At 33.9% G+C, this 115343-nt stretch carries 106 protein-coding genes, 4 tRNA genes and 1 riboswitch (2 of these 111 cut by a window edge); of the genes, 47 read left to right on the top strand and 63 right to left on the bottom strand.

From position 1 onward, the window contains the following. Positions 1-776 carry the 3' portion of a cation diffusion facilitator family transporter gene (locus tag AC3ITQ_RS00810; protein ID WP_489236414.1) on the top strand. Its footprint begins 100 nt before the window's first position, so 776 of the gene's 876 nt are visible here — the last part of the coding sequence; its start codon lies off the left edge, out of view; it ends in the stop codon at positions 774-776. A gap of 195 nt (positions 777-971) precedes the next feature. On the opposite strand, the gene AC3ITQ_RS00805 is transcribed toward AC3ITQ_RS00810, so the two are convergent. The 4 genes from AC3ITQ_RS00805 to AC3ITQ_RS00790 form a co-directional block, all read right to left on the bottom strand. Further along, entirely contained in the window at positions 972-1289 is a 318-nt protein-coding gene (locus AC3ITQ_RS00805) for a GIY-YIG nuclease family protein (RefSeq protein ID WP_065451064.1), read from the bottom strand. Between the two features lie 117 nt (positions 1290-1406). Further along, the gene (locus tag AC3ITQ_RS00800) at positions 1407-3896 is read right to left on the bottom strand and encodes a DUF5686 and carboxypeptidase regulatory-like domain-containing protein (protein ID WP_489236413.1); all 2490 of its coding nucleotides are present in this window, start codon (positions 3894-3896) and stop codon (positions 1407-1409) included. A 157-nt stretch (positions 3897-4053) separates the two neighbouring features. Beyond that, positions 4054-4467 (bottom strand): type II 3-dehydroquinate dehydratase, encoded by a 414-nt coding sequence (aroQ, locus tag AC3ITQ_RS00795; RefSeq protein ID WP_489236412.1) that lies wholly within the window; start codon positions 4465-4467, stop codon positions 4054-4056. Between the two features lie 131 nt (positions 4468-4598). Then, positions 4599-5156, bottom strand: a complete 558-nt coding sequence (locus tag AC3ITQ_RS00790; protein ID WP_489236411.1) for a porin family protein — start codon at positions 5154-5156, stop codon at positions 4599-4601. A gap of 508 nt (positions 5157-5664) precedes the next feature. Between AC3ITQ_RS00790 and AC3ITQ_RS00785 the strand changes: the two genes are divergently transcribed. The 5 genes from AC3ITQ_RS00785 (at position 5665) to AC3ITQ_RS00765 (ending at position 10367) form a co-directional block, all read left to right on the top strand. Next, positions 5665-6288 (top strand): porin family protein, encoded by a 624-nt coding sequence (locus tag AC3ITQ_RS00785; RefSeq protein ID WP_489236410.1) that lies wholly within the window; start codon positions 5665-5667, stop codon positions 6286-6288. Between the two features lie 123 nt (positions 6289-6411). Beyond that, positions 6412-6969: a porin family protein gene (locus AC3ITQ_RS00780; protein ID WP_489236409.1), complete on the top strand. Its 558-nt coding sequence runs from the start codon at positions 6412-6414 to the stop codon at positions 6967-6969. A 189-nt stretch (positions 6970-7158) separates the two neighbouring features. Further along, complete coding sequence (locus tag AC3ITQ_RS00775) at positions 7159-7737, top strand: porin family protein (protein WP_489236408.1); 579 nt, start codon at positions 7159-7161, stop codon at positions 7735-7737. Positions 7738-7816: 79 nt separating this feature from the next. Further along, complete coding sequence (xerD, locus tag AC3ITQ_RS00770) at positions 7817-8713, top strand: site-specific tyrosine recombinase XerD (protein WP_489236407.1); 897 nt, start codon at positions 7817-7819, stop codon at positions 8711-8713. Between the two features lie 133 nt (positions 8714-8846). Next, positions 8847-10367: a sensor histidine kinase gene (locus tag AC3ITQ_RS00765; protein ID WP_489236406.1), complete on the top strand. Its 1521-nt coding sequence runs from the start codon at positions 8847-8849 to the stop codon at positions 10365-10367. Between the two features lie 76 nt (positions 10368-10443). Here the strand turns inward: AC3ITQ_RS00765 and rny are convergent, their stop codons facing one another. From rny to AC3ITQ_RS00750, 3 genes are all read right to left on the bottom strand, one after another. After that, positions 10444-12006 carry a ribonuclease Y gene (gene rny / locus AC3ITQ_RS00760; protein WP_489236405.1) on the bottom strand — a complete coding sequence of 521 codons (1563 nt, stop codon included), beginning with the start codon at positions 12004-12006 and terminating at the stop codon, positions 10444-10446. A gap of 209 nt (positions 12007-12215) precedes the next feature. Then, on the bottom strand, positions 12216-12509 hold the full coding sequence (locus AC3ITQ_RS00755; protein ID WP_489236404.1) for a cell division protein ZapA: 294 nt from the start codon (positions 12507-12509) through the stop codon (positions 12216-12218). A gap of 5 nt (positions 12510-12514) precedes the next feature. Beyond that, entirely contained in the window at positions 12515-12805 is a 291-nt protein-coding gene (locus AC3ITQ_RS00750) for a hypothetical protein (protein ID WP_072974471.1), read from the bottom strand. Positions 12806-12985: 180 nt separating this feature from the next. On the opposite strand from AC3ITQ_RS00750, the gene AC3ITQ_RS00745 reads away from it, so the two are divergent. Genes AC3ITQ_RS00745 through AC3ITQ_RS00730 form a run of 4 tightly spaced genes read left to right on the top strand, consistent with a single transcriptional unit; the run spans position 12986 to position 18537 of the window. Continuing rightward, positions 12986-14665 (top strand): M23 family metallopeptidase, encoded by a 1680-nt coding sequence (locus tag AC3ITQ_RS00745; RefSeq protein WP_489236403.1) that lies wholly within the window; start codon positions 12986-12988, stop codon positions 14663-14665. 11 nt (positions 14666-14676) lie between these two features. Then, complete coding sequence (locus AC3ITQ_RS00740) at positions 14677-17136, top strand: TonB-dependent receptor plug domain-containing protein (protein ID WP_489236402.1); 2460 nt, start codon at positions 14677-14679, stop codon at positions 17134-17136. Continuing rightward, positions 17133-17783 (top strand): hypothetical protein, encoded by a 651-nt coding sequence (locus tag AC3ITQ_RS00735; RefSeq protein WP_489236401.1) that lies wholly within the window; start codon positions 17133-17135, stop codon positions 17781-17783. Before AC3ITQ_RS00740 ends, AC3ITQ_RS00735 begins: the two co-directional genes overlap by 4 nt. Before the next feature lie 31 nt (positions 17784-17814). Then, positions 17815-18537 carry a hypothetical protein gene (locus tag AC3ITQ_RS00730; RefSeq protein WP_489236400.1) on the top strand — a complete coding sequence of 241 codons (723 nt, stop codon included), beginning with the start codon at positions 17815-17817 and terminating at the stop codon, positions 18535-18537. Positions 18538-18693: 156 nt separating this feature from the next. Here the strand turns inward: AC3ITQ_RS00730 and AC3ITQ_RS00725 are convergent, their stop codons facing one another. The 5 genes from AC3ITQ_RS00725 to AC3ITQ_RS00705 all read right to left on the bottom strand — a co-directional run bounded on the left by AC3ITQ_RS00725 (position 18694) and on the right by AC3ITQ_RS00705 (position 24989). Continuing rightward, positions 18694-19395, bottom strand: coding sequence for a DUF2971 domain-containing protein (locus AC3ITQ_RS00725; protein WP_489236399.1), 702 nt, complete (start codon positions 19393-19395; stop codon positions 18694-18696). Positions 19396-19514: 119 nt separating this feature from the next. Beyond that, on the bottom strand, positions 19515-21344 hold the full coding sequence (locus AC3ITQ_RS00720; protein WP_489236398.1) for an ABC transporter ATP-binding protein: 1830 nt from the start codon (positions 21342-21344) through the stop codon (positions 19515-19517). Between the two features lie 302 nt (positions 21345-21646). Further along, a complete protein-coding gene (locus AC3ITQ_RS00715) occupies positions 21647-23374 on the bottom strand; it encodes a phospho-sugar mutase (RefSeq protein WP_489238875.1) in 1728 nt (575 codons plus the stop codon). A gap of 128 nt (positions 23375-23502) precedes the next feature. Beyond that, complete coding sequence (locus AC3ITQ_RS00710; RefSeq protein ID WP_194658401.1) at positions 23503-24450, bottom strand: glycosyltransferase family 2 protein; 948 nt, start codon at positions 24448-24450, stop codon at positions 23503-23505. An 8-nt stretch (positions 24451-24458) separates the two neighbouring features. Beyond that, positions 24459-24989, bottom strand: a complete 531-nt coding sequence (locus AC3ITQ_RS00705) for a DUF4199 domain-containing protein (protein ID WP_489236397.1) — start codon at positions 24987-24989, stop codon at positions 24459-24461. A gap of 248 nt (positions 24990-25237) precedes the next feature. On the opposite strand from AC3ITQ_RS00705, the gene AC3ITQ_RS00700 reads away from it, so the two are divergent. The 3 genes from AC3ITQ_RS00700 to AC3ITQ_RS00690 all read left to right on the top strand — a co-directional run bounded on the left by AC3ITQ_RS00700 (position 25238) and on the right by AC3ITQ_RS00690 (position 28840). Continuing rightward, a complete protein-coding gene (locus AC3ITQ_RS00700; protein ID WP_029272307.1) occupies positions 25238-25492 on the top strand; it encodes a type B 50S ribosomal protein L31 in 255 nt (84 codons plus the stop codon). 259 nt (positions 25493-25751) lie between these two features. After that, complete coding sequence (locus tag AC3ITQ_RS00695) at positions 25752-26927, top strand: GlmU family protein (protein ID WP_489236396.1); 1176 nt, start codon at positions 25752-25754, stop codon at positions 26925-26927. 278 nt (positions 26928-27205) lie between these two features. Further along, a complete protein-coding gene (locus tag AC3ITQ_RS00690; protein ID WP_489236395.1) occupies positions 27206-28840 on the top strand; it encodes an ABC-F family ATP-binding cassette domain-containing protein in 1635 nt (544 codons plus the stop codon). A gap of 75 nt (positions 28841-28915) precedes the next feature. Here AC3ITQ_RS00690 and AC3ITQ_RS00685 read toward each other — a convergent pair whose 3' ends face one another. Beyond that, positions 28916-29200: a GNAT family N-acetyltransferase gene (locus AC3ITQ_RS00685; protein ID WP_489238873.1), complete on the bottom strand. Its 285-nt coding sequence runs from the start codon at positions 29198-29200 to the stop codon at positions 28916-28918. 304 nt (positions 29201-29504) lie between these two features. Between AC3ITQ_RS00685 and AC3ITQ_RS00680 the strand changes: the two genes are divergently transcribed. Further along, positions 29505-30164: an alpha/beta hydrolase family protein gene (locus AC3ITQ_RS00680; protein ID WP_489236394.1), complete on the top strand. Its 660-nt coding sequence runs from the start codon at positions 29505-29507 to the stop codon at positions 30162-30164. 236 nt (positions 30165-30400) lie between these two features. On the opposite strand, the gene AC3ITQ_RS00675 is transcribed toward AC3ITQ_RS00680, so the two are convergent. Next, positions 30401-30916: a hypothetical protein gene (locus tag AC3ITQ_RS00675; protein ID WP_026984100.1), complete on the bottom strand. Its 516-nt coding sequence runs from the start codon at positions 30914-30916 to the stop codon at positions 30401-30403. Positions 30917-31082: 166 nt separating this feature from the next. On the opposite strand from AC3ITQ_RS00675, the gene rpmH reads away from it, so the two are divergent. From rpmH to AC3ITQ_RS00660, 3 genes are all read left to right on the top strand, one after another. Next, on the top strand, positions 31083-31244 hold the full coding sequence (gene rpmH, locus AC3ITQ_RS00670) for a 50S ribosomal protein L34 (protein ID WP_008464848.1): 162 nt from the start codon (positions 31083-31085) through the stop codon (positions 31242-31244). A 148-nt stretch (positions 31245-31392) separates the two neighbouring features. Then, complete coding sequence (carB, locus tag AC3ITQ_RS00665; protein WP_194658407.1) at positions 31393-34248, top strand: carbamoyl-phosphate synthase large subunit; 2856 nt, start codon at positions 31393-31395, stop codon at positions 34246-34248. 152 nt (positions 34249-34400) lie between these two features. Then, entirely contained in the window at positions 34401-35786 is a 1386-nt protein-coding gene (locus AC3ITQ_RS00660) for a S41 family peptidase (protein ID WP_489236393.1), read from the top strand. A 74-nt stretch (positions 35787-35860) separates the two neighbouring features. Here AC3ITQ_RS00660 and yiaA read toward each other — a convergent pair whose 3' ends face one another. The 5 genes from yiaA to AC3ITQ_RS00635 all read right to left on the bottom strand — a co-directional run bounded on the left by yiaA (position 35861) and on the right by AC3ITQ_RS00635 (position 38456). Further along, positions 35861-36256, bottom strand: coding sequence for an inner membrane protein YiaA (gene yiaA / locus AC3ITQ_RS00655; RefSeq protein WP_489236392.1), 396 nt, complete (start codon positions 36254-36256; stop codon positions 35861-35863). Between the two features lie 147 nt (positions 36257-36403). Beyond that, on the bottom strand, positions 36404-36949 hold the full coding sequence (locus AC3ITQ_RS00650; RefSeq protein WP_489236391.1) for a DUF4252 domain-containing protein: 546 nt from the start codon (positions 36947-36949) through the stop codon (positions 36404-36406). Between the two features lie 2 nt (positions 36950-36951). Then, positions 36952-37479 carry a DUF4252 domain-containing protein gene (locus AC3ITQ_RS00645; protein ID WP_489236390.1) on the bottom strand — a complete coding sequence of 176 codons (528 nt, stop codon included), beginning with the start codon at positions 37477-37479 and terminating at the stop codon, positions 36952-36954. 22 nt (positions 37480-37501) lie between these two features. Beyond that, positions 37502-37960, bottom strand: coding sequence for a hypothetical protein (locus AC3ITQ_RS00640; RefSeq protein ID WP_375033506.1), 459 nt, complete (start codon positions 37958-37960; stop codon positions 37502-37504). Continuing rightward, a complete protein-coding gene (locus tag AC3ITQ_RS00635; RefSeq protein WP_072974436.1) occupies positions 37947-38456 on the bottom strand; it encodes an RNA polymerase sigma factor in 510 nt (169 codons plus the stop codon). The genes AC3ITQ_RS00640 and AC3ITQ_RS00635 overlap by 14 nt, the downstream gene beginning before the upstream one ends. Positions 38457-38675: 219 nt before the next feature. Here AC3ITQ_RS00635 and AC3ITQ_RS00630 point away from each other — a divergent pair, with 219 nt between their 5' ends. Then, positions 38676-40148: a S41 family peptidase gene (locus AC3ITQ_RS00630; protein WP_489236389.1), complete on the top strand. Its 1473-nt coding sequence runs from the start codon at positions 38676-38678 to the stop codon at positions 40146-40148. A 72-nt stretch (positions 40149-40220) separates the two neighbouring features. On the opposite strand, the gene AC3ITQ_RS00625 is transcribed toward AC3ITQ_RS00630, so the two are convergent. The 8 genes from AC3ITQ_RS00625 to AC3ITQ_RS00590 all read right to left on the bottom strand — a co-directional run bounded on the left by AC3ITQ_RS00625 (position 40221) and on the right by AC3ITQ_RS00590 (position 47924). Further along, complete coding sequence (locus tag AC3ITQ_RS00625) at positions 40221-41282, bottom strand: YncE family protein (protein WP_489236388.1); 1062 nt, start codon at positions 41280-41282, stop codon at positions 40221-40223. Positions 41283-41286: 4 nt separating this feature from the next. Continuing rightward, positions 41287-43140, bottom strand: a complete 1854-nt coding sequence (locus AC3ITQ_RS00620; protein WP_489236387.1) for a TonB-dependent receptor plug domain-containing protein — start codon at positions 43138-43140, stop codon at positions 41287-41289. Between the two features lie 27 nt (positions 43141-43167). Continuing rightward, positions 43168-43372: riboswitch (cobalamin riboswitch) on the bottom strand. A gap of 68 nt (positions 43373-43440) precedes the next feature. Then, positions 43441-43977, bottom strand: a complete 537-nt coding sequence (cobC, locus tag AC3ITQ_RS00615) for an alpha-ribazole phosphatase (protein ID WP_489236386.1) — start codon at positions 43975-43977, stop codon at positions 43441-43443. Further along, on the bottom strand, positions 43962-44759 hold the full coding sequence (locus AC3ITQ_RS00610; RefSeq protein ID WP_489236385.1) for an adenosylcobinamide-GDP ribazoletransferase: 798 nt from the start codon (positions 44757-44759) through the stop codon (positions 43962-43964). Before AC3ITQ_RS00610 ends, cobC begins: the two co-directional genes overlap by 16 nt. 51 nt (positions 44760-44810) lie before the next feature. Next, positions 44811-46490, bottom strand: a complete 1680-nt coding sequence (gene cobT / locus AC3ITQ_RS00605) for a nicotinate-nucleotide--dimethylbenzimidazole phosphoribosyltransferase (RefSeq protein WP_489236384.1) — start codon at positions 46488-46490, stop codon at positions 44811-44813. Positions 46491-46613: 123 nt separating this feature from the next. Next, positions 46614-47120, bottom strand: coding sequence for a bifunctional adenosylcobinamide kinase/adenosylcobinamide-phosphate guanylyltransferase (gene cobU / locus AC3ITQ_RS00600; protein WP_489236383.1), 507 nt, complete (start codon positions 47118-47120; stop codon positions 46614-46616). A 30-nt stretch (positions 47121-47150) separates the two neighbouring features. Continuing rightward, positions 47151-47531, bottom strand: a complete 381-nt coding sequence (locus tag AC3ITQ_RS00595; protein WP_489236382.1) for a four helix bundle protein — start codon at positions 47529-47531, stop codon at positions 47151-47153. A gap of 30 nt (positions 47532-47561) precedes the next feature. Beyond that, positions 47562-47924, bottom strand: a complete 363-nt coding sequence (locus AC3ITQ_RS00590; RefSeq protein WP_194658418.1) for a C1orf53 family protein — start codon at positions 47922-47924, stop codon at positions 47562-47564. Between the two features lie 173 nt (positions 47925-48097). On the opposite strand from AC3ITQ_RS00590, the gene AC3ITQ_RS00585 reads away from it, so the two are divergent. The 4 genes from AC3ITQ_RS00585 to AC3ITQ_RS00570 all read left to right on the top strand — a co-directional run bounded on the left by AC3ITQ_RS00585 (position 48098) and on the right by AC3ITQ_RS00570 (position 51703). Further along, positions 48098-49240, top strand: a complete 1143-nt coding sequence (locus AC3ITQ_RS00585; protein ID WP_489236381.1) for an ABC transporter substrate-binding protein — start codon at positions 48098-48100, stop codon at positions 49238-49240. A 1-nt stretch (position 49241) separates the two neighbouring features. Further along, a complete protein-coding gene (locus AC3ITQ_RS00580) occupies positions 49242-50270 on the top strand; it encodes an iron chelate uptake ABC transporter family permease subunit (RefSeq protein WP_489236380.1) in 1029 nt (342 codons plus the stop codon). Between the two features lie 140 nt (positions 50271-50410). Next, complete coding sequence (locus AC3ITQ_RS00575) at positions 50411-50824, top strand: GxxExxY protein (RefSeq protein WP_489236379.1); 414 nt, start codon at positions 50411-50413, stop codon at positions 50822-50824. Between the two features lie 102 nt (positions 50825-50926). Further along, positions 50927-51703 carry an ABC transporter ATP-binding protein gene (locus AC3ITQ_RS00570; RefSeq protein WP_489236378.1) on the top strand — a complete coding sequence of 259 codons (777 nt, stop codon included), beginning with the start codon at positions 50927-50929 and terminating at the stop codon, positions 51701-51703. Here the strand turns inward: AC3ITQ_RS00570 and AC3ITQ_RS00565 are convergent. The 3 genes from AC3ITQ_RS00565 to AC3ITQ_RS00555 form a co-directional block, all read right to left on the bottom strand. Next, positions 51696-52484, bottom strand: coding sequence for a hypothetical protein (locus AC3ITQ_RS00565; protein ID WP_489236377.1), 789 nt, complete (start codon positions 52482-52484; stop codon positions 51696-51698). The genes AC3ITQ_RS00570 and AC3ITQ_RS00565 overlap by 8 nt on opposite strands. A gap of 2 nt (positions 52485-52486) precedes the next feature. Further along, positions 52487-52945, bottom strand: coding sequence for a tRNA (cytidine(34)-2'-O)-methyltransferase (locus AC3ITQ_RS00560; RefSeq protein WP_489236376.1), 459 nt, complete (start codon positions 52943-52945; stop codon positions 52487-52489). 74 nt (positions 52946-53019) lie between these two features. Further along, entirely contained in the window at positions 53020-53592 is a 573-nt protein-coding gene (locus AC3ITQ_RS00555) for a pseudouridine synthase (protein WP_489236375.1), read from the bottom strand. Positions 53593-54016: 424 nt separating this feature from the next. Between AC3ITQ_RS00555 and AC3ITQ_RS00550 the strand changes: the two genes are divergently transcribed. Next, complete coding sequence (locus AC3ITQ_RS00550; protein WP_489236374.1) at positions 54017-54403, top strand: hypothetical protein; 387 nt, start codon at positions 54017-54019, stop codon at positions 54401-54403. 158 nt (positions 54404-54561) lie between these two features. Continuing rightward, positions 54562-55314, top strand: a complete 753-nt coding sequence (locus AC3ITQ_RS00545) for an SDR family NAD(P)-dependent oxidoreductase (RefSeq protein WP_489236373.1) — start codon at positions 54562-54564, stop codon at positions 55312-55314. A 59-nt stretch (positions 55315-55373) separates the two neighbouring features. Here AC3ITQ_RS00545 and AC3ITQ_RS00540 read toward each other — a convergent pair whose 3' ends face one another. The 4 genes from AC3ITQ_RS00540 to AC3ITQ_RS00525 all read right to left on the bottom strand — a co-directional run bounded on the left by AC3ITQ_RS00540 (position 55374) and on the right by AC3ITQ_RS00525 (position 59428). Then, on the bottom strand, positions 55374-55901 hold the full coding sequence (locus AC3ITQ_RS00540; RefSeq protein ID WP_489236372.1) for a MepB family protein: 528 nt from the start codon (positions 55899-55901) through the stop codon (positions 55374-55376). Between the two features lie 92 nt (positions 55902-55993). Then, positions 55994-57736 (bottom strand): hypothetical protein, encoded by a 1743-nt coding sequence (locus tag AC3ITQ_RS00535; RefSeq protein WP_489236371.1) that lies wholly within the window; start codon positions 57734-57736, stop codon positions 55994-55996. After that, on the bottom strand, positions 57733-58287 hold the full coding sequence (locus tag AC3ITQ_RS00530; RefSeq protein ID WP_375033488.1) for an RNA polymerase sigma factor: 555 nt from the start codon (positions 58285-58287) through the stop codon (positions 57733-57735). Before AC3ITQ_RS00530 ends, AC3ITQ_RS00535 begins: the two co-directional genes overlap by 4 nt. 262 nt (positions 58288-58549) lie before the next feature. Then, a complete protein-coding gene (locus AC3ITQ_RS00525; protein ID WP_489236370.1) occupies positions 58550-59428 on the bottom strand; it encodes a protease complex subunit PrcB family protein in 879 nt (292 codons plus the stop codon). A 194-nt stretch (positions 59429-59622) separates the two neighbouring features. Between AC3ITQ_RS00525 and AC3ITQ_RS00520 the strand changes: the two genes are divergently transcribed. The 4 genes from AC3ITQ_RS00520 to AC3ITQ_RS00505 all read left to right on the top strand — a co-directional run bounded on the left by AC3ITQ_RS00520 (position 59623) and on the right by AC3ITQ_RS00505 (position 62803). Next, positions 59623-60996 carry a DNA recombination protein RmuC gene (locus AC3ITQ_RS00520; protein ID WP_489236369.1) on the top strand — a complete coding sequence of 458 codons (1374 nt, stop codon included), beginning with the start codon at positions 59623-59625 and terminating at the stop codon, positions 60994-60996. A gap of 31 nt (positions 60997-61027) precedes the next feature. Then, a complete protein-coding gene (locus AC3ITQ_RS00515; RefSeq protein WP_489236368.1) occupies positions 61028-61576 on the top strand; it encodes an acyl-CoA thioesterase in 549 nt (182 codons plus the stop codon). A 30-nt stretch (positions 61577-61606) separates the two neighbouring features. Beyond that, a complete protein-coding gene (locus tag AC3ITQ_RS00510; protein WP_489236367.1) occupies positions 61607-61999 on the top strand; it encodes a VOC family protein in 393 nt (130 codons plus the stop codon). Positions 62000-62233: 234 nt separating this feature from the next. Further along, positions 62234-62803 carry a YceI family protein gene (locus AC3ITQ_RS00505; RefSeq protein WP_489236366.1) on the top strand — a complete coding sequence of 190 codons (570 nt, stop codon included), beginning with the start codon at positions 62234-62236 and terminating at the stop codon, positions 62801-62803. Between the two features lies 1 nt (position 62804). On the opposite strand, the gene AC3ITQ_RS00500 is transcribed toward AC3ITQ_RS00505, so the two are convergent. Then, complete coding sequence (locus AC3ITQ_RS00500) at positions 62805-63716, bottom strand: TIGR01777 family oxidoreductase (RefSeq protein WP_489236365.1); 912 nt, start codon at positions 63714-63716, stop codon at positions 62805-62807. A 96-nt stretch (positions 63717-63812) separates the two neighbouring features. Here AC3ITQ_RS00500 and AC3ITQ_RS00495 point away from each other — a divergent pair, with 96 nt between their 5' ends. Together AC3ITQ_RS00495 and AC3ITQ_RS00490 are read left to right on the top strand one after the other, a co-directional pair. Further along, positions 63813-64475, top strand: coding sequence for a TetR family transcriptional regulator C-terminal domain-containing protein (locus tag AC3ITQ_RS00495; RefSeq protein WP_489236364.1), 663 nt, complete (start codon positions 63813-63815; stop codon positions 64473-64475). After that, positions 64472-65776 carry an ABC1 kinase family protein gene (locus tag AC3ITQ_RS00490; protein WP_489236363.1) on the top strand — a complete coding sequence of 435 codons (1305 nt, stop codon included), beginning with the start codon at positions 64472-64474 and terminating at the stop codon, positions 65774-65776. Before AC3ITQ_RS00495 ends, AC3ITQ_RS00490 begins: the two co-directional genes overlap by 4 nt. Before the next feature lie 121 nt (positions 65777-65897). On the opposite strand, the gene AC3ITQ_RS00485 is transcribed toward AC3ITQ_RS00490, so the two are convergent. The 16 genes from AC3ITQ_RS00485 to AC3ITQ_RS00410 form a co-directional block, all read right to left on the bottom strand. After that, positions 65898-67193, bottom strand: a complete 1296-nt coding sequence (locus AC3ITQ_RS00485) for a cryptochrome/photolyase family protein (RefSeq protein WP_489236362.1) — start codon at positions 67191-67193, stop codon at positions 65898-65900. 39 nt (positions 67194-67232) lie between these two features. Next, positions 67233-67718, bottom strand: a complete 486-nt coding sequence (locus AC3ITQ_RS00480) for an SRPBCC family protein (protein WP_489236361.1) — start codon at positions 67716-67718, stop codon at positions 67233-67235. 9 nt (positions 67719-67727) lie between these two features. Beyond that, entirely contained in the window at positions 67728-68168 is a 441-nt protein-coding gene (locus AC3ITQ_RS00475) for a sterol desaturase family protein (RefSeq protein WP_489236360.1), read from the bottom strand. An 85-nt stretch (positions 68169-68253) separates the two neighbouring features. After that, positions 68254-69093 (bottom strand): phytoene/squalene synthase family protein, encoded by an 840-nt coding sequence (locus AC3ITQ_RS00470; protein WP_489236359.1) that lies wholly within the window; start codon positions 69091-69093, stop codon positions 68254-68256. Beyond that, positions 69077-70564, bottom strand: a complete 1488-nt coding sequence (locus AC3ITQ_RS00465) for a phytoene desaturase family protein (RefSeq protein ID WP_489236358.1) — start codon at positions 70562-70564, stop codon at positions 69077-69079. The genes AC3ITQ_RS00470 and AC3ITQ_RS00465 overlap by 17 nt, the downstream gene beginning before the upstream one ends. 37 nt (positions 70565-70601) lie before the next feature. Next, positions 70602-71501, bottom strand: a complete 900-nt coding sequence (locus AC3ITQ_RS00460; RefSeq protein WP_489236357.1) for a MerR family transcriptional regulator — start codon at positions 71499-71501, stop codon at positions 70602-70604. A 75-nt stretch (positions 71502-71576) separates the two neighbouring features. Next, entirely contained in the window at positions 71577-72536 is a 960-nt protein-coding gene (locus AC3ITQ_RS00455; RefSeq protein WP_489236356.1) for an ion channel, read from the bottom strand. A gap of 131 nt (positions 72537-72667) precedes the next feature. After that, on the bottom strand, positions 72668-73168 hold the full coding sequence (locus AC3ITQ_RS00450; protein ID WP_375033472.1) for a tetratricopeptide repeat protein: 501 nt from the start codon (positions 73166-73168) through the stop codon (positions 72668-72670). Positions 73169-73428: 260 nt separating this feature from the next. Then, positions 73429-73989 (bottom strand): DUF4256 domain-containing protein, encoded by a 561-nt coding sequence (locus AC3ITQ_RS00445; protein ID WP_489236355.1) that lies wholly within the window; start codon positions 73987-73989, stop codon positions 73429-73431. Between the two features lie 18 nt (positions 73990-74007). Then, positions 74008-74673, bottom strand: coding sequence for a DNA alkylation repair protein (locus AC3ITQ_RS00440; protein ID WP_489236354.1), 666 nt, complete (start codon positions 74671-74673; stop codon positions 74008-74010). A gap of 28 nt (positions 74674-74701) precedes the next feature. Next, positions 74702-75277 carry a YdeI/OmpD-associated family protein gene (locus tag AC3ITQ_RS00435; RefSeq protein ID WP_489236353.1) on the bottom strand — a complete coding sequence of 192 codons (576 nt, stop codon included), beginning with the start codon at positions 75275-75277 and terminating at the stop codon, positions 74702-74704. A 16-nt stretch (positions 75278-75293) separates the two neighbouring features. Further along, positions 75294-75671 carry a DoxX family protein gene (locus tag AC3ITQ_RS00430; protein ID WP_489236352.1) on the bottom strand — a complete coding sequence of 126 codons (378 nt, stop codon included), beginning with the start codon at positions 75669-75671 and terminating at the stop codon, positions 75294-75296. Positions 75672-75677: 6 nt separating this feature from the next. Beyond that, entirely contained in the window at positions 75678-76145 is a 468-nt protein-coding gene (locus tag AC3ITQ_RS00425; protein WP_489236351.1) for an SRPBCC family protein, read from the bottom strand. 7 nt (positions 76146-76152) lie between these two features. Further along, positions 76153-76476: an ArsR/SmtB family transcription factor gene (locus AC3ITQ_RS00420; protein WP_489236350.1), complete on the bottom strand. Its 324-nt coding sequence runs from the start codon at positions 76474-76476 to the stop codon at positions 76153-76155. 604 nt (positions 76477-77080) lie between these two features. Then, positions 77081-77153, bottom strand: a tRNA-Lys gene (locus tag AC3ITQ_RS00415). A gap of 112 nt (positions 77154-77265) precedes the next feature. Then, a complete protein-coding gene (locus AC3ITQ_RS00410; protein WP_072974362.1) occupies positions 77266-78144 on the bottom strand; it encodes an AraC family transcriptional regulator in 879 nt (292 codons plus the stop codon). A gap of 185 nt (positions 78145-78329) precedes the next feature. On the opposite strand from AC3ITQ_RS00410, the gene AC3ITQ_RS00405 reads away from it, so the two are divergent. The 15 genes from AC3ITQ_RS00405 (at position 78330) to AC3ITQ_RS00335 (ending at position 101620) form a co-directional block, all read left to right on the top strand. Further along, positions 78330-79022, top strand: coding sequence for an RraA family protein (locus AC3ITQ_RS00405; protein WP_194658452.1), 693 nt, complete (start codon positions 78330-78332; stop codon positions 79020-79022). Between the two features lie 61 nt (positions 79023-79083). Further along, positions 79084-81999, top strand: coding sequence for a glycoside hydrolase family 2 TIM barrel-domain containing protein (locus tag AC3ITQ_RS00400; RefSeq protein WP_489236349.1), 2916 nt, complete (start codon positions 79084-79086; stop codon positions 81997-81999). A gap of 1 nt (position 82000) precedes the next feature. Then, a complete protein-coding gene (locus tag AC3ITQ_RS00395; RefSeq protein WP_489236348.1) occupies positions 82001-84319 on the top strand; it encodes a glycosyl hydrolase family 95 catalytic domain-containing protein in 2319 nt (772 codons plus the stop codon). Positions 84320-84337: 18 nt separating this feature from the next. After that, positions 84338-85504, top strand: a complete 1167-nt coding sequence (locus AC3ITQ_RS00390; RefSeq protein ID WP_489236347.1) for a mandelate racemase/muconate lactonizing enzyme family protein — start codon at positions 84338-84340, stop codon at positions 85502-85504. Positions 85505-85549: 45 nt separating this feature from the next. After that, a complete protein-coding gene (locus tag AC3ITQ_RS00385; RefSeq protein ID WP_489236346.1) occupies positions 85550-88252 on the top strand; it encodes a GH116 family glycosyl-hydrolase in 2703 nt (900 codons plus the stop codon). Between the two features lie 11 nt (positions 88253-88263). Continuing rightward, positions 88264-88857 carry a hypothetical protein gene (locus tag AC3ITQ_RS00380; RefSeq protein WP_489236345.1) on the top strand — a complete coding sequence of 198 codons (594 nt, stop codon included), beginning with the start codon at positions 88264-88266 and terminating at the stop codon, positions 88855-88857. Between the two features lie 18 nt (positions 88858-88875). Next, on the top strand, positions 88876-89649 hold the full coding sequence (locus tag AC3ITQ_RS00375) for an SDR family NAD(P)-dependent oxidoreductase (protein WP_489236344.1): 774 nt from the start codon (positions 88876-88878) through the stop codon (positions 89647-89649). Further along, positions 89650-90540 carry an SMP-30/gluconolactonase/LRE family protein gene (locus AC3ITQ_RS00370; protein WP_489236342.1) on the top strand — a complete coding sequence of 297 codons (891 nt, stop codon included), beginning with the start codon at positions 89650-89652 and terminating at the stop codon, positions 90538-90540. A gap of 10 nt (positions 90541-90550) precedes the next feature. Further along, entirely contained in the window at positions 90551-91549 is a 999-nt protein-coding gene (locus AC3ITQ_RS00365; RefSeq protein WP_489236341.1) for a PfkB family carbohydrate kinase, read from the top strand. A 17-nt stretch (positions 91550-91566) separates the two neighbouring features. Beyond that, a complete protein-coding gene (locus AC3ITQ_RS00360) occupies positions 91567-92226 on the top strand; it encodes a beta/alpha barrel domain-containing protein (protein WP_489236340.1) in 660 nt (219 codons plus the stop codon). 182 nt (positions 92227-92408) lie between these two features. Next, complete coding sequence (locus tag AC3ITQ_RS00355) at positions 92409-93953, top strand: sodium:solute symporter family protein (RefSeq protein WP_489236339.1); 1545 nt, start codon at positions 92409-92411, stop codon at positions 93951-93953. 11 nt (positions 93954-93964) lie between these two features. Next, positions 93965-94162 carry a hypothetical protein gene (locus AC3ITQ_RS00350; RefSeq protein WP_489236338.1) on the top strand — a complete coding sequence of 66 codons (198 nt, stop codon included), beginning with the start codon at positions 93965-93967 and terminating at the stop codon, positions 94160-94162. A 438-nt stretch (positions 94163-94600) separates the two neighbouring features. Next, positions 94601-96199: a discoidin domain-containing protein gene (locus AC3ITQ_RS00345; protein ID WP_489236337.1), complete on the top strand. Its 1599-nt coding sequence runs from the start codon at positions 94601-94603 to the stop codon at positions 96197-96199. Between the two features lie 549 nt (positions 96200-96748). After that, positions 96749-99886, top strand: coding sequence for a SusC/RagA family TonB-linked outer membrane protein (locus AC3ITQ_RS00340; protein WP_489236336.1), 3138 nt, complete (start codon positions 96749-96751; stop codon positions 99884-99886). Positions 99887-99949: 63 nt separating this feature from the next. Beyond that, positions 99950-101620, top strand: a complete 1671-nt coding sequence (locus tag AC3ITQ_RS00335) for a RagB/SusD family nutrient uptake outer membrane protein (RefSeq protein WP_489236335.1) — start codon at positions 99950-99952, stop codon at positions 101618-101620. A gap of 245 nt (positions 101621-101865) precedes the next feature. Here the strand turns inward: AC3ITQ_RS00335 and AC3ITQ_RS00330 are convergent, their stop codons facing one another. From AC3ITQ_RS00330 to AC3ITQ_RS00285, 10 genes are all read right to left on the bottom strand, one after another. Continuing rightward, the gene (locus AC3ITQ_RS00330) at positions 101866-102945 is read right to left on the bottom strand and encodes a hypothetical protein (RefSeq protein WP_489236334.1); all 1080 of its coding nucleotides are present in this window, start codon (positions 102943-102945) and stop codon (positions 101866-101868) included. Between the two features lie 100 nt (positions 102946-103045). After that, the gene (locus tag AC3ITQ_RS00325; protein ID WP_489236333.1) at positions 103046-103681 is read right to left on the bottom strand and encodes a fasciclin domain-containing protein; all 636 of its coding nucleotides are present in this window, start codon (positions 103679-103681) and stop codon (positions 103046-103048) included. 27 nt (positions 103682-103708) lie between these two features. Next, a complete protein-coding gene (locus AC3ITQ_RS00320; protein WP_489236332.1) occupies positions 103709-105244 on the bottom strand; it encodes a RagB/SusD family nutrient uptake outer membrane protein in 1536 nt (511 codons plus the stop codon). A 12-nt stretch (positions 105245-105256) separates the two neighbouring features. Then, positions 105257-108583, bottom strand: coding sequence for a SusC/RagA family TonB-linked outer membrane protein (locus tag AC3ITQ_RS00315; protein WP_489236331.1), 3327 nt, complete (start codon positions 108581-108583; stop codon positions 105257-105259). Between the two features lie 305 nt (positions 108584-108888). Continuing rightward, complete coding sequence (locus AC3ITQ_RS00310; RefSeq protein WP_489236330.1) at positions 108889-110754, bottom strand: glycoside hydrolase family 35 protein; 1866 nt, start codon at positions 110752-110754, stop codon at positions 108889-108891. 46 nt (positions 110755-110800) lie between these two features. Next, a complete protein-coding gene (locus tag AC3ITQ_RS00305) occupies positions 110801-111901 on the bottom strand; it encodes a phosphotransferase enzyme family protein (protein WP_489236329.1) in 1101 nt (366 codons plus the stop codon). After that, a complete protein-coding gene (locus AC3ITQ_RS00300) occupies positions 111889-112101 on the bottom strand; it encodes a hypothetical protein (RefSeq protein ID WP_489236328.1) in 213 nt (70 codons plus the stop codon). Before AC3ITQ_RS00300 ends, AC3ITQ_RS00305 begins: the two co-directional genes overlap by 13 nt. A 926-nt stretch (positions 112102-113027) precedes the next feature. Continuing rightward, a tRNA-Leu gene (locus AC3ITQ_RS00295) sits at positions 113028-113110 on the bottom strand. Positions 113111-113154: 44 nt separating this feature from the next. After that, positions 113155-113227 (bottom strand) — tRNA-Lys (locus AC3ITQ_RS00290). 40 nt (positions 113228-113267) lie between these two features. Next, positions 113268-113340 (bottom strand) — tRNA-Lys (locus tag AC3ITQ_RS00285). 126 nt (positions 113341-113466) lie between these two features. Here AC3ITQ_RS00285 and AC3ITQ_RS00280 point away from each other — a divergent pair. Beyond that, entirely contained in the window at positions 113467-113985 is a 519-nt protein-coding gene (locus AC3ITQ_RS00280) for a shikimate kinase (RefSeq protein WP_375034649.1), read from the top strand. Here AC3ITQ_RS00280 and AC3ITQ_RS00275 read toward each other — a convergent pair. Continuing rightward, positions 113977-114477 (bottom strand): phosphoribosyltransferase domain-containing protein, encoded by a 501-nt coding sequence (locus AC3ITQ_RS00275; protein WP_194658473.1) that lies wholly within the window; start codon positions 114475-114477, stop codon positions 113977-113979. The two genes, AC3ITQ_RS00280 and AC3ITQ_RS00275, sit on opposite strands and share 9 nt — an antisense overlap. Positions 114478-114573: 96 nt before the next feature. Next, the gene (locus AC3ITQ_RS00270; protein ID WP_072974177.1) at positions 114574-114963 is read right to left on the bottom strand and encodes an RNA-binding S4 domain-containing protein; all 390 of its coding nucleotides are present in this window, start codon (positions 114961-114963) and stop codon (positions 114574-114576) included. 79 nt (positions 114964-115042) lie between these two features. Here AC3ITQ_RS00270 and bamM point away from each other — a divergent pair, with 79 nt between their 5' ends. Then, a protein-coding gene (bamM, locus tag AC3ITQ_RS00265) for a BamM family beta-barrel-assembly machinery protein (RefSeq protein WP_489236327.1) crosses the window boundary here: on the top strand, positions 115043-115343 show its beginning. The gene runs 791 nt beyond the window's last position; only the first 301 of its 1092 coding nucleotides appear in the window; it begins with the start codon at positions 115043-115045; its stop codon lies beyond the right edge, outside the window.

Here is a 115343-nt window from a genome sequence, read left to right as displayed (position 1 = left end):
CATATGCCTTAATTGCAGATGCAATAGAATCAACTGCAGATATATTTTCGTCTTTTTTGGTTTTATTTGGAATCAAGTATTCAAATAAACCGCCAGATGAAAATCATCCTTATGGACATGGACGTGCAGAACCATTAATTACTTTTTTGGTTGTTGGGTTTTTAATTACGTCAGCAACGATTATTGGGTACGAAAGTATTTCTAATATTCAGACTTCGCATGATTTGCCAAAATCGTGGACATTATATGTTTTAGGAGCAATAATTATCTGGAAAGAATATTCGTTTCGTTTAGTAATGAGACGGAGTAAAGAAACTAATAGTTCTTCTCTTGCCGCCGATGCCTGGCACCATCGAAGTGATGCTATTACTTCAGTAGCGGCGTTTATCGGAATTTCTGTTGCGCTTATAATGGGAAAAGGTTACGAATCAGCAGATGATTGGGCGGCACTTTTTGCTGCTTTTTTTATCTTATACAACAGCTATAAAATTTTTAGACCAGCGCTTGGCGAGATCATGGACGAAAACCTTAATGATGATTTGGTTGAAGAAATTAGACTAAAATCTTTGACAGTCCAAGGTATATTAGGAACAGAAAAATGTTTTATCCGAAAAGCGGGAATGAAATATCATGTTGATCTTCATGCAATAGTATCGGCACAAATTTCAGTGAAAGAAGGACATGATTTATCGCATAAACTACAAGACACTTTAAAAGAAAAAATACCTCAATTGGGTAATGTTCTGATTCACATTGAACCAGATGATTATCATTGATTCTGAGGTCAAAGGGGCAAAGGTTCAAAGGTGCTAAGGTTTTGAATCTAGAAAAAAATCCGTTTATTCTTTTTTTAAAGAGTAAGCGGATTTTTTTATAGATAAAGTTTGTCACTTCGACGAAGGAGAAGTCACATAAAGTAGATCACGTCACGTAATTTCTCTTTCGAATGACAAAATTGACAATTTGATGGTTTATTCGAAATGATAATTAAGAAATTCCATGCCTGAATTGAAACTTTGTATTAATTCTATTTTCTTTTCTCTTCTCCATTTTTTTAATTCTTTTTCTCGAGCAATTGCTTCTTGGATCCAAACAAATTTTTCATAATAAACTAGAAATTCTATACTGTATTTTGAAGCGAAAGTTTTGTTTCCATTTCCTAAATTGTCTTTATGTTGTTGTAATCTTAATTTTAAATTGTTAGTTACGCCGATATAAAAAGTAGAACGATATTTATTGGTTAAAATGTACACATAATAGGAATGAAATCCTTCTTGTGGATTAAACATAATTTTTAATGTTTTTATAGTTTTTTGTCACTTTAAACAAAGCATATGCAGAAGTTACTTTGTGTGAACTTCTTTATGTGACTTCTCCTTCGTCGAAGTGACAAGATTGTCTTTAATCTAATCAAGGACATTCAAAATCTTCAACCCAAAAACAACCCCGTTTTGCTGGATTCCGCCTTGGTAAGAGTGAACATAATCAACTCTAAATAGCTTAAATTTTCCGAAGCCTAAATTGTCTAAACCAACTGTGAATTCAGAATACGGTTTTCTGTCCGGAATGGCCAGTGAATGAAAACCAATATTCATTGTAGATTTCAAAAGATTTAATAACGGAATTTTATTCATAATAAAACCGGTATCGTTATATTCTGAATGTATTTCAATATAACTATCGTTTGTGCTATTGGCATAATAGGGCATCATATTAAAAACATTCAAATAGCGATCACTTGTTCCAATGTGTGTTTGGTTTCCGTTGAAATGTCTGTAATCTATGAAAGAAATATTTTTGGCATTAAAGAACTTTCCGGCTTTGAAATTCATTCCCAGAAGGCCTTTATTTCCTAAGGATAGGTCGTATTGAACAGCCGCACCAAGTCTTTCAAATTCATATTTTTTCTCGCTGGCAGCAAAAGCATTTTCAAAAATCAAAAATACAGTTGGATATTTCTCGTTTTTAATATTATATCTTCCGTCTGGTCTTGAGATATATTTGTTTCCGAAGTTAATTCTCGCAGTCAAAGCCGTTTTAAATAAGTGATGCTGATCAAAGGCGGAAGTTGTAAAATCGTCTGGTGCTAAAGGGTTGTTAGACGAATAAATATCATCTTTCTTAAAGAAGGAATAATCTGTGGTATTAAAAAGAGGTTTTCTCTGCTCATAGGCTACTTTAGCATTTAAATTAATTCCGTTTGCAACATCCTGAGCATAGTTGATTTGGGCAAATTCTAAATTATACAATTTCATATAATTGTCCTTAAAGAACAATGAACTAATAGAATTGACAAATTTAGTTATAGGTTCGGCGCCATTAAATTGAGCTGTTTTTGTTCCTCCGGAAGCCCAGATTGTAGCGTAATTAATATTGTTGAAGCGATGGGTGAAATCTGCTGTAACACGGAAACGTTCATCTGAAAAACCATAGTTAAAAGTAGTATTTATAGAAGTGTTTTTTCCTTTTTCTTCATTCCATTTTCTAAAGGAGAAACCAGAGTCCAGATTAAAACCTTGTACGGTATTAAAACTTAAAGACGAAAGGTTTAGCAGACCTTTATATTCAAAGGAGTGTTTCTTAAAAGTATTCTTATATTCATAACCCATTATGACATCAAATACTTTAAACTTATTGTTTTTAGCATCAACTGAATCTGTGTATTTTTGAGATTTTTTAATGGTTTGTAAACTGTCTTTTTTAGTATAATCGCTGCTTTCCTCAAGAGTTAAAGGAATTGGTCGGATTTCATTCCAAAAAGCGTCGTCTTTTTTATTGGCGTTCGCTTCAAAGGCTACAATTTCATTTCCAAAAGTTTTCTTTTCAAAAGAAGCAGGAAACTCGTAATTCGAATAAACATAATTGAATTTTCCTGAGAATTTAACTCCAAAAGCACCTGCATTAAAAGAAAGTGTCTGTGCATTTTTAGACCAGATTTTGTTCTTTGAATTGTAACTAAAACTCTGTTTTAAAGTCATAATTTCAGTAAATTCATTTTTCATTCGGTAACCTTTGATATCTAAATCGATAGCATAAATAGCAAAACTGTCGTCGACAATATAAATGTAGCCTTCAAAAACCGGTTCTTTATCGCGTTTTGGAGTTACTTTAATCTTGTTAATTTGCTGATTGTTGTCATCGAAGAAAGTTCCTTCTAATTTGTATTTGTAATAACTGAAAGCATTATCTGCAATAGGAGAGATAAGTTTCACATCAAAGTCTAAAGTATTGTCATAAAAGTCATAAGTTGATAATGAAGCTGTATTATAGCTGTAGCCTTTATTGTTTCCTGAGATTTTAGAAGCAATGATTTTCTCTTTTAGTTTGCCGGGTTTTTCAAAGGAAATCTTGGAGATTGTTTCTGATAAATATAAAATTCCTGTTCCCGTTGAGTCTAAATTTGACGCCATTTCGTCGCCAATATCTACTTTCATACCCATAATCTTCTTAGGAAGATCTTTTATCTTAAACATTCCCTTTGAATAAAAATCAGCGGTATAACGTGCTGTTTTTTCAGAATTGTCTTTTTTGTTTGCAATTGCACTTCTTATAATTGCATTCGCAGGATTATTTTTAGGATCAATGACAACTTCATTTAATGCAAAGCTTTCTTCCTGCATTATGATGTTTAAGGTAGCTGTTTTTGAATCTGCAGAAACAGTTGATTTTTGGGTTTTAAAACCTAAATACTGAAACGTGATTTTATTTTTGCCAACTTCTTTTACGTTCAGTTGGTATTTTCCCTGCTCGTTTGAAGTTGTGCTCGTATATGTGTTTTCTTCAAGAACAGATACAAAAGGCAAAGGGTTTCCTTTGTCATCTGTTATAGTTCCTTTGATTTGAGCAAAGTTGGTAATCGAAAAGAATAAAAAGGCAAGTAAAGTATAGTTTCTCATGAAAGTTTTTTCTCTCACAAAAATAGAATAACTTAAAAACGAGCTTATTAATAATTTGTTAAATTGTTTGTCAAGCTGAGCAGAGTCGAAGCCTTCTCATTTCTATTAGCCTTCGACTTCGCTCAGGATGACATTCGCTTACAAAAATGATACTTATTTACAAAAAAGACTGAATTGCTAATTCGTAGCTTTTTAATCCAAAACCTAAAATAACACCTTTTGCATTTCCGGATAAATACGACTGATGTCTGAAACTTTCACGCGCATAAGTATTCGAAATATGAACTTCAATTACCGGAGTTGTAATGGCTTTCATAGCATCTCCTATGCCAATAGAAGTGTGGGTGTAAGCACCGGCATTCAAAATGATTCCATCAAAACTAAAACCCACTTCCTGAATTTTTCCAATCAATTCACCTTCGATATTACTTTGATAATACGAAAGTTCAACGTTTGGAAATTTTTGTTTCAACGTTTCAAAGTAATCTTCAAAAGTTTGACTTCCGTAAACTTCAGGTTCTCTTTTTCCTAAAAGATTCAAATTGGGTCCGTTGATAATGCAAATTTTCATAAGTAATTTAAATTTTATTAGTGTGATTAATTCCATTTTAGATTTCACGGAATACATTTCACAAGGATGTAAAAATAAAAAAACCGTTCCAATTAATAGAACGGTTTTTATAAAACTATGTGATATTCTTTTTAGAACATGAATCCAGCTGAAATTTGAAATACAGAGTTTTTAATATCAGCATTTTCAGACGCCTCTGTTAATCCTAAACCGTAACGTCCTTGTAAAAAGAAGTTCTCAGTAAGTTTAACTCCTAATCCGGCATTTACACCAAATTCAAAAGTTTCACCATTTTTAACATCAAAATCATTTCTTTCACTTACTAAGAAAGAAGCTTGTGGACCAACTTCCAAGCTAAAAGTTTTACTTAAATAAAACTTAGCCATAACCGGGATAGCGATATATCCTAGTTCGTTTTTAACATCTTCACTTACATCACTAAATTTATACGATGCACCTGTAGTAGAATATAAAAGCTCTGGTTGGATAGAAAATTTCTCTAATATTTTTATTTCAGCAACTAAACCAGCATGGTAGCTAGTGATACCTTCTTTGTCAATTTGATCTGGGAAATCTCCAGTTTGGTTTGCAAAGTTAACCCCTGCTTTTACTCCAAGTTTTAATAATTGGGCTTGTATTGTAGCTGATGTTGCGATGAACAGCACAGCTGCTAAAATTATCTTTTTCATAAAATTGTTTTTAAAAATTGGTATTTTTTTTAAATGTTATATATAGACCAAAACTACAGAATTATGATTTTATTGTTTTGTGTTTTGCATTAAATAATTAATAAAATTCGGATAATTTTTCAAAAAGACTAGATAATTGGCTCTTTTTAAGAGTGTTATTCTTATGTATTAGAAATTAGTTAAAATTTTCTTTAATAAGAATTAGATTTCATTTTCCGTAAATTCATTTAAGATTTCTCTGCTGATTTTTTAGTCTTAAATTTACTACAGTAAACAGGAAATGAAAAAGAACAACTTTTTTTGAGTTATAATTAAGTATGATTTTGGTGTTTTTCTCAATTTGAAAAAAGTTGTTATTTGATCTTTTCCTGTATTATTAACGTCTCTAAGGTGTTGTTTGTCTCGTAAGATTTTGGCTCTAATTACTGTTTTATTTGTTAAAATACAAACGTTTTTTTAATAAGTATAATTTTATATTTGACCGTTTAATTATAACCAAAAAAACAAAATGAAAAAAATTATTATGACTGCTGCTGCAGTAATGGCGTTTGCTTTTTCAAATGCTCAAGAAGTTAAATTTGGAGTAAAAGGAGGTTTAAATCTTTCAAATTTTTCTGGAGACACTGAAGGTATAGATTTTAAATCAAGAGTTGGATTTAATGTCGGTGGATTTGTAGAAATCAAATTGTCTGATCAGCTGGCAATACAACCAGAGCTTTTGTATTCTACTCAAGGAGCAAAAGTAGACAATTTTGGAGTAGAATTGGAAGGTAATTTTTATACTGCTGATGTGCAATTTAATCTTTCGTACATCAATATACCTGTAATGTTTAAATATTATATTGTTGAAAAATTTAATATTGAAGCAGGTCCTCAAATAGGGTTTTTAACTTCTGCAAAAACGAAAACTACAGTTCAGGGCTTTAGTGGTTCAGATGAGCAAGATGTTAAAGATTCATTTGAATCAATTGATTTTGGTTTAAACTTAGGAGCAGGATATGATTTTACTGAACATTTTTCAGCTAATGCAAGATATAATTTAGGACTTGCTAACATTGCAAAAACAGAACCAGGTGATGATTCAAAACTTCATAATGGGGTTTTCTCATTATCTGTTGGGTATAAATTCTAATAATAAAAAGAAGAAAATAGCCAAAATCTTATAAATCTGGATAGTTTTTTAAGCATATGTTTATTTTTCTTAAATAATTTACGTACGTATTTTTTAATAATTAATTATTACCAAAAAAATAAAATGAAAAAAATTATTATGGCTGCTGTTGCAGTAATGGCATTTGCTTTTTCAAATGCTCAAGAAGTTAAATTTGGAGTAAAAGCTGGTGTTAACTTTGCTAATCTTGGTGGAGATGCTGATGGATCTTCTCTAACAGGATTTCATGTTGGAGGTTTAGCTGAAATTAAATTATCAGATAAATTTGCAATTCAACCAGAGATTTTATATTCTGCACAAGGATCAGATTTTAGTGAAGACGGTTTTGATGATGAATTAAAGATCTCTTATTTGAATGTTCCAGTTATGGCAAAATATTATGTAATTGATAAACTTAGTATTGAAGCTGGGCCACAAGTAGGATTTTTATTATCTGCGAAAGAAGAAGGAGAAGATGCTAAGGATTTTTTAAACTCTGTTGATTTTGGAGTTAATTTTGGTGCAGGATATGATTTTACAGAAAACTTTTTTGCAGGAGTTCGCTACAATGTAGGATTATCAAATGTTGCTGATACTGAAGATAGTGATGATTTTAAAATGAACAATAGTGTATTCTCAGTATCTGTAGGATATAAATTCTAATTAATAAGATTAAAATAATCAAAACCTTCCAAATTTTGGAAGGTTTTTTTGTTTACGTGTTTATTTCATTTTTTGTGTATAGGGATAATTTTTTTATCGTTATAACATTATTGTAAAAAAACAAATTATTTTTTATTAAGTATATTTCTATATTTGACCTATTAATTTTAACCCAAAATCAAATAAAAAATGAAAAGAATTTTTTTAGTTGCTATTGCAGTAATGGCGTTTGGATTTACAAATGCTCAACAAACAAGGTTTGGAATAAAAGGAGGTCTTAATATAACAACGGTATCTGCCGGAAGTGATTACTGGGATGCTAGTTCTTTAGTAGGTTTTCAACTTGGAGGTTTCGCTGAGATTAAAATTATTGAAAGATTGGCTATTCAGCCAGAGATTTTGTTTTCTACACAAGGCGCTAGTTTTGATACTCCAATTGGTGATTTTGATGACAAATTAAATTATATAAATGTTCCTGTTTTAGCTAAGTTCTATATTACAAAACAATTTACTGTTGAAGCTGGACCACAATTAGGATTTTTAGTATCAGCTAAAGAAGAAGGTCATGATGTGAAAGATGATTTTAAATCAGTAGACACTGGATTCAATTTTGGAGCTGGTTACAATTTTACAGACAATGTTTCTGTAAATCTTCGTTATACCGTTGGTTTGTCTAATATTGCAGATTATGATGTTGATGATGCAGATGAATATTTTGATAGCCCAAAAAATAGAGTTTTAGCCTTGACTTTAGGATATAAATTCTAAAGAAGTATTAAAAGATATAAAAAAACCTTCCTGACCCGGGAAGGTTTTTTTATGCCTAAAAATCACTTACTTTGTAAATATGAGCTGGAACAGATATATAAAAGATTATCAATCGTATTTGCGAATCGAAAGAGGTTTGTCTAAAAATACCATCGAAAATTATGGTTTTGATATTGAACGACTTTGTCTTTTTTTAGATGGAAATAAAATGGAGGTTTCGCCATTAAAAATTACAGATGAAACCATTCAGCAGTTTATCTATCATGTTTCTAAGGAATTGAATCCGCGTTCTCAGGCGCGTATTATTTCAGGATTAAAAAGCTTTTTCAACTATTTAGTTTTTGAAGATTATAGAAACGATAATCCTTTAGAATTAATTGAAACACCAAAAACAGGTCGTAAATTACCGGACACTTTAGCGGTTCAGGAAATTGACGCTCTTATAGGAGCAATCGATTTAAGTTCCAATGAGGGCGAACGAAATCGGGCGATGCTGGAAACTTTATACGGTTGTGGACTTCGGGTTTCAGAACTCGTTTCTCTCAAAATTTCTGATTTATTTTTTGATGAAGGTTTTATAAAAATTACCGGAAAAGGAAATAAAGAACGTTTTGTACCAATCGGAAAATTGACGCAGAAATATATCCAGATTTATCAGAATGAAGTCAGAGGTAACTTAACTATTAAAAAAGACTGTGAAGATACCTTGTTTTTGAACAGAAGAGGAAATCAGTTAACGCGGGCAATGATTTTTACTATAATAAAAGATTTAGCTGTAAAGATTGGTCTTAAAAAAAATATCAGTCCCCATACACTTCGTCATTCTTTTGCAACGCATCTTCTGGAAAATGGTGCCGATCTAAGATCAATTCAATTAATGCTTGGTCATGAATCAATAACAACTACTGAAATTTATGTGCATTTGGACAGAAGTTTTTTAAAAGAAGTAATGCATTCTTTTCATCCACGGAAATAACTTTTTTTCCAAGAGACTCTGTTTTTATCTCAAAAATTAATATATTGTATGATAAATTCTATTAAATGCAGATAAAATCGACGAACTGCATTTTTTTGGTTTTAATCAGTCAATTTTACATAAAAGGTACTATATGGTTTTTGATTTATATGAAAATGATGATTGCTTAGAGATTAATAATTTTTATAAAAAATTATTAGCTGAAATGCCCGATTTGCTTTTTCAGTTTGTAATAGACCGAGACAATAATTATACTTTCCCACTTGTAAGTAAATCGGCTGATGATATTTTTGAGTTTTCTGCGGCAGAGTTTACAAATGATATTAAGTTTCTTATATACGACAGGATTTTTCCTGCTGACAGAGAGTTTTTTTTTCAGTCTTTGGTCAAAGCACGCAGGGAAGTAAAGCCCTGGGAAATAGAGTTTAGAGCTACTTTGCCAAAAAAGGGTTTACGCTGGTTTAAAATCTCCTCAAAAACAGAAAAGTCTATTGCTGATAGCGTTAGCTTTTTTGGGCATGTTTCTGATATTACCGAGCTTAAGGATAAGGAAGAAAAATTGCGTATTTCAGAAGAACGATTTCAGTTTGCCCTTGATGCCTCGACAGTTGGTATTTGGGATTGGGATATGGTGACCAATAGTGTTTTTTATTCTTCATTATCACTTAAAATTCTGGAATTAGAATCAACAGACATCTTTGATGATCCGGAGCGCTGGGATAAAATTGTCCATCCGGATGACCTCCCAAAATATTATTCTGATATTCAGGAACACTTTGATAATAAAATACCTTACTACGAAAATTATCATCGCGTAATGACTTCAAGTGGTAATTACAAATGGATTCTCGATCGTGGAAAAGTAATTAAGCGTGATGAAAACGGAAAGCCATTGCGTGTGTTAGGAACGCATACGGATGTCTCTTTGCAAAAAGAAAAGGAGTTGGAGATTATAAAAACGATGAAGTTATACAGCGATCAAAACAGTCGTTTGTTGAATTTTTCACATATCGTTTCGCATAATCTAAATACGCAGGCCGGAAATATAAAGTCGATTTTAGACTTTATTGACGCCGATGTTGATAAACAAACTGTCAGTGAAATGTTAGTGCATTTAAGAACAGTTTCTAACGATTTGAATGATACGATTTCGAATTTAACACAAATCGTAAAAACACAGAGTAATATTAATATTGCCGTTGTTCCGTTAAAACTGTGCGAGTACATCGAAAAAACAATTACCACGATAAGAGGATATGACAAACAGAAGAATGTTACGATTGTAAATAATGTACCGAATTATTTAACGATTAATTTTAATCCTGCTTATCTTGAAAGTGTTTTACTGAATTTTACAACAAATGCTATAAAATATGCTCATCCGGATCGGGATCCAATTGTTGTTTTTGATTTTACGATTGAACCAGAAGGTCAAAAATCATTAAAAATTACAGATAATGGTTTGGGGATTGATTTGGCGGTTCATGGCGATCTTTTATTCGGAATGTATAAAACCTTTCATAAGCATGAAGAAGCACGCGGAATTGGTCTGTATATTACCAGAAATCAAATAGAAGCGATGAAAGGAACTATTTCTGTTGAAAGTGAAGTAGGAGTAGGAACAAGTTTTAAAATTGTATTCAGCGATCTATAAGAGTTGAAAATTGGTATAAAACAACAAAGGCTATCTTGAAAAAGATAGCCTTTGTTGTTTTTATAAAGAATGGAGATTACTTCGCGATATTAACCGCTCTGGTTTCTCTAATTACTGTTACTTTAACCTGACCTGGGTAAGTCATTTCTGTTTGGATTTTTTGTGAAATCTCAAAAGATAAGTTTGCTGCATTATCATCAGAAACTTTTTCGCTTTCTACAATTACACGAAGTTCTCTACCAGCCTGAATTGCATAAGCATTTTTCACACCTGTAAATCCGTAAGCAACTTCTTCAAGATCTTTCAAACGTTGTATGTAAGAATCTAAAACCTGGCGTCTTGCTCCTGGTCTTGCTCCTGAAATAGCATCGCAAACCTGAATAATCGGAGACAATAATGATTTCATTTCGATCTCATCGTGGTGAGCTCCAATCGCGTTGCAAACTTCTTCTTTCTCGCCATATTTTTCTGCCCATTGCATACCTAATAAAGCATGGGGTAAATCACTTTCAGTATCCGGCACTTTTCCAATATCGTGAAGTAAACCAGCTCTTTTAGCTAATTTTACATTTAAGCCTAATTCGGCTGCCATGATACCACAAAGTTTAGAAACTTCTCTTGAGTGTTGTAATAAGTTTTGTCCGTAAGAAGAACGGTATTTCATTCTACCCACAACTTTAATCAATTCAGGGTGTAATCCGTGAATTCCTAAGTCGATTACTGTACGTTTACCTACTTCAATAATTTCATCATCAATTTGTTTAGCTGTTTTAGCAACAACCTCTTCAATTCTGGCCGGGTGAATACGTCCGTCTGTTACTAATTTGTGCAATGACAAACGAGCAATTTCTCTACGAACAGGATCAAAACAAGAAAGGATGATAGCTTCCGGTGTATCATCAACAATGATTTCAACTCCGGTTGCAGCTTCAAGAGCTCTAATGTTACGTCCTTCACGACCAATAATTCTACCTTTTACATCATCAGATTCAATGTTAAATACAGAAACGCAATTTTCTACTGCCTCTTCTGTTCCAACTCTTTGAATGGTGTTGATGATAATTTTTTTAGCTTCTTGCTGTGCAGTAAGTTTTGCCTCTTCAATTGTGTCCTGAATATGAGACATAGCTTTACTCTTAGCTTCGGCTTTTAAACCTTCTACTAATTGTTCTTTTGCTTCCTCAGCAGAAAGCCCTGAAATTACTTCTAGCTGTTGTAATTGGCTTTTGTGTAATTTGTCAACCTCTGCTTGTTTTTTATCTAAAACTTCAATTTTGTTGTTGTATTCGGCTGTTTTAGCTTCAAAATCATCGTTTACTTTCTTAGCTTTAGAAAGTTCATTTGATATTTGTGATTCTTTATCGCGAACTCTTTTTTCTACTTCGGCAACTTTCTTGTCTCTTGCTAAAATAACCTGTTCGTGCTCTGATTTTAATTCGATAAAACGTTCTTTTGCCTGAAGGATTTTATCTTTTTTGATATTTTCTGCTTCTAAATTGGCGTCTTTTAAAATTGATGAAGCTTCTTTTTTCGCGTTTTTGATAAGGTTTGAAATATTACTTTTTTCGATAATTTTAGCTATTCCAAAACCTGCTGCAATACCTATTATACCTGAAATAATGATCGTTATGATGTCCATGTTTGTTTAAATTTATATATAAAAAAAGCCTACATTAATTGCTTGAATAAACTCGTAAAGACAAGTTTTGAGCTAACTCACTGTTCAAGTTTTCCCGATAAAATCGGGACGTACTATAGTAGCGACGATTCACTCACTTTAATTTGTTAGTGTTGAGTTTACCAATTGTGAACTAATGTAGGCAGTATCTTAGTTTCTGTAAAGAACGTTTAATTTTCGAGATATTGATCTAATAGCGAATTTAATCTTTTAATTCTTTCGATGGTTTCTTCGCCATCAATCACGTTGTCAATTTGTTTTTGTTCAACCTGTGATGCAAATTGTAATGCACACATAGCCAATACATCTTGTTTGTCACGAACCGCGTAACTTTCTTCGAATTGCTTTATCATAGCATCAATTTTCTTAGAAGCACTTCTAAGTCCTTCTTCCTGAGCGGGTTCAACCGTTAACGGGTAAACGCGGTCTGCAATTGATATTTTAATTCTAAGCTTTCCGTCCATGTTTTTCAATCTGATAATTGCGCTATACAGTAATCAATTTCGCGAATTAATGAATTTATTTTAAGCTTTGTCTCTCTCTTGTTATTGTCGCTGCCGAGCAACGAATTGGCTATTTTAAGTGTGTCATATTGCTTTTTCAAAGCCTCCATTTCTTCAGATTGTTTCTGGATGATTTGCGCAGCTTTGGCTAATTGTAATCGTAATTCCTGATTGTTATTCTCCAGGCCTTTTGATTTTTCAAAAAGCTTTTCGACTTTATATTCAAGAGTATCAATTATTTCGGCAATTACACTCATTATAAATCCTATTCATTACTTAATCATACAAAGTTAGTATTCCTTTTTATTAATGCAATTTTTTATCGATTTTTTTGCATTAAAAATAGACAAATAAATGAAATTCAATCAATTGTATTTTTGTCTTAATTATCGTCGGATTTCGCCTGTTATTTTTTTATCTTAGCAAAAATGTTCCTTATGAGATTTTCAGTACTTACCCTTTTATTTTGTCAAATTATTTTTGCCCAGACGCAATATCCTACAGATTATTTTGATCCGCCATTAGATATTCCAATGCAGTTGTCGGGGAATTTTGGGGAGTTGCGACCAAACCATTTTCATGCCGGTTTCGATTTAAAAACCAATCAAAGGGAAGGTTTAAATGTTTATGCAGTTGCAGAAGGGTATGTGTCAAGAATTAAAATTTCGACTTTTGGTAACGGAAAATGTATTTATATCACACATCCAAACGGATATACTTCTGTATACGGACATTTGCAAACTACACTTGGAGCCATTCAGGAGTATGTTCAGAAAACACACTACAAAGAAAAAGCTTTTGAAATTGAAATGTTTCCGAAACCGGGAGAATTGCCGGTTAGAAAAGGACAGTTAATTGCACTTTCGGGTAATACAGGCTCCTCTGAAGGACCGCACCTGCATTTTGAAATTAGAGATACTAAATCTGAGTTTGTTATTAATCCAATCTTTTTCGGATACGATAAAAATATAACTGACACTAAAAAACCAACCATTTCAAGTTTGTATGTTTATCCGTTGGATAACACAACGGTGAATCAATCGAAACAACCCTTGTTGTTAAATCTTGCGCTTCAGAAAGACGGAACTTATCTGGCAAGTAAAGTAAAAGCTAACGGGAAAATTGGTTTCGGAATTAATGCTGTTGATTTCGACAATGTTTCCGGAAATAGAAATGGCGTTTTTAATGTTTCGACTTTCGTTAACGGAAATCCAAATTACAATTATAAGTTTAATACGTATTCGTTTGATGAAATGCGTTATATAAATGCTTTGATTGATTATCCCAGATATAAAAAATCAGGACAGCGCGTGCAAAAGCTTTTCATGAAAACACCTTTTGCGTTAAGTATTATAAAAACGGATTCGCTTCGTGGAATTATTCCGGTCGAGCCGAATTTAGCTTCAACATATCGTATTGAAGTTTCGGATTATTTTGGAAATTTAAGCGCCATTACAGTTCCAATTGAATTTGATGCAGCAGCTCCAATCATTAATGAAGTTTCCGAAACTTCTAAATATTTTATAAAAGTCAATAAAGATTATAATTTTGAAAAAGAGAATATGTCGGTGTTTTTTCCGGCAGGAACTTTTTATGATGATTTCAATCTGAATTTTGATGTAAAAAATAATAAAATTTATATCCATGATGATGTGGTTCCGGTTCATTCTAATTTTACAATTACAATAAAAGACAGTACCTATTCAGAAGCATTACGAGATAAAGTTTTTATCGGAAGAGGTGGCAGCTATAATGCAACAGCCAGAAAAAATGATGTTTTTATTGCTAAATCTAAAACTTTGGGACAATTTGGTTTGGTACTCGATACAATCGCGCCAGTTATTAAAATCGCAAAACCAATTGAAGGTAAATCGGTCAGTGATAAAACAATTCAGTTTACAATAAGTGATAGTGTGTCTGGAATTAAATCTTATAACGGTTATTTAAACGGAGATTGGGTTTTGTTTGAATACGATAACAAAACAAGAAAAATAACGCACAAATTTGATAATACTTTATTAGCTGAGGGAGCAAATGATTTAAAAATAGAAGTGGTTGATAATGTGGGTAATTCTGCTATCTTTGAAACTCATTTTTTTAGAAGTCAACAAAAATAAAGCCACAACATTTGAGCCATCGTAAGTTAATATTTGTTTTCCTTTTTTTATGCAGCTGTGTTTCATTTGCTCAGAATGCACAAGTAAAAGGTATTATTTTAGATCAGGAAAATCGTCCGGTTCCAGATGTTAATATTGCGGCTCACGGAAATGTTGCGCAATCAGATTCAAATGGTTTTTTTGAAATTGAAGTTCCTTCCAATAAAAAAGTATCACTGATTTTTACTCATATTTCTTTAAAAATGATGAGTCTTGCGGTGAGTTTAAAACCAAATGAAGTTTTCGTTTTTAATCCCGTAATGAATAATTCCGAGGAGCAAATGGGGGAGGTGTTTGTATCTTCCAAAAATAAAAAACGTGTTCAGGGAATCACTACAATAGATGTTGCGACGATCAAAAAGATTCCCGGAGCAAATGCCGGAATCGAAAATATTCTAAAAACTTTGCCCGGTGTAAATTCAAATAATGAATTGAGTACGCAATATGCAGTTCGCGGCGGTAATTATGATGAAAATTTAGTTTACGTAAATGAAGTCGAAGTTTATCGTCCGTTTTTAATTCGTTCCGGTCAGCAGGAAGGATTGAGTTTTACCAATACTGATTTGGTTCAGAATGTTGATTTTTCAGCTGGCGGATTTGAAGCTAAATTTGGAGACAAATTATCGTCTGTCTTAGATATTACTTATAGAAAACCAACTCAGTTTGGAGCTGCTTTTGAAGCCAGTTTGCTTGGGGCAAGTGCAGCGGTTGATTTGGTTTCTAAAAATAAAAAATGGTCAGCAGTAACCGGAATCCGTTATCGCAACAATAGTTTGCTGGTAAATAGCCAGGATACCGAAACGAATTATACGCCAACTTTTGCTGATGTTCAAACGAATATTACCTATGAGATTTCTAAAAAATGGCAAATGAGTTTTTTAGGAAATATTTCTCAGAATAAATATTTGTACCAGCCTTTGACCCGCGAAACGAGATTCGGAACAATAGATCAGCCAATGGAGCTGAATGTCTATTATGAAGGACAGGAAAAAGATCAATATGATACTTATTTTGGAGCACTGAAAACTACTTATAAAGTTACTCCTGATTTTACTTTAAAGTTGATAGGTTCGTTATTTCATACAAAAGAACAGGAACACTTTGATATTTTGGCGCAATATCGTTTAGGAAATGTTACGGATGAAGGAGAACCGGAGGCAATTGATTTTACACGTGGAATAGGTTCTCAACTGAATCATGCCCGTAATGATTTGGATGCTTTAATTGCAAATGCGGAAATTAAAGGATTTAAAGAATGGAAGAATGACAGTCAGCTCGAATTTGGTTTAAAATATACCAGAGAATCTATTCGCGACAGAGTAGTGGAGTGGGAAGTAATTGATTCGGCCGGATTTTCTATAAATCCACCTTTGGTTATTTTGCCCAAAAATAATCAGCCTTATCAGCCGTATACCGGACCACTTTTGCCTTATCAGGATGTTCGTGCAACAAATTTTAATACGGTAAACAGATTTGCAGGTTATGCGCAATGGAATCAGAAAACTGCAATTGGTTCCAACCAGGTTTGGTATCATGTTGGAGCGCGTTTTCAAAGTTGGAATGTATCCGGAGCAGCTGTTGATGGTAAGAATCAGACTGTTTTTAGTCCGCGGGCACAATTTGCTATAAAACCGGATTGGGACATGGATATGGTTTTCAGGGTATCTGGAGGAATTTATTATCAGCCGCCTTTTTATAGAGAGCTGCGTGATGTAAACGGAGTTGTGAATCCAAATGTGAAAGCACAGGAATCAGTGCACATTGTTTTGAGTAATGATTATAACTTTAAAATGTGGGATCGCCCTTTTAAATGGGTGACGGAAGTTTATTATAAATCACTTTCTGATGTAAATGTATATTCAATAGACAATGTTCGAATTCGATATATCGCCAATAACAATGCAACTGCATATGCACAAGGTTTAGATTTTAGATTGAATGGAGAATTTGTTCCGGGAACCGAATCGTGGGTTAGTTTTGGTTATTTGAAAACCGAAGAGAACTACGAAAATAGAGGTTACATTGCCAGACCAACAGATCAGCGGTTAAAATTTGCCATGTTGTTTCAGGATTATATGCCGAATATTCCAAGTGTAAAATTATATCTGAATTTGGTTTACAATACTGGCCTGCCAGGCGGTGCGCCAGCCTATTCAGATCCGTATTTGTATCAAAACAGATTAAACGATTACAGAAGGGCAGATGTAGGTTTTGCCAAAGTTTTCGTTGATGCCAGTACCAAAACCGCTAAAGCAAATTGGTTAAAAGGTTTTAAAGAATTATCCGTTGGATTTGAAATTTTCAACCTTTTCAATAATCAAAACGCAATTACCAATACATGGGTTCGTGATGTGTATTCTAAAAACCAATACGCGATTCCAAATTATATGACTTCGAGAGTTTTTAATGTAAAAATTAATGCGAGGTTATGATAGAGAAACGTGAAAAAAGAAAAAGAATTTTTTACGTTCCGGGAATGATCTCGTTGGTTTGTATTCCGTTATTTTGTTTTTATCATTTTTATAAAACAGATGCTTTTAAAGTGGAGAAAAGTATGAATGTTTACTATCCATTAGATTCTATTGTAGAAAAACAACTTTCCCAACACACAAGAGTTTATAAGGAATTTAATTTTAATAATTCTGAGATCGCAGAAGGTAAAAAGTTGCACAACCTTCAGTATGTTTTAAGGAAGTTATATCGTGAAAATGATACTATAAATGGGGTTAAAATTCATTTAGGAAATAAAATGAATTACGAAGTTTATATTAGAATTTTAGATATTATAACCATAGAAAAAATACCTACATATGTACAATATAAAAACGATTTTTTTGTTTTAATACTTCCAAAGCGTAAGCCAAATAAGAATTTACCAAAATTAATTCTTTTTGAATGTGGATATGGTGAAGCTAACAAAATGTACTTTTTAGAACAAGAGAAAGAAAGGCAATTTCAGTATAATTTAGCATTGTATAAAAAATATGGGTTTCTTTTTTTAGGATATTTTGGAATTCTATTACTCAACATATTTGTATTAGTAAAATTCAATAAAAACCAAAATTACAATCAAAAATAGTATATTTGATAATTGAATATAATCTTAGTAAATGAAAAACTATCTAAAATATATCGCCTTAGTAATCATCGGAACAGTAGTGAGTTGTAAAGATGATGCTCAGAAACCGAAAGTAATTTATGATGCTTCAAATAAGGCAAAAGTTTTAACGAAAACCGATTCTACCCAAATTGAAGTGGCTGACTTGCCTATTCAGATGGAAGGAACGAATTATTTAATTCATCCGGTTGGAGATTTAAGAGTTTTTGAAAAAGGAACAAAAGCACGTTATGGTTCTTCTAGTGTGAATGATGTTAGTTTTACGATTTCAAACTTAGGTGAATATGAAATTACAGGTTATTTACAAAACCTGAAATTTCAAAGAGTAGACTCAGATTCTATCCGTGCTCTATCAGATAAACCAGTGTTGATTTTAACGGCTACTTATTTGAAAACAGTTGCAGATCATACTATAAATAAAATTATGGTGTACACTTTAACGGATTCTGACACGAATAAAGACGGGAAAATAGACACAGGCGACATTAAAACATTGTATTTGAGTGATATCAGTGGAGAGAATTTTACTAAAGTTTCACCGGATCTTCAGGAATTAGTGGATTGGAATTTGATCGAATCTAAAAATCGCATTTATTTTAGAACTATTGAAGATACTAACCAAAATGGACAATTCGATAAAAACGATGTCTTGCATTATAACTATATTGATTTGATGTCTAAAAAATGGGAAGTTAAAAATTATAAACCGATCTAGAATCTTAGATTGTTGATTTTAGATTTTAGATTGAAAATATTATAAAAAGCCATTAAAGTAAAATTTTTAATGGCTTTTTTATTTTGATAAAGAGCCGGTAGGCTCAATAAATTTTGTAGGGCTGGACTTCAGTCCAGTTTATAGATAATGTTTTAATTAGATCAAAATATCGCTTTCCAAATCTGATTTTTCTATTTCAAAACCAAATCCCAGACGTTCTACCAGTTCAATAACGAGTTTTTTATACCAGTTTTCTGATTTTGGATGAATGTATATCTTTTCAATCAATTGATTGATGTCAACATTGATTTTAATACCATCGTTTAGCTTAATCTTACTTTTCGAAGTATCGGTAATAATGCGGACTTCGCGCTCATACTGAAAGCTTTTTCGTTTAAACAAAAACGGGAAAAATAAATCATCAAACGGAATGTATTCTTTTTTGTAATCGATGTAATTTACCTCACCAATATACTGATCAAAATTATTTTCTGGTTTTACAGCTTTTTGTAATCTTCCAATTGTCGACTGAATCGCTAAACCTTCACTGTTTTGCGTAAAAATCTGCCACATGGCAAACGATTCGTATTCGTTGATATGCCAGCTGCTAATAGCAACTTGTTCGCGCTGTGTTTTGTAATATTTTAAAAAGTCGGGATTATCAATGGCTAGTTTCTTAATCTCTTCAAAAGTAGGTTCACTAAACGTGCCCTCATATTGATCTTCGAATTTATCAGAACGGGACATGAATAACTTTTTCGAAAGTAGTAAATCAAGAAATTTAGATAGGTCAAGGTACTTCCAGACAATAGTATCGGGGTCGTCAGGAAGTTTTATGTTCGGATTATTAAGATACATTTTTAGAAAATTAAATAATCTACATAAAGTTAGAAAATTAAACACAGATTAAAGAAATTAAATATAGTTTTAATATTTCCTTAATCTGTGTCTCTGTGAATAAGCTGTTCTTTTAATCTTTAAGATTCAAAAGATTGCATTGTAACCAATTTGTTGTAAGTGCCATTATGCGCTATTAGTTGGTCGTGAGTTCCTTGTTCAACGATTTTTCCTTTTTGCATTACGACAATAACATCTGCTTTTTGAATAGTTGAAAGGCGGTGTGCGATTACGATCGAAGTTCTGTTTTGCATCATATTCTCTAAAGCAACCTGAACAAATTTTTCGCTTTCCGTATCCAGTGCAGAAGTTGCCTCATCCAAAATCATAATTGGAGGGTTTTTTAATACCGCTCTGGCAATAGATAGACGTTGTTTCTGACCTCCTGAAAGTTTGTTTCCGCTGTCACCAATATTAGTGTAAATTCCTAAAGGAAGATCTTTTACGAATTCAAAAGCATTTGCAATTTTTAAAGATTCAATAATTTCATCATCAGTAGCGTCTAATTTTCCTAAAGCGATATTAGCTTTGATGGTGTCATTAAAAAGAATGCTGTCTTGCGTAACCAATCCCATTAAACTACGCAGTGATTGCAAATTCATGTCTTTGATGTTGATTCCGTCAATCGAAATCGTTCCGTCATTCACATCATAAAAACGGGTAAGCAAGTTTGCAATAGTACTTTTTCCACTTCCGGATTGTCCAACTAAAGCAACAGTTTGTCCTTTTTTAATTTCAAGTGAAAAGTCTTTTAGAACCGTTTCATTTTCATACTTAAAATTAATATTCTGAATGTTTATATTACTGTCAAAAGTTGTTTTTTCAATTGCATCAGGTTTTGAAACAATTGGATTTTCCTGATCTAAAATTTCAAGAACACGTTCAGCAGCGGCGTTTCCTCTTTTTACGCCGTAAGAAGCTTTAGAGATTGCTTTTGCAGGTGTTAGAATGTTATAAGCTAATCCCATATAGGCAATAAAGGAAGGGCCACTCAGTGTTTTGTCGATCAAAACCATTTGCCCTCCATACCATAATAAGATAGCAATAACGGTAATTCCCATAAACTCACTTGCTGGCGAAGCTAAATTCTGGCGATTACCAATGCTATTAGATAAATTAAAAAAACGTTCAGTTGAATTTTGAAAAACCGAATTAAAGTAGTTTTCAGAATTATATCCTTTTACGACTTTCAATCCGCCAATAGTTTCTTCAATAGTAGATAAAAAAGTACCTTGTTCCTGCTGTGCTTTAGTCGATTGTTTTTTTAGTTGTTTTCCAATTAAGGAAATAATATAACCTGATACCGGAATAAAAATAAAAACAAACAGTGTTAGCTTAGTGCTAATAATTAGCATTGTTGTTATGGTAAAAACTATAGTTAATGGTTCTTTTACAATAAGTTCCAATATGGCTAAAAATGAGTTTTGTACCTCATTTACATCAGCAGATATTCTGGAAATAACATCTCCTTTTCTTTTCTCGGAATAAAATGCCAAAGGAAGTTCCAGTGTTTTTTTATACATCGCATTTCGCATGTCTTTTAAAACGCCATTTCGCAAAAAAGTGATAAAAAACATGGCTAAGTAATCTGCTAAGTTTTTTAATAAGAAGATTGAAATTATAATCGCTACCATTATAGATAAAATGTAGCCAGGATCATGATTACCTTTTGTAGTAGTTATGTAATAGCTCAAATAATCCTCACCATATTGCTGGAGTTTTAAAATTCCTTGATAGACTGGTTTTATTTTTCTCTCTTTATTTTGGTCAAATAATACCTGAAGCATCGGTATTAAAGCAACAAACGAAAGTGTACTGAAAAGTGCATACAAAACATTGAAAAAGATGTTTAAGAATGCGTATTTTTTATACGGATATATAAAAGGAACTATTTTTTTGAAATTACTCATTTATTTTTTGATGTTATTTTCTGCTATAGCAATGGCTTTTTTCCAGTTTTCTAGCAATAATTTTTTTCTGGTAACTGGGTTAAATGTGCTGATACTTTTATTTGTTGTGGAAATTTTTTACTGCACAAAATTAATCCAATTGGTTTATTTTTAATTTCTTTTTGCTTTTTTTTATAAAAAAAACTCCAATTTACATTATTTCTAAATGTAAATTAGAGTTCTATATATTGGATATGCTTAATTGTGCAGACAGTGTCTGCGCAATTGTAATTTGATTATAAAGAGTTTGTCACTCATTATTATTACTTCAATTGCATTCCTGCAATGATATTTTCTATTTTCTGATCTAAAAATTTTTCTGCAGCATCAAAATCCTGAACTGATTCTAATTCGGCATTTACACTAATGTAGAATTTGATTTTTGGTTCAGTACCACTTGGTCTTGCACATATTTTAGAACCGTCTTCTGTATAATAAATCAATACATTCGATTTCGGAATATCCATTACAGATTCTTCATTAGTCAATAAATTCAAAGCAACTGATGATTGGTAATCTTCCACCATAATTACTCTTTGTCCACTGATTTCTTTCAAAGGGTTTTCGCGTAAATCAATCATCATCTGATTGATTTCTTCCAATCCTTCCATTCCTTTTTTTGTCAATGAAACCAAATATTCTTTGTAAAAACCATTTTCAACATAAAGTTGTAAAAGTTCTTTGTAAACAGAGCTTCCAGCAGCTTTTGCCTGAGCAGCAACTTCACAAATCAATAGGGTAGCAGCAACAGCGTCTTTATCTCTAACGGCATCACCTACCATAAAACCAAAGCTTTCTTCACCTCCTCCAATAAATTGAAGTTCCGGGAAATCTTTAATCATTTTGGCAATCCATTTAAAACCGGTCAAACCAACTTTGCATTCTACGCCATAACTTGTCGCTAATTCCATTATCATTGGAGTGGATACAATTGTAGAACCAACGAATTGTTTCCCGTTAATTTTTCCGGCTTTTTTCCATTGTTTCAATAAGAAAGAAGTCATTAAAACCATCGTCTGATTTCCATTCAATAAAATCATTTTGCCATCATTATTTCTAACAGCAACACCAAGACGATCGCAATCAGGATCTGTTCCAACAACAATATCCGAATTTGTTTTATCAGCTAATGCTAAAGCCATAGTCAAAGCTTCCGGCTCTTCTGGATTTGGTGATTTTACTGTTGGGAAATCGCCATCTGGGATAGCTTGTTCCGGTACAATATGTACATTTTTGTAACCTGCCTGAGATAATGTGTCAGGAACAGATTTTATTGAAGTTCCGTGCAATGAAGTAAAAACAATTTGTAAATTATCTTTTGCTTCAGCCGGCGTATTAAAACTGGCATTTTCAATAGAAGATTTCACAAAAGCCTTATCAATTTCAGTATCGATATATTTAATTAGGCTTTCGTTTGCGTCAAACTTAATTTTGTCGTAACCTAAATTTTCAATTACATTAATAATAGCAGTATCTTGCGGAGGTACAATTTGTCCACCATCTTCCCAATATACTTTGTATCCATTGTATTCCGGTGGATTATGTGAAGCTGTAAGAACAATTCCGCATTGGCAGCCTAAATATTTAAGCGCAAAAGATAATTCCGGAGTTGGTCGTAAATCTGAAAACAAATAAACCTGGATTCCGTTTGCAGAGAAAACATCAGCTACAACTTTAGCCAAGGTATTACTATTATGACGGCAATCATAAGCGATAACAACTTTTAAAGGCTGATTTGGAAAAACTTCATGTAAGTAATCAGACAAACCCTGAGTGTTTTTTCCAAGGGTATATTTGTTAATTCTGTTGTTTCCAACGCCCATAACACCACGCATTCCTCCCGTTCCAAATTCAAGATTTTTGTAGAAACTCTCTTCAAGTTCTTTAGGCGATGTTGTCATTAATTCTTTAACTGCCGCTTGTGTTTCTTTATCAAATGTTGGAGTCAACCATTCGTTTACAGCATTCAATATATTAGGTGCTATATTCATCATTCGTATCTTTTTTATGTTTAAATAGTAATAATTTTCAGGAGCTGATCCTGCTGTCCACTATATCTTTTGCGTTCGCCGCTGCGAACACAAAAGGATACCGTTCCCATGAGGGCTAGGCGTTTTCGTTAAAAATTAACCTCTCGGGCAACTTTATAACGTGCTTCGTTGCTTTTAGTGCGTAAAATAATTTCACCAAGAAAACCTGCCAAAAACAATTGTGTTCCTATTATCATTGATGTTATTGACAAATAAAAATGCGGTCTTTCTGTAATTAAACGGCTGGTTTTATGAATGAATAATTTATCGATTCCTAGATATAAAGCTAATAAAAATCCAATCATAAACATAATGGATCCTAATAAACCAAATAAGTGCATCGGTCGTTTTCCAAATCTTGATAAAAACCAAATGGTAATTAAATCCAGAAAACCGTTAATAAAACGATCCATCCCGAATTTCGTTTCGCCATATTTGCGAGCCTGATGGATTACAACTTTTTCGCCAATTTTATTAAAGCCGGCATTTTTTGCTAAAACCGGGATGTATCGGTGCATTTCACCGGATACTTCGATGTTTTTTACAACCGTATTTTTGTATGCTTTTAATCCACAGTTAAAATCATTCAATTCAACTCCAGAAGTTTTTCTGGCCGCCCAGTTAAACAATTTAGAAGGAAGATTTTTTGCTACCACAGAATCGTAGCGTTTCTTTTTCCAGCCTGAAACCAAATCAAATTTTTCTTTGGTAATCATTTCGTATAATCCAGGAATCTCGTCCGGACTATCTTGCAAATCGGCATCCATGGTAATAATGACATCACCTTTTGCTTTGGCGAAACCAGCATGCAAAGCCTGCGATTTTCCAAAATTCTTCATGAAACGAACTCCTTTTACATTCGGGTTTTCGTTTGAAAAACTTTCAATAATATTCCAAGAATCATCCGTACTTCCATCATCTACAAAAATGATTTCATAAGAGTAATTGTTAGATTGCATCACTTTAATAATCCACGAATAGAGTTCTTGAAGTGATTCCTCCTCGTTTAGAAGCGGTATAAGTATAGATAAATTCATTTATTTTTTTATTCTTGTGTAGTTTTGCTTTTGAAAAATGCCGCGAAAATTAAACCAAAAATGGCACTGATTACAATTGCAAAAACAGATCCTTTCAATAATTCTAAAGTCGAATACGGATTGCTTAGTTTCATTTTTGCAATAGTTTCATTAATGGCTGATGCCGGAGTTCCAAATTTTTGCATCATTCCAACTGTATATTTAATCATTAATTCGCTTAAAGTGTCTTTCGCACCCGGATCAATAACATTAAATAGAATAATATTAAAAAAAGTCGAAATCAGAATTCCGATTACTGCAGCAATAAAATAAGTGGTAAAAGCTTCTTTAAAGCTAAAAACACCATTTAAATCTTTTTTTGTTTTAGAAAGTAAAATGATAGAAATAGTTAAACTAATAGCGATTCCTAATAATCCCATCCACCATGCTGTGAATAAATTTAAATCAACCGCATAGATAGTTGCAGTTATTAAAGCAGATGCAATTCCAATCATTACACCGTAAGTAATCCCGTTCTTTTTTATAACTTCATTAATCATATTTCTATATGTTTTAAAATTAATCCACAAATATAGCAATTCCCAATATAATCAGGGATAAAAAAAGCTTTTTGAATTTTACTAAAAAAAACGAGCTAAATGTTTGTTTATTAAAAAAGAATTGTAAATTTGCACACTCAAAAATAATTAAATTTTTAAACAAAAAAGAGTAGCCTTTGTTTACACCTTTTTCTAACCATGGAAAAGCTTCAAAATAAAAATACTCTAAACAATAAATAAAAGAAAAGATGAAAAAAGGAATTCACCCAGAAAATTACAGATTAGTTGCATTTAAAGACATGTCAAATGACGAAGTTTTTATCACTAAATCTACTGCAGATACAAAAGAAACAATTGAAGTTGACGGAGTTGAGTATCCAGTTGTAAAAATGGAGATTTCTAGAACATCTCACCCTTTTTATACTGGTAAATCTAAACTTATCGATACTGCAGGACGTATTGACAAGTTCAAAACTAAATATGCAAAACACGTTAAAAACTAATAACTGTTTTTATTCATACAAAAGCCTTCCAATTTGGAAGGCTTTTTTTATGTATTTAAATTACGCATAAATTTTCGCCACGAATTCACGAATTAGTTTTTATGTTTAAGTTTTAAATAATTTGTGAATTCGTGGCGAAAAAAAAACAATTGTATTTGTCTTTTTGTATGTCAACATGCTTTATCGAACAAATAAAATATTTGTAACTTTGACCTCGATAACCAAATCAAAATTTTAACAAGTACCAAATTTTTTATATATGAATTACATTCTTTTTGACGGTCCAGTCCGGAATGCTTTATTGCCTTTTACTTTTACCAGGCCGGTGGCTGATATTTTAATCGGAATTATGACGATTCGTCAAAAATGGGAAGCGCGCTTGGGTTCAACCATAACAACTATTACTGAGGATTATTTATCTGTCAAGTTTCCGATGGTAGAAATGGAAGAAAATGTAATGATAAATGCTGCGTATTTACCAAATGATACTCTTGCTGAAATGGTTTCTGATTTAAAAGAAAATCAGGCAATTTTTAAAGGAGAGGATGTTATTGCTTTTTTTACAACAGAAAATCAGGAAGAAGTTGATTTCGATTCGTACGAAATCATTCAATATAACGGCGATTGTTTGACGGTTGAACATACCTGGGATATTTTTTCGAAAAATGATGCTGCCATTCGTGCTGATTTTGCTTTCTTAACAGAAGACAGAAAATCACAGGCAATTCCAAAAAGTGTAAATGTAATTGCTCCGGAAAATATATTTATTGAGGAAGGAGCAAAATTAGAGTTTGTAACGCTTAATGCTTCAACGGGTCCTATATATATAGGTAAGAATACTGAAATTATGGAAGGAACCGTAATTCGCGGCCCATTTGCTTTATGCGAAAATGCCATGGTAAAAATGTCGGCTAAAGTTTATGGAGCGACAACTGTTGGACCTGGATCGCGTATTGGAGGAGAGGTTAAAAACTCAGTTCTTTTTGCAAATTCAAATAAAGGGCATGAAGGTTTTTTAGGAGACTCTGTGTTAGGTGAATGGTGTAATATTGGGGCAGATACTAACAACTCAAACCTGAAAAATAATTACGAAGAAGTAAAATTGTGGAGTTATGAAACAGAGGGTTTTGCTAAAACCGGGCTTCAGTTTTGTGGTTTGATGATGGGAGATCATAGTAAATGCGGAATCAACACGATGTTCAATACCGGAACTGTAGTAGGAGTGAGTGCAAATATTTTCGGAAGTGGTTTTCCTCGCAATTTTGTTCCGAGTTTTTCCTGGGGTGGAGCTGCAGGGTTTACAACTTACGTAACCAAAAAAGCTTTTGAAACAGCAAAATTGGTTATGGGGCGCAGAAATATTGAATTCGACGAAACAGAATCTGCAATATTGGAGCATATTTTTGAAGAAACGAAAAAATGGAGAAAGGATTGATTAGATAATTAGTCAATTAGAAAATTAGAAAATTAGATAATTTTAGCAAACCCGACAGGTTTTAAAACCTGTCGGGTTTTGTTTGTTGTAGATTTAGGGAATTATCTAATTATCTCATTGTCACATTTTCTAATTCTTGAAATTATCTAATTATCTAATTGACAAATTGCCACATTTAGAATTGGCACATTATCTAATTAAAATCTATCTTTGCACCTTCAAAAAAACGCTTGCTAAGAAGTTTAATAATCTAAGCAGTCTAAAATCTAAAAATCTAAATGATTACAGTTAACGATATTTCGGTTCAGTTTGGTGGAACTACATTATTTAGCGATGTTTCTTTTGCTATCAATGAAAATGATAAAATTGCCCTTATGGGTAAAAATGGTGCGGGAAAATCGACACTTTTAAAAATAATTGCAGGTCAAAGCAAACCTTCTACCGGAAGTATTTCGACTCCAAAAGATGCTGTGGTAGCTTATTTGCCTCAGCACTTATTGACTAAAGATGGTTCGACTGTAATGGAAGAAGCTTCAAAAGCTTTTGGTGAGATTTTTAAAATGAAAGCCGAAATCGATGAAATCAACGAGCAATTAACTGTTCGAACTGATTATGAAAGTGATGCTTACATGAAATTGATCGAAAGAGTTTCTGACTTAAGCGAGAAATTCTATGCAATTGAAGAGGTGAATTACGAAGCTGAAGTTGAGAAAATTTTAGTTGGTTTAGGTTTTGAACGTGAAGATTTTACGCGTCAGACTTCTGAATTTTCAGGAGGATGGAGAATGCGTATAGAATTGGCTAAAATCCTTTTACAAAAACCGGATTTGATTTTGCTGGATGAGCCAACCAATCACATGGATATCGAAAGTATTCAGTGGTTAGAAGAATTTTTATTAAATCAGGCTAAGGCTGTTGTGGTGATTTCACACGATAGAGCGTTTGTAGATAATATTACAAATCGTACTATTGAAGTCACAATGGGAAGGATTTATGATTATAAAGCGAAATATTCTCATTATTTAGAATTAAGAAAAGACCGTCGTGTTCATCAACAAAAAGCATATGACGAGCAACAAAAGATGATTGCTGATAACAGGGCTTTTATTGATCGTTTTAAAGGGACATTCTCTAAAACGGATGCTGTTCAATCTCGTGTTAAAATGCTTGAAAAGCTAGTTATTGTTCAGGTTGATGAAGTGGATAATTCTGCATTAAAATTGAAATTTCCACCAGCAGCGCGTTCAGGACAATATCCTGTGGTTGTAAAAGATTTATCTAAATCTTACGGAGATCACGTTGTTTTCAAAGATGCCAATATTGTTATTGAAAGAGGGCAAAAAGTAGCTTTCGTAGGTAAGAATGGTGAAGGAAAATCGACTATGATCAAAGCGATCATGAAAGAAATTGGTATCGATGAAGGAAGTGTAGATATTGGTCATAATTCTCAAATTGGATATTTTGCCCAAAATCAGGCTTCATTGTTAGATGAAAATGCTACGATTTTTGAAACTATTGATGCAATTGCTGTTGGAGATATTCGTACACAGATCAAAAATATTTTAGGAGCATTTATGTTTCAGGGTGATGATATTACCAAGAAAGTAAAAGTACTTTCAGGTGGAGAGAAAACGCGTTTGGCAATGATTAAATTATTGTTGGAGCCAGTTAACTTATTAATTCTGGATGAGCCTTCAAATCACTTAGACATGAAGACTAAGGATATTATTAAAGATGCATTACGTGATTTTGACGGAACGTTAATTTTGGTTTCTCACGACCGTGATTTCCTTGACGGATTAGCGACTAAAGTTTTTGAATTTGGAAATAAAAGAGTAAAAGAACATTTTGAAGATGTTGCCGGTTTCTTGGCGCATAAAAAAATGGATTCTATGAGAGAGATCGAAAAATAATTTTTCAATCTATATGAAAACGAAAAAGCACAAGGATTAACTTGTGCTTTTTTATTTTGTGGAGAAATCGAAAAATTAAATTCTAATTCCGGGAGGTAGTAATTCTTTATACCTTGGGTTTTTCTTGATGAAAAGCACAATTTTTGGATGAATAGGCATTAGTTTGAATTTCTTTTCAATGACAATTTCCATGATGCTTTTGAGTAATGTGTTAATCAAATCCTGATTTTCAAAACCTTCAGGAGTATTGATTTTAGTCAGGAAAATTTTCTTTTCCTGAAACGAATACTCAACAGAAATTAGTCCTTCAGGGGTTATGGTCTCAAATTGTCTTGCGAAAGTGTTGTCTTTGATTTCCATAATTGTTTCAATAGGTTCCATAATTTTACATGTTTTAGTAGGTGAAAAATGTTAATATAGATTAGGGTTTTAATTCGCTTCAATTTCTTTTAAAGAAGATTAAAGACGAATTATTTGGCATACAAAGGTAATCATTTGATTTTCAATATGAAATTATTTTTTTAAGTGCTGGTGTGGTTCTTCTTTTGTAATTTTATTTGTTTTAATATCGAATTATGGTGTAAGATTTGCTGTGCATATTAGTAAAAAAAGTAAATTTAACTTGAAATTGAAAAACCGTAATTAAAAATTCCTTTTCTGCCAAATGAGTAAAATTCCTGTATATTTTATGCCTGGTTTAGCCGCAAGCTCAAGCATTTTTGAAAGAATTAAATTAGATGAAGCTGTATTTGAAATGTGTCTGTTGGAGTGGGAAATTCCGAAGCCTAAGGAATCGTTATCTGATTATGCACTGCGAATTACTAAAAACATCAAACATGAAAATCCGGTTTTGATTGGTGTTTCCTTTGGTGGAATTCTGGTTCAGGAAATGGCGAAACATATTCAGGTTCGGAAAATTATCATTATTTCGAGTGTTAGAAGTAATACGGAATTCCCAAGAAGAATGAAAATCGGAAAAACTACAAAAGCGTACAAGCTGATTCCGATGAAGCTGATTTTGAATATTGAAAACCTTGCAAAATATTCTTTTGGAGAAAAAATCAATAAGCGTATTAAGTTGTATGAGAAGTTTCTGGCGATGCGCGATCTTCATTACCTGCAGTGGGCTGTAGAAAACGTGATTTTATGGGACAGAGATCAGAGAGATGAAAATGTAATTCATATTCATGGAGATAAAGACGATGTTTTTCCGATAAAATATATTAAGAGCTGTATTGTTGTAAAAGGAGGGACTCATGTTATGATTCTTAATAAATATAAATGGCTGAATGAGAATTTGCCTTCGATTATATTGGAGGATTAGGATTCTTAAATGCTTAAGAAAATAAATCTTCTTTTGAAAATGAGTGCCCTAGCCCCGATGGGAGGGAAAATCCTTTTGTGCCGGGGTTCGGCACAAAAGATTGGAAGGAACAGCGGGATCAGCTTCTATAAATCCCAATAATTAATTCTCAATCAAAAAATCTCTTAGAAATCTAAAATAAAAAATCCCAAACTCTTTTCGAATTTGGGATTTTAAATATAGTAATTTAAAGAAATTTAGATTTTCTTCATTTGCTCTTTCATCATAGTGATTTGCTCTTTTAGCATGCCTTGCTTATCTAATTTTTTAGCTTCATTCAGTAAATTAGTAGCTTCCAATTTTCTTCTGCGTGACATTGCAACTCCCGCAAGGTTTAATTTTGCTACAGCTAAATCCATATCCATAGATAAACCAAGTTCGATTGCTTTTTTAAAATGTTTCTCTGCCTGATTGATATTAGTCTGAGATAACATGATTCCGTGTAGGTAATTAAAATATCCTTGTTGTTTTCTAACTAATGCCGATTCCGGATTTTTGATGTATGCCAGCCAGTTTTTAGCTCCTTCGAAATCTTGTTTTCTTAATTTTAAGAAGGCTAAAAGGATAAATTCGTTTTTGAAATAAAGAAAAATAGGAATTGCCGTCAATAATATAAGGAAGATTCCATTCCCGATATTGCTCTCCGTAAATTGCCAAACGCCAGCAACTACAAGAAGTCCGGCCAAAATAAGCTTAATATTTTTGTTAAACATAATAGATGTATATTTGTGCTTGCAAATATAGTAAAATGAATTAAAAATATTTTTATTAAAGTACTTGCCAGAAAAAAAAGTCTTTGTATATTTGCACTCGGTTTTAGAATAACGATATTCAAAAACAGAAAAGAGATATTAGATACCATTTTAAAGATACAAAGCAATGAGCAAAAGAACGTTTCAACCATCGAAAAGAAAAAGAAGAAATAAGCACGGATTTATGGACAGAATGGCTTCTGCGAATGGAAGAAAAGTTCTGGCGCGTAGAAGAGCAAAAGGAAGACATAAATTAACTGTTTCTAGCGAACCTAGACACAAAAAATAATGTTTGTATAAACATACATAAGGCGATTACTTTTTTAGTATCGCCTTTTTTTATACCTTGTCGGTAAAAAAAGCTGCAACGTTCTAGTTTAGAATACACTACGAATGTTTTTTAAAGTACTTTTATATAACTACACAATACAAATACAATGCCTAAAGACACATCAATAAAATCAGTTTTAATAATAGGATCAGGTCCTATTGTTATTGGTCAAGCTTGCGAATTCGATTATGCAGGATCTCAATCTGCACGTTCTATTCGTGAAGAAGGAATTGAAGTTATCTTGATAAACTCAAATCCAGCGACTATTATGACGGACCCAACTATGGCCGATCATGTATATTTGAAACCATTAACTACAAAATCGATTATTGAAATTCTGAAGGAGCATCCACAAATTGATGCGGTTTTGCCAACAATGGGAGGGCAAACAGCTTTGAATTTATGTCTGGAAGCTGATGAAAAAGGAATTTGGCAGGATTTCGGCGTAAGATTAATAGGTGTTGATGTAAATGCTATTAATATTACGGAAGACAGAGAGCAATTTAAACAATTGCTTCAAAAAATAAATGTTCCTACTGCACCTGCAAAAACAGCTACTTCTTTCCTTGAAGGAAAAGAAATAGCTCAGGAATTTGGATTTCCGTTAGTAATTCGTCCTTCTTTTACATTAGGAGGAACAGGAGCCGCTTTTGTTCACAGCAAAGAAGAGTTTGACGAAAAACTAACCTACGGATTAGAAATGTCACCAATTCACGAAGTCCTAATTGACAAAGCTTTATTAGGATGGAAAGAATATGAGTTGGAACTTTTAAGAGATAAAAATGATAATGTGGTGATTATCTGTTCAATCGAAAATATGGATCCAATGGGAATTCATACCGGAGATTCAATTACGGTTGCGCCAGCAATGACATTATCTGATACAACTTTCCAAAAATTACGTGACTATGCTATCCTGATGATGCGTAGTATCGGAAATTTTGCTGGAGGTTGTAACGTACAATTCGCAGTTTCACCAGATGATAAAGAAGATATCGTAGCGATTGAGATTAATCCTCGTGTGTCTCGTTCTTCTGCTTTGGCATCAAAAGCGACTGGTTACCCAATTGCTAAAATTGCTTCTAAACTGGCTTTAGGATACAATTTAGATGAATTGCAAAACCAAATTACAAAATCAACTTCGGCTCTTTTTGAACCGACTCTTGATTATGTAATCGTTAAAATACCACGTTGGAACTTTGATAAATTTGAAGGTGCTGACAGAACTTTAGGACTTCAGATGAAATCTGTTGGTGAAGTAATGGGAATTGGACGTTCGTTCCAGGAAGCTTTGCATAAAGCGACTCAATCATTAGAAATCAAAAGAAATGGTTTAGGAGCTGATGGAAAAGGATATACGAATTACGAGCAAATTATCGAGAAACTGACTTTTGCAAGTTGGGATCGTGTTTTTGTAATTTATGATGCGATTGCAATGGGAATTCCGTTGAGCCGTATTCATGAAATCACAAAAATTGATATGTGGTTCTTAAAACAATACGAAGAGCTTTATACTTTAGAGAAAGAAATTTCGAACTATAAAATTTCGAATCTTCCAAAAGAGCTTTTACTTGAAGCGAAACAAAAAGGTTTTGCAGACAGACAAATTGCACACATGATGAATTGTCTGGAAAGTGAAGTTCACACTTTACGTATGGACCAAAATATTAACCGTGTGTTTAAACTGGTTGATACTTGTGCGGCAGAGTTTAAAGCACAGACACCTTATTACTACTCAACTTTCGAAGCTGAAATCGAAAAAGCAAATGGTGAGCGTTATGTAGATAACGAAAGCATTGTGACAGATAAAAAGAAAATCATAGTTCTTGGTTCTGGACCAAACAGAATTGGACAAGGAATTGAGTTTGATTATTCGTGTGTTCACGGGGTTTTGGCCGCAAAAGAATGTGGTTACGAAACAATCATGATCAACTGTAACCCGGAAACAGTTTCGACTGATTTTGATACAGCAGATAAATTATACTTCGAACCAGTTTTTTGGGAACATATCTACGATATCATTCAGCATGAAAAACCAGAAGGTGTTATTGTTCAGTTAGGTGGACAAACCGCTTTGAAATTGGCTGAAAAATTATCTAAATACGGAGTAAAAATCATCGGAACTAGTTTTGATGCACTTGATTTAGCAGAAGACAGAGGAAGATTCTCTGACTTATTGAGAGAATTACATATTCCTTTCCCACAATTTGGAATTGCTGAAACAGCTGACGAAGCTTCTGCCCTTGCAGATACTTTAGACTTCCCATTATTGATTCGTCCTTCTTATGTATTAGGAGGTCAGGGAATGAAAATTGTAATCAACAAAAAAGAATTAGAGGAGCATGTTATCAATTTATTGAAAACGATTCCAGGAAATAAATTGCTTTTAGATCATTATTTAGCCGGAGCAATCGAAGCGGAAGCTGATGCAATTTGTGATGCTGATGGTAATGTTTACATTATCGGAATTATGGAGCATATCGAACCTTGCGGAGTTCACTCTGGAGATAGTAATGCTACATTGCCTCCTTTTAACTTAGGAGAATTCGTAATGCAACAAATAAAAGATCATACCTATAAAATTGCGAGAGCTTTAAAAACTGTTGGTTTGATCAACATTCAGTTTGCGATAAAAGATGATACAGTTTACATTATCGAGGCAAATCCAAGAGCTTCGAGAACAGTTCCCTTTATTGCAAAAGCATACGGTGAGCCTTATGTAAACTATGCAACAAAAGTAATGTTAGGACACAATAAAGTAACTGATTTCGACTTTAATCCACAATTAAAAGGATATGCGATCAAGCAGCCGGTTTTCTCTTTCAGTAAATTCCAAAATGTGAACAAAGCATTAGGACCTGAAATGAAATCAACAGGAGAAAGCATCTTGTTTATTGATGACTTAAAAGACGATCAATTCTACGAGTTGTACTCAAGAAGAAAAATGTATTTGAGTAAATAATCTCAAACCTCGATATAAAAAAGCTCCATGAAAATGGGGCTTTTTTTTATGCCTTTTTTTAACTTGTGTTTGATAATGAAATATTTACCTATATTTGATAAAGACCAATTTAACTCCGTCATTTTTATTGTAATTATTTCTAAAGAAAAAAAATGAAATCACTTTTTATCCATCTCTTGTTATTTGTCATTATTTTTAAAGCTGAAGTTTTTGGGCAGAAAAAAATAAATGAGAAGTTCAAAAAAGAAACCATCAGTAAAATTGATTTATTACTACAAGAACATTATGTTTTTCCAGATAAGGCTGAGTTAATTGGTAGTCATTTAAATAAAAGTTTAAAGGAAGGGAAATTTAAAAAACAGGATCTACTTGATTCTTTTGCAGTTGCTTTAACTAAAGAAATTAGAGTAGTTAATGGTGATAAGCATTTAGGTGTCTGGCCTGCTTTTGCTCCAGTAAAGGAACAGGAAAATTCAAGTGATGATTACCAATTGTATTTGAAAAAATATACAGATACCCGAAAACAGGCTAACGGTTTTAAAGAGGTGAAAGTAATCGATGGAAATATTGGGTATCTAAACATTGACTTTTTCCTTGCAGAAACAAATAAAACTATTGATGCCTATATGGCTCTTCTGGCAAATACGGATGCTATAATTATTGATTTACGGAATAATGGCGGAGGTAATCCTAAAACGGTAAATTACTTATGCAGTTATTTTTTGGAAAGTAATTTATTGATTAATACACTTTATTTTAGGCAAGGAAATCGAAAAGATGAAGTTATTACCCATGAGGTAAATGGGAGAAAAAGGATTGATGTTCCTTTATTTATAATTACTGGTCCGAAAGCTTTTTCAGGAGCAGAGGAATTTAGTTACAATATGCAAAGCCAAAAAAGGGCTGTATTAGTGGGAGAAGCTACCGGAGGAGCGGCAAATCCTGGAGATGTTTTTAAAATAAATTCTGATTTAGAAATCTTTATTCCAGTTGGAGCCGGGGTAAATCCAGTAACAAAGACAAATTGGGAAGGAATCGGTGTACTTCCGGAAATTAAAACTTTAGCAGAAAATGCCTATTCTAAAACCGTTGAATTAGCTGCTCAGGCTGCAGAAATCTATAGAAATAAAAAAGCAGCAGAATCAAAAAAATTATATGATGAATTAGAGGCTATTGCTAAGCAGCAAGGGCAATCATTTTCAGAAAATAATGTTGAAAAAATGGAGCACCAAATAACAGAAATTTTTAGAAAAGGAATTGATTTAGGTTTGTTTAGCGAGGGTGATATTAATTTTTTCGGTTCTCAAAATATCAAAAAAAATCCTTTAATGGCAGAATGTATTTTAAAAAGCAATACTGTTTTATATTCCAAATCTCCAATGACTTATTTGGCCTATGGCGATATGCTTGAGCTTAGTGGCAAGAAAAAGTTGGCTTTGAGTAATTTTGAAAAATCAATAGTTTTAGCAGAAGAGCAAAGAGCTCCCTATTTAGAGGGATTGAAAATGCGATATGAAACAGCAAAAAATAGTAAATAGAAAAAAGCTCCAAATTTTTTGGAGCTTTTTTCTATTTGGTATTTGGAAGTTTTTGTCGTTATGATTTTAAGATATTATTCATTAGAAAATGCCATATTATCTCTGGTATTTTTTTGTACCGAAATAGCACCGAATAATGCTAATAAAAATGCAAAAGCATAGAATCCTTTTTCACTTGGTAAAATAGTTGCGTTCCATAATCCGACAGTCAATAATACAATTGATAAAAGAGTTCCGAACCAGCAAATTCCATAATATATGTCTGTAACTGGAAGCTTTTCAAGTCTGTCTCTTACACTTTTTTGTAGTGAAACTACAGCAAACAGACCAAACATTAAAACTGTAAAATAGTAGCCTTTTTCATTTAGCAGCATTTCAGCTCTTGCAAGCCCAACTATAAAGCCAAGTGTTCCAGCTCCGAGAGCAATCCAAGATGCCGCAATAAAGGCATTCGATGTTTTTTGTACCATATTTATTATTTTTGGTTAGATAACAAATATAGCTAAATTCAATTCACTTTAGAATAAATCAATTATTATTTTGGTAAGTTTAATCTTTCAATATTTAATAGAAAAAGCTCCAATTATTTGGAGCTTTTCTATTAAAAGTAAGATGTATTATTTATTAGTATTAATCAATTGCTGTAAAGGCTTCAATTGTTCCATGTCAATTTTTGACTTTTGCAAAACCGACATTAAAGTCATGATGTTATTTGGATTCATATTTTTTCCTAAAACACGAACTACCGCAAAACCATTTTCTTTTCTATTAGCAAAAACGACAAACTCTTCAATGTTTTCATCTGTGCCAACGTAGCTTATAGAGGCACCGTCTTTACCTGAGCCAAAAGACATTAATTTTTGGTATTTTGGATCTTTCAAAATAGCTTTAACTTTAGTTCTTTCTGTTTCAAATTGCGCCTGATTTGTAGCATTCGCTTTGAACGCCAGTATGTTCATTTTGTCAAATGATTTTAAAGCTTCAGTTTGTTCTGCAGTTAGCTTCGTTTTCTCTATGTTTAGGATACTTGGCGAAATATCAAGAGCGATAAAATCTTTGTTATCGGTATTCTGTACAAAATATTTTTGCAATGAAGGTTCAGAATTACAACTTATTAAAGTTAGTAATACTAAAAGGGCTGTGGTAAAAACGTTAAGTCTCATAATTATTTTTTGCCTTTAGTGGCTTTTTTTAAGTCAGAACCACCAGGAAGTTTCATCTTATCTGTTAGTACTGAAATTTCGTTGATGTCAAAATTACCCGTTAAAGATAATAAAACGGTTTCGTCACCTTTAGCACCGTCAACATACATCAGTAATTCTCTTACCTGAGAGTCTGTCGCTCCAGATTTTACTGATATTTTTACGTTTCTACCACCGTCATTGATTCTCATTAATTCTTCTAAACCGGCTGTTTTTACATATTTATCTGCTGAAGCTTTCATATCAGCTTCGATTTTAGGATTTTTTGTTGTAAACACTTTTAAGTAGTCTAATTTTTTAATCAGACTGATGTATTGTTGCATTTCTTTATCAGAAGCGTCAACTTTTACTTTGCTCATTAAATCGAACATTTTTTTGTTTACAATTACTGAGGTTACATCGTCCTGACCGTCAAATTTATCAAATGCTCCCTGAGCATAAAAAGCGGTACTAACGAATGCGAATACTAATGTTATGATGAAATTTTTCATTTTGTTTATTTTTTTGATTGATTTACTGTTTAAAAATTTTGTCTTTTGATTGTTCATATTCCTGAATGTACTGTACACTTTCAATACCTACATTCACATTGTTCGATAATAAAGCCAAAGCTTTTTGCGTTGCAGCAAGGGCTTCTTCCGGATTATCATAGGTTCCTAATTCTGATTGTGCTACAGTCTGAGTTGTAGTTTTTTGACTTGCAAAATAAAAGGTTCCTATTCCTAGTAAAACAACAGCTGAAGCTGCAATTGATAACCACGCCACGTTTCGTTTTTTAGTTTGTAGTGGAATCTCTTGCGTCGTTTTTTGTTGTTTTACCTGAGAGAAATAACCAAACATTGGTTTGTACTGCTCTAAATGCTGCGCAACATTCGGAGAAGAAAAATATTCTTTTAATTCTTTTTCTTCAGCAATAGTAGTTTCTCCCTGAAAGTATTTTTCTAATATATTTCCTATTTTATCTGATTCCATAACTGTGTGTATTAACCATTGATTCTCTTATTTTTTTTCTCGCTCTCGAAAGTGCTACCCTAATAGCCGTTTCATTCATGTTGACAATTTTGGCAATTTCATCAAATTCATATTGCTCAACATCGCGAAGCTGAATTAATATTTGGAGTTGCTCGGGCAACTGATTTATAATTTTTTCAACCCATTCCAGACTATTTGAATCTTCCAGTTTTTTGTCTAGCTGCGGTTCACGATCTGTATAGTTATTATGAACTATTTTTAAATTTCCCGCTCTTTTAGATTTTAACTGATCGAGACAATAATTTTTGGTCATTGTCATCGCAACAGCCTCAATATTATTATAAGCGTCTAAATTTTCTTTTTTGTTCCATAATTTTACCATTACTTCCTGAGTGGCGTCCTCAGCTTCTTCAGTACTGGTAAGTAATCTTTTTGCCAGACGAAAAACTTTGTCTTTAAAAGGATTAATCAATTCTATAAACGCAACTTGATTCATAATTGGTTATTTGTTGGTTTTTGGTCGGTTATAAGTTATTCGTTTATTGTGATTTAGTTAATTAATCAGTATTTACAAGTAAGCTTATATAGTCAAGACGAGGCACTATTATTTTTGTTACAACGAATTTGTATTTTTTTTAAGAAAAGATAATAGAGTTAAAACTAAAGGTAGTATTTTTACGTTAATAAAGGATTGAATACTACTACACCTAAATATATGAAAACAATATTAAAGAGTTTATTACTTATATTTCTGCTTGCATTTGCTTTGCAATCATGTGACGATAATGATGATGTTGATGCGCCTGCAAATCTGCAAGTAAATGATTTTGTCTGGAAAGGATTAAATGAAGTTTATTTATGGCAGGCTGATGTGCCTAATTTGGCTGATGATCGTTTTGCAAATCAAGATGCTCTTAATTCATTTTTGTCTGGATATTCTAAGCCAGAAGAATTATTCGAAGATTTATTAAATAAGCCAGTTAGTAAATATCCAATTAATGCAATCGATCGTTTTAGCTGGATTGTTGATGATTATACTGTTTTGGAACAAGAACTTAACGGAATTTCAAAAAACAATGGAGTAGATTTTAGATTGAGCAGAGTCTCTGAGGGTTCTAATGATGTAGTAGGTTATGTCCGTTATATTATTCCTAATTCTGATGCTTCATCTAAAGATATTAAAAGGGGTGATTTATTTACGAGTGTAAATGGTACAAAACTTACCGTTTCAAACTACGAATCGTTATTACTTAATCCTGATAGTTACACGTTAAACCTTGCGGATTATAATGGTTCTGCGTTTGTTTTGAATGGAAAATCAGTTGCTTTAACCAAAACTGTATTAGAAGAAAATCCAATATTAATTAGTAAAGTAATTACTTCTGGAGGTCATAAAATAGGATATGTAATGTACAACGGTTTTTATGCGGAATATGATACTAAATTAAATCAGGCTTTTGGAGAGCTAAAAGCACAAGGAGCAACAGATCTGGTTTTAGATTTGAGATATAATGGAGGTGGTTCAGTTCGTTCTTCAACCCGTTTGGCAAGTATGATTACCGGGCAATTTGAAGGAAAAATATTTTCAAAAAGACAGTATAATTTGAAACAAATGGCAGGGATGACTGCTGATGATTTGGAGTTTTTAAACGAAAGATTTGTAAAAGATATAGAAGGAGCTGCTCTTAACAGCTTAAATTTAAATACTGTTTATGTTATTACAACTTCTAATACCGCATCAGCAAGTGAATTGGTGATAAACGGATTAAAACCCTATATTAATGTCGTTCAGATTGGAGAAACGACAATTGGTAAAAATGTGGGCTCATTTACCGTTTATGATTCGCCTACCTTTACTAAAACTAATGTCAACCCAAATCATAAATATGCGATGCAGCCGTTAGTTTTTAAAATTTCAAATTCTGCTGATTTTGGGGACTATACAGCGGGGTTGCCACCAACATATGTTCAGAATGAGTCTGTTAGTACTTATGGTGTTTTAGGAGATCCGGGAGAGCCATTATTAAATTTGGCGATATCTAAAATTACTGGTTCTACAGCTAAAAAGGTTAGAATAGACGAAAATTTAATCTTGCCTTATGTTACAGATTCTAAGAAAATCAATGGCTATAGAAACGAAATGTATTTAGAGACTGTTCCAAAAGAGTTTCAAAAATTATTAAAATAAACGGAAAAAGGCTTTCAGAAATGAAAGCCTTTTTTACAAAAAAATCCAAAAACAAATTTAAAAATAAAGGTATTAATCGTTGAAGTAAAAACCATTTGGCCCTACACCAACCGTTAATTCTTTTTCCAAACTTCCACTTAAATTGTAGATGTACGCTTTGCTGTTTGATCCAAAATCACCACCATCAGCAATAAATATTTTATCCTTGTTTACTGCAAAACCGTAAATTGAACCACCTACAGGAAGGCTGACAGTTGCAATTGCTGTTGTTGAAGCGGCCGTTGCAGTAGTACTAATTGAATATACAGACTTGTTTGAAGTATAATAAATTTTATCATTATAAATGTCTAAGTAACCAGCTCTGTCTAAAGATTCGGGGAAAGTAATTTTAGTAACCGACTTATCAGATAATTTTACTTTTACAATTTCACTTCTATTATCACCATAAGGAGCTCTCAAAACATACAAAATTCCGTCTTTAGCTTCCATGCTGTCTCCACTAGTACCAATAGTTATAGGAGTTTCTAGAGCTTTTGTAGCTGGATTTACTACTAGTATTTTGTCGTTATAAGAATCTGTAATGTATAATTTATTGTTTTCCAACAAAATTCTGTTTGATGTTGCACCCAATTCGATTTTAGATTCTACTTTATTGGTAGCCAAATCAATTATTGCAATATAATCATCAGTATTCCCGGTTGTCGGATTGCTATAAGAATAAGTATTTGCATTTGTTACATACGCTTTTCCATCTTTTACAACTCCATATCTTGGGTTAGCAAGACCAGTTTCAACTTTTGCAATTAACTTAAAACTATACCTGTTTACAACGTTAATTACGTTAGATCCACCAGCAATAATATACGCTTTATCTCCATCAAAAAAGATGTTTTGAAGAAAAACGCCTGCAACATCGGTAGGATTTGCAGTTTTATACACATCAGATGTGAAATTTGTTAAATCATCACTTGCAAATGAAACTGAGCCACCGCTACTATTTCCTTCATTTAAGATGAAAAATCCATTCTCATAAGCTCCTTTAGGGGTATTATCATCATTGTTGTTGTCATCGTTAGAACAAGAAACAAAAAGCGATGCGCTTACTGCTGCTAAAATTAATCTGGTTAACTTCATTATATTAAAATTTAAGGTTTAAGTACATATTAAAATTTCTTCCTGGCATTGGTCTGTTTTCAAGACTTTCATAATTTTCATTCCAAAGATTTAAAACCTGGAATCCTAGTTTGAAAGAACTTAAAAATTTAAAATCATAGTCGATTCCGATATTAGAAACCATATAAGCATCTACAATTTTATTTGGGTCATTGTCGGCCTGTGTGTAAACAAAACCGTTATACAAAAATTGGTAATAAGTCGAGATATTATTTCTGGAATAAGAAACGGCTGCGGTAACTTTATTAAAGGGAACAAAAAACAGCTGTTTGTCAGTCGCTATATCTTTAGAAACCGTATAAGCATAAGTTGCATTAGCTCCAAAATAATTTTTGCCATATTGTTTTTTCCAACTCAACAAAGTTTCGGTTCCGTAGGTGTTGACTTTATCTGTGTTTTGCGGTGTCCAGATTCCGTTGCTGCCAGGAACCCAGCGCAATAAATCTGTAATTTTGATGTAGTAGAAAGTCTGCGTAAGCGAAATATTTTTATAAGTAAAAACATTTCCAATTTCTGCCTGATATGAACTTTCAGGTTTCAAATCAGGATTTCCGCCTTCCTCCCAATATAAATCGTTGAAAGTTGGAATTCTAAAATTTCGGGACAAATTCAATTTTAAATTATATAATTTTCCAAATTGATAAGAAGATCCCAAAGAGAATAAAACAGGTGATTTGTAGTTATCGGTGAATTCTTTTCTGATTCCAAACTCATTTTTCCAATCTTTCGAAAAATCTTGTTTTATCAATAAGGCAGCAGAACTAATTTCTCTGGTATTATCACCAAAACCACTTCCAAAACCTTTAGTTTTGTTGTAATCTAAAATTCCGTTGACTTGTGTCGATTTAAAAAGGTTATATCCTAAATCAGCTTTTGCAATAAAACTTTCTGTTTTTCCGAAAGTGTATTGATTAAGAGAATTATCAGGGTAATATTGATAATTTTCAAAAATATAAGCAGTTTTGAAATTGGTTTTGAATTTTCCAAAATCACCATCGTATTCTAATAAATTTCGATTGAATCCGTTTACGTATTTGCTTTTGGTTTCATTTTCAGTTATTAACGAGGTATTACGATCTGTGTTAGAAGTTTGACTGTATAATTTTAAACTGTTTTTAGCGTCAAATTTATACCCCAAATTGGCACTCATGGTAATTACATCGTATTGCCCGTTTTGGTTCCAGCGCTGTTCGCCTTTCCAGGTATATCGATTAAGATACTTATAATCGTTCGTCGAACTATTTTTAGAAAAACCTATCTGTGCACTCCATTTTTCGTTCGAAATATTAGTTTTATAATTGATTCCGATAGTATTAAAACTTCCATAATCCAATTTCAGATTATTTTCGAAACGTTTGTAAAAGCTTAAATCATTATTCAAATGTACAGTTCCACCAACAGCACCGCTTCCATAAATTACGCTTCCCCCACCAGCTTTTACACTAACAGAATTATAATCAGAACCTGAAATCGTATTGAAATCAGTACTTCCGTTCATTTGAGAATTTATGTTGATTCCGTTCCAGATTACGGCTGTTTGAGAAGATGTAGTTCCTCTAAATGCAACTGTCGAAAGCATACCGCGGCCGTATTCTTTGAAATAAATGGTCGAATTGAAATTTAAAAGATCCGTTAATAAAGCCTCATTTTTATTAATAACAGAATCATTGAGTTTTAAAACGGATTGTGAAGTAGAATATTTTTTAAGATTGGAATCAGAAACGACAACCGTTTTAAGTTTTGTAATAGAGTCGTTCTGCGCCGACAGAATCTGGCACAACAACAGCAAACAAAAAGCGAAAAGTTTTTTTAAAGTCATAATTTCTACACTCTTTTTCCCGAGAGTTCGATATTTGTTATAAAGGCAGGTCTCCTGGCTTGCGTCTTGTTGTTTACCTTCCCATTCGCCGGAGCGAGCAGTGGTTTTGTAGTTAACAACAAGCATTCTTTTCAGAACTTAGCTTACAGTTGCGGGTACAGCTCAAGATTTTACTTGATTCCCTTTTAATGCATTTTAAAATTAAAACGCAACCTTAAATTTCGGGCAAAGATAAAGTTAAAAATATTGAATTATCAAATTTGTTTTACTTTTTAAGTCAAATTCTAAACAAAATGAGGCTTAGAGCTCAATTTTAATGACTTCACCAAAATCTGCCTTATTTTGAAAAGCATCTTTTAACGGTAATTCAGCATGGTGACATAAGATACTTCTTATGATTCCGGCATGACAAACAACTATGATGGGCGAAGTGATTTGTTTTGAAGTTAAATATGATAAAAAGGATTCAGTACGTTTGTGTAATAAAACAAAAGATTCTCCATTTGAAGCAGGAACATTTACAAAATCTTCCATCCACGGATTGAGTTGTTCGGGTAAAATATCATTCCAGTTTTTCATTTCCCAATCACCAAAATCCATTTCCATTAAACGTTTGTCTTCCTGATACGATATCGTTTTGATGTTTTCCTGAATATATTGAGCCAAAATAACACATCGCTTCAGCGGACTTGAAAAAATAATCGCTTCTGAAGGTAATTGTGAGACAATGTTCTCAAAAATAGAATCAAAAGGTTTTGCTAAATTGACATCAGATTGTCCGTAACAAATCCCTTTTTCGCAAGCAGTTTCGGTATGACGAACTAGATAAATTTCCATATCAAAAGAAAGCTTAAGTAATAAACAACTTCGCAAATCTGTTGCGTTGCGCCCAGGCAATCTCCTGTATATCCGCCAATCCATTTCTGGAAGTAACGTGCCAAAAAGTAGCGAGTTACAAAAACAGGAATTAAGATAAATAAAAATTCGTACTGAAAACAAGATTGTACAAAAAGAGGAATTAATCCGAAGAAAAAAGCTCCGAAAACTTCTTTCCAGCTGTGTTTTTTAGCAATTGGTTTACTTTTACTTGAAGCATCATCACGAGAATATTCATGTGTAAAAATAATAGAAATGGCCGCTAAACGACTTAAAGCATGAGCAGAAATAAACAAAAGAAAAACCTTAAGAAGTGCATTATAGCTTTCGATATGAAAAATAGAAATTGATTCGGAAAGCAATTTAAATTTCAATAAAAATAATAAAACCAAACCAATTGCACCATAAGCACCAATGGCGCTGTCTTTCATTATCATTAAGATTTTTTCCTTAGTCCAGCCTCCGCCAAAACCATCACAAACATCAGCAAAACCATCTTCATGAAAAGCGCCAGTTGTTAGAATAGAAGCAATTATGGCTAAAATAACTGCAATTTCAACAGAAAGAAATTGAGTGAAAATATAAAAAGCAAAAAAAGAAATGCTTCCCACAATCCATCCAATAAAAGGAAAATATCGTGTAGCCTTATTTAAATAATCAGGATTGTGATTAATGTTTTTTGGACAGGGAATTCGGGTATAGAACATTAAGCAGGTAAAAAAAATATGTAGTTCTTTTTTCATTTAAGAATGTTATTTTTAATTGGCATTGAAATTTGTTATTGCCATTGATATTTATTTCTTGCTAATCCCAGCACTCTCAAAACTAGCCATTTCGTTCAAAAAAGCTTCCGCCGATTTCAAAATAGGAAAGGCAATTGCACAACCCGTTCCTTCGCCCAGACGCAAATCTAAATTTAAAATTGGTTTTGCATTCAAATATTGAAGTAATTTTTGATGTGCCTGTTCAGCAGAGCAATGGCAAAAAACAGCATTTTTAATTATATAAGGATTTATTTTTGTAGCAATTAAAAAAGCGACACTGCAAATAAAACCGTCCACTAAAATCAGCATTTTGTTTTCAAACGCAGTCAGTATTCCGCTTGCCATTTGTATAATTTCGAAACCTCCAAAATAAGCAAGTTGCTCTTTTAAATCGGCCTGACCGGAATAATTTTCGATTGCTTTTTTTAGAAATTCCTGTTTCTGTAGTAATTTTTGATCTTCAACTCCTGTTCCTTTTCCGACACATTCTTCGATAGAAAAACCAGTTAAAAGACTCATTAATACAGAAGCTGTAGAAGTGTTTCCAATTCCCATTTCGCCAAAACCAATACAATTAGAGCCTGTTTTGGAGATGTTTTCGACAATGGCTTTTCCTTTTTCAAAACACAATTGCAATTCGGTTTCGCTCATCGCAGGCGCGTGTAAAAACGATTGGGTTCCCTTAGCAATTTTGGCATTAATTAGATTAGCATTTGTCGGAAAATCATAATTTACGCCTGAATCTACAATGGACAATTGAATATCATTCTGTTTGCAGAAAACGTTTATAGCTGCACCGCCTTCCAGAAAATTGCCTACCATTTGGCGTGTTACATCTTGAGGATAGGCACTCACACCATGATTTGCAATTCCATGATCAGCTGCAAAAACAACAAGATTCGGATTTATAATTTTGGGATTTAAAGTTTCAAAAACCGTAGCCAGCTGAAAAGCTAAAGTTTCTAAAGTCCCTAAAGCACCTACTGGTTTGGTTTTACTGTCTATTTTTTCTTGTAATTCTTTGCTGAAATCATTTTTATTTTCAATCTCAGTTTGAGATTTTAATTTTAAATCAGAAATATAACTTTCTGTTACATTTTTGATTTCTGAACAAATCGGTGCTTCTGATTTCTGTTTCCAGTGCAATTGCTGCAACATGGGCTGATTGTTGTAATTCGTTGCCGGTTTTCCAACGCAGAAATAACCCAAAGGTTCAATGTTTTCTGGTAAATCGAGTATTTTTTTAAATTGATGATAATTTAAAATCGAAACCCAGCCCATACCATAACCCTGATCGGTAAGGGAAAGCCAAATATTCTGAGCCGCACAAACCGAACTAAATTTAACCGCTTCATTACTGCCAACAGTTCCAATTGTAAATTGATTTAAAACAGAACGGTCGTAAGCGATAATAAGTCCAATTGGAGCTTCTTCAATAGCTTCAAGTTTCAGGGATTTATAGTGTTCTTTTTGTTCGGGGTTATCGGTCAGTGATTCGGCTTTTTTATTATAATCCAAAAACAAATCTTTAATGGCACTTTTTACTTCTGCCGCTTTGATGATATAGTAGCGTGTGGCATCTGTAAGTCCAACAGATGGTGCCCAATGCCCGGCCTGTAAAGCTTTTTCGATCACTTCATCAGGAACTTCATCGGCGGTAAAATGTCGGGTATCACGACGCGATTTTAAAATATCGTCTAAATTAGTCATGTTGTTGGGGTTAAAATTCCAATAAAAAAAATCCAAATTCCAATTTCAAAAATCAATCTGAATGTTTGAATTTATGTAAAGTTAAGGCAGTGCCTTGGAATTTGGAATTTAAAATTTGGAATTTTATTTTATTTTTACTGGAATCCCGGAAACCATTAAAACAACTTCATCAGCATTTGAAGCCAAAAACTGATTCATCCAGCCTTGCAATTCTGTAAATTTTCTGCCGATATGAGTGTCGGCATGAACCCCCATTCCAATTTCGTTCGTAACAATAATTAGTGTTACATTTTCCTGCTTGGCCATAGCAAGAAACTCTTTTTTTGCTTCTTCCAAACTTGAAGCAACATCATTTTTAGTGTCTACAAAAAAGTTGGTCAGCCAAAGCGTAACGCAATCAATCAAAGCCACTTTTCCTGAAAAATCAATTTCGCTTAAATTTTTTTCTTTTTCAATATTGGTCCATCTTTCATCGCGTTCCTGTTGATGGCGGTCAATTCTATTTTGGAAATCATCGTCCCATTTTCGAGCCGTTGCTACATACATTGGTGCGTCTGAGAGTTTTAATGCTAAATTTTGAGCATAACTGCTTTTTCCTGATCGCTCGCCTCCGGTAATTAAGTAAATCATTTATAATTGTTAATTGTTAGTTGTGAATTGTTAATTTGTAGTAGGAACTGGTTTGGAAACGAGTTGATTTTTTGTAGTTTTTATAATACTTGTTATTAGTTTTAAGATTGCAATGGCGTCAGTATTGATGTTTTTAAATTCTTTATCATTTAAATAATCAGTAGCTTTTAATAATTCTAGCCAATAAACTGATTCGTTTGCTTCTTTTTGCGCAATAGCAAATTTATGAATGAAATCATTTTTACTTTCAGCATGTTCTGCTTCTCTGACCATTGCACCAATGCTTGTTCCCGATCTCAGTAGTTGTTTAGAAAGTGTAAATTCTTTTTTCTCAGTACATAAATATTGATATAATTTGACAATTCGAATGGCAAAATCAAAACTTTTGTCTTTGATTACGTTGTTCTTCATAATTAACAACTAACAATTTATAATTAATAATTAGTAGGGGCAATGACGACAATCATTCCCGCAACAGCTTCCGCGTTTCAAATGAAACCAACTAGTGAAAACAGTATTGCCATCTTCGGTGTAATAATCAATATCTTCAATTAGTTTTGCTGTTTTTGGTAAAGATAATGCTTTATTTTGTAGCGCTTTTTTAGGTGTCATTGTTTCTACATAAGCATCAATTTTGTCCATGCAGGCTTCTTTAAAGCAAACCGGACAAAGACAATCTCCTCCTTCAGAAAGATTAAAAATGGGAGGATAATCATTACACCAACATTTGTTTTCAACAGAAATATCCCCGCATCTAAAAATAGTTTCGCAACTCGAACAAATTTTGGTTTTTGTGGTATTCATATATTGTAAAAAATGAGTTTGTTGAGATTTGTAAGAATAAAGGTAAACAAAAAAAATAGAAATTGCCTTACCTTTGTCCTCATCAAAAAATTAAATTTTGAAATTTTAGTATTCAAAATCTGTGCCGATATTGGTGTTAACGATTTCAAATCACAAAATAGTATAACCAACATATGAAACATTTATTGCCTAAAACGTTTTATGTTTTGTCTTTTTTTCTTCTTGTAAGTTGTAAAAAAAATGAAACTACCGAAGTTGCAAAATCTCCAATTGCTAAAAATAGTATTGAATATGCTTCAGGGCTTTCTATCGTAAAACAGGAAGGATATTCGGTTGTAACGGTTACTAATCCTTGGCCAAACGCAAATAAAAAATTCACTTATATTTTAAAAGAGAAAGAAGGTAAAATTCCTGATAGTCTTCAAGCTTACACAACAATCAACGTTCCGTTGGAAACGGTTGTAGTGACATCAACAACTAATATTCCGTATCTTGAAATGCTGGATGTAGAACATAAACTAGTTGGTTTTCCGCATACCGATTATATTTCTTCTGAAAAAACAAGAATATTAATTGATAAAGGGATTGTGAAAAACGTTGGACAAAATGAAAAATTAAACATTGAACAATTAATAGATTTAGCACCAGATTTGATTGTAACTTTTGGAGTTGACAACAACAATCCGATGCTGGATAATTTGAAAAAAAGCGGTTTAAATGTTATGATTCAGGCCGATTGGATGGAGCAATCTCCACTAGGAAAAGCCGAATGGATTAAACTTTATGGAGCTTTATTTGGTAAAGAAGATAAAGCCAAAGAATTATTTGACAAGATAGTTGAAAGCTATAATCAGGCTAAGAAATTAGTAGCTGATAAGCCTGCGACAACAACGGTTTTATATGGTTCTATGTACGAAGACGTTTGGTATGTGGCAAAAGGAAACAGCTGGGTAGCGCAATTTATGAAAGATGCAAAGTCTAATTATTTATGGGCCGATTTAAAAGGTACCGGAAGTGAAGGTTTATCATTCGAAAAAGTATTAGACAAAGCCAAAACAGCGAATGTTTGGATTGCGTCAGGTTCTTTTCTAACTTTAGCCGAATTAGAAAAAGCAAATCCGCATTATAGTGAGTTTGATGCTTTTAAAAATAAATCCATTTATACTTTAGAAAGCAAGTTTGGGGCAACTGGCGGAACCATTTATTATGAATTGTCACCAAGCCGTCCAGATCTGGTTTTGAAGGATTATATCAAAATTTTTCATCCGGATTTATTGCCGAGTTATGAGTTTACTTTTGCATCTAAACTGAATTAAATTGGCGAACAAAAAACGAAATACCATTTTATTTATCGCTCTGGGTTTAGGACTTCTTCTGATGTTTTTTGCAAGCCTTAGTTTAGGTTCGGTAAATATTCCGTTTAGAGATGTTTATGCAAGTTTAACCGGAGGTCAGGCGAGCAAATCAACTTGGGAATACATTATTATCAACTACCGTTTGCCAAAAGCAATTACAGCAATTTTAGTTGGAACCGGACTTTCAATCAGTGGTTTATTAATGCAAACATTGTTTAGAAATCCGCTTGCAGGACCTTACGTTTTAGGATTAAGTTCAGGCGCAAGTCTGGGTGTAGCTTTTGTTATTCTGGGTGCCGGATTTTTGCCCTCTTTTTTAAAAGTTGTTGCCTTATCATCATACGGAATTGTTTTGGCTTCGACCATAGGAAGCACACTTGTTTTATTGTTGGTTTTAGTGGTTTCACAACGCTTACGTGACACGATGGCAATCTTGATCGTTGGACTAATGTTTGGAAGTTTTACCACGGCAATTGTCAGTGTTTTAACTTATTTTAGTACTGCAGAACAGCTTCAGAAGTTTACTTTTTGGTCCTTGGGGAATCTTGGAAATCTTTCCTGGAAATCAATCACTGTTTTATCGGCCAGCGTATTTCTTGGTTTAGTTTTAAGTGCGGGCAGTATAAAACCTTTGAACGCTTTGCTGGTGGGAGAAAACTACGCCAGAAGTATGGGGTTAAATTTAAGAAAAGCACGTGTAATCATTATTTTTGCAACCAGTATTTTAGCCGGAAGTATAACTGCTTTTGCAGGCCCGATTGCTTTTATTGGTCTGGCAGTTCCGCATATAGCAAAACTAACTTTTCAAACCAGTAATCATATGATTCTGTTTTGGAGTACATTGCTTTATGGAGCTATTATTGTATTATTCTGTGATATAGTTTCTCAAATGCCAGGATTTGATGTTACACTTCCTATAAATGCAATTACGTCTATAATTGGTGCTCCGGTAGTAATTTGGTTATTAATAAGAAAAAGAAGTTTTCAGTAAAAACTTACAAATATTTAATATCTTAGTTTTTTAAACACATAGAGACATAGTTTTATAACCTTAAAAAAGGCGTTTCACTTTTCCTCAAAAAACATAGCGAAGTGAAAATTAAAATGAGTTTCTATTTTAACTAATATTAAATGGTTACTCAAAAATATTTAGATGAACTAACTTATAATGTAATTGGTGCTTGTATTGAAGTACATAAAATAATTGGAAAAGGATTATTAGAAAATGTTTATCATCAATGTTTGAAGGAAGAATTACAACATAGGAAATTGAATTTTTTCTCTGAAATGAAAGTACCGCTGATTTATAAAAATAAAGAATTGACTGCAGATTTAAGATGTGACTTATTTGTTGAAAATTGTTTGGTTGTAGAATTAAAAACGGTTTCTGAAATAAGTCCAATTCATGAAGCACAATTATTAACTTATATGAAACTATCAAAGGCTCCAAAAGGAATTATAGTTAACTTTAATTGCCATAATATTTTTAAAGAAGGCCAAAAAACCTTTGTAAATGAATATTTCAAATTATTGCCAAAGTTTTAGCAACATACGCTATGTGTTAATTTACAAGTAAATTTTAAAATCAACTATTCCACATAAAGAAAGAAAACTATGTTCTCTATGTGTTTAAAAAGTAGCCCCACAATGAAAACCATACTAAGCACATCAAATCTAAGAATTGGCTACAAGTCCAATAAAGGAACTGTGACTATTGCAGAAAATTTAAATTTGAGTTTAAATTCAGGAAAACTCATTTCATTAATTGGCGCAAATGGAATTGGGAAATCTACTTTATTACGAACTCTAACCGGAATTCAGCATCCTTTAGGAGGAAATGTTTTCCTGAATGAAAAAAACATAGCAGCTTACAATCCGTTAGATTTAGCGCAGAATTTAAGTTTGGTTTTAACCGAAAAATTGCCACCAAGTAATCTTTCTGTTTTTGAATTAGTGGCGTTAGGAAGACAGCCTTATACCAATTGGATTGGGACTTTAACCTCAGAAGATATAAAGAAAGTTCAGGAAGCAATGGCATTGACTCAAATTGAACATTTGGCTCAAAAAAGACACTTTGAAATCAGTGACGGGCAATTACAAAAGGTTTTAATTGCGAGAGCTTTGGCACAAGATACACCCTTAATTATTTTGGATGAACCAACAACTCATTTAGATTTACTACATAAAGTTTCACTTTTTAAACTGTTAAAAAAGCTAACACAAGAAACGCAGAAATGTATTTTGTTTTCGACTCACGATATCGATTTGGCAATTCAGTTAAGCGATGAAATGATCATCATGACGCCAGAATTTGTGGTGCAGGATGAACCTTGTAATTTAATCTCAAAAGGAAGTTTTGAAACTTTGTTCAAAGACGAACATATTATTTTTGATGCCGAAAAAGGGAAGTTTGTTATTACTTAAGATTGTTGTTTTCAAAGCGTACTCTGTAAACATGAAGTAAGTTTTCCAGCTCGTAATTTTTTATATTAAAATACTCAATTTCAATTCCCTCATTATTAAATACTAGATAATTGCCTGATAGGCTATCATTGCGCACTTTATTCCAAGGAACTAACTTTTTATTTTTCAATTGAATTCCTTTAGAGTTAATTATGATTTGAGGATTTCTATCTCGTAATTTTTTAAGGAGGTCATAAATTAAGTAAAAACAAACAGCAGTGGAAAGTAATATCATCCAAATATTTTCGAAAAAATAATAAATTATGGCAAAAAGTGATAAAGTATAAATTACCAAATTAAATATTAGCGCTGAGGTTGCATAATAAACGATTATCTCTTGAGGAACGGTATCATCGTCTTCGAATCTATCCTTCTCAAGAAATTTCTTTTCTAATAATTTTAGTTTTGATTTTTGATCTTCACTTTTAAATTCAGTTTTTTCAAACCAGCTTCCACTTTGCCAAATTAATTTCTCTTCGATTGCTTTTCGCTTTAATTTATGAACGTTTCTTACGTTTTCAAATGCCCAAATTTTCCATTTATTTACAAAATAGCTCCAAGAGAGCCAACCAGATAAAAAACCTACAACTAAAGTTATCGGAATACTCCATCCGGGAACTATTCCCAAATAAAATAACAAAAGCCCTAAGCTTATAGTTGCTATGATGATCACCGTTGGCAAGTGAACAAGTCTTGCTCTACCTTTTTTTAAAGCTTCATTAACGGTAACTGTCTTATGCATAATTAAACCTTTTTCAACCCAATCTGCCTCTTAGCTTCACCCACCACAAAAGCCACAGAATTAGCAATATTAAAGCTGCGAATTAAATTCGACATTGGAATCGTTAAATGATTCTCAAAACGAGCTAAAACTTCTTTGCTTAAACCAACACTTTCTTTTCCAAAAACCAACCAGTCTCCATCCTGAAAATCGGTTTCTAAGTAGGATTTATCAGCATGTGAACTCATCAGGAAAACGCGCGACTGATCCGGAATCTCCTGAATCCATTCTTCTATATTTTGATATTCGGTGACATCAAGATGTACCCAATAATCCAAACCCGAACGTTTCAGATTTTTATCATTAATCACAAATCCAAAAGGATGAATTAGATGTAAGCGACTTTCGGTGCCTACACATAAGCGTCCAATATTTCCAGTATTATTTGGTATTTCAGGTTCTACAAGAACAACGTTCAGCATCTTTTTGAGTTATGAGTTATGAATTATAGGTTAAGAGTCTCAAACTTTTAATAATTATCTAATTGACACATTTTCTAATTATCTAATTTAAAATCGGAAACTTCAAGTACCTCGCCAGCTTTTAAGTTTTGCAAATATACATTTCCTATTCGAACGCGAACCAGTCTTAAAGTCGGAAAACCAACCGCTGCAGTCATTTTCCTAACCTGGCGAAACTTTCCTTCATTTATAGTGATTGAAGCCCATGAAGTTGGACCATGACGTTCATCTCTGATTTTTTTGGCTCTTACTCCAAAATCCGGAATTTCAGTAACAATAAAAGCTTTGCAAGGTTTGGTTTTGTATTTTCCGCCGTCAAAACCAATTTCGACTCCTTTTTGCAGTTCTTCAATTGCTTCTGGAGTTATTACGCCATCAACTTGTACATAATATTCTTTGTCGACTTTTTTGCTTCTTATTTGTTCACTTACTTTTCCGTCGGTAGTTAGCAAAAGTAATCCTTCAGAATCTTCATCTAAACGGCCAATTGCCATTGTTCCTTCAGGGAAATCATATAATTCACCCAAAAGCTTTTTCTTTCTTTTTAGTTCGTAAATAAATTGGCTTAAATAGCCGTAAGGTTTAAAAAGAATGAAATGTTGATGCATATTGTAATTTTTATGCAAAGATAGTTTTGTTTCAGGAGTATTTCCAATTAATCCTTAAGTTGGGTTTTCATCTTCTTCAGCCATAACAGGACAAACCAAATCACAGTTATACCAAATAAGATTAATAGTGGAGTATAATAATCCTTAAAGAAATCATGAAAATAACTTCCAATTAAAATATAGGCAGAAGCGATGCAAAGTTTTATTATGATAAACTCGGCATTTGACCAACTCGTTTTTATTTTGAAAAAATTCATAACTCCTGATTTATTTCTGTTTGAAAATTATGCGGTACTAATTTACTATTATTTTGATAATTATTGCGTTATGTGTTTTAAACGCAGTTTTAAAATTAAATCAAGAATCCAAAAGCTATGTTAAATGACTTAGTTTTAAAATCTAAAATTCGTAATATTATGTAGTAATGAAAAAACAAAACACCATGGAAAACAATAATCTAGGCTCAAAAAAAATAAATGGGGCACAAAAAAATATAGACGAATCGAAAGGAAAAAATGTTTCTCACGATACAGAAGTACATGAATCAGAATTGAAAAAAGAAATTGTAGCCGATACTGAAGGAAACAAAGAAATTGTAGATCGCGCGAGAAATGTAAATGAAAAAATTGAAGAAACTTCAAAGCAAATCAATCCAGATAATCCAAATGCCAATCGTGGTGTCTCGACAGAAGAAGAAGCTAAAAAAACAGTTGAGAATAAAGATCGTAATTCAGATGTTACTCCAAATCGTTATCCTAATTCAAATCCGGAAAGTCATGAAGACAGAGGAAATATGAAATTGGATGAATAATTACTTTAAATAGTGATTTTTTGACAGAAATTAATTGGTTTTTTCAAAAATAACATTTGATTAGCACATTGCGTTAATCTTATTCTAAACTTGCTTTTTGATCGAATAAGCCAGCAGGATCTTCGTAAATTGGAGCTACAAATTTAAATTTTAAGAATATGGCACTTTTAGAAAACAAAGTAGCTTTTGTATCCGGCGGTGGTTCAGGAATTGGTCGCGCTGTTGCAGAGGCTTATGCTCGCGAAGGAGCAAAAGTAGTACTTTCAGATATAAATGTAGAACATGGTGAAGAAACAGTTAAAGCAATAAAGGAAAGTGGTGGAGAAGCTTTTTTTGTAAAAGGTGATTCATCTAGTGCGATTGATAATAAACATATGGTGGAAGTAACTGTTTCAAAATACGGGCGATTGGATATTGCGTGCAATAATGCCGGAATGGGCGGCCCTGCGAAACCAACGGGAGAATATGAACCAGAAGCCTGGGATAAGGTAATTGCATTGAATTTAAGCGGCGTTTTTTATGCTTGTCGCTATCAGTTAGAGCAAATGGAAAAAAACGGTGGAGGCAGCATTGTCAATATCGCTTCGATTCATGGGCAGGTTGCCGCTCCCCTTAGTCCGGCTTATACAGCGTCTAAACATGGAGTTGTTGGACTGACGAAGAATATTGCTGCCGAATATGCATTAAAAAATATTCGTTGCAATGCCGTCGGACCGGGGTACATCGAGACTGCTTTACTGAAAGATAATTTGAATAAAGATATGATGGAAGCCATTGCTGCAAAAGCACCGATGAACCGATTAGGAACTTCCGAAGAAATTGCCGAATTAGTTGTATTTCTAAGCTCTGAAAAATCATCTTTTACAACGGGAAGTTATATTATTGCAGATGGTGGTTATACTGCTGTTTAAATTAGGAATCAAATAGAATACAAAACGGCTGTCTATTTAGGACAGCCGTTTTTTTTATGCTAGTAATCCAGTAATTTTTTAAAAGTATCAAAATTAGGTTTTGGCGTTATTTCGAAAAAATAATCCAATTGCCAACGCTGTGTTTTTTGAGCTTGTTTGTTTGTCGTTTCGTCCCAGGGAGGATAAACTCTGACGGCTCTTTTTCCATCTTTGGTCGCTGTCGAAAAGATTCCTTTTTCTAATAACACCGCTTTCGGGAAAATAAACTGACCAAGAAGATTTTCTTTTCGAACACTAATGAAGACAAAATCAATCAGATCGGAGGAATCAAAAGGCTCAATAGTTCCTAATCTGCTTCGTTTCCATAAAGTGACAAATTGACCCGTTTTTGTGGGAGTAATTTTGGCTTCACGGTAACAAATAAATTTTTCATTGAGATAAAAACGATAAGCACTATAATCAATGCTTTCACTTTCCTGCTGTGGTTGCGAACAGTCAAAATCAAAACAATCATAAACAAGTTCTTTGGTCAAAAGCAAATCTCTGGGTATAGATTTGTGATTTGTCCAATGGTTTTTTACGATCATTTTGTGAAGACTCGCTTTTAAGCTTGTTTTCAAAATTATTGTAGGTTTAGGTGTTATGTAGGTTTTTGGGTGTTAAATATATTGTTTTTTATTTAAAATGAAACATTTAATCCGAAATTTAAGCCCCATTGGAACTGATTAAAAGATTGACTGTTCAATGGATTTACGTAATAATTCATAGCTGGTTCTACAAAAACATTTGTTTTTTTGTAAATACGATATTGTACGGTACTGCTTAATGTAGAGCCATATACGAAATCATTCGCGTTTATGTTTTCTCCCAGCGAATTTCCATCTATAGCAACATTGTTAGAAATCAGTTTACCTACAAAACCTCCCGTATTTAAGCTGATAGAAGCTTTGTTTTTAGAAAAAACAGCATACGAAACTTCTAATGGCATCTCTACATATCTTAAGCTTTGGTCTAAATTGCCACTCTGAACATTGTTGCTTGTCAATGCATTTTTAGTTGAATTAGAAACCAATACATAGCCTTCGCTACTTGCGATTTGAGGAACTGTAGGGTTCTTTATAAAATAATCACCAGTAGTCAGGAAAGCATTGTTGGCCGTTTTAATATAAGAAACATTAGCAACACTCTGGCCTAATTCGTTGATTTTGACACCAGAACCAACGGCCCATTTTTTATTGATTTTATATTTAGTTTTAACACCGTAAGTACTACTTTGTTTAGAGTCGTTTACGTTGCCTAAAGTTTTGTCATTTTTATAGTTTTCAGAATTGGCAATTCCGGCAAAAACTTCAAGTGCCCATTTTTCAGCTGTTGATGAAGTTTTAGATTTTTTTTCATTTCCTTTTTTAACTTCAGGAATTATGCCTTTTTCTAAATTTTGAAGTTCTGCCAACTGAACAGAATCTTGTTTGCTCAAAACGTCGCTGAATTTTGAACTGCTTTTTGAAGTATTGTCAGCAATCGCTTTTTCGGTTTTAATAGTTGTTGGTGCAGCTTGTTTTTTATTGTCAATTGCCGCTGTTTGTCTATTGTTTGAAACTGAATTTGAAGTTCCTAAAGCAACACTGGCAGCATTTGAATTCGGTTGATTTTCAAAAATAGAATTGGGTACCTGATTTTTTGAGAACGAATTAAATTGATTTTGTTTTCCGGTCTTAAAAGTTTTTTCTGCTACAGCTTGATTTCCATTTCTTTTTTCAGGGTTAAAGCTTTGATTTTTCGAAAAAGAATTGAATTGATTTTGATTTCCAAAAGTATATGTTTTTTCAGCTACTGCCTGATTTGCATTTCTTTTTTGAGAATTTAAATTTTTATTTTTGGAAAATGCTGAATTGACTTGATTTTGCTTTTCAGAAATTCTTGTTTGTTCAGCAACGGCCTGGTTTACATTTATTTTTGCTGAATTTAATTTTACATCAGAGGAACCATTGTTATTTTTAGAATCAGCTTGAGCAACTGCAGTTTCTTTTGTTTGAATTTCTTCAACAGTATTAGGGTTATTTTTTAAGCTATCTTCAGAAGAATTTTTCCCAATTTCAGATTGCTTTTCGGTGCTGTTTTCTTCGGTAGAAATTGTTCGGGTAGTATTAAAATCTTTTTTATTCTCGTCTATAACAACACTGTTATTTCCTCCAGCACCATTAGTAATAGTCTGAATTCCGTTATTTGAGCTAAAATGTAAAACAGAAGGCAATAACAAGCCTAGTAACAGGCATGCCGCTGCTGACCACCAAAGAATAGCTCTTTTTTTCTTTTTAGGTTGGTCCAGTTTTTCTTCAATGTTTGCCCACAATTCAGGAGGCGGAATACTTGAAAAGTCTTCCATTGATGAAAAAATATCTTCTATATTCTGTTTTTTCATGCTATTTTAAAATTTTTTTTTATGCTCAAAATCCTTTTTTGCAAAATCCCTTTCGCCCGGTTTAAATTTGATTTTGATGTTCCTTCTGATATTTTTAATAATTCGGCTATGTCTTTGTGCTTCATTTTTTCAAAAACATACAAGTTAAAAACGGTTCGGTACTGATCGGGTAAATCCTGAATAAATTCTAACAGTTTTTCTTGTTCTATTGGAATTGCATCTAATTCTTCCTCCTCTATAAAATCAGTATCAGGATCAAAAACATCTAAAAAGAAACTTTCTTTCTTCTTTTTATTTAAAGTTTCGATAAGCTTATTTATGAAAATACGTTTTAACCAGCCTTCGAAGCTTCCTTCAAATTTGTACTGGCTTATTTTTTGAAAAACAATCACAAATGCTTCCTGGAAAACATCCTTGGCATCATCTTCATTTTTCATATATTTAAGGCAAATACCATACAAGACAGGAGAGAACAACTGATAAATTTTCAGCTGTCCATCTCTGTCATTTTGCATGCATTGTCGAATATATTTTTCTAAATCGTCTTTCAAAAATGGTTTAATTTGGTTTTGCAAAAATAGTTTTTATAAACTTAAAAAGCTACCTTTTATAAATACTACACGTAGTATACTTTTTATTGCTAACGATTGTTAAGTTTTGATGGTCAGTATTTTATATGATATAAGTATTGTTTTCAAGAGAGTCAGATTGGTGATCTGGCTGTCAGGAAAACAATACTTTTTTGGTTGATCTATATTGTTCAAATTTCTACATCATTTTAGCATAATAATTCAGTAGAAAAATATAGTCTTATTATTTCAAGCTTGTGATTTTATCCTGAATAGTTTTTTTGAATAATTTTACTTCTGAACTTTGATCAGCAGTATCGTTAGGGTCAATAAAAATTTTGGTAACTACTGCACCTTGGGTCAACTGAAAATAAATACCTCCCTGATCTGCTGAACCTGGTGTTCCGTATGTTTTGGTTTGTCCCTTTAAGTTTAAAATTTCAGTTGGTACTTTAGTTAAGAATAAAGTATAATCGTCTTTTTTTGCTATGGTAGCGTATTTATATTGGTTGAAATCATACTTACCTGCTACTACATTTAGAAAATTTAGAATATTGTAATTGTTTATCTGAAAAAATTTCTGACAATCTGCTCCCGTACATTTATCGTTATAACTTCCAATTACGATGTTATCAGAAGTCTCTGTTGTTCTGTTAAAAATGATAGGTTTTGATGTTTTTGGAATTAAAATAAAATCTGATGGATAAGTAGGGGACGATGATATTGTTTCACCTGCTTGTGGTCCTTTTTCGTAAAAATTAATAACCATCTGACAGCTGTTTTCAACGATACTTGTGATTTTTATGGCATAACCATTAGTAGGTTTTACTCCGGCAAAAATTCCGACTAAGTATTTTTGAGTAAAATCGATGTTAGGATCGCTTGGAACAGTACAGGTATTTTCGTGCTTAGTAAAGTAGTACTCCATTTTTTCAGTTGAGTTTACTACTATAGCGGCAGGAGTAGTAGGTAAATTTTTTACGGCATAATTGCATAAAAGCGGAAACCCCGTAAAAGCTACATTTGTGTTTACTCCACAATCTACATTATCCAGGTCATCATTATTAAGAGAGCAGGCACTAAATCCAAAAGCTATAAACAAGCTTAACATTAATTTTTTCATCGGTAATATTTTAATAGGTTATACTTAGTAGATGTGTTTTTTTAAAATGGTTGCGTGCAGCATTCCTTTTTTAGACATATTTTAATTGAGAATGTTGATTTAATTTAAGATTACTAATAATTCGTGAAATTTTAATTTTAAAAAAGTAAGTACTACGTATTATTGCGTACTTTTACGTAAAAAAGAACTAAGTTATGTTTGATTTTCTTCCGTTTTTATTGGCTTTTATTGTAGCGTTGTTTCTGGGGATTTATTTAGGAAGAATGTTGTTTTCAGCTAAATTTCAATCAGAAAAAGTGAGTTTAGAGGAAAGATTAAATGCCAATACAAATCAATTGCAGTTACAGAAGGAACAATTTGAAAGTGAAAAAAGAAATTTTGAAAAATTACTTCAGTTAAATAATGTAGAAAAAGAAAGTATCCGAACTGAAAAAGACAGTCTGGCAATTCAGCTTTCTAAAAAAGAAGTAGATTTTGAAAATTTGTGGGAACGCCACAAAGAGCAAAAAACAGAAATCACAGAGCTTCAGGAAAAGTTTACTAAGGAGTTTGAAAATTTAGCCAACAAAATTCTTGAAGAAAAGTCGGCTAAGTTCACAGAACAGAACAGTGTGAACATGAAGAATATCCTGTTGCCATTGCAGGATAAAATTCAGGGATTTGAGAAAAAAGTCGAACAAACGCATAAAGAAAGTATCGATTATCATGCGGCCTTGCGTCAGCAGATTGTAGGTTTAAGTGAGATGAATGCCCAAATGAGCAAGGAAACCTTGAATTTGACCAAAGCCTTGAAAGGTGATAGTAAGATGCAGGGTAATTGGGGTGAATTGGTTTTGGAACGTGTTTTAGAGAAATCGGGTTTAGAAAAAGGACGTGAGTACGAAGTACAGCAAAGTTTTACAAATAGCGAAGGAAGTCGTGTTTTTCCTGATGTCGTTATCAATCTGCCTGACGGCAAAAAAATGATTGTCGATTCTAAGGTTTCTTTGGTTGCCTATGAAAAATGGATCAATGAAGAATCTGAAATTCTAAAAATTGATTATTTAAAAGAACACGTCAATTCGATTAGAAGACATGTAGAACAACTCGGAAATAAAAATTATCATGATTTGTATCAAATCGAAAGCCCGGATTTTGTTTTGCTTTTTATTCCGATAGAACCGGCATTTGCAATTGCATTGAATGAAGATTCGGCCTTATACAATAAAGCATTTGACCGAAATATTGTAATTGTAACGCCAAGCACATTACTGGCAACCTTAAGAACAATCGACAGTATGTGGGCCAACCAAAAACAGCAGGAAAATGCTTTTGAAATTGCCAGACAAGCGGGAGCTTTATACGATAAATTTGAAGGTTTTGTTGCCGATTTGGTTCGAATTGGAAACAAAATAAAAGACACCAAAAATGAGTACGACAGTGCCATGAATAAATTGGTAGACGGAAAAGGAAACTTGATTTCAAGTGTCGAAAAATTAAAGAAAATGGGAGCAAAGGCCAAAAAGTCGCTTCCGGAAAATATTATTGCAAGAGCCTCAAATACAGAAGATAATCAACTACTAAACTAAAACTTTTACCTACTTAAAATACCACAATCATATGACTGCAGATTTCAAATCCGTTTCTTCATCGAAAATAAGTATTTCTGAATTAATGTTGCCTTCGCACACCAACTTTAGCGGAAAAATTCATGGAGGTTATATTCTTCAATTACTGGATCAGATTGCTTTTGCTTCTGCTTCAAAATTTTCCGGGAACTATTGTGTGACAGCTTCGGTTGATACCGTGAATTTTTTAAAACCTATTGAAGTAGGAGAATTGGTTACCATGAAAGCCTCGGTTAATTATGTGGGCAGAAGTTCGATGGTGGTTGGAATTCGCGTTGAAGCAGAAAATATTCAGACAGGAGCTGTTAAACATTGTAATTCGTCTTATTTTACAATGGTTGCCAAAGATAAAGAAGGTAAAAGCGTGCAAGTGCCCGGACTTATTTTGTCGAATTTAGAAGAGGTTCGTCGTTTTAGAAAAGCAATTAAACATAATGAAGCCAAAAAAGAATTTCAGGAACATGAAAAAATTGCAAAAGTAAATTCGATTGAAGATTTGGCAAGTTTAGATAAATATAATGTGCTTTTAGAGATTAGTTAAAAGTGAAAGTTTAATTTAAATCAGATCAAAATGGTAAAGTTTGGATATACAATTTTATATGTAGAAAATGTAGAAGAGTCAATTGTATTTTATGAAAATGTATTTGGTTTTTCAAGAAAATTCATAAGTCCGGATAATGATTATGGCGAATTAATTACAGGTGAAACTACACTTTCGTTTGCGTCAAAGAAATTGGCAGGCGAAAATTTAAAAGATGGTTTTGTTGAAAGTAACTTAGATAATAAACCTTTTGCCATTGAAATTGGTTTTATTACAGATGATGTTCCGGAGTTAGTTCAAAAAGCAACTTCTTTTGGAGCGGTACTAATAAAGGAACCAACACAAAAACCTTGGGGGCAAGTGGTGGCCTATGTTAGGGATCTGGATGGGTTTTTAGTGGAGATTTGTACTGAAATGGAATAGCTTAAAAAAGCATTTCACAAATAACATCTCACATTTTACACCACAAAAACATTTCACAAATATTTAGCATATTGCAGCAACTAATAGCTGGAAATTTTCGTAACTTTAAGTATATAGATATGTTACTAAAATTTCACGGAGTATTGCCATTCGATTTTTTAAAAATCTGATTCTTTTTTTAGTTAATCCCACTAAAAAAAACCGAATGACATAATTGTTTAATTGCTGACGATTATGAAAAGAACTACATTATTAATCTTGCTTTTTTCTGCATTTTCTTTATTTGCTCAGGAAAAATTTACAACCAATACGGCAACTGTAAATTTTGAGGCTTCAGTACCATTATTTGAGGAAGTAAAAGCAGTAAATAGATCTGTTGCGATTGTTTTGGAGCCTAAAACAAGCGTTTTCATCTGCACCGTTGTTGTCAAAGATTTTCGTTTTAAACTGGACTTGATGCAAGAACATTTTAATGATAATTATATGGAAAGTAATCGCTATCCTAAAGCGGTTTTTAAAGGTAAAATTGCAAAATTTGATTTGAAGGATATCAATGAAACTGAAAAAGAATATACGATCAAAGGTAAATTGACTGTTCGTGGTAAGTCAAAAGAAATTGAAGTGAAAGCCTATTTGAAAAAAGTAAACGAAGGCATTCAGATTCATTCTGATTTTCCAATTGCGGTATCTGATTTTAATATTCAAATACCGAATAGAATTGCCGAGAAAATTTCGCAAACGGCAAATACAGATTTAATTGGAGTGATACGAAACGAAGATGCGATTCTTTTAACACTAAAATAAATTAGGACAGGCTGGTTGAGAGCGTTGCTTCAATATCTTTATATTGAAATTCAAAACCTGCTTCCTGTATTTTTTCAGATGAAATTCGTTGCCCTTTCAAAACAGCAATACTCATTTCACCTAATGCAAGCTTGATAAGAAACTCTGGTATATTGGGAAGCCAAATGGAGTATCCATATAAATGGGCCAGAATTCTTGACAGGGTTGCATTTGTAGTATTATCAGTTATCGTGGCGTTGTAGGCACCCTGCATTTCAGTGTCTACTATTGCTTTTAAGTAAATTTGGCACAAATCTTCTACATGAATCCAAGGTAAATATTGTTTTCCGGAACCTAAAATGGCACCAAAACCAGCTTTAAAACCGGGAGCTATTTTTTTTAGAAATCCTTCATCTTTTCCCAGAACAATTCCCGTTCTGATTTTTACTGTTCTAATTCCCAATAAACTAATTTGATCAGCTGCATGTTCCCATTGCTGGCAGGTCGTGCCTAAAAAATCATTTGCCGGAGATGTTTCTTCAGTGCAAATTTCCTGACTTGTTATAGCGCCATAAATGCCAACCGCAGAGGCAGAAATAAATCCGTCTAAAGTTTTATTGCTTTCTTTTAAAGCAGATAATATAAGTTCAATAGGTTTAATCCGGCTTTCTAAAATTGCTTTCTTGCGTTTTTTAGTCCATCGTTTCTCTACAATTCCTTCACCAGCCAAATGAATAATATAATCGGCATTCAGAATAGCATCTTTCTCGATAAAATTATCTTTTAGATTCCATTTATAGTACGTAATCGATGGTGTGTTTTCTCTGCTCGAACGGCTTAAAATAGAAACCGTAAAACCACTTTCGATAAGAACATCTGTAAGATGCTTGCCGATAAATCCAGTTCCTCCGGTGAGTAAAACATTCTTAGCCATTATATTATAATATATTTAACAGTGCATCTTGTTTAACGATAAGTAAAGGTACTTAAACATTCCTTACCTTTAAGGCAAATTCTAAATTTAAATGAAATGGCTACTAAAAAGAAGATAATCAATAAAGAAGATATCGTTTCAATGTACATGAATGAAGTTTTAGAAAAGGGGCGAAAACCAAAATCAGTTTATCATTTTACAAAAGAAAATGATTTTGCAGAAACGGAATTTTATGCTTTTTTTGGAACACTAGAAGGCTTAGAAAAAGAGATATTCAGACTCTTTTTAGTCAATACAGTTGATTTGCTGCATAAAAATTCGGATTATCAGGAATATGACATGAAGAATAAAATGTTGAGTTTTTATTTCACATTCTTCGAGATCCTGACAGCGAACAGAAGTTATGTTCTACAATCATTAAAACTAGATAGAAATCCATTAAAAAATTTAGTACAACTGACTTCCCTTCGTGAATCATTTAAAGAATATGTTGCTGAAATCCTGACAGACGATTATAGATTGGAACAGGAGAAATTTCAAAAATTTCAGGAGAAAGGAATTCAGGAAAGTGCATGGCTGCAATTGATGATGACCATAAAATTCTGGATGGATGATGATTCTGCCGCTTTTGAGAAAACAGATATTTTTATCGAAAAGTCAGTTAATGCATCATTCGAACTTATGAATGTAGCGCCATTAAATCATTTGATAGATTTTGGAAAATTTCTGTTCAAAGAAAAAATATACAGCAAACAATGAAAACAATCGATTATATACCAACATCAAAAATAGAAAGAGCTGGAAAACTGGTGCAAACCGGAGCTAAAATAGGTGTAAACTATGTTAAACATTATGCCGAAAAAATGGTTAATCCAGACCTGACCCGAGACAAATTAAACGAAAATAATGCAGAGGATATTTATGACGGATTAAAAAGCCTGAAAGGAAGTGCGTTGAAAGTCGCTCAAATGTTAAGCATGGACAAGAACTTTTTACCTCAGGCTTATGTCGAGAAATTTTCATTATCGCAGTTTTCTGTTCCGCCACTTTCGGCACCATTGGTTTTAAAAACGTTTAAAACGAATTTCGGAAAAACGCCTTATGAAATCTTTGATGAATTTAATGCTAATTCGGTCAATGCGGCAAGTATTGGTCAGGTGCATTTGGCTAAGAAAAATGATAAAAAGCTGGCAGTTAAAATTCAGTATCCTGGTGTTGCCAACAGTATTTCTTCAGATTTGGCTTTGGTGAAGCCTATTGCGATCAGAATGTTTAATTTGCAGGGAAAAGATTCAGATAAATATTTTAAAGAAGTTGAAGATAAACTAATTGAAGAAACCAATTATTTATTAGAATTAAAACAAAGTCAGGAAGTTGTTGAAGCCTGCAGTAAAATTGAAAATATACTTTTTCCGAATTATTATCCGGAGTTCTCATCAGAAAAAATCATCACGATGGACTGGATGACGGGAATTCACCTTTCTGAGTTTACGGCTAAAAATACAAATCAGGAAGTAGGAGATAAATTGGGTCAGGCACTTTGGGATTTCTATATGTATCAAATTCATGTTTTGAAAAAAGTGCATGCAGATCCGCATCCCGGGAACTTTTTAGTGAACGAGCAAAATCAGTTAATTGCCTTAGATTTTGGTTGTATGAAACAAATTCCTGAAGATTTTTATGTGCCGTATTTTGAGTTAATCAACAAAAATGTAATTACAGATCCAGCACTTTTCAATCAGAAATTATTTGAATTAGAAATTCTTCGTCAAGATGATACAGCTTCAGAAATAGAATATTTTACAGAGATGTTTCATGATTTGTTGTCACTTTTTACAAAACCGTTTAAAGATGAGACCTTCGATTTTGCCGATGAAAGTTTTTTCGAAAGCATTGCTAAATTAGGCGAACGTTTCTCAAATGATACTGCCCTCAAAAAAATGAACGGAAATCGCGGTTCTAAGCACTTTATTTATATGAATCGAACTTTCTTTGGTTTGTATAATTTAATGTTTGATTTGAAAGCGAAAATTGTGGTAGAGAATTTTAAAAAATATTAAATTTTTTTTGTTTCAGGTTTCAGGTTTCAAGTTGACAAGATTGCGCAAAATACCTTTGCGAACTTTGCGTAAAATCATTGCGAACCTTGCGGTTAAACTTGAAACCTGAAACAAAAGAAACTTATTTCAAAATTCCTGCTTTATAAGTCTCAATCGCACGTTCTCTCGCAAAAGCGTGATCCACCATTGGTTCATTATAACCCAAATCAAATTCCGGAATCCATTTTCGGATGTAAATTCCTTTTTCGTCAAATTTCTTTTGTTGAATTTCGGGATTGAAAACTCTGAAGTAAGGTGCTGCATCGCAACCTGTTCCAGCGGCCCATTGCCAGTTTCCAACATTGGATGCCAATTCGAAATCTAATAACTTCTCAGCAAAATAAGCTTCACCCCATTGCCAGTTGATGAGTAAATGTTTGCATAAAAAACTGGCAACCACCATGCGAACACGATTGTGCATATAACCGGTTTCATTAAGTTGGCGCATTCCGGCATCGACCATTGGGTAACCTGTTGTGCCGGCACACCAGCGTTTAAAATCGTCTTCGTTATTCCGCCACTGAATACCATCATAAGCTGATTTGAAATTATGGTTAACGCAATTCGGAAAATTAAATAAGATCTGAATAAAAAACTCTCTCCAGATTAATTCGCTCAAAAAAGTTTGATTTTTTCGGCTGGCCCAATTCACTAACTTCCGAATACTTACGGTTCCGAAACGTAAATGTGGTGAAAGGTAAGAGGTGCTGTCTAAAGCTGGAAAATCTCGAGTTTCTTTATAATTGGTAATTTGTGTTAAGTTATGTGGAAGGACTTTTATCGAGCTCTTTTCAAAACCTATTTCATTTATTTCCGGAAAATTATATTGAATTTTAGCAAAATTATCGAATAGGGATTCTGAATTATATTCTGATACGCCGCCTGAAAGATGGTATTTCTCGAGCCATTTATTTTTGTACGGAGTGTAAACAGTATAGGGAAGGCCGTCTGCTTTTGTTATTTCTTTTTCTTCAAAAATCACGTGATCTTTAAATGAAAAAGTTTCAATCTGATTTTTCTTCAATAAGGAAGAAATGGCAAAATCGCGTTTGATCGCAAACGGTTCGTAATCCTTATTAAAGAAAACGTGTTGAATGTTATATTGTTCTAAAAGTGATTGCCAGACTTCACTAGTTTTCCCTTTTCTGATTAAAATAGAAGAAGAAATTGTCTGAAGCTGTTCTTTTATTTTTTGAAGCGAATCATAAATAAAACTTACCCGCGCATCATTTTTAGGAAGGTTCTCCAAAATATCATCATCAAAAATAAATAATGGAATTACCGGAAAGTCTGATTGTAGCGCATGAAATAATCCGGTATTGTCTTCTAAACGCAAATCACGTCTAAACCAGAAAAAAGTAACTTTTTGTTTTGCCATTTTAATCTTTAGTGAGAAATATGTTTCGTGTGTTTAATATTAATCGACTTGATTTTCGACCAATACTTTTGAATTGAATAATTCTTCAATTTTATTGTGACGGTAATCGAAGATGGTTTTTAGTTTGCTCCTTACAACAAGACTATTCATTATTCGGCCTAAGAACCCTAATGGAAGGGCATAATGTACGATGTCAGTCATTTTTGTTCCGTCTTCTGTTGGTTCAAAAAAATGTTTGTGGTGCCATAAGGCGTAAGGTCCAAAACGCTGTTCGTCTATAAAATATTGATTTTCTTTTGAAACGGTGATGATCGTAACCCAATTAATTTTAATGCCTAAAAGAGGTTTTAAAGTATAGGTAATAATCTGGCCGGGATACATACGTTTACCGTCAAAATCCTGAATTTCAAAACTCATATTATCAAGTGTTATGGTTTGTAGATTTTTTGGGCTGGAGAAAAAATCCCAGCATTCTTCGACACTTGCATTTACATGTTGAATGGTTTCTATTTTGTATACTTTCATAAAATCAATTTACATTTTGTAATATTTAAAAGGAACAAATAACATTCCGAAACATTCTCCTTCTTCTTTTCCTAAATGTTTATGGTGAATTTTATGTGCTTTCCGTAACCCGATGAGATACTTGTTTTTAGTGTTTTTAAACCATTTAAAACGCTGATGTATCAAAACATCATGGATTAAGAAATAGCAAACTCCATATAAAGTTACGCCGCAGGCAATGAAAAACAAATAATTAAATCCGCCCTGAACACCAAAATAAAAAAGAACAATACTCGGAACGGCAAAAATGACAAAGAAGATATCATTTCGTTCAAAAGTATTTTCGTATTTGGGTTGGTGATGATCTGCATGAAAATACCACATTAATCCGTGCATCACGTATTTATGCGTAAGCCAGGTAACACATTCCATGAACAGAAAAACACCTAAAAAGATTAAGAAAGAAATCATTTTTTTATTTGTTGAAATATTAAAGTTGCAATTAAAATGACTGACATTTTAACTTAAAAATATAAAAGATTGACTCTATAAATTATCAGACTAATTTTAGCTTGTAAGTTACAAAAGATTGGGCTAAAAGTCCTGCTTTTGTGTAATTTGAAACCCTGATTCGCGAATTTCCAATTTCATAATAAGGCGTATTTTTTAGTTTCTGTAATAGCTTTTTGTAATAAATGTAAGCTGTATATACGCCAAATTTTGCTTCCATCGGAAGTTTTACAATTCCCTGATAGGCAATTCTAAAATCTTCTTCGATTTCTTTGATGATGGTCGTTTTAGCATTTTCATCAAAAGATTTTAAATCGACTCCTGGAAAATAATTTCGGTTTAAAACTAAATTATCGTCTTTTAAATCCCTGAGAAAATTGACTTTCTGAAAAGCAGAGCCCAATCGCATCGCTTCGTATTTTAGTTGCTCGTATTTTTGATTGTTTCCTTTGACAAAAATCTTTAAACACATTAATCCCACAACATCAGCAGAACCGTAAATATAATCTTCGTATTCCGTTTGTGTGTTGTAGGTTGATTTTATCAAATCTTGTTTCATGCTTTTAAGAAATGCCTGTACTAAATCATCCGTTATATTATATTGTTTCACGGTATGTTGAAACGAGTTTAAAATAGGATTGAGGCTAATACCCATTTCCATGGCTTTGTAGTGTTCTTTCTCAAAATCATTGATGAGGTTTTCTTTGTCATAATCATGAAAAGAATCGACAATTTCATCTGCAAAACGAACAAAGCCATAAATGCTATAAATGCCATCTCTAATACTAGGTGAAAGCATTTTTACGGCAAGCGAAAAAGAAGTGCTGTAGTTTTGGGTAACCAATTTGCTGCACTTTATAGAAACGGTGTCAAATAGTGATTTCATCTTTTTGCGATCTTAGAGATTGGTGAATTAATTCAGCTACTAATTTTCCCGAAATTAAGGCGGGCGGAACTCCCGGACCAGGCACGGTTAATTGTCCTGTAAAATATAAATTACGAACTTTTTTACTTTTTAGTTTTGGCCTTAAAAATGCAGTTTGGAATAATGTATTGGCCATTCCGTATGCATTTCCTTTGTAAGCATTGTAATCTGCTACAAAATCATTTTTGCAGAAGGATCTTTTAAATATAATATTATTTCTAATTTTTTGCTGCGTAAGTTCCTCAAAACGAGTGATTATTTTTTTGAAATATTCTTCCCGAAGTTCTTCTGTATCTTTGATCCCCGGCGCTAGTGGAATTAAAAAGAAGCCGCTTTCCATTCCGTTTGGTGCTGCAGACTCGTCTGTTTTAGATGGGAAATTTGCGTAAAATAAAGGTTCGTCAGGCCATTTTGGCTGATCATAAATATCTGCGGCATGCTGATTAAAATCAACATCAAAAAATAAAGCGTGATGGGTGATGTTCTCTATTTTTTTATCGAAACCAACAAAAAATAAAAGAGAAGAAGGTGCAAAAACACGACTTTCCCAATATTTTTCTGAATAGCTTCTATATGTTTCGTCGAGTAAGGTTTCGGTATGTTGATAATCGGCACCACTTAAAATGATATCCGCTTTTATGGTTTTTCCGTTAATTATGATTCCGGTTGCGGTTTTGTTTTCTACTATAATTTTTTCAATTGCTGCATTCGTTTCAATCGTAACTCCTAGTTCAGTTGCTAGTTTCTCGATGCCACGAACGACATCAAACATTCCGGTTTTAGGATGCCAGGTTCCTAAACCAAAATCGGCATAATTCATAAAATTATAAAACGATGGTGTTTTGGTTGGTTTTGCACCTAAAAATAAAACAGGAAATTCGAGAATCTGAATTAATCGCTCGTTTTTAAATTTCTTCCGAATATCAGTACTTACATTGCCAAAAAACTGATTTAATTTTAATGCAGTTTGTGGCGTGATTAATTCTAAAGGAGAAACTCCCGGGCGATAAACCAAATCTTTAATGGCAATATCATAGTTGCTTTTGGCCTGATTAATAAAAGTTTCTAGTTCTGATCCGCTTCCTTTTTCAATGGCTTCAAAAGTAGTTTTTATTGCTTCAAGATTATCATAAATATTGATGAAGTCATTTATTCCAAAATAAACACGGTACGCCGGATTTAGTTTGATGAGTTCATAATAATCGTTTGGTTTTTTGTTGAAATCACTGAAGAATTTTTCAAAAACGTCTGGCATCCAATACCAGCTTGGCCCCATGTCAAAAGTAAAACCGTCTTTTTTGAATTGTCGTGCGCGACCGCCAATCGATTCGTTTTTTTCATAAATAGTTACCTTGTTACCTTGTTGTGCCAGGTAACAAGAAGCGGCTAACGAAGAGAAGCCTGAACCTATTATTGCGATAGTTTTTGTCATTTGTTTAACAAATATACAAAAACTTTAAACAAAACAATTATATTCTTTCGAGAGTCTCGTCCATCGAGTAGAAAAGTTTTATTCTTTCAGGTAAAACAGTCTGATCAATGTGTTCTATCATGCTCCCCATAAGCCAGATTTCGTTGTTTTTCTCCAGTAATTTTTGCCCCATTGTTTTTACATATTGATTAATCACGCTTCTATCGGGTTGAACCGTCATGAAAGAGACAAACGTAATGTTCTCAAAATATCGGGTAAGATCCTGAAGGTTTTCAATAGGCATACTTTCTCCTAAATAAATGCATTTGTATCCTTTTAAGAGAATTTCATATTGTATGTACAATAGCCCGAGTTGGTGAATTTCATTTAAGGGTAACGAAAGAACAAAAACACGATCTTTTTTGGTTGGTTTTAAGATTTGAAGACTTTCCGTATAAATTAAAATCTTTTGTTTAATCAGATGACTTATGAAATGTTCATTTGCCGGACTAATGGTTTCAGATTGCCATAACAATCCCAGTTCTTTTAATAAAGGAAGAAAATGGTCTTTGAAAACTTCGCTAAATGTTTTTTCTGAAATAAGCCAGTCAAAGGTGGTGAAGAATAATTCCTGGTCAAAATTCATCATCGCCATCTTAAAAGATGTGATAGCGTAATTTTGAGAATTCTTCTTTGAAATGATTTCACGCACCAGCTGTGGAATTTTTTCCTCCGGGTACGTCGCTATTTTAGATATTTTATATCCGTACTCGTGTAATAGCGTTATGTTTAATAGTTTTTGTAAATTATGTACATTATAAAGTCTGATATTGGTATCAGTTCTCATGGGTTCAAGAATGTTATATCTTTTCTCCCAAATACGAATGGTATGCGCTTTTATTCCTGATAAATTTTCAAGGTCTTTTATGCTAAAAACGGTCTTTATGTTGTTTATCATTATTACTATTTTGGATGAACAAAAATAGAATAAAATCTGAGATTACATTTAAAACCTGATTAAAATGATAGATTATTAGAAGTTTGTAGTATCATACTGATTTAATTTGTCCAAATACAAGATTGTTTTTGAGCCGTCTTTACTTCTGTTGTACATGGTGACGAATTTTGCGCCATAAATAACTTCGCTAAAAGTATAAGAAGTTCTGGCTGCCACGGTGTTACTAAACATATCATCGAACGTAGTTATGAAAACTAAAATTTCGCCATGGATTTTTTTGAAATCTTCTTCGGTAAAATTATATAACGGACTGTTTTCTGTTATGGGATGTACTAAGGTCCAGCTTAAAGATAATGCATTGATTCTGTCAAGTTCTAAATCTAAGGTGTAAAATTTGTTTGTTCGTTCTCCATTTTCTTCAATGCTCATTCCGAGCGTTACTTTTGCTTTTGCATCTGTAAAATTGGTGTTTTTAAAAGGTACCAGACGAATCATCAACCCTTTGCCTTCACCATATGGTGAAATTAGGGCATTATGAGAGAATTTTAGAAAAGCAGTTGGTTTACTGAATCTTCCAAAGAACAAACCTGTTGCAATAGCAAAACTTAATAAACCAATTAAAGCTTCTGCCGCAGATAACGCACTGGTTAAAAAACCACTCGGACTAATGTGTCCATACCCTACGGTTGTGAAAGTTTGTGCGCTAAAAAAATAGGCTTGTCCAAATTGTATTAATGCACTTTGTGTTGGTGCAATTCCATCAAGATGTTCAATTCCAATTCCGTAATAAAGTAAGGCGAAAACAAAATTGATGGCAATATAGAAACTAAATAAAATAAGCATGAATTTCCAATTGGGCATGTCGATCATGGTGTGATACCAGCTGATGCGGCGTAGGATGTTCATTCCTCTTTTTTCGATATTTGGGGTTCCGTTTTTGTTTACAAATCTACCGCCGTAGCTGTTTGCATTGGTCCCGAATCCTGAATTTTTATCGGTTTGTGCCTGGATGTTTATTTTTTTAAGAAGTGCCATTCAAGGTTAGTTTAAAGAACAAATGTAAGGATATCTTTTATATGAAAAGGCTATGGTTTTTAAACAGAAAAGCAATCAATAAAAAGTATTTTTTATTGATTGCTTTTTGATTATTGCCAGCTGTTTTTTGTTTATCTACAAAACGTTGCTTTGTTTTTTTTGGCGCTCTGACTCCCTAATTCAATAGCTTTAGCGAAATCTTTGCAACAATTCTTTTTGTCTCCAATTTTATTATAGGCCAAACCTCTTAAGTTATAAGCTACATAATCTTTTGGATTTAACTCGAGTGATGAAGAACAATCTGCAATGGTTTCTTTAAAGTTCATTAATTTGTAGTTGACATTAGCTCTTCCGGTGTAAGCATCAGTATTCATGTCGTTTAACTCTAGTGTTTTGTTAAAATCGGCAAGAGCTCCTTTTAAATCATTGAGATTGTATTTTGCCACACCTCTGTTTTGATACGCTTCGACAAATTTAGGATCCATGTTGATTGCTTTTGTATAATCTGCGATGGCGCCTTTTGTGTTGCCGGCTTCGGCTTTTTTCATGGCTTTGTCAAAATAAGCCGTTGAAGATTGTGCCCAGGTCGAGCAGCTGATCATAATAAATGATACCAGTAGTAATTTTTTCATAAACCAATTTGGGATTAGTTAGTAGGTTAATTAATTCTGAGACGAATTTATGAAAGTTTTATTTTGTAAGAGAAATTCTTTTGTGAAAAAATGGTAATTGAATTTAAAATATTAATTCACGAATGTAATCATGGCTTTTTTTAGAATTAAACTGTTATGAAAATGAGTGCCCTAGCCCAGATAGGAGCGGTATCCTTTTTCTTGCTCCTTTAGCAAGGAAAAGATACAAGCGGATAGCTGGATTAGCTCCTAAAAAAAAACTAAACTTTTAAACAACCACGAAAACCTCTTGCTGCATAATAAGATTCGGCACCATTATGATACACAAAAGTTCTGCCGTAGCGAAAATCAGAAAATAAAGCGCCGCCCAGTTTGCGAACTTCCGGAGTTGTGGCAATCCAGCTTGAAGTTTTGGTGTCAAAATTTCCTAATTCCTGTAATGCTCTGTACTGTTCTTCTGTCAGGATTTCGATGCCCATTTCTTCAGCCATATCGATGGCGCTGTTTTTAGGTTTGTGTTCTTTTCTTGAATCCAATGCTTTACGATCGTAACAGAGGCTTCTGCGGCCTTTTGGACTTTCGGCTACGCAATCGAAAAATATATATTCGTTTGAATTTTTGTCATAACCTACAACATCTGGTTCGCCATCGGTTTTTTCCATTTCAAGAAGTGACCAGAGTTTTGCAGGGTTTGCTTCTAATTTCTCCTGAACTTTGTTCCATTCAATACTTTCATGACGGGTTTTATTTTTTTCAAAACGCGTTTTCAGGATGCTGATGATTTCTTCCTGATGTTCTGGTGATAAGTTGTTTTTGCTCATGATGTTTTATTTGTGTGGTTATTTTTGTCTGCGAACCATTTCGTTAATCCAGATTGGGGCGAAAGGTGAGGTGCAGCCTTTTGAAGTTGGATAATCTCTATAAATCCCTAGCTTTTCTCCGATATTAAGAGCACGTTCGCGATATTCAGGATGATTAATTCCGATTTGTGCCAAGGTGCTATTCATGGTCCATTGTACTTCAGGCGCTGCTGCTGGCATCTCTTTTTCTATTCGGTCAAGAAGAGCCGGTATGTCGACTAATTCAGGATTACGTGCTACGCATCCGCTGGTAAGACTCCACGCAGCTCTAGCCTGCATAACATCGGTGCTGTGCATCCATTTTTGACGTAATGTTTCTTTGTCTGCGTATTCTTTTATGACATAGGAATAAAACCAATCGGCGATATGAGTGAATTTTTCTGAAGAAACTATTCTGGCAATTTCGTCATTGGAAAGTTTTTTTGGATCGATAATTAAAGTGGCTAAAAATCGGGCTTCAACATTTCCGGTATCCCAAAGTTCCAGTGCCAGTTCATGATTGATTTTTATCTTTTTGGCTATATTTCTAATATCGCCCATTTTAACACCAAACTGATTATCTCCTGCGCCACGCTTTTTGTTTTGCGCCCGCATTTTTTCGTCGCCAAGAACTTCAAGTTGCACTAATATATCTTTTGTATCCATTTTGATTTCGTTTTGTAATCAGCCTAAATTAATCATTTATTCCTTTTCCGTCAAGAATTTGCGGAATAGCTTTCTCTACTCTTGCTTCGCGGGTTTGGGCTTGTTTTGGTTGAGAAAAATGCAATAAATAACCTCTTTGACGTCCGGGAGTTAAGGCTTCGAAAGCGTTTTTAAGTTCAGAATTTTCGTCTAACTTCTTTTGAAATTCTTCAGAAACGGGAAATTCTGAGGTCTTTTTTAATTCGACTTTCAAACCTGCTTTTTCTATTTCAATGGCTTCGTAGATATAAGCTTTTAAAACGCTTTTTTGCTCGGTAATTTCTTTAAGATTCGTAAATCTAATTTGTCTCGCCGCCTGAACATTCTCAGATTGCTGAATCAGAATTCCTTCCGTATCTTTTAGTAAAGCGCCTTTGAAAAATAAAAAGGCGCAATACTTTTTAAAGTCGTGTATTAAAACAATGTTCTTTTTTTGGTGCATATAACAGGGAGTGCCCCATTTTAGCTCTTCTGTCAATTGACAATCAAGCGCAATCTTTCTTAGTTGTTCCAATTCTTCCTGCCACTTTTTGTCTTTAAAATAAAAATCAACTTTAGGATTCATTTTGATTATTTTTAGATTAAACTGAAACTGTTTTTCTATCCGCAGGTCTAAAATACCAGGAAAGAACACTTAAAACAAGCAATAAAGTTGGACCAAAATAAGCAATAGCTTCGTCGCCTTTGGCAAAGTGTGATATAATAGCACCCGACATCGCGAAGAAGAAACCGGCATAAGCCCATTCTTTTAGTAACGGGAATTTCGGAATTAGTATTGCGATAACGCCTAGTAATTTCCAAACGCCCAGTATAACCAGAAAATAAAGCGGATAGCCTAAATGTGCCATCATATCTACTTCTTCTTTAATTTGTAATATCTGCACGATTCCCGTTGCAGTCATTCCTAATGCCAGCCATAGTGTGGCAACCCAGTATATAATTTTGTTTCTCTTTGACATGATATTTTATTTTAATTTATTTACTATTTCCTGAAGTCTGTTGTGTGCCATATTGATGCCTTGTTTAAACGGAAGCTGCATCATTTGATCTCTTAATGCATTTGATTTATAAACAATTTGCATGGTCAGTTTGCTGGTATTTTCTGTGAGTGCTTCAAATTCCAGAAACTCCAATTGAACTGCAAATGGGGAATTTTCCATTTCGAATGTTCGAGTGATTTTTTGGTTTGGAATGTACTCATGAATAGCGCCATTGATCTGCAGCACCACATTTCCTTTTGCATCGCTGGTTTCAAATTGATAGCCGCCATGTTTTTTATTTTCCAGTTTTAATACTTTGGTTCCCATCCATTGTTCTACAATTCCGGGTTCTATATACGCTTTGAAAAGCAGGGAAACAGGCAAGTCGAAATCTCGGGTAATGACGAGTTCCTGTTTGCCGTCTTCGGCATTTATTTTTGTTTTTAATTCCATAGTGGTTTTAGTTTTCTGGTTTATAGTTTTTCATGATATCTTCAAGTTTGTTGAATCTTTCGTCCCACATTTTTATGAAAGGTTCAATAAATTCCGCTACTTCTCTCATTCTTTCCGCATTTATCGTGTAATGTACTTCACGACCGTTTTGTGTTTGCTGAAGTAATTCACACTCCGTCAGAATTTTTAAATGTTTTGATACGGTTGGTCTTGCGGTGTCAAAATTGGACGCTATCGCTCCGGCTGTCATCGAATGCGAAGTCACCAAAAGTAATATAGCTCTTCTTGTGGGATCGGCTATGGCCTGAAATACATCTCGTCTTAAATTCATTATGAAGTTATTTGGCTACAAATATATATGTAGTTATTTGACTACGCAAATATTTTGAGATATTTTTTTTGTAATTAGTTGCTTTTCAGACTAAAAGTCTTTGTTTTTGCTGGCTTGAAGGGAAAACTGGAAAGGTATAGTAATTGAGAACTTTGAAAAATTAGATCTTTTTCTGATGATTATTTGTGCCTGGAAGTAATAAAATCATGGGTATTTCAAGGATTAATATATATTGTGGAGAAATAAATATTAAAATGCTGAGTCTATATTTTTAAAATCAAATAGAAATGCAGGATTCTTCTAAAATCAACGCTAGATATCGTTGGGTAATATTGAACATTTCATGCATCTTAATTATTTTTTAACGCAGAGAACACAAAGATTTTCGCAGAGTTCACTAGTATTTAAGTTGTGCTTACACAATCAAAGTCCGCAAAGCTTTGTGAACTTTGTGTTTTTACTAAATTTAGAATATTTAAAAAACTTTGCGTTCTCCGTGGTAATTTTTTTCTTTTCCACAGGTTTTAGGGGATCCTGAATCTACCATTTTTCCACATGACCTAAAATAAAAAAGGTTGAGTAAAATAAATTACTCAACCTTTTGTGACCCGACTGGGGCTCGAACCCAGGACCCCATCATTAAAAGTGATGTGCTCTACCAACTGAGCTATCGAGTCATTATTCCATTCTTGAATGGGGGTGCAAAGATAGTAAGTTTTTTTTGGTAATTCCCAATAAATTTAATTAAAAAAGCTTGAGAATAGTTCTTTTTTCTTAACTCGCTGTTTACTAGAAATTTCGAATCGTAGCAAATTCTTTTCTATAGGTACTTGGGGTTTTTCCTGTTATCTGTTTAAAATGCTTGTTGAAATTCACAAAATTCTGATAACCACTTTCATAGCAGACATCTGAAACAGATAGTTTTTCATTTTGCAAAAGTTTGCAGGCATGTCCTGTTCGTAGTTCATTTAAAAAACGGGTAAATGATTTTTGAGCTCTTTTTTTAAAGAAACTGCAAAATGCCGGCGGCGTCATGTGAGCGACAGATGCAATCGTTTCTAATGAAATAGGTTTGGTGAAATTCATCATAATGTATTTATACACCTGATTCATTCTTTCGGTGTCTTTTTCATTATAGGAATGGAAATATCCTAAACCGGCAAGCAACTCATATTCATCAGTATTGAGCATAATATTTACGATCTTAAGAAATTCAATTATTCGTTGAAGCCCTTCCGTCGTTGTCATTTTTTCTAAGTGCTTGGTTATTTTTGTTCTGGTTTTTCCGGTAAAACGCATGCCTCTTTCTGCTTTTTCAAAAAGACTCTTTTTCTTAGATAAATCCTCGGGCTCCGTGCACAGTTTTTCGTAGAAATTAATTGGAAAATAAATCACAATAGCTTCAACAGATTTATTTCTATTGTGTTGATTATTTGGTACATCTTCATACCACATATGAGGCAAATTCGGACTCATTAGTACTAAATCTCCATCAGAAAAATTGGTGATACTGTCTCCAATAATTCTTTTTCCACTGCTTTTTTTAACAAAACTTAATTCGCAAAAATCATGAAAGTGCAAAGTGGCATCAAAGTCATGTTCTTTTACTTTTTTGACACTAACCAAAGACGAATTTTGCTTAGGTAACTCAATTAATATCGCTTTCATCTTGTATTCATAGTTAATGATTAAAACTTAACTTAAACAATATTACACATAATTGTTTTACGGAAACTTAAAATGATTAAAATAGTTTAAGTATTAGTTAAGTTAGTGTAAATAGAGAAAAAGGTTATGGCGTAGTTTTGACTTATGTTTAAATCAGTAATTAATTAAATAAAAATTCGAGGGTAATGGAAACTATATTTTGGAAGAACGACGATGAGCTTTTTGATATTGTACGTAACGAACTTTATACAGCTGTAGTAGGAGATGTTATGGATAAATTAGGTTTGTTAAATCAATTTCTGCCACCGCAAATACAGCCTTTACAGGATGATATGTTCATTATAGGTCGTGCGATGACCGTATTAGAAGCAGATGTTGTTTCAGATTCCAGTAGTAATAATCCAGTTTTGAATAAACCTTTTGGATTGATGTTAGAAGCATTGGATGATTTGAAGAAAAATGAAGTTTACATCTGTACCGGTTCTTCGCCATCTTATGCTTTATGGGGAGAACTGATGGCAACACGTGCACAAATATTAGGCGCAGCCGGTGCAGTTGTAGATGGTTATTCGAGAGATACCAGAGGAATATTAGAATTGAAATTCCCTTCCTTTTCTTATGGGAGATATGCTCAGGACCAGGCGCCGCGTGGAAAAGTAATTGATTTTAGAGTGCCAATAGAAATAAAAGGAGTCCGAATTAATTCGGGAGATATTGTTATTGGTGATATAGATGGTGTTTGTATAGTTCCAAGAGCAGTTGAAGAACAAGTATTCCGTCTTTCAATAGAAAAAGCAAGAGGCGAAAAAATGGTTCAAAAGAAAATATTGGAAGGAATGAGTACTAAAGAAGCTTTTGATAAATATGGCATCATGTAAATTTCTGAAACTGAATTTTTGACTTGTATTTAAGTTTTGTAACAACATCAATTTCACCAAAATGAAAAAAATAACAATAATAACCTTTTTATGCTGGTTTGCTTTTATCTGTCCCGCAGCTGCGCAAACAAAAAGTATTCAAAATTTTGAAGTTCCTTTTCTTACGCCATTTCCTACTGCTATCGCTGGTGTTTCTTCGCCTATAGTATCTTTAAATGGGAGTTGGGATTTTGACATAAAAGAACAAGCTCAAAAAGCAAAAAAGATTCAGGTACCAGGAGAATGGGAAATGCAGGGATACAGCGTAAAAGAAGGACAAACAGCTTTGTATACTAAAAAACTTGCTATTCCCGCCAATTGGAAAGGAAACCAAATCAAAATCAGGTTTGATGCTGTAAGTTCTCATGCTTTGGTTAAAGTAAACGGAAAAACGGTCGGAGAACACGAAGGAAGTTTTGTTCCTTTTGAAGTTGATATCACAAATCAATTAACATATAAAGAAGACATTCTGGAAGTTGAGGTTCAGGCTTTAACCGTTAGTGACCGATTGGCGTGTACTTCTCAATATGCCTGCCATACGGTTGGCGGACTTTTGAGGAAAGTAACTTTATTTGCTGTTGCTCCAATTTATATCGCTTCAGCAAATAACAATACTGTTTTTGATGCTTCTTATACTAACGCTTCTTTGACCATCACGAATGCTGTGGCAAGTACTTCATCAGCTTCTGAAGAGGCGTATTTTCAATTTACTCTTTTTGATGTAACCGGAAAAGTGGTTGCAAAAAAGACCTCAGCAGTAAAAAAAATCACTGCAAATACTACAGCTGATATTGAAACAGTTTTAGAAATAAAATCTCCGAAACATTGGGATCCGGAACACCCTTATTTGTATAAACTGCAAACGGAATTATTTGTCAATAATACTAAGAAACAAACGAACGAGCAAAAAGTAGGATTTCGTCAAATCGTTATTAAAGGAAATCAGTTTTTTGTTAACGGAAAAGCAATCAAATTGCATGGTGTAAACCGTCATTCTGTTCATCCATTAACCGGAAGAAGTATTTCACCGACATTAGACAGAAAAGATGCCGAATTATTTAAAGCAGCCAATTGCAATTATATTCGTACTTCACATTATCCTCCTTCTGAAGAGTTTTTGAATGCAGCAGATGAATTAGGTTTGTTTATAGAAAGTGAAGCATCCTTGACATGGATTCAGCATCATGCATCTCCTATCTGGAAATTGTGGAGTTATACTGATGAAAAATTTCTTCCTTTTATGGTAAGAGCTAATATGGATAATGTATTGGCGGGACGTAATCATCCATCTATTATTATTTGGTCATTAGGAAATGAATCGAGATGGAGTCCGCTTTGGGAAAAAGTAAATAAGATTGTCAAAGAAATGGATCCATCAAGACCTACAAGTTTTCATGATCAGTGTTGGGGAGGTTTTAACAATGCAGGCAGCAAAGCCGATGTAGCCAATTATCATTATCCGGGGATCAATGGACCAAAAGCAACAGACACCATGTCAAGACCAACATTGTTTGGAGAATATGCTCATTTATCGACTTACAACCGTAGAGAATTATTAAGTGATCCGGGTGTTAGAAGTGCTTACAATGAACCGCTTGTACAATTTTATGATTCGATTTACAAACATAAAGGAAATTTAGGCGGCGCAATATGGAGTGGTATTGATGATATTTTTCATATGCCTGACGGAAGAATTGTAGGTTACGGACCATGGGGACCTCTGGATGAGTGGCGCAGACCCAAACCAGAATATTATGGTATGAAAAAGGCCTATTCTCCAATAAGAATTACGAATGTAAATTGGGGAACATTAGCAAAAGGTTTCGTAGAATTAAGTGTGGAGAATCGATTTGATTTTACCTCGTTTAAAGAAATTAGAATTGAAGTAAAAGCAAATGGTAGTTCTAAATTGATTTCTTCTGTTATTCCGGCAAGAGGGGAAGGCATTATTAGAGTTCCTCTGGATAAAAAAACAACAGGATTTTATATTTCGTTTACAAATTCAAATGGGACAATTGTTGACGAAGAACAATATGAGAATAAGATTTTAACTAAATTAGAAGATCGAAAAGTAGCACTTTCATTTTCTGAGAGTGAATCAGCGATCACAGTAAAACAAGGAGAGGTCACTTATTTGATTAATAAAACAACAGGAATCATCACCAATATTACAAAGAACAATGAGACGATAGCAACACAAGGACCGGTTTTTTGTTTTGTTCCGATGAATGATGAAGACGGTGGAAAACCAAATGTGGCCGGTGAAACGTATCAGAATAATATTTACCCAGTAAAAAATTATCCATTGTACACTTTGTTTGCGACAGACCTTACAATCAAACAAACCGAAAAAGGAATTATGGTCGACATGAAAACAGCCTATATTGATGTCAAAGGAAAACAATCGTATTTGTTCACTGCTGACGGAAAATTAGAAACAACCTATGAGGTGGAATATGGTGAAACGGATCAAAGCCCGTATCAATACGGTCTGCTGATGCAATTGCCAAAACAATTTGACCAGTTAAGCTGGAAGCGTAAAGGCGAATTTACAATCTATCCTGAAAATGATATTGCAAGAATTGAAGGAACGACAATGTTAAATGCAAAACATGTAAACGGGGTTGAAGAGCCGGGAGTTGCACCAACTGGAGACTGGAAGGATGATGCTAATGATTTGGGAAGCAATGATTTTCGTTCAACAAAAAGACATATTGAATCGGCACAATTGCAGGATAAAACAGGAAATGCTATAAAAGTACTTTCAGATGGAACGCAAGCCTCAAGAAGCTGGTTGCAGGACGAACAAATACAATGGTTAATTTCTGACTACAGCAATTCGGGATCTGAACCTTTTTACGGAAGTCCGCATAGCAATGGCAGAATAAAAACTAAAAATAAAACGCTAAAAGGAAAATTAACTATTACCATTAATTGAAATGAAAGCACTTCACCTTGTTTTAATTTTTGCTACTATCACTTCTTATACTTTAAATGCGCAGCAATTAACGGATAAGAAAGAAGTAGTTTCTAAACACGAACTTAATTTTGACAAACTCTCCACATCTTGGGATGAAGGGATTCCGCTTGGAAATGGAATGGTCGGAGCCTTGGTATGGCAAAAAGGAAATAATCTGCATTTGTCATTGGATCGGGCTGACTTGTGGGATATGCGGCCAATGAAAGGTTTGCACCGTAAGGAGTTTAGTTATAAATGGGTCGAAGGACAAGTTGAAAAGAAGGATTATGGCATTGTGCAAAAATATTTTGACGAGCCATATGATACCGAACCTGCTCCGAGTAAAATACCAGGTGGCGCATTGGAATTCGAAATTCAAAATTGGGGAGCAGTTTCATCCGTACGTCTATCTCCAAAAGAGGCGATGTGTGAAGTGAAATGGCAAAATGGAATTGTCTTAAAAACATTTGTTCACGCTGTTAAACCAGTTGGATGGTTTCGTTTTGAGAATTTAAAAGAAGATTTCATTCCGCATTTAATTGCACCAAAATATCAGGGAGAAGTTAAGGTGTCCGGAGATCCGGTGGGAGGTGATGATTTAGCACGCTTGGGATATAAGCAAGGTAATGTAAAGCAGACAGCTAATACAATTTCGTATGAGCAGGAAGGATGGGGAGGATTTAAGTACCAGATTAGTGTGACCTGGAAAAAAATAAATAATTCAACTATTGAAGGGGTATGGAGCATTACTTCTCAATATCCGAACACTAAAATAAATCCTGTTGCGGAGAGTGTTGTAAAAAAGACCTTAGAAAGCGGTTATAATACAGATTTGAAAAGTCATATTGCCTGGTGGGAGAAATTCTGGAGCAAATCCAGTATTCAGGTTCCTGATCCTTTATTAGAAAAACAATGGTATTTGGAACAATACAAATTTGGGTCAGCAGCCAGAAGAGGGGCTCCGCCAATTTCGCTGCAAGCCGTCTGGACTGCAGATAATGGACGACTACCACCATGGAAAGGAGATTATCATCATGATTTGAATACGCAGTTGAGCTATTGGCCTTCCTACAGTGGAAATCATTTAGAAGAAGGTATGGGATATATCGATGATCTCGAAAAGAACAAAGCCAACTATAAGCGATATACGAAAATGTATTTTGGGAATGATGGTTTGGCAGTTCCAGGTGTTACAACGCTTGACGGAACTGAAATGGGAGGATGGATACAATATTCTTTTTCTCCTACAGTTTCTGCCTGGCTAGGACATCATTATTATTTGCAATGGCGCTATAGTATGGATCGCAAATTTTTGGAACAAAAAGCGTACCCATGGATTAAGGACGTAGCTAAACATTTGGAACAAACTACAGTAATAGACGAGAAAGGCTTTCGGAAATTACCCATTAGTTCTAGTCCGGAAATGAATGACAATGATATTAGTGCCTGGTTCCATCAGAATACAAATTACGATCTGGCTTTAATGACTTTTACTTTCAAAGCTGCTGCAGAACTGGCAACAGAGCTTGGATTAAAAGAGGAAGCGCTTCATTGGAAAAAAATAGGAGATCAATTTCCAGATTATGCGCGTACCGTAAATAACGAAATGATGGTTACGCCAACAATGCCTTATACAGAATCTCACAGACATTTTTCACATTTGATGGCCATACATCCGTTGGGTCTGATTAAATGGGAAGATGGAGAAAAAGCACAATCGACCATTAAAAATGCGCTCAATCTGGTAGATAAAATTGGACCAGATTACTGGTGTGGTTATTCTTATTCCTGGATGGCGAATCTAAAAGCAAGGGAAAAAGATGGAGAAGGCGCTGCCCACGATCTGGAAATTTTTGCTAAAGCATTTTGTCTTAAAAATAGTTTTCATGTAAACGGAGATCAGACCAAATCAGGCTATTCAAAATTTCAATACAAACCTTTTACACTCGAAGGAAACTTTGCTTTTGCCGCTGGTTTACAGGAAATGTTATTGCAAAGTTATACCGGTTTTATAGAAATCATGCCTGCTGTTCCGGTTTCCTGGAAAGATATTTCTTTTAATACGTTAAGAGCGGAGGGAGCATTTTTAGTTAGCGCTTCAAAGAAAGAGGGTATTATTACAGAAATCAGGATTGTAGCGGAGCAGGGAGGAAAAACCAAATTAAAATTACCGTTTAAAAATTGGAAGATTGAATCAAGTAATCAGGCAAATGCAAAACAACTTTCAGAAGAATTTATAGAACTGCAATTTGATAAAGGAGGTTCGATTATTTTAAAAAATAAAGACACAAGATATTAATAGAAGAAATAGAAAGAGATGAAAATTACAGATGTAAAAGTATGGATGGTTGAAGGTGTTAAATACAACTGGACACTATTAAAAATATATACAGATACTGGACATACCGGTGTTGGAGAAGCTACGAACTGGCCGGGAAGCCCAATTGTTTATCATGCAGCAAAGCATATTGGGGAAAGAATTATTGGTCTTGACCCTATGAAAACTGATTTTATCTGGACAAAGTTGTACCGCGATTTAAACTGGGTAGGGCCAAACGGAGCAAGTTTATGCGCTATTAGCGGAATTGATATGGCCTTGCTTGATTTAAAAGGAAAAGTTTTAGGTACGCCTTGTTATGAATTGCTAGGTGGCGCTTTTAGAAAAGATATTTTATTATATGCCAATTACTGGTTTACAGGTGGCGGTCACAATGCCGAGGATTATGCAAAACAGGCTATAAAAGTTAAAGAAGCAGGATTTACAGGATTAAAATTTGATCCGTTTGCACATACTAATTATTTGTATGGCGAAGATTTGTCTTCGAACCTTACGCTAACTGCAGAACAACAAGATTTAGCTTTTAATGTTAGTAAAGCGGTTCGCGATGCTGTTGGACCTAATTTTGATATTATGATCGAAACGCATGCAATGCTGAATTACAGAGTGGCCGTAAAAATGGCGCAGCGTTTAGCCGAGCTTGATATTACCTGGTATGAAGAACCTGCTGGTCCGGAAAGTGCTGATACCTTAAGAGCAATGAGAGAGCGTATTCCTTCTAGTGTTTCTATCTGTGTGGGAGAAAGGCATTACACCCGACACGGAATTCGTCCGGTTCTTGAAAAGAATATTTGCGATATCATGATGCCGGATATTACGCGTTGTGGAGGCCCGTCTGAAATGAAAAGAATGGCCACTATGATGGAAGCTTATAACGTTTTATTAGCACCACATAATCCTAACGGACCCTTGTCTACATTGGCATCGGCTCATGTCTGTGCTTCTGTTCCTAACTTTTTCCGTCAGGAATTTATGTTCAATGATGTGCCCTGGAGAGATACGGTTATTACACATCCAATAAAAGATATGATTCAAAATGGTCATTTGCATTTAAGTGACAGACCAGGTCTTGGTGTGGATTTAGTGGAAGAAGAAATGGAAAAACATCCCGGAATTGTAGTTCCGAGACCAGGATTTTATGTTTAATTATTTTGAGAATTTAATTTTCAACCACTTTAAAAGCAGTTGTTTATGTCAATTGAATCAATAAAGCGACGTGATTTTTTAAAGCAAACGAGTATTTTTACTGCTGGTTTGCTTGCCATGCAAATGGATGTTTTAGCAGGTTCTTTTGGAACTGATAAATTTGGTGATGGAAATATTTTACTCAATAAAAAAACAGACCCGGATTGGCTAAAATCATTGTACCAACGAGGAACCGTTACCACTTATCTCAAAAGTAAAAATGAGTTAAAATATATTGGTATGCCTGTTGGAGGAATCAACTGCGGTACTGTTTACTTGGGAGGTGATGGTCGTTTGTGGCTCTGGGATATCTTCAATAAAAATCAGGAAGGCATTGAACCAAAACTTGTAGAATGGAATAAAGGTAATGGCGAACAAATTAAATTGCGTCCCCGTGACGGTGCCGCTTATGTATTTCCGGCAACTGAAATTCATCCTTTGGAACAGGGTTTTGGGATAAAACTCAATTATAAAGGAAAAACTATAACAAAACGTTTTCATCAGGAAGATTGGACCGAAATTAAGTTTGAAGCAACTTATCCTGTGGCTGTTGTTCATTATATAGATTCCCATTTTCCCTTAGAAATAAAACTGACAGCATTTTCGCCTTTCATTCCATTAGACGAAGACAACTCCAATATTCCGGTTACCATCCAGTCTTTTGAAATTAAAAATACTGGAAAAGAAGTTGTTGAATTTGAAATAATAGGCTGGTTGGAAAATGCAGCTAATAAATTTTCAGCCACAGCAAGCAACGATGGAAAAAGAGAAAATACGGTGATTACTAAACCTAATCATGTCTCCGTCTTTTCAACCTTTAATCCAAATGATAAAACAAAATTGACGGAAGCAGGAGATTCAGGGTCATTATGTCTGTCATTTATAGGCAAAAATGCCGTTGGTATTTCTTCGTTTAGTCTTCCTTTTTCTGCAGCATCATTTAATTCAAAAGAGGGAAGAGAAGAGAAAAGTACAGTAAATGCAGCTGAAAAAATAATTGCCGGAATCACTGTAACTGAAAAATTAGCACCGGGAAAAACGGCAAAAAAAGAATTTGCTATAAGCTGGCATTTTTCAAATGTTGGAAAACGTATTGATGTGCCAGATGCAAGAACAGGACATTATTATTTAAATAAATTTTCTGATGCTTTGGCTGTCTCTGATTATGTAGCGGATCTGTATCCATTTTTATCGGCACAAACAAAATTATGGAAGAATACCTGGTATAATTCAACTTTGCCGTGGTGGTTTATGGAACGAACTTTTTCTAATATTTCAGCATTAGCTACCACTACTTCGCATCGATTTAAAACAGGTCGCTCATGGGCGTGGGAAGGTGTTGGCGCTTGCGAAGGAAATTGCACGCATGTTTGGCATTACGCGCAGGCAACAGGCAGGATATTTCCGGGGATTGAAAGAGATAATCGTCAGCGAGTTGATCTTGGTATTGCTTTACAAGAAGATGGCGGAATCTGGTTTAGGGCTGAATATGATAAACGTCCTGCTATTGATGGACAAGCAGGCAGAGTTCTGGGATGTTTGCGAGAACATCAGATGAGTGCCGATGATACTTTTTTAAGAACAAACTGGCCAAACATAAAGAAAGCAACTCAATTTTTAATCAACCAGGATAAAAATGGTAATGGCCTTACTGATACTCCAATGGAAAATACATTGGATGCGGTATGGGATGGAGAAATTGCCTGGATTACCGGTTTATCTATTGCAGCAGTAAAAGCTGGCGGTGTGATGGCTTTAGAAATGAATGATACTTCGTTTGCTGAGCAATGCAAAGTATATGCTGAAAAAGGTTCTAAAAACATGGATGAGGTTTTATTCAACGGAGAATATTATATCCATAAGCCTGATGCCATAAAAGGAAGAGAAGGAGTAGGATCTTACAACACTTGTCATATCGATCAGGTTTTGGGACAAAGTTGGGCGTGGCAAGTTGGCTTAGGCCGAATTAATGATAAAGAAAAAACTGCCAGTGCCTTGAAGGCTTTGTGGAAATATAATTTCATGCCGGATGTGGGACCTTATTTAAAAGAACACACGGGCTGGCGTCCTTACGCTTTACCCGGTGAAAGCGGAATGGTCATGAATACCAATCCTAAAAAGGAGGCCAATCCTTATGGGGAATCCGTTACCTGGCAAATGGGGTATTTCCATGAATGCATGACGGGTTTTGAACATCAGGTTGCCAGTCATCTTATGGCGGAAGAAATGACAGATGAAGCACTAATACTTACCAAAGCAGTTCACGATCGCTATCATGCCTACAAACGAAATCCTTTTAATGAGATCGAATGCAGCGATCACTACGGAAGGGCGATGGCGAGCTACGGAACTTTTATTACCGCCTGTGGGTTTGAATATCACGGGCCAAAAAACTTCATTCGATTTGCTCCTAAATGGAATAAAAAAAATTTTGAAGCACCATTTGTTACAGCAAAAGGCTGGGGGGCTTATTCTCAAAAAAATCAAAAAGAGAAACAAATTCATCGGTTTGAAGTAAAATATGGTTCACTTCGTTTACAAAAAATAAACCTGCAAAAAATAAGTGAATTACCAATAGAAAAAGTGATAGCAGCTGTGGGCGGACAAAAAGTAAAACTGAAATACGAACTAAACGGAAATGATATCGTAGTAGAACTTGCAAAGCCATTGAACATTCAAACAAATGAAACATTAATAATTACTATTTAAATATGATTATAATGCTGAAAAGAAATATATTTTTATGGATGGTTTTTGTAATAGTGATGTCTTGCAATCAATCTAAAACAAATGATGCAAAGCAAATAAATAATGTAGATAATAATTGGAAACCCCAATTTGATCAAAAACTTCCATTATTGGGACATCGTAATTGGATTGTGATTGCAGATAAAGCTTTTCCGGAACAAAATGCCGCAGGTATTGAAGTGATTAACACGAACGAAAATCTTTTGCCTGTTTTAAAATATGTTTTGCAACAGGTAAATTCATCCGGACATGTAAAACCGATTGTTTATCAGGATAAGGAGTTACAATTCATTACTGAATCGCAGGCAAAAGGTGTAACATCATTCCGCATAGAATCAGAGAAATTGTTAAGTAAAGAAAAAACAAGTTTAGAATTACAGCCTCAAACCATTCTTCATGATTCCGTTTTTACTAAATTAGACGAAGCATCAAAATTGTTTAAAATAGTGGTATTAAAAACCAATGAAACAATTCCATACACCTCTGTTTTTTTACAACTTGATTGTTCCTATTGGAATGCAGAGAAGGAAAAACAATTGAGAGAAAAGATGAAAAGTCAAAAATAATTAGAAAATAAAGGAAATATGTTTCAGATAGATCTTACAGGAAAAACAGTTGTGATTACTGGCGTTACTACTGGTATCGGAGCCAGTATTGCAAAAATGTTTGCCAAAGCCGGAGCAAATATTTCCGGTTGCGCAACATCGGCAGATGGTGGTGATTTTACAAAAGTTATTTCTGAAACCCCAGAGAAAAAACTGTACACACAATGTGATGTAACCAAGGAAGAAGATTTGCAGAAATTCATTCAAAATACGATGGAAACATTTGGAAGAATTGATGTGCTTGTTTCCAATGCCGGACAAAATGTTTTTGAAGGAGCAGCAAATTGTGATGAAGCACATTGGCAACAAAACATGGAATTAAATTTGGCATCGCATTGGCGATTAACAAAATTATGCAAGCCTCATTTAGAAAAAAATAATGGTGTTATCATCATCATGACGTCAAATCATGCCTATTCAAGTATTCCGGGCTGTTTTCCTTATAATGTGACTAAAACAGCTTTGACCGGATTGGTTCGCAGTTTGGCTATTGAATGGGGACCAACAATAAGAACTGTAGGTATTGCACCGGGATTTATTGATACTCCCGGAAATCAAAAATGGTTTGATTCCTTTCCGGATCCTGAAACAGAACGACAAAGAACAATTGATCTACATCCGGTAAAAAAAATAGGTTCTCCTGAAGAAATTGGTGCCTGGTGTGTATTCCTGTCTAGTGAATACGCCTCGTTTGCCAGCGGCGTTACTTATTTAATAGATGGAGGAAGAACCGCATTAATGCAAGATCAATAAATGGAAACCTGGAAAGCAACCTCATTAAATAATACAAAATTAGTTCTTGGAGAAGGAGCAATCTGGAGTGCCGAACGTAAGCTGTTTTTTTATGTAGATATCGAAGGGCAAAAGGTTGGTTTAGTAGATCCTGTTTCCGGGATGACGAAACAGCGACAACTTCAGGAGAAAGTAGGAACGGTAGTTCCAGCAGAAGACGGTCGACTTATACTCGGTCTTGAAAATTCAATTTCAATATTTGATTTTGATTCAGAAGAATTACAAGAGCTAATAAAGTTGGAACCGGAAATACCGACCAATCGATCTAATGATGGAAAATGTGATGCTGCCGGCAGATTCTGGATCGGAACAATGAACAAAGAAGCAAAGGGAGCTGTTGGAAACTTATATTGTTTTGATGGGAAAGAACTCAAAAAAATGATTCCAAAACGCAAAGTATCCAATGGCATTTGCTGGAGTGCCGATAATACTAAAATGTACTATGTAGATTCATTTGATTACAATATCAAAGCATATGATTTTGATTTAGAATCGGGTGCTATTTCTAATGAAAGGATTGTCGTTGAAATGAAAGAACCAAGTTTTACACCAGACGGCATGACAATAGACGAAGAAGGAATGTTATGGGTAGCCATGTGGGGAGAAGGAACGGTAAATAGATTCAATCCGCTTACGGGTGAATTAGTTGGAAAAGTGGAAATCAATGCTCCGCATGTTAGCTCTTGTGCATTTGGAGGAACTACTATGACACAATTATTAATTACTACGGCAAGCGCAGGATTAACTAATGAGCAGCTAAAACAGTTTCCGGAAAGTGGTACATTATTTTTAGTTGATGTTGGAATTAAAGGAACACAGATGAATCCATTTAAAATCCAAAATAAAATATAAAAGATTGACAATGAAAGAAATAGTTTTATTTGGAGAGTACTTATTACGTTTAACTCCGCCAGGAAACAAAAAAATAACGCAGGCAGAAAACCTTGAAATGCATTGGGCTGGTTCTGAAGCTAATATTGCAGTTTCGTTGGCTACATTTAAAAAAAGTACCCGATATGTTACTTCGTTGCCTAATAATACTGTTGGTCAGGCCGGTATCACACAACTTCATCGTTATGGAGTTCCCACTACCGTTATAGAAAAAAAAGGTCGTCAAGGTCTTTATTATTACGAAAGTGGCGTGGGAGCCAGACCAGGCAAAGTAACGTACGACCGTGAGTATTCGAGCTTTAGCATGCTGGAAGAGAAAGAGATAAATTGGGATGAAATTTTTAATAATGCCGAATGGTTTCACTGGAGTGGTATTACTCCGGCATTAAATGAAAATCTTGCCAAAGTTTGCCTGGACGCTCTGAAGGCTGCAAAGGAAAAAGGAATAATGATTTCGGCCGATTTTAATTTTCGATCGACGCTGTGGCAATATGGAAAACAGAGTAGCGAAGTAATGCCAAAACTACTGGAATATTGCGATGTAATTCTGGCAGATGTTGATGCCGCAAAATTGTATTTTAACATCCATCCGGACGAGAATAATTTGGTTGAAAGTACCTGTTCTTTATTAAAGGAAAAATTGCCTAATGTAAAATATATTGCGATGACCATGCGCTATCAAAATAATGCTTCAAATGAGTATGTTGGTTATTTGTGGAATAACGGTGCTGTAGTTTCTTCAACAACGTATAAAATAGACAATATTGCGGAACGTATTGGTGCCGGTGATGCTTTTATGGCGGGTTTGATTTATGGTTTACAGGAACAGCAGCCATTACAGCAAGTTATAGAGTTTGCCACAGCGTGCGGGGTAATGAAACATTATATAACGGGTGATATGAATATTGCTTCAAAGGAAGAAATTGAGACGATCATTCAACAAAAAGGCAGCGGAAGAATAATTCGCTAATTAAAAACAGAAAACATATGATCATTTCGAATCCTTTAAAAATGCAGAAAGATATTCTAAAAGAAAAATTCATTCCCTTATTTACCAATACGGATGCTGAGGTTTGTAAAAACATTATGCGTATTTGCTATGAAAATGGTATAAATGTATTTGAATTTACCGATCGAAATGAAAATTCCTATGCTGTTTTTAAGGAATTGAAAGCCTATAGAGATGTAGCTTTACCTCAACTAAAGATTGGAGTTGGCACGATTAAAAATGGTGCTCAGGCAAAATTATTTATTGAGGCTGGTGCCGATTTTTTAATCTCGCCGGTCGTTTTAGAAGAAATTCACCTAATATGTCAGGAGAAAAAGTTATTGTGGATTCCGGGCTGCGCAACGCCTTCAGAAATTGCTCTCGCAGAAAACTGGGGACTATCATTGGTAAAAATATTTCCGGCAAAACCGTTAGGAGGATATTCTTATATAGAAGCAATAAAAAGCGTGTTTCCTAAAATGTTATTTATGGCCACGGGAGGTGTTGAACCTAATAAGGAAGATATCGAAAAATGGTACGAAGCCGGCGTTTCTTCTGTCGGTTTAGGAGCAAAACTTTTCCCAAAAGAAATGCTGTCAAACCACGAATATGATAAGATGAGTGCTCACTTAGCTACACTCATCGGCGATTTAAATTAAAGAATTTACTAACCACAAAACCTTAGATAATAGTTAACGACCTAATACTATTATCAGATAAACTATTTTTTATTATGAAATTGGAATTGATTGATTATCTCATTATTGCTATTTATTTTGTTTTTGTCATCGGGATTGGTTTTTTGCTCAAACGGCAAGTAAAATCAGCGAATGATTTTTTAATGAGTAATCGAAATATTCCGTTATGGATTACCAGTCTTGCTTTTATTTCTGCCAATCTTGGTGCGCAGGAAGTTTTGGGAATGGCTGCCAATGGAGCAAAATACGGATTGTATACGGTTCATTTTTATTGGCTGGGAGCTGCTTTGGCCATGATATTTCTGGGCGTATTCATGATGCCGTTTTATTACGGAAGTAAAGCCAGGAGTGTACCTGAATATCTAAAACTTCGCTTTGACGAAAAAACAAGAACGTTCAATGCCTTTGGTTTTGCGGCTATGACCGTTTTTTCTTCAGGAGTTTCATTGTATGCTTTAGCGATGTTGATGGAAGTAATTTTAGGATGGAATTTTGATTTGTCCATTTGGGTTGCCGCTTTAGTGGTATTTGTCTATATTTTCATGGGAGGTTTAACCAGTGCCGTTTATAATGAAGTACTTCAATTTTTTCTTATTGTATTAGGAATTGCGCCTTTGGTTTATCTCGGTTTATATAAAGTGGGAGGATGGGAAGGAATTGTGGCAAACGTACAGGATTATAAACTTCATGTCTGGAAAGGATTGGATGATCCTTCGCATAATCCAATGGGAGTTGACGCTTTTAGTATGGTTTTCGGACTTGGGTTTGTATTAGCTTTCGGGTATTGGTGTACCGACTTTTTAGTAGTACAAAGAGCCATGATAAGCAAGGATTTGAGTGATGCGCAAAAAACGCCTATTATTGCGGCGATTCCTAAAATACTAATGCCGATGATTGTTATTTTACCGGGAATTATAATGCTGGCACTTCAAAATAAATTTTCGGGATTTGAACTTCCGGTAACTGCCAGTGGGGATGCTAACTATAATATGGTACTGCCTATCTTATTGCAAAAATTATATCCTAATGGTATTTTAGGAGTTGGAATTACAGCGCTTATTGCTTCTTTCATGAGTGGAATGGCAGGAAATGTAACCGCTTTTAATACGGTATGGACTTTTGATATTTACCAATCGCATATCAAAAAAAATGGCTCGGAAAAACATTATTATTATGTAGGGAAAATTGCTACCGTTGCCGGAATATTAATTTCGATTATGACGGCGTATGTAGCGCGTGGTTTCAATAATATAATGGATTTACTGCAATTGGTATTTAGTTTTGTAAACGCACCACTTTTTGCAACCTTCTTTTTAGGAATGTTTTGGAAAAGAACAACAGGACATGGTGCTTTTTGGGGATTAATTTGTGGGACTGCCACAGCTACAATCACGCACGGACTTACTGTTGCAGAAGGAAAAGGCGGCTGGATCGCCAATACACATGAGTACTTTTCAGGTACCAGTCAGGCTTTTAATATTGCATGGATTTCTTTTATAGTGTGCGTTATTGTGACGATTGCAATTAGTTTAGTTACCAAACCAAAACCGGAAGAAGAGTTAGTAGGATTGGTTTATAGTCTAACTCCAAAACAGACAGATTCTAACAAAATATGGTATAAAAATCCGCTTTGGATGGGAGTTGGCGTTTTGTTGGTTACCATTATATTTAACATCATCTTTTTTTAAGAATAATAGCTATGAATAAATTATATGATTTACGGATTGTAATCGGGATTTTCTTTCTGATTATTGGTTTTCTTTTAATGGGTTATTCCTTTTTATCAGATGGTTCTTTAGAAGAAAATGATAGAATTAATCTTTATTGCGGATTGCTGTTTTCTTCTTTTGGTTTATTGATGCTTTTGCTAAAAACCAAAAGAAATGGAAGCAATTAAAAACTGCATTACACGGCGTTTGTTTTTACAAAACTCCAATTATAATAGCTGAAATTTGATCTCGAAAATTTCGCTTCACTTTTAAATCTATTCTTTAGCCGAGTTGAGGTGTTTGTTTTAAAATAAACGCTCTCAATGAGGCTTTTTTGTTTTGTACGCTATTGAAAATCAGAATTATATCTATGGCTATAAACAGCGATTTTGGTTAAAATAGTTTCTATTTCTATTAAAAAAGTAGAAGAATGTCACTTACATATATTATACATTGGTTCCAGCTTAAAACCTCTTTTTTTAGAAAGTAGATTTTATTTTTTTTACCCATTATTATTTGATGACTTAGTACTTACAGACCTGTAAAAAAGAACTTGTTAGGATAAAAAAGAAACCCTGTTTTAAAAAAGAAATAAGCAATTATTATTAACTAACTAAATCAAAATTATGAAACAAAAACTTATCAGTATGCTGCTTTTACTTATTGTAGGCAGTTTTCAGTCTTGCTCAAAGGACACATCCGGTTCTTCTGAAACTTCAGAATCTGGTTTTAATTACACCAGTGATAAGACACATAATCTTAATGTTGTTTATTTTGTTCCAAATGACGTAACTGAGCCCGCTGATTATCATCGCAGAATAAGTGAGATACTTTTGAATGTACAGGCTTTTTATAGTTCGGAAATGCAACGAAACGGTTATGGTAATAAAACGTTTGGACTATTAAAAGATGAAGCTAAAAAAAGAATTAAATTGATTGTAATCAAAGGAAGTCAAGGAAAAGCAGCATATGTTTATGAAGGTGGTGCTGCTGCTATACAAACAGACATCAGTAATTACAAAGCCACACATAGTTCTGAATTTACAGGAGATCATTATTTGGTAATAACACCCACTACAATTGATCAGAACGGTAATGCTCTCGATGGCGGTGTTCCTTTTTATGGTACTGGTAAGTTTTGTTATGCACTTGACTATGCTGATCAGGACATAAAATATTTAGGAGCCAGTGGGCCATTAGGTGCAATTGCGACCAAATGGATTGGCGGTATGGTGCATGAACTTGGTCATGGACTGAATTTACCTCATAATCGTCAAAAATTCTCATCTGAAACATCGCTGGGGATGGCATTAATGTGGGCAGGCAACGGTACCTGGGGCATTTCTAAGACATTTTTAACTGCTGCAGATTGTGCAGTATTGAATGTTAATCAGATTTTTAACAATGATAACAAAACTTATTATGAAGGAAGCACTGCTTCTATTCAGGAAATACATGCCAATTATGACATTGGTAAAGGAGCGATTATTGTTTCGGGAAAATATAGCAGTTCATCAGTCGTTAAAGATGTTTTGTTTTTTAATGATCCTAATGTAGATAATGAAGGAACAGGAGTGAACAGGGACTATAATGCTATTGCCTGGACATCAAAACCTATCAGTCCCAATAGCTTTTACATTGAAATGCCTATTAAGGATTTGGAATTCAAAAATGATAATATATCGTACGAATTAAAAGTGAAGCTCGTCCAGGAAAATGGTAATGTAATAGAGACTTTTTATTCTTATACTTTTATGAATGGTGTACCACTTTTAAATTTCAGTACCAAAAACGAAATTGACAAGAAGGACTGGAAAGTTATTTCTTTTAGCTCTGAAGAAACTACAGGTGAACCAGCTCCAAATGGACCAGCTGCAGCTGTGATCGACGGAAGTGCGGCGAGCTATTGGCAATCTGAATGGAATGAAACAACAGCAGTTTATCCGCATCAACTTGTAATTGATATGATTAGCTCACATGCTGTAAATGGATTCACTATAACACAAAGAGGAGGACTGGTGGCTTCTATTAAGGATGCTGAACTTTTTATCAGCAACAATAATGTTGACTTTACTTCTGCCGGAACTTTTGTGTTTGCCAATACAAATGGGCCACAGAATTTTGATTTTTCTGCTGTCAGGAATTTTAGATTTTTTAAAATTGTTGCCAGTACTTCCTGGGATGGCCAGCAATATGGAGCGCTTGCCGAAATAGGAATGTACTAATCATTGAATCCAGGCATAATTTTTTTGCCTGGATTAACCTTTGGCAGACAAAGAATTAGAGGATATGTTATCTCCTATCTGATTAAAAAATGCCTATCATAAAAGCTGAAATTTGATTTCCTTTATTTCGCTGCACTTTTAAATCTATTTTTTTTAACTGAGTTGAGGTGCCTGTTTATTTGAAAAAATAATTCAGGCACATTCAATGACGCTTTCTTGTTTTATACTTTACTGAAAATCAAAACTCTAAATTAATTTCTGCTAAAATGATATTTAATCAGAAACAATAATTCTATGCTTTGTAAGCAGTGATTTTGATTAAAATAGTTTCTATTTCTATTAAAAAAGTAAAATAATCTGACTGACATAAATTATACATTGGTTCCCAGCTTAGAGCCTATTTTTTAGAAAGCAGATTTTAATTTTTCATCCATTATTATTTGCTGATTAAGTACTTACAAGCCTGTAAAAAAGAACTTTTTCGAATGAAAAAAAGGGGACAAACAAAAAAACATGACTTAAAATAACCATTATCAAAACTATTAAACTATGAAATTACTAACCAAAAACAAGCCAAGAAATTTTTGGCCAAAAAGTTTGTTTACGAACTTTTTTCAAGTTACGCCTATTGTATTATGTACAATTGTGCTACATGCATCAGCTGCAGCAATTCCTAAAAAAGAAGGACCTTCAAAAATCTATTTGTCTCTTGTACAAAAGGTAATAAAAGGGAAAGTGGTAGACGAACAGGGATTGCCGGTGCCAGGAGCAAATATTACTGCAAAAGGCACAAAAAATAGTACTCAGACTGATATGGACGGTAGTTTTTCTATTAGCGTACCTGATAATGTTACCAAATTAATCGTAACCTATATTGGAATGCAGGACCAAGAAGTTTCGATTACAGGAAATACTATTAATATAGTCCTGAAACAAACCGGGCAAAAGTTAGAAGAAGTGGTTGTAGTAGGTTATGGCAAACAGAAGAAAGTTAATCTGTCTGGAGCTGTAAGTGTGGTAGATACAAAAGCGATTTTAAATCGTCCGGTATCCTCACTGACAAATACTTTACAGGGAACGGTTCCAGGACTTACCGTTATTGCGCGCCCGGGAGATGTTGGTGGAGATATCGGAACAATTAATTTACGTGGAAAAGGAAATTTAGGAACCTCTTCTCCTTTATTTATTATCGATGGCGTAATTGCTACTTCTGAATTTTTTAATAGAATAAATTCTAATGATGTTGAAAGTATTTCGGTTTTAAAAGATGCTTCTTCCTCAGCAATTTATGGATCTCGTGCTGCTTATGGAGTTATCGTAGTAACGACCAAAAAAGGAAAAGAGGGTAAAGCCCAATTTAATTATAATAGCTATTTTGGTGTTCAGTCGGCCGTTCAATTGCCAAATAGGGTAAATGCTTTGCAATATGCTGAATTGTATAATGAAGCAAGACTTAATGCTGGTAAATCTGCATTTTATACTCCGGCTGAAATTGATAAAATTAGAAATAATTCAGATCCTGATCATTATGGTAATACAAATTGGTATGATTTATTTCTTCAAAAATCGGCACCTATATTTGAGCATGAAATTAATGTTTCTGGAGGAGGTGCAACACGTTATTTTGTAAGTGGGTCTTTTTTTGAACAAAACTCACTTTTTCCTGGAAAACAAATCAACAGATATTCTTTCAGATCCAATACAGAATCTAAAGTAAGTGATAAATTCACAATAGGAACTACTATCTCTTTTAGTCACGATCGTTATGAGAATGAAAATGGAGAGGTTAGTTTTACTTCTATTGACAGAGCAGTTCCTATATCTGTACCAATGCAATCTGATGGTACCTGGGGAGTTTTTACAGGCGGAAGAGTTAGTCAGGAATTCCCTTATAGAGTATTTAAAGAAGGAGGGAGAGCAGGTTATACTAAAGATCGATTCTCGGGTGCTATTAGAGCCGTTTTTACTCCAATTAAAGGATTGGATATTACGGGTTCGGTTTCTTATAATTTAAATAATGATTTTAGTAATGCCTTTGTAAACAGATTACCGGCACTTATTAATTTTGATACAAAAGTAGAAATACCCGGATCGGCTGTTGTACAAAATTCATATAACGAACAATGGTCGACCCTTGGAAAATTCTTAACAGACTTAACGGTGGGCTATGATAAAAAATTAGAAAAACATAGTTTCAAGGTTTTGGGTGGACTTTCTTATGAGGATAATTCCGGAAGAAATGTGAATATAACCAGAAAAGAGTATGTTACTAATAATATTAGTTCAATTGATGCTGGTTCTGCAGATCCTATTAATACAACCGTTAGTGGAAAACCAGGTCAAAATGCTTTTCAATCCTTTTTTGGTCGTGTAACGTATTCTTATGATAACAAATATTTATTCGAATCGAGTCTTAGATATGATGGATCTTCTAAGTTTCCGGTAGAAAATCGTTTTGGGGTATTTCCTTCAGTATCGGGAGCATGGCGTATTTCACAAGAGGATTTTATGAAATCGACGGAATGGATATCAGAGCTAAAATTACGCGCTTCTTGGGGTAAATTAGGAAGTGTGAGTAACGTAGGAGATTATGATTATTACAATACCCTAACTTCCGGAACACAAATTATTTTAGACGGAACAAAACAAGATGGTGTTATACCAGGGCAAATTTACAACCCACTTTTAGGATGGGAAAAAGTAAATATGACAAACATTGGTTTGGATCTTGCATTATGGAACAACAAATTCAATTTGCAGGTAGATGTTTATAACAAGCTAACGGATGGTATTTTACTACCTAATCCTTATATTCCTTCTGAAGCGGGATTAAGTGTTATTCCTCCAATCAACTTAGGAGAGGTAACCAATAACGGTCTTGAGATTGCTGTATCTTACAATAACAAAGTTGGGGAATTAAAATATTCGGTAGGGGCAAATATGAGCCGTATTTGGAACAAAGTTTCAGATTTGGGTGATGTATCTGAAACTCCTCCGGACGGTTACTATATTAACAGAGTAGGTTCACCGGTAGGTTCTTTTTATATGTGGGAGGCAGAAGGACTTTTTGCTAATGCTGATGATGTTGCAGGCCATGCTACACAATCGACAAATACAAAACCGGGAGATATTAAATATAAAGATCAAAACGGCGATGGAAAAATCAATGGGGATGATCGTGTCATCATGGGTAGCGAAATCCCAAAACTAACTTACGGATTTAATTCAACTTTGCAGTATAAAAATGTAGACTTTGCCGTTATGCTGCAAGGGGTACAGGGTACAAAAGCTTACCTTGAAAATGAAGCATCTCAGGCATTTTTTAACGGTGCAGGTGTAAAAGAATATGCATTGGATCGTTGGACAACCGAAAATCCAAATCCAAATGCAGCCTATCCAAGAATGTTGCTTTCACCAGATAATACACAAAACCTTCAAAGATCATCTTTCTGGTTGTTTGATACTTCTTATCTGCGTGTTAAATCGATGTCACTGGGGTATAATTTCCCAAAGCATGTACTTGATAAAATTAAACTGCAAGGTTTAAGATTTTATCTGGCAGGCAATAACTTGTTTACAATAAGAGGGGATAAACGAATGAAGGATTTTGATCCGGAAGTAGCTTCGCAAAGAGCCTCTTATCCACAATTGAAAACCTATTCTTTTGGTGTAAATCTTTCTTTTTAATTCAAACAAATTGCCTTTAAGATCAGGATTATCTTTTTTAAAGACATAAAATAGTATATACAGATGAAAAATAAATTTAATAAAATAGTACTATCATTTGCTGCAGCTGCCGTTTTTAGTTGTACTGCACCTCCATTGGAGAGAGTGCCGCAAGATACAAATTCAAGCAGCACATTCTGGACTTCAGAAAATGATGCCCGTTTAGCTTTAAATGGCTGTTATGGCTATTTAGCATATGCTTACAATAATGCTTATAACGATGGATCTGCTGATAATGCCTATTGTCAATATCCCTGGGAAAGCGATGCGACAACAATTAGTGAAGGAAACATAACACCTGCTTCATTAAATGCAGCTAATTATTCTGGTAAATATCAAAGTATTCGAGGATTTAACAGCTACTTAGATAATGTGGGTAAAATCGATATGGATGAAAATCTTAAGAAACGTTTTATTGCAGAAGCAAAGGTTTTACGTGCGATGGCCTATTTTGATTTAATACGTTCTTATGGTGCTGTACCATTGCTTACAACAGATTATGTTAGTCCGCAAGAAACAGCTGTAGCACCAACGCCAGAAGGAGATATCGTTACTTTTATCATAAATGAGTTGGTAGCTGCCCAAGCCGATTTACCCTTAACTTATTCAGGTGGTTTAAAAAATGAAAAAGGAAGAATTACAAAAGGTGCTGCATGGGCATTGAAAGCTAGGGTAGAATTAGATTATAATAAATTCGCGGATGCTGCAGCAAGTGCTCAAAAAGTAAAAGAGTTAGGGGTTTACCAATTGTTTAGAGGCGGAGATGTATCTAAGACTAAAGATGATTTTTCGTCCTTTGTTGATTTTGCATCAGCAACTGAAGAACAAAAATTTTATAAGGGATTCGCTAACTACGAACAATTATTTTGGGCTGTTAATGATAACAATTCAGAAGTCATTATAACTTCTCAAGCGATCAATAATTCCTCTTATGAGTGGGGTAATGGTTTAAACACATTATTGACACCTGTTGATATTGGTGGTTGGAGTTCTATTACACCAACAGTTGAGTTAGTAAATTCATATTGGAATAAAACTGGACATTCTTTTGTAGCACCATCGGCTGAAGTTAGAGCTGCAAATTATAATGAAGGAAGTCCTGCAGCTGCTTATTTTGCTGAATTTCATAATAGAGACACACGTTTATACGCTAGCATAATGTTTCCTACTTCTCCTTGGGAAAATGCTTCACCGGGTTATATTTATGATTGGGGCGCAAGCAGCAGTATGACAGGATATAATTTCAGAAAATTAACGGATCCGGCTTATCTTTCTGCAGAATGGGATGGTGCACAGGATTTTCCTATTATGCGTTATGCTGAAATTTTACTTATTTATGCCGAAGCAAAAAATGAGTTGAGTGGTCCGGATAGTTCTGTTTATGACGCAATTAATGATATTAGAGATCGTTCAGGAATGCCAGCAGTAGATCAGGCGATCTATAATACGAAAGAAAAAATGCGTGAACTGATTCGAAATGAAAGACGTATTGAATTAGCCGGAGAAGGTCAGCGTTATTTTGATATTCGCCGTTGGGGAATTGCTGATAAGGTAATGAAAACTATTTACGATATTACAGGTAACATTGCACAAGAGCGTGGTTGGCAGGCCAAATTTATGAAATTGCCATATCCACAGGCTGCAGTAGATAAAAACCCGAATTTGAGTTCGGCACAATCAGAAAAAGGGTATTAAAGAAAAGACGATCAACAATTTGTAAGTTGTTGTTGATTGGTTTTGGTTTCCAATAAATTGGTGGTTTATGTAAGAAGCACTGTCCTGTGGTAGGACAGTGCTTTTTTTTCTAGTACAATAAAGCAAATGCTGGATATAAAAAAACAAATCCCTTTTTACCTGTCAAAGTAAAAAGGGATTTGTTTTTTAATAGAAACTCAAATAAATGAGCTTAAATAACTTTATGATTGATGTATCAGCTAAAATTATTTTTTGGTTGTGTAAGGGATTTTCATTTTAATTTCCCAAGTACCTGAATCGTTTATTTTTACACCCCATCTTATATAGGCTCTGTTTCGAATTTGACCAGTAGCAGGATCGATATAATTCGTCCAGTCTTTTACTCCGTTATCCGCTTCAAAAGCTGCTTTATCTACCGTAAAAGCATCAGCTGTTGTTAAATAATACATTAAGTAAGCATCATTACCTTGGTAATTTCTTGCATATTGTGGAAATGGAGGAGCAGGTAAACCAAAAGTAGTGCTTTCTGAATCCAATACGACACCTATAGTATTGTCATGGTAATTTTGCAAAGGTGCAGATCCACTAATATTAAAAACTACCTTATTAGGATCAAGAGCTGCTCCGTGACTATCTGCAATTATCATTTTTACTTTTACCGCCATTTTAGGTTCATCACTTATTTTTACAATAGTGATATAAGGATCAGTTCCGTCTAATACACCTGAAACTTTCGGATCACTATCATTTAAAACAGAGTATGTGTAGCCAGTATCATAAACTCCTCCTCCTTTACCTAATTGAAGTCTTGAACGCATCTCAGTTTTGAATTCTATAGGAACAAATGGTCCCATTTTTACCCACGTAAACTTGTCTAATTGACGTTCACCCCTAACATTTTTTGCATTTACATTGATAATAAAATCATTATTAACAACATTTTTAGAAGCTTGGGTAAAGACAAATTCACCACTTACAGGATTCATTATAATAGAAGGCTGTGGGCTCAATTTTAATTTTTTCATGGCCAATTCCAATGTAGTGTCCGTAGTAGGATCAAATGGGGCAGTCCAGGTTAGAATCTCATGTAAATCCTGCAATTCAGTAGTTGGTTTGCCATCTTTATCTGTAATTCCAGTGATCGACCATTCCATAGGGTAGGTTGATCCTTCTACAGCTGGTGGTGTTGAAGAATAAAATACGCCACGAGGTACGGATATTGTGTCTTGTAGTGAATGTATATTATCACTGATATATCCTACTTCGGGCTGCTCACACGATAATGCAAGCAGGGTAATCCCGAATAAATAAATTATCTTTTTCATATGTGTCTATGTTATTTTTTTAAATTTCTTAGAAATAGCTTCAAAAAATTAATTTTGGCATTTCATTTTTATTTTGACATTTTTCCTTAAAAACGATAGTTTAATCGGTGTAATTCGAAAAATGATGAGACCCTTGCAGTACATGAATTACGCCATTGGTAGAAATTAAATTGGAAGTTCTGACTACAGTATTAACGTCGTCATTGTTACCGTCTTCAGCAGGGTTAGCACCCCAATAATCGTCTTCTCCCTTAAAAGTATAATATACATATTCAGGAAATTCATCTAACTGATCTCCATATTGATCGACAGGTATAAGCGAAAGCATTCTTTCCTCGCCATTATGTGCCGTATAAACTTTTCCTTCTTTTACCAGTTTACTTCGATCCAGACTTTGATCGAAGATGTAGCCGCCCAGGATCATTTTTAAATCTTCAACGGGTATATCATTGATTCCATAAGCCTGATTTTCCTCAACAAGTCTCATATAAAAAATGTAATTTTTTATAGATAAGTTATTTGGAGCAAAAAGGGTTGTTGACTTGGCGTTAACTACATCAATCATTCCTGCTTTTTCAATTAATAAAGCTAAGGTGTCTAATTGTTTATGTGATTTTAGAAAATCGTAAGTTGACTTTCCAACATTTGGATCGGCCAAACCACCATCTATAAGATAGTCATCGTTTGAACAGGAATACAAGGTAAACAGTACAAGTATTATAGATATATATTTCATGTTTTGTGTTCTTTAAGATTAAAAAAATTACAGTTTTCCTTTCCAGTAGTCTGTTTGAATAATAGCAGGATTAATTGAAATTATAGTTGGATCAACTGGCCAAAAACATCCCTGATGTGAGAGCCTGCTTGGAGTCATCCAGCTCACTCCTGCATAATAATTCATTCTGATTCTGTCAAATCCAGATTGTCCTTCTCCAACAAGTTCAATAGCGCGTTCATCAAAAATGGCTTTAGTCAGTGATTGACTGTCTGTCGCACCGGTGTAGTTAGGTACATTGGCTTTGGATCTGATTGTATTTAGGTCTGAAATGGCGGCTGTAGTATTTCCTAATTTCATATTGGCTTCTGCTCTAAGAAGATAAATATCTGCCAATCGGAAAATTAAAATATTGGATTCTGAAAATCTGGCATAAGGATCAGTTGACTGACCATCACGTGTTGCCTGAGAATACTTCATTAAAGAAGATCGTTCATTTGAATCAAAATCACTAAAAAACAATTCTTTACGTTTGTCATTATCCCGATCCGGATTAGAATTCATCATGTCTTTACCGTAAAAATCGTCATTAATAATTGGCGCATTTGAATTAGGATTTAGAAAAAATGGATCTGTTAATGTTAATCCTGTCATAGTATTATCTCCCCCGTCAACACGATACGATTCATTCATGGCAGAACTGATATTGATCTCAAAAAGACCTGTTTTAGATTGACCAATACACATATCATTAAAGCCATCAGCTCCTTCATTTGCATAATCTATAAGTGTAGCATTACTGTTTTGAATTACAGAATTAGCAGCTGCAAGTGACTGAGCAAGCATAGCTGGATTGCCTTGATTTCGACTCGCGTACCAAAGCGTAATATGTGCTTTTAAGGCTTCAGCACTTGCTTTATTGGCAGTAATTGCCCATTTAGGAGCGCCTGGAGTTGAATATTCCAGTAAACTGATTGCTTTATTGGCTGCTGCCAAAGCAAAATCCAGTACTTTAAGTTCATTTTCTCTTGGTTTTGTAATGATATAACCATCCTTAATCAATTGATCTGAAGTTTCTATAACTTCATCAACAATAGGGGCATCTCCCCAAATACGGGCCAAATAGAAATAAGACAATGATCGTACAAAAGCGGCTTCTCCCATTAATCTGTTTTTTTCGGCTTTCGATTGGAAATCGCTGTCCGGCATTTCGCTTACGTGTTTTTCAATAGAAAGTGCCCAGTTTGCTGCTCTGTAAAATCCTTTCCAGTTACGAGAATCATCACGATAAGCTAAAACATAATTACCGCTTCCTTCGATATAATCTACAATCCAGAACTGACTATCCATAAAAGTCATCCCGGTAAATTCTCCCCATAACAAAAAGTTTGAATCTTTAGTCAATGCTTCTTTAAGTAAAGCATAATCTCCGGCTAGTGCTGACTCAACATTAGCTTGCGAAACCCAAAAATTTTGTGGAGTAGCAAGACCTAATGGCTCTTGATCCAGCATATCTGTACAGCTAAATAGGCTAAAAAAGCCAAAAATCAAGACTGTTATTTTACTGTATGTATATTTTTTCATTTTTACTTCTGTTTAAAATTTAATATCCAATCCAAATGTGAATGTTTTTGATTGTGGATACCCGTTTCCAAGAGTATACCCCATTTCATCTACCTGAGAAGCATCTGCAACTACTTTAGAACGTTGCCATTGATATGGATTTAAAATTGTTCCATAAACACGCACTCTAGAAATATGCATTTGATCTAAAACACGATTTTTGTCAATTGTATATCCAAGAGTAGCATTTGATATTTTCCAATAATCACCACTTTCTTTCCATAAAGACTGACCACTTCTAAATCTGTAGTAAGGAGTAGTATTAGGAAGAGCTGGATATAAAGCCGGATAGCGTACTCCTGCTGCACCATCTCCGGGATTCTGCCAAAATGATAAATTACTTAGATCTTGTAGTCCTGCAGTAGCCCAATCAGTACCTCTGTCATAATTGTCCAAATATCTTTGTGTAGATGAATCTATAATATCAGAACCAAAAGAGAATTGACTGTAGGCTTGTAAATACCATCCTTTGTATCTTAAATTCAAATTAAATAAACCTGTGAAATCTGGTGTTGGCTTAAATGAAGTATCTAATTTGTAATCGCCGGCTTCATCTAACAAATAATCACCATTGTAATCTTTCCATATCGGTGTACCTGGTGCAATAGTTCCCCAGGCAGATTTGCCGTGCAGTACTTCTCCCGTATATGGATTTACTGGTAACTGGCTTAGATAATCTATAATATACTCATTCTGGAATTGAACAGGAAGAATTAATGGCATCCCAACTACGTATCCATAATCTCTACCTCTGTTTGCATCATATCCGTAATAATCTTTGTTTCCGTTAGGAAGCTTTGTTACGTAATTTTTATTTTGACTAACCCCTGTAGTTACCTCCAGTTTCCAAGGATTTGATGCTGAGAAAATTTGGAATTTAACCATTGATTCCCAACCGTAATTCATTACTCCCGCTATATTTGATTTGGCCTGATTGAAGCCTGAATAAGCTGGGAAAGGTGTTTCGAATAATAGATTCTCTGTTTTTTTATTATAGGCATCAAAAGTTACATTGATACGATTATTAAACAAATCTAAATCGAAACCAATATCCCATTGTTTTGCACTTACCCACGATAGATTAGGATTTCCAATAGTATTATAATCTGTTACGACTCCTGTTGTACCGCCATAAGTAGAGACATTCATTAAGTTAGACCATAATGGATTTCCACCATATCCTAATTTATAAGATCCGTATCTCAAAAAATTCTCGTCAATTTCATTTCCATTTACACCATAACTGGCTCTTAGTTTTCCATAACTTATAATGTTTTCTCCCCAACTTTTGATGAAAGACTCATCAGAAAAAACCCAGCCTAATGCCACAGAAGAAAAATTAGCATAACGAACATCTTCACCAAAACGAGAAGAACCATCCCTACTAAAGGCAACGTCAACCATATAACGATCTTTGTAACGATATCCTACACGGCCAAAATAAGATAGCAAAGCATTGGATTCGATACTTGTGTAACCATTAATTTGATCCTGCGTATAACGATTATTAATAACCTTGATAGCGTCTACACCAAATCCTTTGGCATACATAAACATATCTTCATATTTATTATAATCCGTTTTTTGTCCTAATACAGCCGTAACGGTATGTTCGCCAAATTTTTTCAAGTAATTAACATAAAGATCTGAAGACAAATTTTTGCGGTTATACAAAGCGTAAGAGGCAAAACCGTCGCCATCTTCACGCACTGTCGAAGGTTCATAATAATTTTTCTTTTCAGAACTATACACATAATTAAATTGGGCATTAACAGAAAAGGCAGAAGTGAAATCATATTTCATGAAATCAGAAAAGGTCACTTGTGTGACTTCATCAGTATTCAGTTTTTCTGATAATTCTCCTTGTAGCGATTTCCTTTTAGCATCAGAAATATAAAATAAAGAAGAATTTAAGTTTGAAGGGTCAGTAGGTAATGTGTTGTTAAATTGAAAATTTCCACCATCCGGATTTCCCTGACCTGTTTGATTTTCAGTTAGTACTAAATTCACACGAAATTGATTGTCAAAATTTTGGCCAACTTTAGAATTGATATTTCCTGAAAAAGTATAACGCTTAAAACCTGAATTTTTAATAACTCCCTCTACATTATCATATCCTAATGATAATCTATAGTTAGTCGATTCTGATCCGCCTCGCATACCTAAATTATACTTATTAGAAATTCCCGTTCTATAAAATAATCCCTGATAATCTACTTTATTATTAAATGCCGGATTCAAACTGTCAGATAGAACCATCGGAATATGGGATGTTTGTAAGTCATCAGATTTCCACCATTTGTTTACCATGGCCATCTTAGCGTTTCTTTCGGCAGATCCAATGTTCATTGGTACTAAATCCGGAATAGGAGATAGTCCTGTGTTTAATGAAAAAGTAAATTCAGGTCTGTCCAATGCCCCTCCTTTTTTGGTAGTAATGATAATAACCCCATTAGCACCTCGTGAGCCGTAAATAGCGGCTGCAGAAGCATCTTTTAAGAAATCTATTTTTTCAATATCATTTGGATTCAAAGAAGCTAAAAAGTCTGTGTTGGAAGTATTGTATCCTGCTAAATCTTCTAAAGAAGTCTGTACTCCGTCAATTACATAAAGCGGGCTGCTGTATCCTGAAGACATGCTTGTATTTCCGCGTATAACCAAAGATCCTCTTCCTCCTGGAGCCCCCGTTTGAGTAGGAGTTTGTACTCCGGTCGCTAAACTACCAATGATAGAAGAAACACTAATTACCGGAATATCCTGTAAGTCTTTGCTGGTAATAGTGGATACTGCTGCATTTACATTTTTTTTATGGACTTTTTGATATCCAATAACAACAACGTCTGTTAAATCGTTTTGAGCAGATTTAAGTTTAATGTTGTAATTTTTTTGAGTGCCAACCGTAATCTCTTTGTTTTGATAACCAACAAAAGAGATAAGTAAAACATCTCCTTCTTTTGCAGCTATAGAAAAACTTCCGTCTACATCTGTAATGGCTTGTATGGAACTGCCTTTTACTTTAACAGTTGCTCCTGATAAATTTTCACCTAATTCACCCAAAATTTTCCCGGTGATGGGATTGTCAATTTTGGAGGTAATTAGTTTTCCTTCGGGTTTTGATTTCTCAGGAAGTTTCATCAAAATATCTTTCTTTGAATCAGAAGATAATTTTGATGTATTTCCAAAAGAAGAAATAGTAAATAAGAATGCAAAAAAGAATATTGCTTTCTTTTTCATCAAAAGAAATATTTTTTTTTGTTTGGTTAATAGCCCAGCCGGAGCCGGGTCAAATTGGTTTCTCATAAATTGGTTGTTTAAGTGGTTTATAAATATGGTTTAATTAAATGTTTGATGTAATAACAGTTCGCCCTGTGGGCTCGTTGTTGGCGATTTTAATTAGGTTGAAATCAAAAAATAGAAGCATGGTGAGTACTGCTCATTTTTGATATTTATTTGTTTAATTATTTTAAAAAAAAGCATAGAAAGGGCAATAAGCAAACCGTTTTCGGTTTAACTTTCTTAAAATCAGACAGTAAATAGAGATGGCTATTTAGGCTTGTTCTTACTTTTTAATCGCCCTAGTTTTTCTCCTGAAAAACTTAACTTTTTTACTTAGGTTCTCCCTTCTCAGGCTGTAAACTTTCCAATATTGGCGTTTCTAAAGTTCCTACTGAAGTTTGTACTTTGTCATTTTTCTGCTCAAAAATTACAATATCATTAGCACCTTTTTTCAACCAACATCCTGGGAGATATAAGGTTTGTTGAGGTCCAACACTCCAATATCGGCCAATATTGATTCCGTTTACAAAAACGATTCCTTTGCCCCAATCGCGCATGTCAAGGAAAGTGTCACCTACTGTACTCAGATTAAAAGTTCCCTGATATACTGTTGGTCTTCCAGCTTTTGCGTTATTTTTAGCATCGGTTAAATTAGGAACTACATCCATTGGCAGCTGATACATGTTCCAATCTCCGGTAATTGTTTGTCCGTTGATAATTACAGGTGAAATAATTCCTTTGGTACTGTTTATAATATCTGCTCCATAATTAATACGCCCCATATTTTCAACAATGATATCCAAAGTGGCATTAAAAGGAACATCAATCGTACAATCATATTTTTTATAGTAACGATTCAGCTCAGCTACTTTTACTCCATTCACATATACAATTGCATAATCACGAAGCCCTTTTAACTCTAGTGTTCCACTAATAGGCTGTTTGAATTTTTTACTGTACCAAACATAGCCATGACCTTGATTTAAATCTTCAAAAGTCAAAGGAGAATCTGCATTAACTGGTTTTACTTTACTTTTTAAATATTCGAGACTAACGGCTTTGGTTAGTTTAATATTTGGAATTGAAATTACCGGAATCTTTGCAGGAACTGCTGGTGTTTTAGGATTTTTTAGTAGCTCGCGTAATGCATTATATTTTTCTGTTCCCCAACCTGCTTCGCTTATTGGAGCATCATAATCATATGTAGTTAAATCTGGTTGAATATCGTGATTTCCATCATAATTTGCCCCGGAGGTAAAACCGAAATTAGTTCCTCCATGCACCATATAATAGTTAAAAGAAATCCCTGCATCAAGATATTTTTGAGTTTGTTTTACTACACTTTCGGTAGAAACTTTCGGGAATTCTTCAGCCCAGTGATCTAACCAGCCCGGATAAAATTCAGCGACCATATACGGACCTTTTCCATCGTTATATTTATTGACAACTTCTTTTAGTTTAGCTACGTCATCTTCACCATTTGCTGTTGGTAAAGCTCCCGGAAGGGCACCGCCTTCAAATAACCAGCTACCATCCGAAGTAAAGAAAGGAACGTTGAAACCTACATCTTTCAGTTGTTGAAAAACCGCTGCACTGTATTTTTTATGTTCTTCTAACGGAATATCTTTTCGTTGCGCTACATAGGAACCGAATTCATTTTCCCCCTGAACCATAATTATTGGGCCTCCATTACTAACCAATAAATTCTTCACCTGTCCATAAAGTGCGGTAAAGTAAGATTTTGTCGCAGCTAAATATTGAGGATTATTACCACGAATAACCATTCCCGGAACATTTCGTAAAAACCATGGATATCCACCAAACTCCCATTCAGCACAAACATACGGCCCCGGACGTAAAATGACATACAAACCTTCTTCCTGAGCAATCTTTATATATTCGGCAATATCTTTATTACCCGTTTTAAAATCCCAAACACCTGGTGCTGTTTCATGATAATTCCAAAAAACATAAGTTGCCACAGCATTTAGTCCCATGGCTTTCATCATTTGCAAACGATGACGCCAATAGGGCTTAGGAATACGTGCATAATGCATTTCTCCACTATGAATCTGAATTGGTTTTCCATCTAAAACAAAATTACCATCCGCAATAGTAAAAGTGTGTTTAGTTTGCCCTTTTGCGTTTACTGCTAGCAAAAGAAAGAGAAATAGGGTAAAAAGATTTTTTTTCATGTAACTATTTAATTGTAATGGATACCAACGAACCATCGGTTATTTATTATTTTCTACTTAGAATCAAAGACAATTTCTTTTTGAGAAATTTCAGTGTCTTGTAGTGAAACTGAATTGTTTTTTTTGTTTTTAGGTAGGACTGTACACTGTCCATAAGTTTAATTTGGGTTTTTGCTCTTACCAGATTCTGATCTTCGTATGTTGTTGCATAATAACGATCATTATTTAAGTAATCTCCTAAGAAGCGACATGCTTGCTCGAAAAGAATCAGGGGTAAACTTAGATGGATGTTTTTTGCTTCTTTATCCGACATAAAAGAAGAGGCTACATTTACATAGGCTTTCATAAAGGCCTCATAAATTTCTATATCAAAAGATACTTTGGACAGATCCTTTTCTTCTTCAGTTGCTGTGTTAGTTCCTGTTCTTAAAGTGTCACCTATATCGTGAAAAATACTTCCTGGCATTATGGTGTCAAAATCAATCATACATAGTATATTTTTGTTTTGATCAAAAAGCATGTTGCCTATTTTAGTGTCATTGTGTACTACTCTCAGAGGTATTGTTCCTGTATTTATATCACTAGCAACATCCTGTATGTGTTTAAAATTAGATTCTAAAAACGCAATTGATTCTTTTGCTTCTAATAACCTTTTCGGAGAAGCTTTTTTTATACTTTCCTTAAAGTCAGAAAATCTTTTTATGGTATTATGAAAGTCCGGGATTGTGTATTCCAACTCCGAAACAGGAAAATTAAGCAATGCCGTATGAAACTTTGCTAAATAAGCACCTACCTGGCTAGCAACCGCATCTGAGTCAATTCGATCCAGGACCAAAGAAGGGATATACGTTGAAAGCTGCCAAATCGCTTGGTTTTGTTCCGAATAAAAATGGCCATTTCTATTTTCGATAAATGTCAAAGTAAAAAAACCGTTTGCATTTAGATAGCAAGTAGTTTTGATCTTATTGTTCAACAAAGCTTTTATGTTTGGGAACACGATTTGGTTGATCTTTTGCAAAATATATTCAGCATCGGCAGTCTTAATTTTATAAGTGCTATTAATCAAGCCAATATCGATGACAGTGTAGGCAATTATAGGTTTGTCCGGATAAAAATCCTGAAAGACAGTTTGAATTAATTGTTCCATACTATCATTTGATGAATGCCGTTAGTATGCGTTTTTTTTGTCTCTATTTCAGCCAAATCTTTATAAGTTATATAAGTAATGCCAGTCTGTTTGTAATGCTTATTTAAAATTTCAATATTTGATTTTCTAGTTTGTAACTTTTTAAAGGCTCCGTGTTGTGTTACAATAACTACGGCTAATTCTGCTAATTTTCGCTTCATCTACTTTGGTTATGCTTTATTAATATAAATCTTTGGTTGTTCTATTTTAGTTTATAGGATAATTTAGAAGTAAAATCTTGTTATTGAAGAATTTACTCTTTGTTTATTTCGAGTGTTAATCTTAAAAAAAAAATTAACAAATTAATAATAATTCCCTCCCTTTTTTAACAAATATTAATCTTCAAAAAGGCCTGTTATTTTGGACTTTTTCCCATATTAAAAAAATGAGTAAAAAAAGACTTTAATTAATAATTATCTATTTTCATAAAAAATCTAAAAAACCATACTTAATTGCTGTTTTATTTGTTTTTAAATTAAAAATATGAACTAGTTGTTCGTAATTTAATGACTAAACTATATATTTTTTTTAAATAAAAAAAGAAAATATTAAAAAATGTGTTCGAACACATTAAATTTATGTGCACGAGCACATTAAATACGCCAAATAACAACATCCAACCTTTTTTTCTGGTTTTTTAACTTTTTACAAATAACAAGAAAAAACTTTCTTTATACTTGCAGGAGATTTTTTAAATGAACGGTTAGAAAAAAGTATATTCGTAATGCGAAGGTTTTTACTGAAATGGAAAAAAAAAGTTGATTTTTATTGTTTTTTGATGTTCTAACTAAGAGTGAGTTTTGTTGTTTAGAGATTGAGAGAATGAAAGAGAAAATCTTTATCGGTATTTTGAAGGCATTAGAATAGATAGGAGGAGGTAAAAAGCATTTTGTGGCTCAATGTGTTTTCGGATGATTTTGCGTTGGAATAAAGATCTAACAGTATTTATTGTTTCAATGTATTAAAGTATGAAATGAAAGGTATGTTTGTATTAACGGACTCTAATCTTTCTTGAGGATTTAAAATTAATCAGTCGAAAAAAAGCACAAAAAAAACCTATTTCAAACGAAATAGGTTTTTTGTTTAGTGACCACGGTGGGATTTGAACCCACACGCCCTTACGAGCACCACCCCCTCAAGATGGCAAGTCTACCGTTTCTCCACGTGGCCAAAAAATAAAAAAGGTCAAGTAATATAAATTACTCGACCTTTTGTGACCCGACTGGGGCTCGAACCCAGGACCCCATCATTAAAAGTGATGTGCTCTACCAACTGAGCTATCGAGTCATTGCTTTCAAGAAACTTATGTTGTTAATCACATATTTTGTGACCCGACTGGGGCTCGAACCCAGGACCCCATCATTAAAAGTGATGTGCTCTACCAACTGAGCTATCGAGTCATTATGTTTCTTGAATGCGGGTGCAAATATAAGGAGTTTATTTTATTATTTGCAAGCATTTTTATTATAAATTTGTCTTTTTTTAACCAATGTTTACAACGCCCTAGTTTATAGGGTTTTATTAGAATGAAAAAAATCGTCTTATTGGGATATATGGGTTGCGGAAAGTCAACTATTGCCCAAAATCTTTCAAAAATTATAAATATTCCGTTTTTAGATTTGGATAAATGCATCGAAAAAAGAGCAAATTTGTCCATAAATGAAATTTTTGAGCAACATGGAGAAATCTATTTTAGAAAATTAGAACACGAAATGTTTGTTGAATTACTTCAATCTTCAGAAAATAACATTATCGGATTGGGTGGAGGAACTCCATGTTACGCTAATAATCATTTGTTGCTTCAAAGAGATGATATTGTATCGATTTATTTAAAGGCTTCAATAGCCACTTTATATAATAGATTAGTCCACAATAAAAGTAAACGTCCTTTGATTGCGAATATGGATGAAGAAGAAATGAAAGAATTTATCGCAAAACATTTATTCGATCGTAGCTTTTATTACAACCATGCGCAACATAAGGTTGTGGTTGATGATAAGACGGTCGAAGAAACGGTTGAGGATATTACAGCTTTATTAGCTTAAAAAGGCATAATCACCTTCTTTGTTGTCAAAAACAACCTGAACATGCTCGAGTAAAGAAGTCGAAAGCGAAATGCCTTTAAAATCGGCTTTTACAGGGTATTTTTTATGGTTTCTGTCTACAAGTACTGCTGTTTTGAATTTCTTAAGCGGAACGTCTAAGAAATGACGAACAGCATAAATTAATGTTGTACCTGAGTTTAAGACATCATCAACTAATACTAGACCTTTGTTTTGGTATTCTTCTTTAGTTAAAGAGGTCTGAATTGGTAATTGTGGATTTTGTTTGTCAACCTTAACTTCGCAAGTAGAAACTTTAAGTGTTGAAATAGTGCTCAATGCAATGGCAATTTTTTCGGCAAAAATAGATCCGTTAGAAGCAATTCCGGCAATTACAACTTCTTCTTCATCAACAAAAGTCTCGTAAATTTGATAGGCGATACGTTTGATTTTGTGTTCGATTTCCTGATTCGTTAAGATGATGTTTTTGCTCATGATTTATTTTTTTTGCTAAAGTACAAATAAGAATTTTAGATTTTAGATTTTAGATTTCAGTTTTTGAAATGGAATTTGGGTTTTTTAAATTGGAATTTACTCCGTTTCCTCCTCATCAAAAATCTCGTTTCCATACTCGTCGATATCTCTTCGGTCTTTTTTGGTCGGTCTTCCTGTTCCGCTTTTTCTATAATGCTCCTTAGATAGTTTTAATAATTCTAAATGTGCATAAGCCTCTGCTGGTGTTTCGTTTTTACGATATATATCAACCAATTTTGCTCCAACGCGACTTTCAGGAATATCGAGTACAGTAATTATTTGCGTAATCTGATCTTTTCTGAAGGTGATTCTGTCTGTTGGGAAAACTTCCTTAGATGGTTTTGCAACCTGCCCGTTTACTGTAATATGGTTCTTTTTGCATGCCTCTGTTACCATGTTTCTAGTCTTGTAATAACGCACGCACCATAGGTATTTATCTATTCTCATAATTTTTCTAAAATCGAAGTTAAATTCTTTACAAAAATAAATCAATATTGTATCTTGCGCACCTAAAAAATTAACAATAATGAATAAATTTAAATATTATTTTATTTTATTGCTTGCAGGTGTTTCTTTGGTTTCTTGTAATAAAAGTGATGATGATGAAGTGGTTGTAGTGCCTTTGCGTGATTACAAAGAGCAATATAAGGCAGATAATGATTCGATTGAGAAATATTTAAAAACTAATTATATAATAGTTGATAAAGTAACTTTTGATGTAGAGATAAAAAAAATCCCAGCAGGAGGAACACAGATTTCTATTTGGGATCAACAAGAGTATCCTCTTGAACATAGAGATGTTTATAATCGTGACATTAATTATAAAG

This window comes from Flavobacterium sp. KH_001, from assembly GCF_057840745.1.
This window is presented reverse-complemented; position numbering and strand designations above follow the sequence as displayed.

What these genes read in the sequence shown, in the direction of transcription:
- AC3ITQ_RS00630 (WP_489236389.1), top strand. Translation starts at nt 38,676, where the DNA reads ATGAAAACAATATTAAAGAGTTTATTACTTATATTTCTGCTTGCATTT.
- AC3ITQ_RS00535 (WP_489236371.1), bottom strand. Translation starts at nt 57,736, where the DNA reads ATGAAAAAACAGAATATAGAAGATATTTTTTCATCAATGGAAGACTTT.
- AC3ITQ_RS00705 (WP_489236397.1), bottom strand. Translation starts at nt 24,989, where the DNA reads ATGATTAATGAAGTTATAAAAAAGAACGGGATTACTTACGGTGTAATG.
- AC3ITQ_RS00335 (WP_489236335.1), top strand. Translation starts at nt 99,950, where the DNA reads ATGAAAAATAAATTTAATAAAATAGTACTATCATTTGCTGCAGCTGCC.
- AC3ITQ_RS00365 (WP_489236341.1), top strand. Translation starts at nt 90,551, where the DNA reads ATGAAAGAAATAGTTTTATTTGGAGAGTACTTATTACGTTTAACTCCG.
- AC3ITQ_RS00690 (WP_489236395.1), top strand. Translation starts at nt 27,206, where the DNA reads ATGATTACAGTTAACGATATTTCGGTTCAGTTTGGTGGAACTACATTA.
- AC3ITQ_RS00515 (WP_489236368.1), top strand. Translation starts at nt 61,028, where the DNA reads ATGACTGCAGATTTCAAATCCGTTTCTTCATCGAAAATAAGTATTTCT.
- AC3ITQ_RS00380 (WP_489236345.1), top strand. Translation starts at nt 88,264, where the DNA reads ATGCTGAAAAGAAATATATTTTTATGGATGGTTTTTGTAATAGTGATG.
- AC3ITQ_RS00410 (WP_072974362.1), bottom strand. Translation starts at nt 78,144, where the DNA reads ATGAAAGCGATATTAATTGAGTTACCTAAGCAAAATTCGTCTTTGGTT.
- AC3ITQ_RS00550 (WP_489236374.1), top strand. Translation starts at nt 54,017, where the DNA reads ATGAAAAAACAAAACACCATGGAAAACAATAATCTAGGCTCAAAAAAA.
- AC3ITQ_RS00585 (WP_489236381.1), top strand. Translation starts at nt 48,098, where the DNA reads ATGAAACATTTATTGCCTAAAACGTTTTATGTTTTGTCTTTTTTTCTT.
- AC3ITQ_RS00430 (WP_489236352.1), bottom strand. Translation starts at nt 75,671, where the DNA reads ATGTCAAAGAGAAACAAAATTATATACTGGGTTGCCACACTATGGCTG.
- AC3ITQ_RS00780 (WP_489236409.1), top strand. Translation starts at nt 6,412, where the DNA reads ATGAAAAAAATTATTATGGCTGCTGTTGCAGTAATGGCATTTGCTTTT.
- yiaA (WP_489236392.1), bottom strand. Translation starts at nt 36,256, where the DNA reads ATGGTACAAAAAACATCGAATGCCTTTATTGCGGCATCTTGGATTGCT.
- AC3ITQ_RS00570 (WP_489236378.1), top strand. Translation starts at nt 50,927, where the DNA reads ATGAAAACCATACTAAGCACATCAAATCTAAGAATTGGCTACAAGTCC.
- AC3ITQ_RS00390 (WP_489236347.1), top strand. Translation starts at nt 84,338, where the DNA reads ATGAAAATTACAGATGTAAAAGTATGGATGGTTGAAGGTGTTAAATAC.
- AC3ITQ_RS00375 (WP_489236344.1), top strand. Translation starts at nt 88,876, where the DNA reads ATGTTTCAGATAGATCTTACAGGAAAAACAGTTGTGATTACTGGCGTT.
- AC3ITQ_RS00435 (WP_489236353.1), bottom strand. Translation starts at nt 75,277, where the DNA reads ATGAATCCTAAAGTTGATTTTTATTTTAAAGACAAAAAGTGGCAGGAA.
- AC3ITQ_RS00440 (WP_489236354.1), bottom strand. Translation starts at nt 74,673, where the DNA reads ATGGATACAAAAGATATATTAGTGCAACTTGAAGTTCTTGGCGACGAA.
- AC3ITQ_RS00710 (WP_194658401.1), bottom strand. Translation starts at nt 24,450, where the DNA reads ATGAATTTATCTATACTTATACCGCTTCTAAACGAGGAGGAATCACTT.
- AC3ITQ_RS00310 (WP_489236330.1), bottom strand. Translation starts at nt 110,754, where the DNA reads ATGAAAAAAAATCTTTTTACCCTATTTCTCTTTCTTTTGCTAGCAGTA.
- cobT (WP_489236384.1), bottom strand. Translation starts at nt 46,490, where the DNA reads ATGACTAATTTAGACGATATTTTAAAATCGCGTCGTGATACCCGACAT.
- AC3ITQ_RS00595 (WP_489236382.1), bottom strand. Translation starts at nt 47,531, where the DNA reads ATGAAGAACAACGTAATCAAAGACAAAAGTTTTGATTTTGCCATTCGA.
- AC3ITQ_RS00725 (WP_489236399.1), bottom strand. Translation starts at nt 19,395, where the DNA reads ATGTATCTTAATAATCCGAACATAAAACTTCCTGACGACCCCGATACT.
- AC3ITQ_RS00325 (WP_489236333.1), bottom strand. Translation starts at nt 103,681, where the DNA reads ATGAAATATATATCTATAATACTTGTACTGTTTACCTTGTATTCCTGT.
- cobU (WP_489236383.1), bottom strand. Translation starts at nt 47,120, where the DNA reads ATGATTTACTTAATTACCGGAGGCGAGCGATCAGGAAAAAGCAGTTAT.
- AC3ITQ_RS00750 (WP_072974471.1), bottom strand. Translation starts at nt 12,805, where the DNA reads ATGAGTGTAATTGCCGAAATAATTGATACTCTTGAATATAAAGTCGAA.
- AC3ITQ_RS00635 (WP_072974436.1), bottom strand. Translation starts at nt 38,456, where the DNA reads ATGAATCAAGTTGCGTTTATAGAATTGATTAATCCTTTTAAAGACAAA.
- aroQ (WP_489236412.1), bottom strand. Translation starts at nt 4,467, where the DNA reads ATGAAAATTTGCATTATCAACGGACCCAATTTGAATCTTTTAGGAAAA.
- AC3ITQ_RS00385 (WP_489236346.1), top strand. Translation starts at nt 85,550, where the DNA reads ATGTCAATTGAATCAATAAAGCGACGTGATTTTTTAAAGCAAACGAGT.
- AC3ITQ_RS00610 (WP_489236385.1), bottom strand. Translation starts at nt 44,759, where the DNA reads ATGAAAAAAGAACTACATATTTTTTTTACCTGCTTAATGTTCTATACC.
- AC3ITQ_RS00445 (WP_489236355.1), bottom strand. Translation starts at nt 73,989, where the DNA reads ATGAGCAAAAACAACTTATCACCAGAACATCAGGAAGAAATCATCAGC.
- AC3ITQ_RS00525 (WP_489236370.1), bottom strand. Translation starts at nt 59,428, where the DNA reads ATGAAAAAATTAATGTTAAGCTTGTTTATAGCTTTTGGATTTAGTGCC.
- AC3ITQ_RS00480 (WP_489236361.1), bottom strand. Translation starts at nt 67,718, where the DNA reads ATGAAAGTATACAAAATAGAAACCATTCAACATGTAAATGCAAGTGTC.
- carB (WP_194658407.1), top strand. Translation starts at nt 31,393, where the DNA reads ATGCCTAAAGACACATCAATAAAATCAGTTTTAATAATAGGATCAGGT.
- AC3ITQ_RS00660 (WP_489236393.1), top strand. Translation starts at nt 34,401, where the DNA reads ATGAAATCACTTTTTATCCATCTCTTGTTATTTGTCATTATTTTTAAA.
- AC3ITQ_RS00475 (WP_489236360.1), bottom strand. Translation starts at nt 68,168, where the DNA reads ATGATTTCTTTCTTAATCTTTTTAGGTGTTTTTCTGTTCATGGAATGT.
- AC3ITQ_RS00350 (WP_489236338.1), top strand. Translation starts at nt 93,965, where the DNA reads ATGAATAAATTATATGATTTACGGATTGTAATCGGGATTTTCTTTCTG.
- AC3ITQ_RS00315 (WP_489236331.1), bottom strand. Translation starts at nt 108,583, where the DNA reads ATGAGAAACCAATTTGACCCGGCTCCGGCTGGGCTATTAACCAAACAA.
- AC3ITQ_RS00540 (WP_489236372.1), bottom strand. Translation starts at nt 55,901, where the DNA reads ATGATCGTAAAAAACCATTGGACAAATCACAAATCTATACCCAGAGAT.
- AC3ITQ_RS00395 (WP_489236348.1), top strand. Translation starts at nt 82,001, where the DNA reads ATGAAAGCACTTCACCTTGTTTTAATTTTTGCTACTATCACTTCTTAT.
- xerD (WP_489236407.1), top strand. Translation starts at nt 7,817, where the DNA reads ATGAGCTGGAACAGATATATAAAAGATTATCAATCGTATTTGCGAATC.
- AC3ITQ_RS00650 (WP_489236391.1), bottom strand. Translation starts at nt 36,949, where the DNA reads ATGAGACTTAACGTTTTTACCACAGCCCTTTTAGTATTACTAACTTTA.
- AC3ITQ_RS00625 (WP_489236388.1), bottom strand. Translation starts at nt 41,282, where the DNA reads ATGAAGTTAACCAGATTAATTTTAGCAGCAGTAAGCGCATCGCTTTTT.
- AC3ITQ_RS00455 (WP_489236356.1), bottom strand. Translation starts at nt 72,536, where the DNA reads ATGGCACTTCTTAAAAAAATAAACATCCAGGCACAAACCGATAAAAAT.
- AC3ITQ_RS00730 (WP_489236400.1), top strand. Translation starts at nt 17,815, where the DNA reads ATGAAAAACTATCTAAAATATATCGCCTTAGTAATCATCGGAACAGTA.
- rny (WP_489236405.1), bottom strand. Translation starts at nt 12,006, where the DNA reads ATGGACATCATAACGATCATTATTTCAGGTATAATAGGTATTGCAGCA.
- AC3ITQ_RS00300 (WP_489236328.1), bottom strand. Translation starts at nt 112,101, where the DNA reads ATGAAGCGAAAATTAGCAGAATTAGCCGTAGTTATTGTAACACAACAC.
- AC3ITQ_RS00520 (WP_489236369.1), top strand. Translation starts at nt 59,623, where the DNA reads ATGTTTGATTTTCTTCCGTTTTTATTGGCTTTTATTGTAGCGTTGTTT.
- AC3ITQ_RS00685 (WP_489238873.1), bottom strand. Translation starts at nt 29,200, where the DNA reads ATGGAAATCAAAGACAACACTTTCGCAAGACAATTTGAGACCATAACC.
- AC3ITQ_RS00755 (WP_489236404.1), bottom strand. Translation starts at nt 12,509, where the DNA reads ATGGACGGAAAGCTTAGAATTAAAATATCAATTGCAGACCGCGTTTAC.
- AC3ITQ_RS00715 (WP_489238875.1), bottom strand. Translation starts at nt 23,374, where the DNA reads ATGAATATAGCACCTAATATATTGAATGCTGTAAACGAATGGTTGACT.
- AC3ITQ_RS00590 (WP_194658418.1), bottom strand. Translation starts at nt 47,924, where the DNA reads ATGAATACCACAAAAACCAAAATTTGTTCGAGTTGCGAAACTATTTTT.
- AC3ITQ_RS00620 (WP_489236387.1), bottom strand. Translation starts at nt 43,140, where the DNA reads ATGACTTTAAAAAAACTTTTCGCTTTTTGTTTGCTGTTGTTGTGCCAG.
- AC3ITQ_RS00270 (WP_072974177.1), bottom strand. Translation starts at nt 114,963, where the DNA reads ATGAGAATAGATAAATACCTATGGTGCGTGCGTTATTACAAGACTAGA.
- AC3ITQ_RS00280 (WP_375034649.1), top strand. Translation starts at nt 113,467, where the DNA reads ATGAAAAAAATCGTCTTATTGGGATATATGGGTTGCGGAAAGTCAACT.
- AC3ITQ_RS00775 (WP_489236408.1), top strand. Translation starts at nt 7,159, where the DNA reads ATGAAAAGAATTTTTTTAGTTGCTATTGCAGTAATGGCGTTTGGATTT.
- AC3ITQ_RS00695 (WP_489236396.1), top strand. Translation starts at nt 25,752, where the DNA reads ATGAATTACATTCTTTTTGACGGTCCAGTCCGGAATGCTTTATTGCCT.
- AC3ITQ_RS00405 (WP_194658452.1), top strand. Translation starts at nt 78,330, where the DNA reads ATGGAAACTATATTTTGGAAGAACGACGATGAGCTTTTTGATATTGTA.
- AC3ITQ_RS00790 (WP_489236411.1), bottom strand. Translation starts at nt 5,156, where the DNA reads ATGAAAAAGATAATTTTAGCAGCTGTGCTGTTCATCGCAACATCAGCT.
- cobC (WP_489236386.1), bottom strand. Translation starts at nt 43,977, where the DNA reads ATGGAAATTTATCTAGTTCGTCATACCGAAACTGCTTGCGAAAAAGGG.
- AC3ITQ_RS00560 (WP_489236376.1), bottom strand. Translation starts at nt 52,945, where the DNA reads ATGCTGAACGTTGTTCTTGTAGAACCTGAAATACCAAATAATACTGGA.
- rpmH (WP_008464848.1), top strand. Translation starts at nt 31,083, where the DNA reads ATGAGCAAAAGAACGTTTCAACCATCGAAAAGAAAAAGAAGAAATAAG.
- AC3ITQ_RS00360 (WP_489236340.1), top strand. Translation starts at nt 91,567, where the DNA reads ATGATCATTTCGAATCCTTTAAAAATGCAGAAAGATATTCTAAAAGAA.
- AC3ITQ_RS00485 (WP_489236362.1), bottom strand. Translation starts at nt 67,193, where the DNA reads ATGGCAAAACAAAAAGTTACTTTTTTCTGGTTTAGACGTGATTTGCGT.
- AC3ITQ_RS00320 (WP_489236332.1), bottom strand. Translation starts at nt 105,244, where the DNA reads ATGAAAAAATATACATACAGTAAAATAACAGTCTTGATTTTTGGCTTT.
- AC3ITQ_RS00785 (WP_489236410.1), top strand. Translation starts at nt 5,665, where the DNA reads ATGAAAAAAATTATTATGACTGCTGCTGCAGTAATGGCGTTTGCTTTT.
- AC3ITQ_RS00345 (WP_489236337.1), top strand. Translation starts at nt 94,601, where the DNA reads ATGAAACAAAAACTTATCAGTATGCTGCTTTTACTTATTGTAGGCAGT.
- AC3ITQ_RS00370 (WP_489236342.1), top strand. Translation starts at nt 89,650, where the DNA reads ATGGAAACCTGGAAAGCAACCTCATTAAATAATACAAAATTAGTTCTT.
- AC3ITQ_RS00490 (WP_489236363.1), top strand. Translation starts at nt 64,472, where the DNA reads ATGAAAACAATCGATTATATACCAACATCAAAAATAGAAAGAGCTGGA.
- AC3ITQ_RS00675 (WP_026984100.1), bottom strand. Translation starts at nt 30,916, where the DNA reads ATGTTTAACAAAAATATTAAGCTTATTTTGGCCGGACTTCTTGTAGTT.
- AC3ITQ_RS00450 (WP_375033472.1), bottom strand. Translation starts at nt 73,168, where the DNA reads ATGAAAAAATTACTACTGGTATCATTTATTATGATCAGCTGCTCGACC.
- AC3ITQ_RS00465 (WP_489236358.1), bottom strand. Translation starts at nt 70,564, where the DNA reads ATGACAAAAACTATCGCAATAATAGGTTCAGGCTTCTCTTCGTTAGCC.
- AC3ITQ_RS00510 (WP_489236367.1), top strand. Translation starts at nt 61,607, where the DNA reads ATGGTAAAGTTTGGATATACAATTTTATATGTAGAAAATGTAGAAGAG.
- AC3ITQ_RS00545 (WP_489236373.1), top strand. Translation starts at nt 54,562, where the DNA reads ATGGCACTTTTAGAAAACAAAGTAGCTTTTGTATCCGGCGGTGGTTCA.
- AC3ITQ_RS00305 (WP_489236329.1), bottom strand. Translation starts at nt 111,901, where the DNA reads ATGGAACAATTAATTCAAACTGTCTTTCAGGATTTTTATCCGGACAAA.
- AC3ITQ_RS00735 (WP_489236401.1), top strand. Translation starts at nt 17,133, where the DNA reads ATGATAGAGAAACGTGAAAAAAGAAAAAGAATTTTTTACGTTCCGGGA.
- AC3ITQ_RS00645 (WP_489236390.1), bottom strand. Translation starts at nt 37,479, where the DNA reads ATGAAAAATTTCATCATAACATTAGTATTCGCATTCGTTAGTACCGCT.
- AC3ITQ_RS00575 (WP_489236379.1), top strand. Translation starts at nt 50,411, where the DNA reads ATGGTTACTCAAAAATATTTAGATGAACTAACTTATAATGTAATTGGT.
- AC3ITQ_RS00425 (WP_489236351.1), bottom strand. Translation starts at nt 76,145, where the DNA reads ATGGAATTAAAAACAAAAATAAATGCCGAAGACGGCAAACAGGAACTC.
- AC3ITQ_RS00805 (WP_065451064.1), bottom strand. Translation starts at nt 1,289, where the DNA reads ATGTTTAATCCACAAGAAGGATTTCATTCCTATTATGTGTACATTTTA.
- AC3ITQ_RS00400 (WP_489236349.1), top strand. Translation starts at nt 79,084, where the DNA reads ATGAAAAAAATAACAATAATAACCTTTTTATGCTGGTTTGCTTTTATC.
- AC3ITQ_RS00500 (WP_489236365.1), bottom strand. Translation starts at nt 63,716, where the DNA reads ATGGCTAAGAATGTTTTACTCACCGGAGGAACTGGATTTATCGGCAAG.
- AC3ITQ_RS00460 (WP_489236357.1), bottom strand. Translation starts at nt 71,501, where the DNA reads ATGATAAACAACATAAAGACCGTTTTTAGCATAAAAGACCTTGAAAAT.
- AC3ITQ_RS00800 (WP_489236413.1), bottom strand. Translation starts at nt 3,896, where the DNA reads ATGAGAAACTATACTTTACTTGCCTTTTTATTCTTTTCGATTACCAAC.
- AC3ITQ_RS00565 (WP_489236377.1), bottom strand. Translation starts at nt 52,484, where the DNA reads ATGCATAAGACAGTTACCGTTAATGAAGCTTTAAAAAAAGGTAGAGCA.
- AC3ITQ_RS00555 (WP_489236375.1), bottom strand. Translation starts at nt 53,592, where the DNA reads ATGCATCAACATTTCATTCTTTTTAAACCTTACGGCTATTTAAGCCAA.
- AC3ITQ_RS00275 (WP_194658473.1), bottom strand. Translation starts at nt 114,477, where the DNA reads ATGAGCAAAAACATCATCTTAACGAATCAGGAAATCGAACACAAAATC.
- AC3ITQ_RS00765 (WP_489236406.1), top strand. Translation starts at nt 8,847, where the DNA reads ATGGTTTTTGATTTATATGAAAATGATGATTGCTTAGAGATTAATAAT.
- AC3ITQ_RS00355 (WP_489236339.1), top strand. Translation starts at nt 92,409, where the DNA reads ATGAGTAATCGAAATATTCCGTTATGGATTACCAGTCTTGCTTTTATT.
- AC3ITQ_RS00720 (WP_489236398.1), bottom strand. Translation starts at nt 21,344, where the DNA reads ATGAGTAATTTCAAAAAAATAGTTCCTTTTATATATCCGTATAAAAAA.
- AC3ITQ_RS00340 (WP_489236336.1), top strand. Translation starts at nt 96,749, where the DNA reads ATGAAATTACTAACCAAAAACAAGCCAAGAAATTTTTGGCCAAAAAGT.
- AC3ITQ_RS00745 (WP_489236403.1), top strand. Translation starts at nt 12,986, where the DNA reads ATGAGATTTTCAGTACTTACCCTTTTATTTTGTCAAATTATTTTTGCC.
- AC3ITQ_RS00495 (WP_489236364.1), top strand. Translation starts at nt 63,813, where the DNA reads ATGGCTACTAAAAAGAAGATAATCAATAAAGAAGATATCGTTTCAATG.
- AC3ITQ_RS00470 (WP_489236359.1), bottom strand. Translation starts at nt 69,093, where the DNA reads ATGAAATCACTATTTGACACCGTTTCTATAAAGTGCAGCAAATTGGTT.
- AC3ITQ_RS00640 (WP_375033506.1), bottom strand. Translation starts at nt 37,960, where the DNA reads ATGGAATCAGATAAAATAGGAAATATATTAGAAAAATACTTTCAGGGA.
- AC3ITQ_RS00505 (WP_489236366.1), top strand. Translation starts at nt 62,234, where the DNA reads ATGAAAAGAACTACATTATTAATCTTGCTTTTTTCTGCATTTTCTTTA.
- AC3ITQ_RS00420 (WP_489236350.1), bottom strand. Translation starts at nt 76,476, where the DNA reads ATGAATTTAAGACGAGATGTATTTCAGGCCATAGCCGATCCCACAAGA.
- AC3ITQ_RS00680 (WP_489236394.1), top strand. Translation starts at nt 29,505, where the DNA reads ATGAGTAAAATTCCTGTATATTTTATGCCTGGTTTAGCCGCAAGCTCA.
- AC3ITQ_RS00700 (WP_029272307.1), top strand. Translation starts at nt 25,238, where the DNA reads ATGAAAAAAGGAATTCACCCAGAAAATTACAGATTAGTTGCATTTAAA.
- AC3ITQ_RS00330 (WP_489236334.1), bottom strand. Translation starts at nt 102,945, where the DNA reads ATGAAAAAGATAATTTATTTATTCGGGATTACCCTGCTTGCATTATCG.